Here is a 110296-nt window from a genome sequence, read left to right on the forward strand (position 1 = left end):
GAACACACGCCGGACGCCGAGCGTCACGAGCTTGCGCTCATCTATCAGGCGAAGGGCGTCGATCCTGAAGAAGCGCGCCGCGTGGCCGCCCAGATCATGCGCAACAAGGACGAGGCGCTCAATACGCTGGCGCGTGAGGAGCTTGGCATCGATCCGAAGGAGTTGGGCGGCAATCCGTGGTCGGCCGCCGCCGTCTCGTTTTGCCTCTTCTCGCTCGGCGCGGCGTTTCCAACTGCCCCTTTCCTGTGGGCGCACGGCGTCACGGCCATCGCGCAGTCGGTGGCGCTGAGCGCGTGCGGGCTCGCCCTCGTCGGCGTGTTCACGTCGCTCTTCAACGGGCGCAGCGCGACGTTTTCGGCGTTCCGGCAGATCGTGATCGGACTCGCCGCGGCGGCGTTCACGGCCGGCGCGGGGCGCCTGCTCGGAGTGTCGCTTTCATGAGCGACGTGAGCCGCGAAAGCTTGCAGGAGGGCCCGCCGCACGTGCCCGTGGTCCGCGTGGAGCCGCTCGGGCGCAGCTTCGAAGCGCCGCCCGAACTGACCTTGCTGGAAGCGGCGGCGTTCGAAGGCATCCGTTTGCCGCGCATGTGCCGCAACGGCACCTGCCGCGCCTGCCTGTGTCGCGTAGTGAGCGGCGACGTGAGCTTCACGATCGAGTGGCCCGGATTGAGCCGCGAGGAAAAAGCCGAGGGCTATGTGCTGACCTGCGTGGCCGTCGCGCGCACGGATCTCGTGCTCGACGTGCCGGAGGCGGAAGCCATGTAGCGGCAACAAAACGCCGCGCCCAAATGCGAAACGGCCCGCGAAGCGAATTCGCGGGCCGTTTTTATCTGCTGACTGCGGAAAGACTTACTGGCCGCCGAAGTAGACCGATTGCGGACCGGTGCGAGCCGCTTCCGACACATAGCGAGCGCCGGCAACCGACGTCGAGTTGCTCACGCCGCCGAACGAGCCGTCGGTCTGGGCGACTGGCGCGGCCGCCTGCGGGGCGACTGCCGCCTGATTGCGGCTCGTTTGCTGGAATTCGACGAGTTGCTGGCGCACCTGCTCGCGGGTCAGACCTTGATCGGCCTGGGCAAAAGCGGCCAGCGGAGCAGCCATGGCAACGGTAAGGGCAACAGCCTTGAGAAGCGACTTCATGATGACAACCTCCGGAATTATTTAGCATCGATGCGCAACGACGGTGCATACCCTGTCGTGCTCGGCCGGCTCGCTGCGATTCGCCGCATCGGCTGGCTGTGAGTGGATTCTAGGCAAGCGCCACAGCCGGATACAGACCGTTTCGGGCGAATTGGAATTACGGATTTCGCAATAATCCGGCGAGATTTCAGGGCCGGATAATCCGCGGCCGTCCGGCCTTATTGCAAGCACGTCGCGCAACCCTTCAGGAGATTCCGAACCCGATTGTTGCCGCCAGAAGAACACTGAATTCGCTTTCCAGGTATTTACCCTGACCCTCCGACCACATACATTGACCAGATGGGCCCCGCCGATGCGATGGCTCCCCACAAAAACATCGGAGGTTAGTCATGAATTCGTTTCTGAAGGCAGCTGTGCTTGCCGCCATCGTCGCCGTGCCCGCCGCTGCGTTCGCGCAGGCACAACCCCAGCAACAACCCGTGACCCGCGCCGAAGTTCGCGCCGATCTCGCGCAACTGCGCGCCGCCGGCTACGATCCGAGCGACTGGATGCACTATCCGGAAAACATTCAGGCTGCCGAAGCCAAGGTCGCAGCGCAGCGCGCGACGGCTTACGGCCCGTCGACGAACGGAACGTCGCAGTCGAGCCAGTAAGTTTCGCGACAACCCCGGCTGTGACGCCGGGTTCTCGTGCAAAGCATCAGGCCCGCCCTCGTGAGAGTGGCGGGCCTGATTCGTTTTGAAGCGCAATTCCGACTCGGCGTGGATCAACGGCCGCCCGGTCCGCCGCCACCGTGACCGCCACCGCCGTGGCCTCCGCCACCATGACCGCCGCCGGGGCCGCCTCCATGACTACCGCCCGGCGGCCCCCAAGGTCCGCCGTGACCGCCACTGTGACCGCCCGGGCCGCCCCCGTGCCAACCACCGCCGCCGCCGTGCCAGTCGCCGCCGTGATAATCGCGACCGCCGCCACCGTCCCAGACGCCGATATTCACGCTGCCATATGTGGGCGCATAGCCCGGCGCGTAGCCGCTGTAATAGCCGGTGGAGTACGGCTGACCATAGCCGCTGTAACCATAGTCGTAGCCCGGGGCCACCGCACACCCGGCGAGGAGCGCGATGGCGCCCACCGTGAGAACGAACTTGAACATAGCTGACTCTCCTTTCTATTTGTAAGAAAGAAAAATCAGCGTTAAGTTCTTATGGAATTGTGAGCACGCGTTAGCGTTGTAACGCGCAACGCGCCTCCGAACGGCGTGTAGACGCCCGCTCAGGGATTTAACCGCGGCGGCCGAGCGCGTCCTCTATTTTCCGGTCGGTCTTGAACTGGCTGAGTGAATACACGGCCCAGATCGCGGCCGGAATCCAGCCGATCAGCGTGACCTGCAGGATCAGGCAGACGATGCCCGCAATCGGACGCCCAATGGTGAAGAACAGGAGCCAGGGCAGAATCAGCGCAATCAGTAAACGCATTCGGCGAAACCCTCTAAAGCGTGGAAGAGACGAGTGTGAAAAGAATCAGTTGACGGGCGCGAAGCGCGGCACGAGTCCGCCTTCATACTCGACGAGTTCGAAGAACACGGTGGAGGGTCGCGTCCAGATCGTACCGTTCGCCGCGCGATACACGATCATCGTGACGGAAGGATCCGATTCGAGCGTCGCCTCGCAAACCAGTTCGTAAATGCCACCCTTGTAGTGCCTGTAGCGCACCATCGTGTTCCCCTCTTCGAGTGCGCAAGCCGTCCCTGCGCGACTGCGCCAGTGTAGCAAGGGAAAGCGGCGTGCGGACCCGTCTGGAGGACGCCGGCAACGTTCAGCGTGACATCACTTCGCGCGCCGCCGCGCCGCACGCGCATCGGCCGCCGTCGGCGCTTCGCCGCAGATCAGCGCGACGCCCGCCACCGCCATGGCGCGCAGCGAGGCCCGCGAATCGCCGGCCCGCGCGCGCAGCGCCATGCTATGCAAGAACGCCGAGGCGAGGCGCGCGAGCATCGGCGCGCTGGCGTCGGGCGGCAGTTCGCCTTGCGCGAGCGCCGCCCGCAGGCGCCGCTCGAAGGCCTTGTCGAATGTGCGCAATCCAGCGGCAAGACGCTCGCGCACCGCCTCGTCGTTGACGGCTTCCACCGCCGCCGTGCCGATCAGCAGGCAGCCGCGCGCCGCGTCGTGCGCAGGCAAATACCAGCCGAGCGCGCCGTCGAATACGCGCATCAGCGCCTCGCGCAGCGGCACTGCGCTGTCAAGCGCGGACTCCATCGCCGTGCGCCCCGCTTCCACGTAACGCTCCATAGTCTGCAGATAGAGCGCGTGCTTGTCGCCGAATGCGCCATAGAGGCTCGGCCGGTTCATGCCGGTCGCCTCGCTCAAGTCGTCGAGCGAAGTGCCTGCGTAGCCGTTGCGCCAGAACGTATCGCGCGCGCGGGCGAGCGCCTCGTGCGGATCGTAGGCGCGCGGCCGCCCGCGCGGGCGGCTATCCTTTTTTGTACTGGATTGCATAGAAATATTGGATCGGCGATTTTTGTTCACTATAGTACAAAAATTCAAAAAAGCCCGAAGCCCGCAAAGGAGGAAGACGATGGAACTGTATTTCGCCCCGCTGGCGTGCTCGCTCGCCACGCGCATCGCGCTCTACGAGGCAGGCGCGCAGGCCCGCTACATCCAGGTCGATACGCTCACGAAGCAGCTCGCCGAAGGCGGTGACTTCTTCGCCGTCAACGCACTCGGTCAGGTGCCGGTGCTGCGCGAGGACGACGGCTGGACGCTCACCGAAAACTCGGCGGTGCTGCCGTGGGTGGCCGACCGTTTTCCCGAAGCGCGGCTCGCACCGCCAGCGGGCACACGCGAGCGCGCGCGCCTGCAACAATGGCTAGGCTTCATCGGCACCGAACTGCACAAGGCCGTGTTCGTGCCGCTGCTCGGCAAGGGCGTGGACGAGGCCGTCAAAGCATATGCGCGCGGCAAGATCCCGCGCCGTTTCGACTTGCTCGCGCATCATCTCGACTCGCGCACCTTCCTGCTCGACGAATTCAGCGTGGCGGACGCCTATCTCGTGACCGTGCTGAACTGGGCGCCGTACGTGGGCATCGATGTATCGCAATGGGAGGCCGTCGCGACCTACGCGCAGCGCGTGCGCGAGCGGCCCGCCGTTGCGAGAGCCTTCGCCGAAGAGTACGAGATATTCAAGCGCACGCGGCACTGAGGCGCGCTTTGCCGGGCATTTTTTCTCGCCTGGCAAGCGTTTTTTTGTCGTGCGATAACGTTGCGGTCGCCACATTCGCCGGAGCCGCACCATGGCCACGCTCGAAGCCTTGCGCATCGTCCTCGACGACCCGCATACGCCCGAAATCATCCGCAACCACGTTATCGACTCGTTGCAGTACGCGCTGCGCAATCATGGCCAGGTATTCGCCGCGAAAGAGATTGAATGGCTCGCCACGTGGGACGATGCGCGCATTCCGCTCGCGGCTTCGAAGGAGTTGCGCCGACGCGTAGACCAGGGCTGACGTTAGCCCCTTGCTTTCAGCCGTTCGTGAGATCCGCGAACACCGTCTTGAGATCGCGTCCGGCGCGCGCACGTGCCTGCTGCACCACCCGCTCCTCCAACTCGCCCAGATGCGCACGCATCGTGGCGAGCGCGGCCGCGAGGTCCCCCGCCTCGAGCGCCTCGATGATCTGCGCGTGCTCGTCGGGTGCGCACATCGACGCCTTCGACGGATCGAACAAGGCCTTGTAAAGCTCCGTCTTCGCGACCAGTTGCGCCAGTGCCTCCACGAGCGCGGTGCCGCCCGCCTGCTCGGACAGCAGCAGATGGAACTGCCCCGCAAGGCGTACCGCTTCGTCCACGCGCGCCTCGCGCAACGCCTTCTTCTCGCTGCGCACGTGAGCCGCGAGCTTGCGCCGCATCGCGGCGTCGAGCGTGCCGCACAGACTCACCATCACGCCCGCTTCGGCCACCTGGCGCGCGCGGTACACCGCGCGGATGTCGTCCTCCGAGGGCGACGGCACGAACGCGCCGCGATTGGGTTCGAGCACGAGCTTGCCCTCGTAGCCGAGGCGCGCCAGCACTTTGCGCAACGCGCCGCGCGTGCAGCCGAACGCCGCCGCGAGTTCGCGCTCCACCAGTTGCTGGCCCGGCGCGAGCTTGCCTTCGAGCAACGCGGAAGAAATCGACGCATAGACACGCGCTTCGACATCGGACGGTTCGTCGGTATCGCGGGGCGGAACGTGGCGGGAGGATTGAGCCATGGGCAGGCGCGCTAGCTGGGTCGGGTCGATGGGTCAGGTCGCATTGTAGCGAGCGGCATGGCGAGGCGATACAGACCCGCGCCCATGCTCGATCGCCCATGCCGGGCATAGCGGGTCGAGCCAGATTGTTGACAATTATCGCGTATAATGGTCAACCGTTCCACTGCAAAAAGGTTGACCGCATTGAACCCTCAAACCCGCTCCAATGATTCCCGGATGCCGTCCGGCGAGGCGGCCAGCGTGCTTGCGTGGTGTGCCGCGATCGTCGCGATCGGCCTGAATCTGCGGCCGCTGCTCACCTCGATCAGCCCGCTCATGACGACCATTCGCAACGACACCGGCCTGAGCTTCTACGGCGCTTCGCTGCTCACGAGCCTGCCTGTCGTCGCGATGGGCCTCGGCGCGTTCGGCGCCGGCCTGCTCGCGCGCCGCCTCGGCGAGACGCGCGGCGTCGCGCTCGGGCTCGTGGCGATTGCGGCGGCATGCGCGGCCCGCGCGTTCGCCGCCAGCGGCGGCGCGCTCATGCTCACGGCGGCCGCGGCCGGCGCGGGCGTCGCGGCCATCCAGGCGCTGCTGCCCGCAGTCATGAAGCAACGCTTCGCCGCGCGGGTGCCGCTCGCAATGGGACTGTTCTCGGCGTCGATCATGGGCGGCGGCGGGCTGGGCGCGAGCCTGAGCCCGCTCGTCGCACGCCTCAGCGGTTCGTGGCATGTGGGACTTGCCGTCTGGGCATTGCCGGCGCTGGCCGCGCTCGCGATCTGGGGCGTGTTGAACGGCGGGTCTGGAGCAGGTCGGCACGCGCAGCACGCCGCCACCGCACCCTCGCAGGCGCATGCCGACACGGCAACGGCGCCAGTCTGGCGCAAGCGCCGGGCGTGGACGCTCGGGCTGCATTTCGGGCTCGTCAACGGGGGTTATACGAGTCTCGTCGCGTGGCTGCCCGCCTACTATCAGCAGCACGGCGCGAGCGTCGAAGCGAGCGGCTCGCTGCTCGCGGCGATGACGGTGTTCCAGGCCGCCAGCGCGCTGCTCCTGCCGCTCGCCGCGGCGGCGTTCACGGACAGGCGTCCGTGGCTCGTTCTGGGCCTGTGCGGCCAGCTCGTCGGTGTGATCGGCCTCGCCGCGTGGCCCGAGGCCGCGCCGCTGCTGTGGGTCGCGGCGGCGGGCGCGGGGCTCGGCGGCACGTTCTCGGTCACGCTCGTCACGGCGCTCGACCATTGCGCGGATCACCGCCTTGCCGCGCGCCTCGTCGCCTTCGTCCAGGGTCTGGGCTTCGTGATCGCCGCGCTCGCCCCCATCGTGGCCGGCCGCGTGCGCGACCTCACGGGCGGCTTTACGGGCGCGTGGATCATGCTCGCCGTATCGATCAGCGCGATGATCGTGCTCACGCTCGCGTTCTCGCCGCGCAGCTACGGGCGCTGGCTCGGCGTCCACGGGCCGGCCGCGGAGCGAGCGATCGCACAAAACCGGGCGGCGCTCGACGCCTGAACCGCCCGCAAACGCCAGACTGAGCGCCGGCGCAAGCCCCGTAAGGCCGCGGCGCGCCCATGCAACACATCGCCCGCAGCACGTCGTGAAACGTTTGCATAAGCGCCTGTATGAATGTACAGTGCGTGGCAGCCGGCCGTTCGTGCCGCCCGGTCGCCGTACCGGGTTACGCCGCCCCATCGCGCCCCGGCGCATGGCGCGGCCCCGGCCTGTACATCGAAACGGAGAACACGACGTGCGATTCTTCATCACGGGGACCTTGCTGGGCGTCCTCGCGTCCACCGCGATCGCCGGGGAACACTACATCGAGATCTGGAATCCGCCGGAAGCGCGCACGCCCTCGGCGCATGCGAGCAATGCCGGCAAGAAGGCGCATCACGGCACGAAGCACAAGCTGGCCTCCACCGACAAACTCACCACTCGCAAGGTCGCCGAACCGGCCGTGCGCGCTCCCGCGCCCACGCTGCCGGCCACGCCGGGCACCCCCGCGCGCACCGCGCCGGGCAACGGGACCCTGCCGGAAATTCCGCCGCAAATCGGCCCCGACGGCAACGTCCTCACGGTTTGAGCTAGCGCGTAGCCGCAGTCAGCGGCGCAAAACACGACCTACAGTGCGGCACGCAGCTGCCGCGATCGTGGCCTCGAAGACCTCGAAGCGCCGCCCGTTCCCGTCTCCAGAAAAAAACAGCCCCGTCACCGGAGAAGTGCGGGGCCGAATCCCATGTCAAGGAGATGTCATGGAGGAGACGGCTCCATCTTAGCCATGGCCCGCTGCGCGTCCAACCAATGGTTTCGCATATGCATTTCGGGCGCATGGCGCCGCGCAACGTAGCGCCGCCGGCATATGGATAGAACAAAAAGTCGTTTCGCGCCGCTCGGCGCGATCTCTAAGATGACCCTTTCCAGGCCTGCAGGCTTCGTGGCGGCGTCACCCGATCACCCACGAGCCAGGTCTCATCGCATTTCAGGGAGCCCCCCTTGAGCATTTCCGATTCGCAACGCCGCCCGCTCGTGGTGGGCATCGGCGGCACGACGCGCGCCGCCTCGTCGACCGAGCGCGCGCTCGCTTTCGCGCTGCGCGGCGCCGAAGACGCCGGCGCGCGCACGCAGTTGTTCGGCGGCACGTTCCTGCACACGCTGCCGCACTACGCGCCCGAAGACCCCGTGCGAACCGACGCCCAGCTCGAGCTGATCGAAGCCGTGCGCGCCGCCGACGCCGTCATCATCGCGACGCCCGGCTATCACGGCGGCGTATCCGGGCTCGTGAAGAACGCGCTCGACACGCTCGAAGAACTGCGTGCCGACAACCGCCCATACCTGGACGGCCGCGCAGTGGGCTGCATCGTCACGGCCTATGGCTGGCAGGCCGCGGGCTCGGTGCTGACCTCGCTGCGCTCGATCGTGCACGCGCTGCGCGGCTGGCCGACACCGTTCGGCGCGGGCATCAACACGCTGGAGACACGCTTCGAGAGCGCGCTGCAGTGCTCCGACGCCAAGGTCGCCGAACAGCTCGCAACGGTCGGCCGCCAGGCGGCGCAGTTCGCGCTCGCGTTCGGCGGCCAGGAACATCGCGCGGCGCCGCCGGCGAGCGCGTTGAACAGCGTCGGCGGCGCGCAGGCCGCCAACGCGCCGCGCACCGAAAAACGTCTGAGCCTCGCGGTCTGACACGCTGCCCGACCTCTGCCGCCTGGCCGCCCGCCCGCGCGTCGAACGTGCGGGGCGGGAAACGTTCCCTAACCCACATTGCCGGCGTCGCGCGGCGCAGATCACGTGCGCCATCCCACAGACGCTGCATTTCGTCCGGTCCACATTGAAGCCGGATTCACCCCTCGCCTCATCCGGATCATCCTGCTGACCGCTCCAGGCCACACGTGATTTGCTTGCGACGAATGATTGGTTCCATCGACATACGGCGGCTCATACGCTGGTCCGTGTCGGTACCGTGAGTGGACAGCAAAACACCCGCGCCACTGAAAACGAGAACCCGAGCAAATCAGCAGAAGATCAGCAGGAAGCGCGGCCATGAACACTTCATTACGCTACAAAGGCTACGTCGTCGCCCCCAGCGCGCGGCAGCTCCCGAACGGCCTTTTCGCCGCCAATCTCACCATTGGCACGCAGCCGGGCGCGCAGCATTCGTTCGACGAACTCGATTACTTCTTCGACGAAAGGCACGCGCTCGCCTACGCCTGCCGCTGGGCGCGCATGTGGATCGAGCAGCAGCGCCGCTGCGCGTGAGGGCGCATGCTTCCTTACGGTTGTGACAGAATAGGAGTCATACCCCCTTCCCGTTAGATGCTCATGTCCGAAACCCTGACGCATCCGGACGAAGGCGCAGCCTTCATCTCCGAGCAGGACGCCGCGCTGCGGCGCTGGACTCACGGCACGCCAGGGCCCATCAAGATCGGATCGGACGAACATCGCAAGATGTTCTGCCGGATGCTGCTCGACACCCACGACCCCTACCGCCCCGCCGTGCTCGACTGGCCGAAGCTCGAGCCCGATGCGCTCGGCCGCCTCACATCGCTGCCGATCTGGGACATGGCGGTGCAGACCGAAGGCCGCGCCTCGATCCGCGTGCTGACTTACGCGCAAACCCTCAGCGACCCGCTACTGCGCGAAGCAATCGAAATGGACGCGGCCGAGGAAGCGCGCCACAAGGTCGTACTCTCGAATCTCGTGCAGGCCTACGGCATCGAACTTGCGCCTGAACCCGAATACCTGCCGCCCAAAAAGGCGGAATGGGCGTGGATGTTCACCGGCTATAGCGAGTGCATCGACAGCTTCTTCGCGTTCGGCCTGTTTCGCTCGGCGCAGCGCTCGGGCTTTTTCCCGCCAGACCTCGTCGAAACCTTCGAACCGGTGATCCAGGAAGAGGCGCGCCACATCCTCTTCTTCGTCAACTGGGTGGCGTGGTATCGCAGGACCATGCCCTCGTGGCGCAGGCCGTGGCACACCGTGCGCGTCGCCGCCATCTGGTTCATGCTGGTATGGGAGCGGCTCGCGATCGCACGAGGCATCGACGCCAGCGGCAATACGCGCGACTCGAATTTTCTGCCCGCGAACCGCGAGGTACTGGGCGACGCGCTCGAACCGCGCGAGATGATCGAACTCTGCCTCGAAGAAAACGACGCGCGCATGAGCGGCTACGACGCGCGCCTCTTGCGGCCGACGCTCGTGCCCACGCTCGCACGCTTCGCGCTGCGCCTCTTGAAGAAGTCGCGCCGCAACGTAAAACGCACGCGTTGTTAGCATGGCTGTATAGCCGCACGAGGAGAACGCTGCATGACCTGGACTGTCGACCAGCAACTGGAACTGAGCGCAACGCAAGCCGTCGAGGCCATCCAGGCCGGACAACTGAAGGCCGCCGACTACGTCGCCACGCTGCTGGCGCGCGCGCAGGCGCTCTCCAACCTCAACGCCCTAACCGTGCTCGACGTGGAAGGCGCGCTCGCCACCGCGCAGCGCATCGACTCGCTCGGCGCCAGCGAGCGCGCGCGTCTGCCGCTCGCCGGGCTGCCCGTAGTCGTCAAGGACAACATCAATACGCGCGGCCTGCAGACCTCGGCGGGCACGCCCGCGCTCGAAGGCTTCGTGCCCGCGCGTCACGCGCCTTCGGTGCAGCGCCTCGTCGATGCCGGCGCGATCCTGCTCGGGAAGGCCAACATGCACGAGCTGGCGTTCGGCATCACCAGCACGAATCTCGCGCCGCATGCGGGGCCCGTACGCAACCCCTGGGGCCCCGAGCGAATTCCCGGCGGCTCCTCCGGCGGCACGGCGGCCGCCATTGCGGCACGCATCGTGCCCGCCGGACTCGGCACCGACACCGGCGGCTCCACGCGCATACCGGCCGCGCTATGCGGCATTGTCGGCCTGCGCCCGAGCGTGGGCGACGGCGGCACGCAACGCCGCTATCACGACCCGCAGGCCGTCGTGCCGATCAGCCATACGCGCGATACGGTCGGGCCGATGGGGCGCACGGTTGCCGATGTCGCGCTGCTCGACGCCGTGATTACCGGGCACGGGCCGCTCTCGCCGGCCGCCGTGACGAATCTGCGCATTGGCCTGCCCGCGCCGCTGTGGGAAGGCCTCGAAGCCGCGCTCGAAGACGTGGCGCGCGCCGCGCTCGCGAAGCTCGAAGCCGCAGGCGTCACGTTCGTACCGGTCGAAATGAGCGAGCTGCTCGCGCTGAACGACCGCGTGAGCTATGCGATCGCGCTGCACGAGCCCATCGACGATCTCACAGCATGGCTCGTTGCGAACCACGCACCGGCACAAACCGTGGCCGAAGTCGCCGCGCGCATTGCGAGTCCCGATGTGCGCGCGGCCTACGACGCCGTGCTCGCCGACGCGCGCGGCGGCGACTATCACAGCGCAATGACGGTGTGGCGGCCGCGTCTGCAGCAGCTCTATGCGCAGACTTTCGCGGCCAGCGGCCTCGACGCGCTGCTCTTTCCTACGACGCGGCTCGCCGCCGTGCCGATCGACGAGCTGAATGGATCGTCTCGCGTGTCGATCGACGGCGCGGCGCCGATCGACGAGATGGAGGCGTATCTGCGCAACACCGATCCCGCGAGCAATGCCGGCATTCCAGGTCTCGCGCTGCCCGTGGGTCTTGTCGACGCGCGCTTGCCCGTCGGGCTCGAACTCGACGGACCGGTCGGCGGCGACCGCAGGCTGCTCGCGATCGGTCTCGCATTCGAAGCGATTCTCGGGACGCTGCCTGCGCCGGAAATTTGAGCGCACACGGCACCGCTACCCCGCCTCGGCCGCGGGTTCCCCGCCCGCATCGACGGAGCCGAGGCGCATTTACCGCCACAATGCCGGCGCTGCGCTACAATGAGAACGGTTCTCATTCGTTATAAGCAAGCCCCCCACCTATGCGTCTGACCGACCTGTCCAAAGGAGCGACCGCCCTCGTGGAGCGTGTCGAGGATATCCGTGCCCCCGACCCGATCGCGCAGCGTCTGCGCGACCTCGGCTTTGTTCCCGGCGAGCCCGTGCGCGTGGTTGCGCGCGCACCCTGGGGCGCGGACCCGCTGCTCGTGCAGATCGGCTCGACCCGCTTTGCATTGCGCCGCGCGGAAGCGCAGCGCGTGAGCGTGACGACGGACGGGGAGGCCGCGCAATGAGCCTGGCTCCGGTTACGCCGCTGCGCGTGGCGCTCGTCGGCAATCCCAACTGCGGCAAGACCGCGCTCTTCAATCTGCTGACCGGCGCGCGCCAGAAGGTCGCCAATTACGCGGGCGTGACGGTCGAGCGCAAGGAAGGGCGCTTCGCCACGCCCTCGGGCCGCAAGGTGCAACTACTCGATCTGCCGGGCGCTTACAGCCTCGACTCGACAAGCCCCGACGAGCGCGTGACGCACGACGTGCTGCTCGGCCGCTACCCGGGCGAGGCCGCGCCGGATCTCATCGTCTGCGTGGCCGATGCGACGAATCTGCGCCTGCATCTGCGCTTCGTGCTTGAAGTACAGCGCATGGGGCGCCCGATGGTGCTCGCGCTGAACATGATGGACGCCGCAAAGCGCCGCGGCGTCGAGGTAAATGTGGGCGAGCTTGCGCGCCAGCTCGGCATGCCCGTGGTCGAAACCGTGGCCGTGCGGCGCGGCGGCGCGCAAGCGCTCATCGAGCTGATCGACCACACGACGCCTGAAAAACCGCAGGCGCAAGCAGCAGCGGCGGCCGACGACCTGCACGGCACGGTGCGCGCCATCCTCGCGAGCGCCGTGACGATGCCGCGCGCCACCGACGCGCGCGACGACGCCATCGACCGCTTCGCACTGCACCCCGTGCTCGGCCCGCTGATCCTCGCGTTCGTGATGTTCCTCGTGTTCCAGGCCGTGTATTCGCTCGGCAAGCCGCTCACCGATGCCATCGGCGACGGCTTCACCTGGCTCGGCGCGGCCGCCGGTACGGCACTGCCCGACGGCCCGCTGCGCAGCCTCGTGACGGACGCGCTGTTCGGCGGCGTCGGCACCGTGCTCGGCTTTTTGCCCGAGATTCTGGTGCTGTTCTTCTTCATCCTCGTACTGGAGGAGTCGGGCTATCTGCCGCGCGCGGCCTTCCTGCTCGATCGCATGATGGTAGCCGTGGGGCTCACCGGGCGCTCGTTCATCCCGCTACTGTCGAGCTTCGCGTGCGCGATTCCCGGCGTGATGGGCACGCGCAGCATCTCCGACCCGCGCGACCGGCTCGCCACGATCCTCGTCGCGCCGCTCATGACGTGCTCGGCGCGCTTGCCAGTGTATGCGCTGCTGATCGGCGCCTTCATTCCGCACCGCATGATCTTCGGCGTATTCAACATGCAGGGCCTGGTGCTCTTCGCGCTTTACGCCGCCGGCATTGCCGGCGCGATGGCGGTGGGCTGGGTCATGAAGAAACTCCGCCGCGACCACCGTGAACACGCGCTGCTGATGGAGTTGCCCTCGTACCGGCTGCCGCGCCCACGCGACGTCGCCATCGGCCTGTGGGAGCGCGGCGCGATCTTCCTCAAGCGCCTGACGGGCATCATCCTCGCGCTCACGGTGCTGATGTGGTTCATCTCCACGTTCCCCTCGCCGCCCGCCGGCGCAACACTGCCCGCCATCGATTACTCCATCGCCGGCTATCTTGGCCGCGCGCTGCAATGGCCGTTCGCGCCGCTCGGCTTCAACTGGCAAATGAGCCTTTCGCTGATCCCCGCTTTCGCCGCACGCGAAACGGCGGTGGCCGCGCTCGCCACCGTGTACTCCGTGGCGGGCGGCGACGCGGACACCGCCGCGCTCGGCCACACGCTCGCGCAGAACTTCTCGCTCGCCAGCGCCCTCTCGCTGATGGTGTGGTTCGCATTCGCGCCGCAATGCATGTCCACGCTCGCCGTGATTCGCCGCGAAACGCGCTCGTGGCGCGCCGTCGTAGTCTCGTTCGGCTACATGTTCGTCGTGGCCTATGCGGCCTCGTTCGTCACGTATCAGGTCGCGAGGCACTTCGTATGAGCGCCGGACTCGTCGCGCAATATGCGGTGATCGCGCTGCTCGTGACCGCGAGCTTCGTCTATACGCTGCGCAAGCTTGCACCGAAAACGACCACGCGCGTGCAGGCCGCGGTGACCGCAAAACTGTTGCGCTCGCAACGTAATGCATTCGCGCAGCGCCTTGGGCGCTTCGTGCAGCCCAAAGGCGCAACCGGCGATTGCGGCGACGGCTGCGGCACCTGCGGCACGTGCGGACCGACGCCTGCGGCAACGGACGCCTCGAACGCGCAACCGGTCACGTTTCATCCGCGCCGCAAATAAGGCTCGGCAACCGCGCACAAGCGACTGTCACGGGCATTGCGCTACACTGCGCGCAGCCGTTGCGCCGCAACGCGTGCAGACTTCGCAGCGCGGCGCGTTTGATCGACTCAACCCAGACACTTCGTGCCGATGCGATCCCTGCGCCTTGCCCCTTTCATGCGGATGTCCCGGCTTGCCGTCGCCACGGCGGCGGTCGTTGCGCTCGCCGCCACCGGCGCGTGCGTGCGCCTCTCCGCGGTCGACTCCAACGGTCTCTGGCAAGTCGTCGGCGGCCAGTGCGTGCCGAATATGCGCGACAAGGGCAAGCCCGGCCCCTGCACCACCGTCGACTTCCAGAAGCGCTATGCCGTGCTCAAGGACATCGCAGGGCGTGCGCAGTATCTCGTGATTCCCACCGACCGCGTGGCCGGCATCGAGAGCCCCGAGATTCTCTACGGCGGCGCGCCTGAGTACTGGGTCGGCGCATGGGGCGCGGGACGTTTCGTGGAAGCGAAGCTCGGCATGCCGCTCGCCGGCAACCAGCTCGGCCTCGAGATCAACTCCTCGGAGCGCCGCACGCAGAATCAACTGCATATCCACGTCGATTGCATGCGCCCCGACATCACCAAAGCGCTCGCGCCGTATGCCGACATCGCGCCGGGCACGTGGCGTTGGACCACGCTCGACGGATCGCGCTACCGCGTCACGCGTGTGACGAGCCTCTCGGACAACAGCAATCCTTTTCGCGTGGTCGAGCGCGATCTCGGCCCGCAACAGACCATGGCCGTGCAGACGATACTCGTGACGGGCGCCGGCCCCGATGCAAAGCACGACGGCTGGCTCGTCGTGAACAGCGGGCTCGATGTCGATGGCGGGACCGGCACGGCGGAAGGCCTGCTCGACCATTCGTGCAGCCTCGCGCAAGCGAAGAGTGCTTCGCAGTAACGCGCGGTGGAGCGCGGCTGCATTCAGCCCACGTCATCCTCGCGCGCGACGCTCACCAGCCAGCGGCGTATCACCTGCTCTTCTTCGGCCGTGAAGCCCGCGGCCATGCGCGCCTCCAGCTTCTTCACGCGCGTGCGGCACTCCCTGAGCAGCGCTTCGCCCTCATCGGTCACGTCGATCTGCTGAATGCGCCCATGCACAGCGTGCGGGCGACGCACGATCGCGCCACCGCGCTCCAGATTCGCGACGATCACGCTCACCGTTTGCGGCGTGAGCGCCGCGAGCCTTGCGAGATCGGCGCCCGAAACGCCGGGGTAGGCGGCCAGCATGGTCAACACGACGAATTGCGGCGGCGTAATGCCGAGATCGTCGAGTGCGCGTTCCATGCGCAAACGGTGCGCCGCGCCCGCCTGGCGCAGCAGGTAGCCGAAATAGCCCGCCTCGCCGCGCTTGCCCTCGCCGACCGCCGGAATAGCGCTCGTGGGTTCGCCCCTTTCCGAAACCGGGTCTTTCTTCACTGTCTTGCGCATGATGTCAGAGTTCGAATATGATGTTCGTGCTCTGATATTAACGCCCAGACTTCGCGAGGTCCAGTCATGTCCAGCACGTCTACCCGCATTGCTTACGAAACCTTCGCGCGCGACGCCGCCCCGGTGGCCGCCGCGCTCTCCGCCATGAGCAAGGCGGTCGATGCCTCGGGGCTCGAAAAGCCGCTGACCGAGCTGCTGAAAATCCGCGCCTCGCAAATCAACGGCTGTGCGTTCTGCATTCAGTACCACCTCAACATTGCGCGCGAGAAAGCCGTGCCGCGCGTCAAGCTCGATCTCGTGGCCGCATGGCACGAGGCGCCGGAATACTTCAGTGAGCGTGAACGCGCCGCGCTGGCTTACACGGAAGCGCTGACCGCGAAGCTCCATGACGGTGTAAGCGACGTGCTCTACGAGGACGTGGCGCGCCAGTTTCCCGGCGAGCAGATGGCATTCTTGACCGCCGCCGTGGCGAATATCAATGCGTGGAACCGCATTGCGGTAGCGCTGCGCTTCGCGCCGCCGGTGCGCGACGCAGCAGCCTGAGGAAAGGAAAAGTAAGGATGGCACCAATTCCTTACCTGAACTCTTTCCTCGAATTACAAAGCCGCCCCCCGCGGCGAAAGACGACATACGATTGCGCCGACTGAGTGGCCTGACCAGCCGTCTCGGTCGGGCATCCACCATTTCGCACATTCACCGGGGGGTTAAACATGTCGATAAGCGCGTTATCCAGCTCAAACTCACTGTACTCGACCTGGGCTGCTTACCAGGCAGAAGGGCAATCCACGAGCACCAGCCAGATGTCGGGCATGCCCATGGCTTCGGACGCCTCGTCGGACTCGAACAACGTCAATCCGCTTGCCGCCGCCATCGCCTCGGCGCTCTCGTCGCTCGGCTTCACCACGGACAGCACGGCCAGCGCGTCCGCGAGCACCACCGGTTCTGATTCTTCGTCCAGCTCCGCCGGTTCGACGTCGAGCACGTCGTCCACATCGCCCGATGCGCTTGCCGCCGCGCTCCAGCAATTCCTCGGCGCGCTGTTTCAGGTCGCCGCGCAACAGAGCGGCGTCACCACGACGGCCACGGGCGATAGCAGCGACAGCAGCAGCGCGGTTTCGTCGGCAAGCGCAACGTCTGCGACTACGGCTTCCAGCTCCAGCACGTCGTCCACATCGAGCGATTCGAGCACGACGACCACTGCCGCAGCGATGATGCCCCCGCCGCCGCCTCCGCCGCCCTCGTCGGCAGGCGGTTACGGCAGCGATCTCGCTTCGGCGATCTCGAACCTCGCGCAGTCGCTCTCGTCGGCTTCGAGCAGCACGTCCTCCGATTCGAGCACGGCAAGCAGTTCGTCGAGCAGCAGCAGTTCGGACAGCGAATTGACGTCCGACTTCCAGAACCTTTTGACGGCAATGGGCGCCTCATCGAGCAGTTCGTCGAGCGGCACGACGTCCGAGCTTCAGCAATTCCTCACGACGCTCGCGAGCAACCTGCAGCAGCAGGGCTCGGGCGCCGCGAGCGGCCTGTTCGTCAGCACGACGGCCTGACCACGACGTCCACGAGCGCCCGCTCTTTCAAGCGTCGGCACGTTTGCGCGCCGGTCCGCGAGGGCTCGGCGCGTTTTTTGGTGTGGCGTATCAGCCGTGAGCGACAGGAAAGCTGAGCTGCACGAGCAGACCGCCATCGGAATGGTTTTTGACGTCGCATTGGCCGCCGCTATCGCGCACGAGCCGCGCGACGATGGCCAGCCCGAGGCCGCAGTGGCCTTCGCCGCCGCGCGCCGCATTCAGGCGTACGAACGGCCTCATCGCGGCGGGAATGCGCTCGGGCTCGATGCCGGCGCCGTGATCGCGTACGCGTATCAGGAACGATCCGTCTTCGATCGCCGTCGAGATTTCGATTGGCGGCGCGCCATACTCGAGTGCGTTATCGACGAGATTCGTGACGAGCCGGTCCAGCGAGACCTGGGGCAGCTTGAACCGCGAACCGGCACGCAGATCGAGCACGAACAGCGGCCCGTTGCCGCCCTCGATTTCGTCAGGATTGCCAAACTGGCTTTGCAGAAAGCCGTCGACACTCAATAGCCTGCCCGCGTCGGGCGACTGCTGCGCGAACTCCAGAAACTGCTGGACGATGTGGGTGAGCGAATCGACGTCGCGCAGCATGCCGTTGCGCTCCGCCTCCTCTGCCATCAGGGTCGCGCGCAGCTTGAGCCGCGTGAGCGGCGTCTTCAGATCGTGTGCGATGCCGCTCAGCATCACCACGCGATCGTCTTCGGCCTCGTTCACGCAGCGCATCATGTCGTTGAACGACGCGCTCACGTCGCGCAGTTCGCGCGGCCCCTTGCCTTCGAGCGGCGCAATGCGCTCGCCCGTGCCGAACCGGCGCGCCGCCTGGGCGAGGCTCGCGAGCGGCTTCTGGATCTGCCAGGCAGCGAGGAACGACAGCGTGAGCGCCGCCAGCAGCATCGAAATCCCTTCGATGACAAAGCGCGGCGGCGGCGGAATATCGACCGGCACAACGACCCAGGACGTGCTGCCCGGAAAGCGCACCCACAGCTGCGGCGGGCGCCCGTCATCCACGGCGAACTGCGTGCCGGGCGGCAATTGTTCGCGCAGATGGCGCGTCAAGTCGACCAGCGGCCTGCGCGTCGGTTCGTGCAAGTGAACGTCCTTGGGCACGTTCCACACCGGCACGCGGTGCACGCGCAACACGTCGCTCAGATCGCGGTCCTTCGGCGGCTCGAGCGAACTGCCGAGATGCACCGGGGGCGGCACCGCGCCGCCCCCGACGTGCTCTTCGCTCGCCACGCGTAGCGCGAGCAGGACGCCACGCGCAAAGCCATCGACTTCATGGCGCGGCGGCTGGCGGGCAAGCAGCAAAAACCACCCCAGCTGCATGGAAAGCAAAACCGCGGCCGAGAGCAATGCCATGCGCCCGAACAGCGTATTCAACGGACTTCTCACTGAATTGCTGCGCCGTGCGCCTCCGAATAATTCGCCGGATCCGGCACGAATACATAGCCCTTGCCGCGCACTGTCTGGATATGACGCGGATTCGACGGATCGGCCTCGATCACGCGGCGCAGGCGCCAGATCGGTACGTCGAGGCTGCGTTCGTGGAATTCGCGCTCGTCGCGATGCACGATATCGTGGATCAGCGTGCGCGAAAGCACTTTGTAGGGATGTGTGGCGAATACCTTCAGCAACGCGAATTCGCTCTCCCTCAGCGGGATTTGCGTGTCGCCGCAGGAGAGCGTGCGCATCGTGAAGTCGAGCTCGAAGTCGCCGAACCGGTAGCGCCGGCGTGCCTCAGGCGCGCTCGCGGTGGACGGGCCGCGCCGCCGCAGGATGTTCTGGATCCGCACGAGCAGTTCGTGCGGATCGAAGGGCTTCGGCAAATAGTCGTCCGCCCCCAGCGAGAGCCCGCGAATGCGATCGCTCACGGCGCCGCGCGCAGTGACGAAAATGACGGGAATGTCGTCGCCGGCCGCGCGCAAGGCGGCAATGGCTTCGAGGCCGTCGGTCTCCGGCATCATGATGTCCAGCACCACAATGGACGGACGTTCGCGCTCGAGGCGGCGCTGGAGGTGGACGCCGTCGTGCAGCACGGCGGTATCGAAGTTATGCGAGCGCAAGAAGCGGCTCAGCAGATCGCGCACGACGGGATCGTCGTCGACAATGAGGACGCTGGGGTTCATGCCGCGATTTTAAAGCAGTGCGACGGGCGGAACCTTGCACGGTTTCTTACCAATCCTTTCCTTGCATCGCCTTGAAAAGGGTGGCATCGTTAGATCCCGCCCGGTCAAAGCGATGTCATGCTATCGAGGCTGCCCGTTCACGGGTAACGTTCAACTCTCCTACGCAAACGGCATGGCTTCAATGTGCGAGCCCGGGCGCGACCGGCGCCGGTTGGCTCAGCATCGAACCCGCTGCCCACGCGTCCAGTTGCGCCGCGCCCATGCGCTCGCGCAGCCACGCATCGAAGGTTTCCTGCAATTCCGCATGCCGCAGGGCGAAGTCCACCGTCGCCTGCACATAGCCGAGCTTGGTGCCGCAGTCGTAGCGCTTGCCAACGAACTCATAGGCCAGCACCTGCTCCTCTTCACGCATCGAGTGAATGGCGGGCGTGAGCTCGATTTCGCCGTTGGCATCGGGTTTCAGCGCGCGCAAATGGTGGAAGATGCTCGGCATGAGCACGTAACGTCCGGCCACGCCGAAGCTCGACGGCGCCAGTTCGGGCGTCGGCTTTTCAATGATGCGGCTCACGCTGATCACGCGCTCGTCCCAATGCCGGCCGTCGATCACGCCATGACTCGTCGACTCCCACGACTCGAATTCTTCCACCGCAAGAACCGAGGAATCGTAATGGCTGAAGATATGGACCATTTGCGCGAGAACCGGAGGCTTGCCGTCGAGCAGATCGTCGGCGAGCACGACCGCAAACGGTTCGTCGCCAATCAGCTTTTCCGCGCAAAGCACGGCGTGCCCGAGACCGAGCGGTTCGGCTTGCCGGACATAGACGCACTCCACATTGGCCGGCTTGATGCTCTGCACGAGTTCGACGAGATTCTGCCGGCCGCGCGCCCTAAGCACGTGTTCGACCTCGTAGGACCTGTCGAAGTGATCTTCGATGACGCGCTTTCCGCGGCCCGTCACAAAGATAAGCTCGGTAATGCCTGCACCGATGGCCTCTTCAACGGCATATTGAATGAGCGGTTTGTCGATGACCGGCAGCATTTCCTTCGGGCTCGCCTTCGTTGCCGGCAGAAAGCTCGTATCGATTCCGGCCACCGGGAACACAGCTTTACGAACACCAAGCATGATGACCTCACCTGTCTGGTAGAGGGGCGGTACGGCCATGGTGAAGGGAGCGGGATTTGCCTTCCGACCCCGGATCCCACCATCTAGCGAATCCGCTCCGCGACGCGTTCCCAGGGTTCGGCCTGAAAGGTCGGCCGAAGAGATAACCTAATCATCGCACTGTTTTTGCGCGAAGTGCGCGCGAGTGAAGGCGGCCGAACGCGGCGCGTGCACTGCCTGCGCAACTCGGCGATTACATCGCATGTAATTGGTGAGTCGCGCATGAGCGCCTATCCTCCACTGATGATCGAGTCCGCATCCAACCTCGGAGAACCGATGAACCCCACGCGCCCCGACGTGAACGCACCGCAAAGCGAACTCGGCACCCTGCTGCGCTATTGGCGGGATGCGCGCGGCATGAGCCAACTCGATTTGTCGCTGGACGCGGGGATTTCCCAGCGGCAAATCAGTTTCATTGAAAGCGGACGCAGCGTACCGGGCCGCGACACGCTGCTGACCCTTGCGCAGACGCTCGACGTGCCTCTGCGCGAACGCAACGCCTTGTTGCTCGCCGCCGGCTACGCGCCCGTCTATTCGGATGCGCCGTGGAATGCGCAGGAAATGCAGCATGTCGTGCGGGCGCTCGAGCGGGTCATTCGACAGCACGATCCGTTTCCGGCCATCGTCATGGACCGGCACTGGAACGTGCTGATGTCCAACGACGCCGCGCCGCGCTTCTTCGGCCACTTCTTCGATATGGCCGCGCACCCAGCCCCACGCAACTTGCTGCGTTTGATGTTCGATCCTCAGGGCATGCGCCCATTCCTCGCGGATTGGGAGAACGTTTCGCGAAGCCTTCTGCAACGCGTGTATCGCGAAGCGGTCGGCCGCGTGATCGACGACGAAACACGCACGCTGCTGGACGAATTGCTCGCGTTCCCCGGCGTGCCGGGCGACTGGAAAGCGCATCATGGATCGGGCGGCACGCCCACCATGCCGGTCATTCCGCTCAGTTTCATCGACGACGGCAGTGTGCTGCGCTATTTCTCGATGGTGACGAGCGTGGGCACGCCGCAAAACATCGCCGCCCAGGAATTGCGCCTCGAATGCATGTTCCCCGCCGACGACGCCACCGAAGCGCGACATCGAGAGCTGCTCGCCGCGCATGTGAAGGAACACTGAGCGGTTCTCGTCCGCGAAGCGCGAAAAAAAGGGCGCTCCGCTTTAGCAGAGCGCCCCAGGGCAAAACTCTCACATCGTTCTGCGGCTACAGGGGAGGCCGGAAGGAACTGCCCGGCCCTGCAAGTCAAACCGCTTCAAGCGGGTTAAGGCGGGTTAAAGCGGCATCAAGCAGCCTCGAGCACGAGCAATTGCGCGCCGTCGGCCACCTGGTCGCCTACGCCATACAAGACTTCGGTGACCTTACCAGCCGCAGGGGCGCCGATGGTGTGTTCCATCTTCATCGCCTCCATGACGATGAGCGGTGTGCCCTTCTCGACGACGGCGCCCGGTTCCACCAGCACGGCGATCACCTTGCCCGGCATGGGTGCGGTCAGACGGCCCTCGCCGTGCTCCGCGTCGGCCGCATGCGCGAGCAGGTTCTGCCACTCGAACGCCATCGCCGTGCCGAGACAGAACACATGAAACACATCGCCGTCGATAAATACGCGACCCGTCACGCGCTTGTCGCCGATGGTCGCGCCGTATTCGTCCACGCCCTCGCCGCGCCACCACGTGTAGCGCGCCGCGTGCCCCGCATAGGCGAGGGTTTCCTCGCCACCGTCATGCGTATGGGCCACCATGAACGCGGTATCGCTTTCGACGTCGCGCCAGGAGAGCGATTGCGCAAAACCGCTATTCAGGCGCCAGTGCGAAAGCGCGTGCCACGGTGACGCACCGTGCTCCGCGCCGCCCTCCCGGCCCAGCAGCGCCGCACACGCGAGCGCGAGCGCTTCGCGAACCGGCTTCTGCTGCGGCGAGAACAACGCGTCATGGTTACGCTCGATCAGGCCTGTGTCGAGATCGGCGCTTGCGAATGGCTCACAGGTCACGAGCCGCTGCAGAAACTCGACGTTCGTATGCGGCCCCACCACCTCGCACGCTTCGAGCGCACGCTTCATACGCGCAAGCGCGTCCTCACGCGTGGCGCCGTGTACGATCAGCTTCGCGATCATCGGATCGTAGAACGGCGTGATGGTGTCGCCTTCGCGCACGCCGCTGTCGATGCGCACGCTCGCGCGCTGGCCCGCGTCGCCGAGCCGGAACTCGACGCCCTCCGGTGTGCGCAGATGCTTGAGCGTGCCCGTGGATGGCAGGAAGCCGCGCGCCGGATTTTCCGCGTAAATGCGCGCTTCGAGTGCGTGGCCCGTGATCGAAAGCTCCGACTGCCCGAGCGGCAGCGGCTCGCCCGCCGCCACGCGCAACTGCCATTCGACGAGATCGAGGCCCGTGATCATCTCCGTTACGGGGTGCTCGACCTGCAGGCGCGTATTCATCTCCATGAAGTAGAAGTCGGCGCCCGTCATGATGAATTCGACGGTGCCCGCGCCTTCGTAATGCACCGCGCGCGCCGCGGCCACGGCCGCCTCGCCCATCGCGCGGCGCACGCCGTCTTCGAGGCCCGGCGCGGGCGCTTCTTCGAGCACTTTCTGGTGACGGCGCTGCACCGAACAGTCGCGATCGAACAGGTAGACCGCGCCGCCGTGCTTGTCGGCGAACACCTGGACTTCGACGTGACGCGGCCGCGTGAGGTACTTCTCGATCAGCACGCGGTCGTTGCCGAAGCTGCTGGCCGCCTCGCGCTTGCACGAGGCGAGCGCCGCCGCGAAGTCTTCGCTGCGCTCGACCACACGCATGCCCTTGCCGCCGCCGCCCGCGCTCGCCTTGAGCAGCACGGGGTAGCCCATTGCATCGGCTTCGCGCTGGAGGAGCGCGGGGTCCTGGTCGTCGCCGTGGTAGCCCGGCACGAGCGGCACGGCCGCCGCATGCATCAGCGCCTTCGCGGCCGCTTTCGAGCCCATGGCGGCGATCGCCTCGACCGGCGGCCCGATAAAGACGATGCCGGCCGCTTCGCACGCGCGGGCAAAGTCTTCGTTCTCCGAAAGAAAACCGTAGCCGGGGTGAATCGCTTGCGCACCCGTGGCGCGCGCGGCGTCGATGATGCGCTCATAGCGCAAATAGCTTTGTGCCGCGGCCGCTTCGCCGATATGCACGGCTTCGTCGCAGGCCGCGACGTGCTTGGCGTTCGCGTCGGCGTCCGAGTACACGGCCACGCTCTTCACGCCGAGCCGCCTGCAAGTTGCCGCGACCCGGCATGCAATTTCGCCGCGGTTGGCGATCAGGATTTTGTTGAACATGTGCTGTCCTCGCTTCGTTTCCTGCTTCTTGCCTTATTGATCGCGCCAGCGCGGCGTCCGCTTTTCAAGGAATGACGACACGCCGTCGCGCCCTTCTTCGCTCGCGCGAATACGCGCGATGCGAACGGCGGTGTCTTCGATCAAGGCGTCGTCGATGGTCTGGCCGGCGATGTCCTGCACGAGCTGCTTGCATTCGCGCACCGCATTCGGGCTGTTCGCGCAGAGCGTTTCGGTCATGCGCTGCACGGTGGCGTCGAGGTCTTCGTCGCTCACCGCTTCGCTCACGAGGCCGAGCCGCTGCGCGGTGGCGCAGTCGAACGCCTCAGCCGTGACGAAGTAGCGGCGCGAAGCTTGCTCGCCCAGCGCGCGGATCACGTAAGGCGCGATCGTGGCGGGCATGAGACCGAGGCGCGCTTCGGAAAGGCAGAAGTGCGCACTTTCCACGGCCACCACGATGTCCGCCGCACACACGAGACCCATGCCGCCCGCGTAGGCGTCGCCGTGCACGCGTGCGACGACCGGCTTCGGGCAGCGATAGACCGCCGAAAGCATTTGCGCGAGACGCATGGCGTCCGCGCGATTCTCCGCGTCGGAGTAGCCGGCCATCTTGCGCATCCAGTTCAGGTCCGCGCCTGCGCAAAAGGCCTTGCCGTTGCCGGCGAGCACGATCGCACGCACGTCGTCGCGCGCGCCGAGCGCGGTGAACGCGGCCGTGACGTCTGCAATCATCGCTTCGTTGAACGCGTTGCGGACTTCAGGGCGATTGAGCGTAACAGTGGCCACGTGTCCGACGACTTCTACGGTGAGCGTTTCGTATTGCATTGTCTGGTCCTCAATGCATCACATGCGGAACACGCCGAAGCGCGTCTCTTCGATCGGCGCGTTCATCGTGGCGGAAAGACCGAGACCGAGTACGTCGCGCGTTTGCGCCGGGTCGATCACGCCGTCGTCCCACAGGCGTGCGCTCGCGTAATACGGATGGCCCTGCAGTTCGTATTGATCGCGAATCGGCTGCTTGAATGCGTTTTCCTCTTCGGCACCCCATGTGCCGCCCTTCGCTTCGATGCCGTCGCGGCGCACCGTGGCGAGCACGGATGCGGCCTGCTCGCCGCCCATCACCGAGATACGCGCGTTCGGCCACATCCACAGGAAGCGCGGCGAATACGCGCGGCCGCACATGCCGTAGTTGCCCGCACCGAACGAACCGCCGATGATCACCGTGAACTTCGGCACCTTTGCCGTGGCCACGGCAGTCACCATCTTCGCGCCATTGCGCGCAATGCCCTCGTTTTCGTACTTGCGGCCCACCATGAAGCCCGTGATGTTCTGCAGGAACACCAGTGGGATCTTGCGCTGGCAGCACAGCTCGATGAAGTGCGTGCCCTTTAACGCCGATTCGGAAAACAGAATGCCGTTGTTCGCGACGATGCCGACCGGGTGGCCCCAGATGTGCGCAAAGCCGGTCACGAGCGTGGTGCCGTAGCGCGCCTTGAATTCGTCCAACGCCGAGTCGTCCACGATGCGGGCGATCACCTCGCGCACGTCGAAGGGCTTGCGCGTATCCATTGGAATCACGCCGTACAGGCTTTTCGCGTCGAAGCGCGGCGGCAGCGGCTCGCGCAGCACCACGGGCGGCGTTTTCGTGCGGTTCAGATTGCCGACGATCGAACGCGCAATGGCCAACGCATGCGCATCGTTCTGCGCGAGATGGTCGACCACGCCGGACAGGCGCGTATGGACGTCGCCGCCGCCCAGATCCTCGGCGCTCACTTCCTCGCCCGTCGCCGCCTTCACGAGCGGCGGGCCGCCAAGGAAAATCGTGCCCTGGTTCTTCACGATGATCGACTCGTCGCTCATGGCCGGCACATACGCGCCGCCCGCCGTGCACGAGCCCATCACCACCGCAATCTGCGGAATACCCTGCGCAGAGAGATTCGCCTGGTTGTAAAAGATGCGGCCGAAGTGATCGCGGTCCGGAAACACCTCGTCCTGATTCGGCAGGTTCGCGCCGCCCGAATCGACGAGATACACGCAGGGCAGGTTGTTTTCCTGGGCGATTTCCTGCGCGCGCACGTGCTTCTTCACCGTGACCGGATAGTACGTGCCGCCCTTTACCGTGGCGTCGTTGCAGACGATCACGCATTCCTGCCCCGCAATGCGCCCGATGCCCGTGATGATGCCCGCGCCCGGCGCGTCGTCGTTGTACATGCCGTAGGCCGCGAGCTGCGAGAACTCCAGAAACGGCGTGCCCGGATCGACCAGTTGCGCGATGCGATCGCGCGGCAGCAGCTTGCCGCGCGAGAGGTGCTTGTCGCGCGCGGCCTCGCCGCCGCCCAGCGCAAGCTTCTGGATCTTCTCGCGCAGGTCCGCGACGAGCGCTTCGAGTGCCGCGGTATTGGCCTTGAAGTCGTCCGAACGCGGATTGAGCTTCGATTCGATGACCGGCATCCCGTCCTCCCTTCGTTACCGTGAGTTGCTTAGGATTACATGGTTTCCGCGAACAGCTCGCGGCCGATCAACATGCGGCGAATCTCGCTCGTGCCCGCGCCGATTTCGTAGAGCTTCGCGTCGCGCCAGAGACGTCCGACCGGATACTCGTTGATATAGCCATTGCCGCCCAGAATCTGGATCGCTTCGCCGGCCATCCACGTTGCCTTTTCTGCGGTGTAGAGAATCACGCCCGCGCAGTCCTTGCGCACCTGGCGCACGTGGTCCCGGCCAAGCGTGTCGAGCTGGCGGCCCACCGCGTAGAGATAGGCGCGGCACGCCTGGTAGGTCGTATAGAGGTCCGCGACCTTGCCCTGGATGAGCTGGAATTCGCCGATGGCCTGACCGAACTGCTTGCGATCGTGGATGTACGGCACGACCGCGTCCATGACCGCCGCCATGATGCCGGTGGGGCCGCCCGCCAGCACGGCGCGCTCGTAGTCGAGGCCGCTCATCAGCACTTTCACGCCGCCGTTGAGCTGGCCGAGGATGTTCTCTTCGGGCACTTCCACGTCCTGGAACACCAGTTCGCCCGTGTGCGAACCGCGCATGCCGAGCTTGTCGAGCTTCTGCGCAACCGAAAAGCCCTTCATGCCCTTCTCGACGATGAACGCCGTAATGCCGCGCGAACCCGCTTCAGGATCGGTTTTCGCGTAGACGACCAGCGTGTCGCAATCCGGGCCGTTGGTGATCCACATCTTCGTGCCGTTGAGCACGTAGCGGTCGCCCTTCTTTTCGGCGCGCAGCTTCATGCTCACGACGTCCGAGCCGGCGTTGGGCTCGCTCATGGCGAGTGCGCCGACGTGCTCGCCGGAAACGAGCTTCGGCAGATATTTACGCTTTTGCGCCTCGGTGCCGTTGCGGTGGATCTGGTTCACGCACAGGTTCGAATGCGCGCCGTACGAAAGGCCGACCGATGCGGACGCGCGCGAGATTTCTTCCATCGCGACCATGTGCGCCGTGTAGCCCATATTCGCGCCGCCGTATTCCTCGGAAACCGTCATGCCGAGCACGCCCAGGTCGCCGAACTTGCGCCAGAGGTCCATCGGGAACTGGTCGGTGCGGTCGATTTCGCCCGCGCGCGGCGCGATTTCCTTCGCCGCGAAGCCAGCGATGCTGTCGCGCAGCATTTCGACTTCCTCGCCAAGCGGGAACTGCAAACCGGGTACGTTGCTCATGTGTGTCTCCAGGGAATCTCGAACCGGGCGTAGCTTCGCCCCATGGACGCACATTTCACGCCAGATTTACGTTAACGTCAATAGGTATTTCTGAGTGACGCTCAAGTTTTCATGGCGATGAAATTTCCCTGTCTGGCGGCGTTTTTTTCGCGGATAATCGATTCCATCCTGACGTAAATTGAATCAAGCTCAATATGGAAGCCGTTGCCCGGAAAGCCGTCCTGCCCGCGTCGCGCCGCCAGCCGGCGGGCCGCAAGTCGCAGCAGCGTGTGCGCGAGATCCTGCAGGCGGGGCGCGAAGTGTTCTCGGAAAAAGGGTACGCACGCGCCACCACGGCCGAGATCGCCCAGCGCCTTGGTGTGTCCGAGGCGACGGTGTTCAGCTACTTCCGGGGCAAACGGGAGCTGTGCGCGCGCGTGATCGGCGATTGGTATGACGAATCGATCGCCGCGATCGAAGGCGGCCTGCCGCGCGACGGCACCGTGCGCCAGCAGTTTGCATTCATCGTGCGCATGCATCTGCAGTTGATGCTGGAGAGCGGCACCGGTATCTGCGAACTAGTGCTCTCGGAAGGCCGCACGCGGCACCACGATCTGAGCGAAGCGCTCGTGGAAATGCAGCGCCGCTACACGGCGCCGCTCATGCGCGTGCTGGCGCGCGGCCAGGAAAGCGGACAGATCCGCAACGACCTGCCGCTGCGGCTACTGCGTTCGCTGGTATTCGGGCCCATGGAGCATGTGCTGTGGGACGCGACGCTCGCCAACCGCCGCACGGACATCGACGCTACGGCAGAACGCCTCGTAGACGCACTCTGGTCCGCACTGCAGCCGCCCAACCTCGAACTCGCCGCGCTCGCGCAGTTCAGCCAGGACGTGGGCGAAGCCGTGCGCCGGCTCGAGCGCGAACGCGCCGCGCGCTAGGCGGCGCGCCCTGGCGGTCGATCAGACGGCCGCCTCCTCGGCCACGCGCGCGCAGAGCGAAGCGGGGTCGAGGAGCATCAGCGTGCCCTTGCCCGGCGGTCATAGCCGCCAGCGTCAGGTCGCGGCCCACGACATGAGCAGCGAAGTCGCGACAAGACCAGCAAAACATCTATTCATGTCGGATTCCTTATTAATTGCGAGACCAGGGCGGCGTGCGATAAGGGCGAAGTGCGAAGAGTCGATATCGATCTATCCAATTATTACAGCCCGTCGACGCGCGCTCGCGCCTCATTGCACGCTTTTCTGTGAAATATGGAGCGCGATGCGAGCCGTTGCGCGCCGTACGCACTACGGCCACCCTTCGCGCCCCATCAGCCCCGAGCCTTCTGTAACAACTCGAAAAATCGGTGCAACTCGCGTAATTGCATTGGTTCCCGCAATGTCTTAGCGTTCGATAATCGGCTGGCGCGCGCCGTTGCTCCGGCCTGCCCGTTTCTGGAGATCGTGTGTGAGAAGGTCGAAACTGTTTCTCGGGGCCGCTGCGGCCGCGCTTCTCAGCGTGTGCGGCGTAGCACAGGCGGCGCGTGTCGGCGTGTATTTCGGCGCCGGCGTGCCGTATTACTACCCGGTCGCGCCCGCGCCCTACTATTACGCGCCGGCGCCCGTCATCGTCGCGCCGCCGCCGCAGGCGCCCGACTACATCGAGCAGGGGCAGGCCCCCGCGATGGACCCGCAGCAAGGCCCCGTCAACGCAGCGCCTGGCGATGCAGCGGGCGACCAGCAGGCGAACGCCGACACCTGGTATTACTGCGACGAGTCGAAAACCTACTATCCGTATGTGAAGCAATGTTCGTCGGGCTGGCGCGCGGTTCCCGCCCAGCCGGCGCCGTCGAACTAGAAACCTTGAAAATATCGAGCCGCACATGAAATACACGTATCTCGCGCTACTCGCCACAGCGGGGCTGCTGAGCGCATGCGCCGTGACGCCCACGGGGCCGAGCGTGATGGCCCTACCTGGCACGGGCAAGACTTTCGATCAGTTCCGTGCCGACGACGCGAACTGCCGCCAGTTCGCTTTCCAGCAGGTAGGCGGCGTCACATCGAACCAGGCGGCAACCGGTGCCGGCGTGGGCAGCGCCGTGGTCGGTACGGCGCTCGGCGCTGCCGCGGGCGCCGCATTTGGCGGCGGCCACGGCGCGGCCATCGGCGCGGGCGCGGGCCTGCTGGCGGGCAGCGCGGTGGGCATGGGCAACGCACAGGGTTCCGCATGGGACGTGCAGCGCCGCTACGACTACGCTTATCTGCAATGCATGTACGCCACCGGCAACCGCATCCCGGCGCCCGGCAACATGACGATGTCGCAGCCTCAGCAGTTCCAGGCGCCTCAGCAGCAGTTCCAGACAGCGCCGCAACCGCGTTATTTGCCGCCGCCCCCGCCGGGGTCGCCGCCTCCGCCGCCGAGCGGATACTGAAGCGGATATAGACCGCATTAGGAAGAACGCGAGGCTGACGCAATTGCGTCAGCCTCGCGTTTTGCTTTGGATTCCGAATAAGCTGAATCAGTGCGCGTCGTCGAATTCGAGCGCGTTGCCGTTCCACACCACACGGCGCATTTCGCCCGACTGCGGGTCGATGAGCGTCATCTGCTGCGCGGCGTGGACGGGATCGGGCTTCTCACGGCGGTCCGTCGCCGAGCTGGATTCGAGCAGCGGCTGCAACACCGGCGCGAGCGACTTCAGCAGTTGCACGGACAGCGCACTCGTGAACGTATAGCGCGCCGCGTACGGCTCATGCACCCATGCCGTAAGCGTGCCGTAGAAGCGGTTGCCGATCACGAACACGAAGGTCGCGCTCCGGTTCACCTTGCGCGATTCGATGAGCCGCGCGCCCGGCGCGTACACGTTGAAGCGCTGGTCGCCGGTTCCCGTCTTGCCGTAGACCGGCAGCGTCTTGCCGTCGGGGAGCGTCATACCGTCGGCGAGGCGCTTGGCGGTGCCGCCCTCCACCACCGACGTCAGCAACTCGCGCACCACTTGAGAAATTTCCGGTGAGATCAGCGCTTGCGGCTGCGCGGACGCATGAACGAAGTGCGTCTCGTAAGGCGTGCCGCGCGCGAAGTCGAGCGATTCGAAGCTATGCGTCGGCAGCTTTTCGCCATTGCTCGAAATCAGGCCGATAAGCTGCGCGAGCGCTGCGGGGCGGTCGCCCGAAGCACCGATTGCCGCGCCATAAGAAGGCGTAATGTTGTCGAACGGATAACCGACCGCGCGCCAGGACTTGCCGATCGCGTCATACGCGCGCAGCTCGATCATGTGGCGAATGCGCCGGTTCTGGGTCACGTGATACTTCGTCTTGAAGAGCCAGCTGTAGGTGTAAAGGCGCGTGTCGCGGCTCTCCTGCTGGACCTGCGCAAGCGTTGCATCCGGGTGCAGGCGCATGTAATTCAGCAGCCACAATTCGAGCGGATGAATGCCCGCGATATAGCCGCGGTCGTTGAGGTTGAATTTGTCGACGGCGTACTTGTCGTAGTAGCGCGCAAGGTCTTCGTCATCGAGCCATTGGAACTTCGTGTTCTTGAGTTGCGCGCGCATCTGTGCATCGAACCACGGCAGTTTGCCGTCGGGTTTCACGCTGCGCAGCACGGTCGCAATGCGCGCCGGGCCCTTGCGCGTGTGCTGCAGCAGGATCGCGAGCGCTTCGTCGTTGCTCTTGCCCGCGTAGCGCGTGTAGAAGCGCTTCATGTAGACCTGGCTCTCACCATCGGCAAACTGCGTGAGAAAACGCGTGCGCACGACAGGATCGTCGAGCCATTGCGCGGGCGGCCCCGAAGTCTGGATCATCTCGTAGTGAACGATGTCGCGCATGAGCCGCACGAACACCAGATTCACGGAATGCTGGAACGCGCGATGCACAGTCAGAATCTGCGCGTTGTCGCTCGACTCGAAATTGTTGAAGCTCTGCGCGCCGCCGCCGGTGTAGAACGTCTCGCCGGGACTGGCCGAGTACTTGCGCTCAACGGCCGCTTCCAGCATGGAATGCAGCGAGCGGTCGGAGGTCTTCGAGAGATAGTCGATCGCCCAGCGCGTGAGCGCGTCGCTCGGATCGACTTGCGGCAGCATCGCGCGCAACGACTTTGTGTCGTCGGCCGCGTAGCGCGCGTGCAGCGCGCTCACGATCTGCAGATACGTCACGAGCGTGCGCAGCTTCGCCGTCGACCCCAGATTCAGGCGCGCGCCCGAATTGATGTCGAACGGCTGGTTCACGCTGTCCGTTTGCACGCGCACGAGGTTCTCACCGCTGCTGCGCTCGAACAGCGTGAAGCTATAGGCGATCTTCGAAGGATCGTCGGACGGGCGCAGCATCTCGAAGCCGACCAGACCCGCCTGGCGCGCGCCGTCCTTCGTCGCGGCATCGGCGAGGCGGTCGCTCACGGCCTGCTGCACGCTGTCGACGAGCGTGGCCGTGGCGGTCAGATCGAGGCGGTCGAGGTCGTAAAGCGTCTTCAGCCCCAGCGCCTGCATGAGCTGGGTGCGCAGCGTCAGCACCGCCTTGCGCTCCACGAAGGAAACCGGCACACGCTGCGACGGCTTCGAGCGGTCGAGCGTAAGCTGCGTGCCGAGCGCGGCGTCGCGCAGCGCCGGCGTAATCACGCCGCCGGCGCCGAGCAGGCGGATATAGCTGTCGGTCAGCTTCGCGAGCGCCTCGTTGTTCTTTTGCAGGAAATACGAAGGCGCGCGCTGGGCGATCAGCAGCGAGAGCACCTGGCGGAACGCCAGCGCCTGCGCGTCGAGCGTCTCAGGCGTCAGCGGCGCGCGCAGGATGCGATTGACTTCGCGGAAGTCGCGGCCATACCAGGCGGCGAGGCCGTCGCCGAGACCGTTGACTTCGCCCACGCCCGGCTTGGCGGAGAGCGGCACCGAATTCAGGTAGCGCACGAGAATCTGCTGGCGCGCGGGCATCGTCTGCGGGCCGTCCAGATACGCGCGCAGCGACGCGGACGCGATCTGGCGCAGCTTCTCCGGCGGCGTGGAGGTGCGACCGCCCGTCGAGTGCCGGAACTTCTCGATCTGCGTGGCGAGCGTGCTGCCGCCCGGCGTTTGCTGATGCTGGTTCACGAGGCGCGCACCCTGGTCGACGAGCGCCCGGCTAAAGCGCCCCCAGTCGATGGCCGGGTTGCGGTTCGGCTGGTCCTGGGCGAGCAGATATTTGTCTTCGATGAAAAGCAGCGAGTCGCGCACCACGGCCGGCACCGCGTCGAAATTCTCGTACGCGCGCTGCGGATAACGCGTATGGAAAAGCGTCGCACCGGAAGCGTCGCGCAGCACGATGCCGGCCTGGTCCTTTTCTTCGAATGGCAGGAAAAGCCCCTGGTCGGCGACGGCGATCATGCGATCTGAATCGCGCGCCTGCGCGGCGATCGCGAAACCGCGTTCCGCAAGCCGGTTCTCGAAGGTGGGCAGCTGCGCATAACCGAGCCGCACGTCGTACGGCCCGTTCGTGGTGGGAAAGCGGATGTTGTGGCTCGGCCCGTTCTCGACCGTAAAGCCGATGTCGCGCGTGAGTTCGGAGAGATAGCGCGCCTGCAGGCGCGACGTGTCGATTTCGATCTGAACGATGCGCGCGATGATGACGAGGGCGGCCAGAAACGCGACGACGAATCCCCACTTGACCCACCTGAAGAGTGAGCCAGCGCCAGCGGCGCGAACAGGAAAGCGTACCGATGGGCGGTTCATGCGTATTCTCCTGACGTCACGTCAGATTTCCAGACGGCACCCCTTAAATAGTCTATCTCGCTCCGTAGGTTCTTGCGCGCCAGTATGTAGGGCTTCGCACGCACGTCGCACTGCCGCAACACGGATGCCCGGCGCGTGACAGTTTTGCGGCATGTTGCGCCGGCGCCGTGGCACGGGACATGCTCCCGATATAATGATTGGCTACTTCGTTGGATACCGGGAAATATGAAGAAGCTTGCCGTGCCCCTTGCCCTTTCGCTCGCGCTCGGCGCGTGCGCGTGGTTTCAGAGCAATCCGGACGCCGGTCAGCCGGTCATCGATTCCACAACCAACCGGTCGGTCCAGGATGTCATCTCGTGCCTGACCGTCGAAGCCTCGCGTCACGGCGCCAGCTTCACCACCTCGCCGCTGCCGCAAGGCCAGATGCTCGAGTTCGGCGACTCGAACGTCATCAAGGTTCGCACCGATAACGGCGCGACGACCTACCGTTATTACGCCGGCAAACGCCACGCCTCGAACCTGTGGATCGAAGGCGCGAGTAAAACCTGCGCGCCTTGAACATTTGACAGGCCGTTTTTGCCGGGTCGCTTTGCGCGGCGCTTCGCCGCGCCTTCGCGCCCTTTCAATTACAGCCTTTTACATCGATACGCGCCGTGTAGCGCGATGACACATTTTCGCCGGGCGTTTTAAGAATCGCTTAAGTCTTCGTCCGCATCATCGCTTCACCCAAAAGAAACGAGCGCTGCAGGAGGTTCCGTGAAACAGCAAGACCCGCAAATCCAGGCGACAAACCAGGTCGACAGCGAGGCCGCGCCCGGCGCGAAGCCCGCTCGCCGCACCTTGTTGCGCCGGTTGCTGAGCCACCACGAGCTTGCGACCCTCCTGTTGCTGCTGCATGCGCCGATCGACGCGCACGCCAAACCGGAGATTCCGATGCTCAAGGAAGCCGGCCTCGTCGAGCAAGTCCAGGACGACGCCGGGGACCCGCGCATCCGCCTGACGAAGGAAGGCAACGCCGTGCTGCAAGGACTCGGCCTCGCACGCTGAGGTTGCCGCGCGCGGCGCGTAACGCACCAGCCAAAAAAGACGGCGGCACGCCAAGCGTGCCGCCGTCTTTTTTTATCGAACGACAGAATGATTCGCCGCGCTACCCCTCAAGCCGACTCGAGCCCCGCGCCTTCGGCGGCGAGCGCCTCACTTTCATCCTGCAGGCACAACAGCCGGTAGCCGCTCTTGTACACCGGCTGCAGCCGAAACCCGTTCGGCGTGTCGATCTCCAGCACCAGACGCAGCCGCGACACGTGGCTGTCGATCGTGCGGGTCAAGGTCTGCAACTCGCGCCCCCACACCATCGCGTAGATGTGATCGCGCGAGAGCATGCGCCCGATATTCGAGAAGAACAGCGCAGCCAGCCGGTATTGCGTGGTCGAGAGCAGCACAGGCTTGCCGTGCACGCTGACCGCCTGATGCCGCAAGTCGAAGCGATAGGGGCCGGCGTCGATCGTCAGGTTCTCGAACCGGTCGGGAAACGCGCGGCGCAGGAGCGCGTTCACGCGAGCGCGCAGCACCGAAGGGCAAACCGGCAGGCACACGTAGTCGTCGGCGCCGATAGAAAACGCTCGCACCACGTTCTCGTCGGAGGCGTCCTCCGAGACGAACAGCACCGGAAGCTGGCTGCCGTTCACGGCCCGCAAGGTTCTCAGCAGTTCGGCGCCGGCGATCTGCGAGCCCTGCCAGTCGAGCAGGAGCATATCGACCGTCGATGCGGCCAAGGTCCTGGCAAGCAGGAGTGCGTCGCTGGACGCAACGCAGGCGTGACCGCATTGCGTCAGCACGCGCTCGAGCTGCTGGCGATGGTCAGCGTCGCGCTGGAGGATCGCGATACGCATGGTGGGGGCCCCTGATGGATCGATGATGAAACCGGGCAATTTTGTGGATATGTGCAAAATCTGCCCATCGGACGAGTCCGAATTCCAGAGCGCTTCGCCGTTTTCCCCCAGCGGCGCGCGAGCGTCCTGACGGGCCGCGCATCGGGCAGCTCCCGGGCTTCCTGTAGAATCGCGCACTGGCCTGAAGTCGTCGCACGTCCGCCCACCCTCGCGGACGCGCTGTTGCCGTGCCCCACCCCTGCGCCCGCCTATCCGACGACCGCCGCCCCCGCGCCACGCGCGCACCAGGCAAATTCTGGCCATCCCGGACGTCCACGCGTTCCGCACGCGCTACATACAACGTCGTACATAACAACACCCTGGTTTTTCGGAAATGCAAGCAACAGAAATTGGCGTGCGCACGCCTGCCGCTGCGCGCGCGCTCACCCGCAGCGACTACAAGACGCTCGGGCTCGCCGCACTCGGCGGCGCCCTCGAGTTCTACGACTTCATCATCTTCGTATTCTTCGCGCCGGCTATCGGCCAGTTGTTCTTCCCCGCAACGATTCCCGACTGGCTGCGCCAGTTGCAGACTTTCGGCATCTTCGCGGCGGGCTACCTCGCGCGGCCGCTCGGCGGCATCGTCATGGCGCACTTCGGCGACCTGCTCGGCCGCAAGCGCATGTTCACGCTCTCCGTGCTGCTGATGGCGCTGCCCACGCTCGCCATGGGCTGCCTGCCCACCTACGCGACGATCGGCGTGCTCGCTCCCGTGCTGCTGCTCGCGCTGCGCGTGCTGCAAGGCGCGGCCGTGGGCGGCGAGGTGCCGGGGGCGTGGGTGTTCGTCTCCGAGCACGTGCCGCGCCGCCATATCGGCTATGCATGCGGCACGCTCACGGCGGGCCTCACGTTCGGCATCCTGCTCGGCTCGCTGATCGCCGCGGCGGTCAATCATCACTACGCCCCGGGCGACATCGCCGCGTATGCCTGGCGCATTCCGTTCCTGATTGGCGGGCTGTTCGGCATGTTCTCGGTGTATCTGCGCCAGTGGCTGCACGAAACGCCGGTGTTCGCGGAGATGAAGGCGCGCAAGTCGCTCGCCGACGAAATCCCGCTCAAGGCCGTGCTGCGCGACCACGGCCGCGCCGTGATCGTCTCGATGCTGCTCACGTGGATGCTTTCGGCCGCCATCGTCGTCGTGATCCTGATGACGCCGCCGCTCCTGCAGAAGCAGTTCCATCTCGACGCCACCACGTCGCTGCTCGCGAACTGCCTGGCGACGCTCTTCCTCACGGTGGGCTGCGTGAGCGCGGGCGCGCTCGCGGACCGCTTCGGCGCGCGCCGCGTGCTGGCCATCGGCGGCATCGCTCTCGCGATCGCCTACTACACGATGTTCCGCCAGATCGCCGTGGACAGCTCGATGCTCATGCCGCTCTATGCGCTTTGCGGGCTGCTGGTCGGCACGATCGGCGCGGTGCCCTATGTGATGGTGAACGCGTTTCCGCCCGTGGTGCGCTTCTCGGGCATCTCGTTCTCGTACAACGTGGCATACGCCGTGTTCGGCGGCCTCACGCCGATCGTCGTCGCGCTGCTGATGAAGTCCGCGCCGCTCGCGCCCACCTACTACGTGGCCGCGATCTGCGTGCTCGGTGCGATCACGACGCTGTTCTTCAAGGACGCGCATCGGGTGCAGTAAGTGCGCCCCAGTGCGCACTTACTGCGCACTGAGCGGCCGCCCTTGATCAGACACCATTTTTCGCCGGCTTCGACGATTCACCTCGCGCTGAAACGTCGAAGCCTGCGAGCGCCCTACCATGGGCGCATGAATACCTCACACCCCACCCCAGTCCACTTCACGCCCGCGCTCACGCGTATCGTCGCGACCGTCAGCGTCGGGTTCGTCGTCACGCAGCTCGACGTGACCATCGTCAATATTGCGCTCGCGCGCATCGCAACCGATCTCCACGCGACCGTCGCGGGCCTGCAATGGATCGTCGACGCCTATACGCTCGCCTTCGCCGTGCTGATGCTCTCGGGCGGCGTGCTGGGCGACCGCTACGGCGCACGCCGCCTCTACGCCATCGGGCTCGTGGTGTTCGCCCTCGCCTCGCTGGCCTGCGGGCTCGCGGCCAATCCGGTCATGCTGATTGCCGCCCGCGCGCTGCAGGGCGCGGGCGCGGCGGCCATGCTGCCCAATTCGCTCGCGCTGCTCAACGAAGCGTGCCGCCACGACCGGGCGCTCAGGGCGCGTGCAGTGGGTTTCTGGACCGCCGCCGGCGCCATCTCGATCGCCGCCGGGCCGGTGGCGGGCGGCCTGCTGATCGCGGCGTTCGGCTGGCGCAGCATTTTCCTCGTGAACCTGCCGCTGTGCGCGGCCGGCCTCTGGGCCACGTTCGCCTGGATTCCCGCGCCGCGCCGTCATACGCACGATGCCAGCGCTGCCGGCGCGCCCGCCGTGCGCAGCCTCGACGTGCGCGGCCAGCTGCTCGCCATCGTGGCGCTCACGGCCTTTACCGGCGCCGTGATCGAATGGCGGCCGCTCGGCTTCACGCACTGGGCCGTGGCGGGCGGCTTTGCGCTCGCGCTCGTGGCGGGTCTAGCGTTCGTCTCGCTCGAAGCGCGCGCACACGACCCCATGGTGCCGCTCGCCATGCTGCGCAACCGCACGTTCAGCGCGGCGGTGCTGTTCGGTATCTGCGTGAATCTCACCTATTACGGCACCGTGTTCGTGCTCGCGCTCTATCTGCAGCATGCGCGGGGCGAGACGCCGTTGCAGGCGGGACTCGCGTTCATTCCGCTCACCGCCGGCTTCCTGCTCTCGAACATTGTGAGCGGCCATGTGGTAGCGCATTACGGCACGCGCCGACCGATGATCATCGGCGCGCTGATTGCGGGTGCCGGCTACGCATTGCTGGTCAGCGTGGATGCCGCGACGCCGCTCGCCTTCATGTTGCTCGCCTTCCTGCTGATTCCTTCCGGCATGGGCCTCGCCGTGCCGGCGATGACCACGGCCGTGCTCTCCTCGGTGGAGCCGGCGCGTGCGGGGACGGCCTCGGCGCTGCTCAATACGGCGCGTCAGGCGGGCGGTGCAGTGGGGGTGGCGGCGTTCGGCGCGCTTGCGGGCGGGGCAGGCGCGGCGCAGGTGGTGGCCGGCCTGCGTGCGGAAACCGCGGTCTCGACGGCGCTCCTGCTCACGGCGGCCGGGTTGGCCTGGTTCGTGAGAACCGAACCGGCGCATGCGGACGTGCGCCGCATCGCGCCGGCGCGCGTGAACGAACCGGAATCTCGCTGATGCAACAGCGAACTGGCGTGCCGAACTACAGCGACGCCTCCTGGATCGCACCGGAGTCGATCGCGCGGGCGATCAAACCATCGTTCTGCGCCTTGCGGATGGCGTGAGCGATCAGCTGGTCGGGCTCCTCGAGCTCAGCCTTGAGCGCGCCGATGAGGCCGGTGGCGTCGAGAATCACCAGCGTCTTCGCAGTATCCGCCTCACTGATGAACACGCGCCGCGTGCCGTCTTCCGCAAGGCTCGCGCAGAACTGCCCGGTCTTGCCTGCCACGTTGAAGTCGAAGTTCTGTATCAAGGCCTGCTCCCTCTACACCCGGTTGCCCGGTGGTTGCAATTCGACACTCGCGCTTCGCCACGCGAGGGCGTCAGCCTCGCAGGCCGCCGCCGCGCGGCGCGCGCAGACCATCAATGGAAGCACGTCCCGCGCCCGTCACGGCCAGCAGCAGGAAACCGCCCGCGATCGCCACGTTCTTCCAGAAATGAATGACCGCGTCCTGTTGCGCCGCGGCCTGAGTCATGTTCCAGAAGTCGTGGCCGAGTATCGCCGTCACGATAGCGTACACGGCCAGCAGGAACGCAACCGCGCGCGTGCGCACGCCCAGCACGATCGCAATGCCGCCGAGCAGTTCGACGGCGGTTGCCGCGATCGCGCCATACGAGGCATACGGCACGCCCTTCGAATGCAGGTAGCCGACAAACCCCGCGTATCCCAGCAGCTTCGTGGCACCGCCCCAGAGAAACAGAATGGCGAGCGCGATGCGGGCGATGAAGATGATGAAGGAATCGGCGGGACGGGTCATGGAGGGCTCCGGTATGCAGTATCGGAATGACCGCGGAGCGCACGCTCAGTTCCCTCGACATGAGGCGGCAATGGCAGACGAGCCGGCACGTGGAAAGGCCGCACTGCGTGCCGGAGCGAAACGAACTAACTCGGGAGTTGATTCGGAATGCTATGGAATTTGCCCGCCGCGCCTTGCCGCGATCCGTACGCGATGTACTCGGGCAAACGCCGGGCAAACGCGCAAACCGACGCGGCGCTGGCACGCTCAATGCTTGTGATGCATGCCGTGCGGCCGATGCGCGTCGAGCCAGCGAGTCAGGCGCGCTTCGAGCGTGCCTCTGCTGCGGCGCGACACGGCCCACATAGCCGCACATACCAGCAACATGACGCCTGGTCCGAGCAGATAAGCAACAACGGTTTCCCTCATGGCAGTCTCCTCTGCGCGACGCCACAGTCCGTGAGAATTTTTATTCTAGGCGATAGCGCGGCGCACGGTAAACGTCGTCCACGAATGCAGCAGGGGCGTAAACCCGAGGTTTTCATATATCCGTTGCCGGCCGCTTCTTTACCTCAGACGTAATCGCCTTGTTCTCGCGTTTGGCTAGAATCGGCAGCATGAACACACTCGCTTCCCTCCTCCCCGCCGCGCCGTCCGGCGCCGGGCGCCCCAGCGTCGGCGAGATGCTGCGCGACTGGCGCACGCGCCGGCGCATGAGCCAGTTGCTGCTCGCGACCGAAGCCGAGATTTCGACGCGCCATCTGAGCTTCGTCGAATCGGGCCGCGCGCTGCCGAGCCGCGAGATGGTCATGCATCTGGCCGAGCAGCTCGATGTGCCGCTGCGCGAGCGCAATGCGCTGCTCGTGGCGGCGGGCTATGCGCCGCTCTATCGCGAGCGCGCGCTCGACGACCCGCAACTCGCCGCCGCGCGCGAGGCAGTCGATCTGGTGCTGCGCGGTCACGAACCGTATCCCGCCGTGGCCGTGGACCGCCACTGGAATATCGTCGCGACGAACGGCGCGCTCGCGCCGCTCATCGGCGACGCTTCGCCTGCGCTGCTCGCTGCGCCCATCAACGCGCTGCGTCTATCGCTGCATCCCGAGGGCATGGCGCCGCGCATCGTCAACTGGCACGCGTGGCGAACGCATCTGCTCACGCGCCTGCAACGTCAGATCGACGCGAGCGGCGACCCCGCGCTTGCCGCGCTGCACGAGGAACTCGCGGCGTATTCGCCGCCGCCGGGCGTCGCGAACGTGAGCGCCGAGCCGATCGCGCATCACATTGCCGTGCCGCTGCGCGTGCGCACCGTGCTTGGGGAACTGGCGTTCTATAGCACGACCACCGTGTTCGGCACACCGGTCGACATCACGCTATCGGAGCTAGCGATCGAAGCGTTCTTTCCCGCCGATCCGCAGACCGCTCAGGCATTGCGCGACCGGGCGCCGTGACGCGCGGTCGGCGGCTGCGCCGGGTGCCCCCGATAGCACGTCCGGCGCGGGAGGGCGTGGCGGCGGCGGCTCAGGCCGCCGCTTTCGCGGGCTCCGGGTCCGCCGCGGTAACGACCAGCACGCTGCACGACACGCGGTCGAGCAGCAGGCGGTCGTCGCGCCCATCCCACCAGCGCTTGAGCGGCCCGCGCCGGTGGTGCGCCACCACGATGAGATCGGGCTGGAGTTCCTCGCAGTAGCTTGCGATCACGTCGATCGGCCGGCCCACCACGAAGTGCCCCGTCGCCACGAGCCCCTTGTCCTGCAGGCACGCCACCCCGTCACGCAGAATCTCGCGCGCCGCTTCTTCCGCGGCTTCGAACGGCACGGCGGACGCGATGTCCGTCCCCCATTGCAGCGGCGCCTGGTCGAGCACGGCCAGCAAATGCGTTTGCGCGTGGCATTCGCGTGCAAGGTCGGCACCCTCACGCAAAGCCCGGCGGCCTTCGCGCGTTGCGTCGTAACACAGCAGAATCCTGTTGAACGAGGCCATGATCCCTCCCCCGATGATTCCCGGTGCCGGGCGGGCGAACGCGCCGTACCCGCAATGCCGCTTTATTTATTTTTAGTTATATCACGTTATGATATAACCAGCACATCGACAGTCGTTGTATACGGTATAGGAGGCGCGATGGTTATCGACAACGACTTTGAAATCGCCGGGCCGCTCGTCGCCCGCGTATCGTCGGCGCGCGGGTCGGTCGGGTCGGTCTGTTACTGCCCGGCGCCCTCAACGAAGCAGGGCCCTGGCTGACCTGAAGCGGCAAAAGAACCGCCCCACCCGGATTGCGCGTCGATCGTCGATCGCAAACGTTTCACAAGTGCGATCTTCGCGCAATATCCAGTCCGCATATATTCCGGAAACCAACGGTGCATCCCACCGTCTGCACTCGTAACATCCTGGTTACACATTGCCCTGTTACAGGTCGCCGGGGTCGAAACATCTGTTACAAACTCAATAGTCATAGGTATTAATCGAAAGAGCCGTATTTTTTACCTGTCAACCCAACTCCTTTCTAAACGTTTATTCCACCGGGCGGGCGATTTTTGTCCTTCGATGATTCGTTGCGCACGCAGCGGCGCGTTGGCGAAAACCCTGATAAACCAAGGTGCTACGGCCAGTTTTGGCACCCCGATCAGTGTCACGACGGCTTGTCGCCACCCGGCTTTCAAATTGCAGCAAAACTTACCGAAAATAATTTACAACAGTACGATTATTTTTGATCCGAGGGATTGATTTCTGAGATAAGCCCTCATACAATTCCCTCCAAGGTTGTTACGAGATGTAACAACCTGTATCAAAGAGTCAGATCGAGCCAACGAGCGAAGATCGACCACAAGATCAGAAAAGATACAACGGCGAAAAAGCCGGGGGGTTAAATTCGGGGCTTCGGAAACTAGAGAAATGGACCGTAGCAGCGAGACGCTGGAATCTATCCGCGAAATTAATTTGTCGTATCTGATGCTCGCACAGCGCATGCTGCGCGAGGACAAGCCAGTCGGCATGTTCCGACTGGGACTGTCGTCGGAACTGGCCGATCTGCTTGGCGCTCTGTCGCTCGCGCAGATCGTCAGGTTGGCCTCTTCCGACCAACTTCTCTGTTTTTTCCGCTTCGACGATCATGCAATGTTGTCCGCGCTCACGCAGACTTCGAAGCATGCCGACGTGGCGGCTACCCATGCGGCCATCCTGCTTGCGGGACAGCCGGCTGGTCAATTCGCCTGAGGGTGACGTCCATGACTACGCGGCGCAGCCTCACCGAAGACGCTCAGGAAGTATTCCGCGCGATCGCACTGATCGAGCTGGGCGCGCGCATGCAGGTGCTCGAAAGCGAACTCACGCTCTCGCGCGACCGCATGATCCGCCTGTATCGCGAGATCCGTGGCGTATCGCCGCCCAAAGGTATGCTGCCGTTCTCGGCGGACTGGTACATGACGTGGCTGGCCAACATCCACGCCTCGCTGTTCTATAACACGTACCTGTTCCTCAAGAACGAAGCGCGTTGCTCGCATCTCGACGCGCTCACCAAGGGGTTCCGGCTGTATCTGGAACACTGCCGCCACAGCGGGGCCGAGCCGGCGCTCGACCTCACGCGTGCGTGGACCCTGGTGCGATTTTTCGATGCCGATATTCTGCAGTTGACGCTTTGCTGCCGTTGCGGCGGTAAGTTCGTCGCGCATCGCCACGACCTTCAGCACAACGTCGTGTGCGGCGCATGCCAGCCTCCTTCGCGAGCCGGCAAGACGAAAAAGGCGGCTGCAGCGCGACGGGGCGCCGAGCAGACCGAGAGCGACCTTCCGGCAGTGGTAACGTCGGATGGCATTGCCGAGGCTGCGTAAGCGTAGGAGAGCAGATCCGGACTAACCGGACGCGAGACCAAGACGCGAACCCGTCCGGTGCCTGAGCGCACCGGACGGCGAAGCGCTTTCCGATTGCCGCTTTTGCTTGCCGCCTCTGCGTGCCACCTCTATGGCGCGCGCCTGTTACACCTTTCCCTTCTTTAGTTTCCGCTGAACGTCTGCCAGACGAGCCACAGGTTCGCCGCCGAGATCACGACGAACAGGAACCACGCCAGCAACCGCGTGGGGAGCCGGTTCACGAACTCGCCCATCAGCGCACGATCGTTCGTCATGCGAATGAGCGGCCAGAGTGCGAACGGCAGTTGCAGACTCAGCACCACCTGGCTTGCGACCAGCAGCTTGCCCACCGCGCCGTTGCCGAGCAGCGCGACGCCCGCTAAGGCGGGGATCAACGCGAGCACGCGCGTAATGAGCCGCCGCTGGTAGCACGGAATTTTCATTTGCAGGAAGCCTTCCATGATGACCTGGCCCGCCACGGTGCCCGTGAACGTCGAGCTTTGCCCGGAGGCAAGCAGCGTAATCGCGAACAGCACCGCCGCCGCGCCCGTACCGACGATCGGTGCGAGCAGCTTGTAGGCCTGTTCGATATCGGTGACCTGGGTGTGCCCGTTGGCGTGAAAGGCTGCCGCAGCCAGAATCAGGATGGCCGCGTTGATGAGCAGCGCGATCAGCAGCGAGACGATCGTGTCGAGGCGCGACAGGCCGATGGCCTGAGCGAGGCTCGCACGGTCGCGCTTGACGGCGCGCGTCTGCACGATCGACGAATGCAGGTAGAGGTTGTGCGGCATGATGGTCGCGCCGAGAATGCCGATCGCCAGATACAGCGGCTCCGCCGAGGAAATCGCGTGCCACGACGGCACCGCGCCCGCGAATACCGACGGCCAGTGCGGCTTCACGAGCGCGAGCTGGATCACGTAGCCCAAGCCTATCGTGGCGATGAGCCCGGCCATGATCGCCTCGAGCGAGCGGAAGTTCTTGCCCTTCAAGCCCAGCACGATGAGCGTGTCGAACGCCGTGAGCACCACGCCCACCATCAGCGAGCAGCCCAGCAGCAGGTGGAACGCGAGCGCGCCGCCCAGCACCTCGGCAAGATCGCAGGCGATGATCGAAAGCTCGGCGAGCACCCACTGGCCGAGCGCCACGGGCCTTGAATAGCGCTCGCGCGAAAGCTCCGCGAGATCGCGTTGCGTGACGATGCCAAGACGCATGGAAAGGCATTGCAGCGCGATCGCCGCGAGGCTCGAGAGGACGACCACGAACAACAGGCTGTAACCGAAGCGCGAGCCCGCCTCGATGTCGGTGGCCCAGTTGCCCGGGTCCATGTAGCCGATCGACACCAGCAGGCCAGGACCAGCGAATTGCCAGAACTTCTTCCAGAACGGCGCACGCGGCGAAACCTCGATACTGCCCTGCACTTCGCAAGGGCAAAACGGCGCCGTTGCCGTGGTCGGTAATCGGAACTCCAACGGTTCGATCCTCAAGGGTTGACGCGTCGCGGCACGTGCCGCGATCGAGCCCTCAAGTGTACAGCGTCGGCTGCGGCACTTCTCTCAAGAGCGTATAGCGGCCCACGTCGCGCAGACGGTAGTCGAGCGGATCGTGCAGCGTATGCACGCGCGCATTGCGCCAGAAACGGTCGAGCGCGAGCGCCGCGCCCGTGGCGCGTGCGCCGCACGCCTCGAAAAGCTGCTCGCCGCCCTGGAGCGCGGCGCGGTGCGCGACGATCTTCGCCTCCGAAATCGCCAGCGAGACGCCGGCGCGCGTGGCCGCGCTCAACGCCTCGCCTTCGTCCCACGCGGCGTCGAGCAGCGCGCCCGCACGATCGGCCAGCACCGCCGCCGCGAGCGACTGCACGCGCATTTCGCCGAAGCGCTGCTGCAGGAACGGGTCGTCGGCCACGTGCTGCACGCCCGAATTGACCCACGGGCGGCCGTTCGCGAGCACGTAGGCGCGCGCCTCTTCGAGCGCGCCTTCGGCGAGCCCCACGAAGAGATTCGTCAGCACGCCTTGCGAGACCAGTGTGCGCAGCGTGGCGCGCGGTGTGTCGGGGCGCTGCAATACTTCGGCGGCGCGGACCTCCACGTTCTCGAAAGACACGGTGCCGCTATCGGTCTGACGCTGGCCGATCGGGTCCCAGTCGTCGTGCACCGTGATCCCGGCGCGCGTGGTGGGCACGACCGCGAACACCGGACTGCCCGTGGCGGGATCGTGCGCGCTCACGGTCATCATCTGCGAACCGTAGGTGCCCGAGCAGAATCCTTTCCTGCCATGCAGACGCCAGCCGCCTTCCTTGTCCGGTTGCGCGACGAGCCGTGTGTCGATGGGATTCACGGCATTGCCCCACCACCAGCGATGCTCGACGGTGCCTTGCAGCCAGTTCGTGCGCTGCGCGGCGCTGCCCCACAATGCGACGCTCGCTATTTGCAAACACTGGAAGCCGAGCAGATGCGCAAGCGCGCTGTCGACGCGCGCGAGCGCGCGGATCGTCGCGTAGATATCGCTCCAGCGCACGCCGTCCTCGCCGAACTGCCCGCCGAATTCGCGCGGCACCGCGAGCGTGAGCAGCCCGGCGTCGGCTATGCGCTGCTTTTCGGCGGCCGCGTGGCCGCCTGCGAGATCGCGTTGCGCGGCGCTCGCGCGCAGCGCTTCGAGCAGCGCGGCGAAACGCGCGTCCTGTTCCTGCCCGCGTGGGCGCTGTGCCTCGTTCATACCCATAGTTCCCGAATGTGATGCCCGAAAAACGAAGCGCGCAGCAAGGGCGCTGCGCGCGTCATGTCGAACGGCTTGCGCCGCTCAGGTTCGCCGCAAAAGACGCCGCACCAGCGCGTCGCCCGTGAACTGCACCGCCGCGACGATCGCGATCAGCAGCACGATCACGGTGACCATGACCGTCGTGTCGAAGCGCTGATAGCCGTAGCGTATCGCGAGATCGCCGAGACCACCCGCGCCGACGGCGCCCGCCATCGCCGAAGAGCCGATCATGGCCACCACGGTGATCGTGAAGCCGCCGAGCATGCCGGGCAGCGCCTCGGGCAGCAGCACATGCCATACGATGTGGCGGCGCTGTGCGCCCATGGCCTGGGCCGCCTCGATCAAACCGCGATCGACTTCGCGCAAGCTCACTTCGGCCACGCGCGCGAAGAACGGAATGGCGGCGATGGAAAGCGGCACCACGGCGGCCCACACGCCGATGGTCGTACCCACAAGGAAGCGCGTAAGCGGCAGCAGCGCGACCAGCAGGATGATGAAAGGCGTGGAGCGGAACGCATTGACGAGCGCGCCCAGCGTGGTGTTGAGCGCGGGTCGCTCCAGAATGCCGCCGCGCGCGGTCGTGACGAGCAGCAGCGCGATCGGAATACCGATCAGGAGTGCGAATATCGCCGAAACGCCGACCATCAGCAACGTGTCGCGTATGCCTTCGAGGAGCTCGGTGATCCACACGTCAGACATAGCCCAGCACCTCCACGCGGCTCGCATGACCACGTGCCCGCTCGGCGAGCGACGCGGCCTCGGCGGCGTTCTGCACCGGCGCGGAAACGACTAGCCGCCCTTGCGCACGCCCCTGGATACGCTCGATACCGCCATGCACGAAGCGCACGCCCTGCGCGCCGAACGCCTGCGCGAGCGTGGCGAGGTCGGGCTCTTGCGCCTCGTCGCCGGTGAAGCGCACGTCGAACAGTGCGTGCGCGCCTGCTTGCGGTTCAGCGTGAATACGCGCCGCCAGATCGTCGGGCAACTCGTGGCCGGGCGTGTGCAAGAGCGCGCGCGTCGCTTCGTGCCGCGGATCGCCGAACACGCGCCACACGGGCCCCTGTTCCACCACCTCGCCGCGCTCGATCACCGCGACCGTGTCGCAAACGTCGCGGATCACCTCCATCTCGTGCGTAATGAGCACGATGGTGACGCCGAGCCGCCGGTTGATATCGCGCAGCAGCGCAAGAATGGCGCGCGTGGTTTCCGGGTCGAGCGCCGAAGTCGCCTCGTCGCAGAGCAGGATGTCGGGCTCGTGCACGAGCGCGCGTGCAATACCCACGCGCTGCTTCTGGCCGCCGGAAAGGCGCGCGGGCCACGCGTCGCGTCGTTCGCTCAAGCCGACGAGATCGAGCAGCACGTTCACGCGCGCCTCGATGTCGGCCTTCGGCACACCCGCAATTTTCAGCGGCAGTGCGATGTTGTCGTGCACGGTCTTGGCGGAAAGCAGATTGAAGTGCTGGAACACCATGCCGATGCGCCGCCGTAGCGCCACCAGGGCGCGCTCGTCGAGTCCGCCCACGTCGACGCCGTTCACTCGCACGCCGCCGCTCGTGGGCTTTTCGAGACCGTTCACGAGCCGCAGCAGCGTGGACTTGCCCGCGCCGCTGCGCCCGATGATGCCGAACACTTCGCCGCGCGCCACCTGCAAGTCGACGCCCGCGAGCGCCGCCGGCGCGCCTGGCGCGTAGGTCTTGCTCACGTTTTCGAACACCACCGCAGGCAGCGATGCATCGGCATTGCCCTGTGCCTCACCCGCCGCGGGCCCCGCCTCGATAAAGCGCGCCGCTCCGAACCATTTCATCATCGCTGCTCTCCTCGTGCGTAGATTGCGCGCGCTTTACCAGGCGACCGCGTAGAGGTTGCCGAAGGCTTTGTCGAGCTCCTTGCGCACGGCCGGCGAATGCTGGTAGATGTCGATGAACTTGCGAATGCGCGGATCGTTCACGCTCTCGGGCCGCACGACGAACTGGATCGCAAACGCCTTGTTCTCGACGCCGTCGAAGAGCAGCGCACTGTTCGGATCGGTAGTGCCCGCGAGCTTGATGAAGCTCGGGTAGCCCTGTGCGAGATCGACGTCGTCGAGCGAGCGCGCGAGTTGCGACGCTTCGAGTTGCACGATCTTGAGGTGTTTGGGATTCGAGACGATGTCGAGCGTCGTGGCGCGATAGTCCACGCCCGGCTTGAGCTTGATGAGGCCCGCGCGCTGCAGCAGCAGGAGGCCGCGGCCGCCGTTCACGGGATCGTTTGCGATCGCGACCGTCGCGCCATCCTTCAGGTCTTCGAAGCGTTTCACCTTCTTCGAATACAGGCCGATCTTCATGATCGTGCCCGGCGCGATGGCGACGAACTTGTAGCCGCCCTGCTGTTCGGCGTTTTCCAGAAACGGCTTGTGCTGGAAGTAGTTGGCGTCGATATCCTTGTTCGCCAGCGCGGCGTTGGGCGTGTTCCAGTCGGTGAATTCGATGATCTTCACGTCCACGCCCTGCGCCTTCGCCTCGCGCGCCGCTTCCTGGAGGGCGGGCGTTTGTGGCGTGGTGGCAATGCCGATTTTGAGCGTAGCGGTGTCGGCGTGCGCGTCGAGCGCCGCCGCCGCAAGCGACACGGCGATTGCCGTCAGCAGGCCGAAGCGCTGGAAAAAGGAAGGGCGCCCCACGGCGCGCACGGCACGGATCATCGCGTTCCTCGATGGAAGTTGGACTTCGTTCAGTGAGGAGCGACGCGATGAGGGCCCATCGCGTTGGCTCCAGATGGGTCCAGACGATGATAGGGGGGCGGCGGGGCCGGGTCTACGAAGCGATTGCGCAAAGGAAATCGCCGCCTGCGATATGCACAGGCGGCGAGCGTTGCGGCTAGTTATGCGGGCTGTAAGGCGCGGCTTAGCGCGCCGCGAGCGGCGCCGGCGGAGGCGGCGTACCGTCGCCGGGCTTCGCGTCGCCCCAGCCGCCGCCGAGCGCGCGGATCAGGTTGACCGTCGCCACGGCCTGCGAGCCCTGCAGATGGCTGGCCTGCAACTGCGACACGAGCACCGTCCGTTCGCTGTCGATCACGTTCAGATAGCTGACCTCGCCTTCCTCGTACTGCGTGCGCGAAAGCTGCGCCGACTGCCGCGAAGCGCTCACCGCGTCGTTCTGCTCGCGGATCTGGTCGTCGAGCAGGCGCAGGTCGGAGAGATTGTCCTCGACCTCGCGGAAGGCCACGAGCACCTGCTGGCGGTATTGCGCAACATCTTCTTCATACTTGCCGCGCGACTGGGCGAGATTCGCCTTGCGCCGGCCGCCGTCGAACAGCGGCAGCGTGAGCGCCGTACCCGCGAGCGGCCCGAGCAGGAACGCGCGGCTCGACCACATGAACAGGTCGCCGAGCGTGGCCGACTCGAAGCCCGCTGCACCCGTGATGTTGAGCTGCGGGAAGAACGCCGACTTCGCGAGCCCCACGCGTGCGTTCGCGGCCGCCATGGCGCGCTCGGCGGCGGCCACGTCGGGGCGGCGCTCCAGCAGCGTGGAGGGCAAACCCGGCGGCACCTGCACGACGACCGGTGCGAGCGGCGTTTCGGGGAACGTGAAGTCCGCGGGAGCCTTGCCGAGCAGGATCGCGAGGCTGTGCTCCGAAGCCGCGCGCTGACGCGCGACGCCCACCGCGTCGGCGCGTGCGCTCGCGAGTTCGTTGCGCGCCTGAGCCACGTCCAGCGCGCTGATGTCGCCTTCCTTGAAGCGGCGATCGACGAGCTTGAGCGCGTCTTCGCGCAGCGCCACCGTGCGACGGTACAGATCGACGTCGGAGTCGAACTGGCGCAGCTGGAAGTAGTTCTGCGCGACATCGGCCTGCAAGGCGAGCTGCACCGAGAGGAACAGGGCTTCGCTTTGCTGGGCGTCCGCCTGCGCCGCGTGAACGTTCGAACTCACACGGCCGAACAAGTCGACTTCATAGCTTGCCGTAGCCTGTGCGCGCCACAGCGTTTGAGCGGGCACATTGTAATTTTGCGGGTAATACAGCGAAGCCGGCGAGGCGCGCTGATACGTCGGGCCGAAGCCCGCATCGATCGACGGGAACCACGAGGCGCGCGCAGCCTGTGTCACGGCGCGCGCCTGCTGCACGCGCGCGGCCGCCGCCTTGAGGTCCTGGTTCGCTTCCAGCGCCTGCTGCTCGAGCTTGTCGAGTGTCGGGTCGCCGAACACCGTCCACCATTCGCCGCGATGGGTGCCGTCGGCGGGCTGCGCCGGCGTCCACGTGCCCACATCGTGCGGATTCGTGCTCTGCGTTTGCTGCGGCGCTTCCTTGTAGGCCGCGGGCACGGCGGCGTCGGGCACCTTGTAGGTCGGCTCGACCGAGCATGCCGCGAGCCAGGCAAAAAGCGCGACGCTCGCCGCGATTCGTGTGATACGCGCGAGATGCCCGCCTCCCGGCGCGGCATTCGCGCGATAGCGCAAGATCGATTCGTTAGTCATGTTGTTCATTTTCCCTTGTCGCCTTACGCGTCGACCATCGATTGCGGCTTGCGCGCATTGTCCTTCTGCGCGACGTGAATCTTGCCGCCCGCGAGTGTGCGCAGCACCACGTAGAACACCGGCGTCAGCAACAGGCCGAACGCGGTCACGCCGAGCATGCCGAAGAACACGGCCACGCCCATCGCGTGACGCATTTCCGAACCCGCGCCGCTGGAGAGCACGAGCGGCACCACGCCCATGATGAACGCGATGGACGTCATCAGGATCGGGCGCAGACGCAAGCGGCTCGCCTCGATGGCAGCGGTAAGCGGCGTGTGTCCGTCATGCTCCAGCTCGCGCGCAAACTCGACGATCAGAATCGCGTTCTTCGAAGCGAGTCCCACCAGCACCATCAGGCCGATCTGCGTGAAGATGTTGTTGTCGCCCTGCGTGAGCCACACGCCCGTTAGTGCACACAGCACGCTCATCGGCACGATCAGGATCACCGCGAGCGGCAGTGTCAGGCTCTCATAGAGCGCCGCCAGCACGAGGAACACGAGCAGCACGCTGATCGGGAACACCCAGATGCCCGCATTGCCCGCCAGCACCTGCTGGTAGGTGAGGTCGGTCCATTCGAACTTCACGCCGCGCGGCAGCACTTCAGCCGCAATGCGTTCCGCCGCCGCCTGTGCCTGGCCCGACGAATAACCGGGCGCCGGGCCGCCGTTGATGTCGGCAGCGGTGTAGCCGTTGTAGCGCACCACCATCTCGGGGCCGTACGTGGGCGTCACCGTGACGAGCGACGAGAGCGGCACCATCTCGCCCGCGGCGTTGCGCGTCTTCAGTTGCAGAATGTCGTCGGCGCGCTGGCGGAACGGCGCATCGGCCTGCACGCGCACCTGATACACGCGTCCGAAGCGGTTGAAGTCGTTCACGTAGAGCGAACCCAGATAGATCTGCATCGTGTCGAAGACGTCGGTGACCGGCACGCCGAGCTGCTTCGCCTTCGTGCGGTCGAGATCGACGTTCAGCTGCGGTACGTTGATCTGATAGTTCGTGAACGTCGGGCCCAGCTCCGGCGTTTGCGCCGCGCGCTTGACGAAGTCCTGGGTCGCGCGGTTGAGCGCCTCGTAGCCGAGCGCACCATGGTCCTCCAGCTGCAACTTGAAGCCGCCCAGCGTACCGAGGCCGAGCACCGGCGGCGGCGGGAACACGGCGATGAACGAATCCTTGATGCTGGCGTACTGCTGGTTCAGCGCACCCGCAATCGCACCGGCCGACAGCGCCTTGCCCTTGCGTTCCTTGAACGGCTTGAGCGTGACGAACACAATGCCCGCGCTCGAACTATTCGTGAAGCCGTTCACCGACAGGCCGGGGAACGCCACGGCGCTTTCCACGCCGGGCTGCTTGAGCGCAATGGCGCTCATGTCGCGAATCACGTTCTCGGTGCGGTCGAGCGCGGCGCCGTTGGGCAATTGCGCGAACGCGATCAGATACTCCTTGTCCTGCGCGGGCACGAAGCCGCCCGGCACGATACGCGCCATCAGCACCGTGGCGGCGATCAGCACCACGTAGACCGCGAGCATCGCGCCCTTGTGGCGCAGCACGCCGTTCACGCCGCGCCCATAGCTTTCCGAGCCGCGATGAAACACCCGGTTGAAGCGGCGGAAAAAGCCGCCCAGCACGAGGTTCATGCCACGCGTGAGCCAGTCTTCCTTCTCGCCGTGACCACGCAGCAGCAGCGCCGAAAGCGCGGGCGAAAGGGTGAGCGAGTTGAACGCCGAGATCACCGTGGAAATCGCGATGGTCATGGCGAACTGCTTGTAGAACTGGCCCGTGAGACCACTCATGAACGCGAGCGGCACGAACACGGCCACGAGCGTGAGCGCAATGGCGATGATCGGCCCGCTCACCTCCTGCATGGCCTTGTAGGTCGCATCGCGCGCGGATAACCCACTAGCGATATTGCGCTCCACGTTTTCGACGACCACGATCGCGTCGTCAACCACGATGCCGATGGCGAGCACCATCCCGAACAGCGATAGCGCGTTGATCGAGAACCCAAACGCAAGCAGCAAGGAGAACGTCCCGACGATCGACACTGGCACTGCGATCAACGGAATGATCGAGGCACGCCACGTTTGCAGGAACACGATCACCACGATCACCACGAGCGCGATCGCTTCGAGCAGCGTATGCACGACGGCTTCGATACTGGAGCGCACGAACTGCGTGGGGTCGTAGACAATCTTGTAATCCACGCCCGCGGGCATGTCCTGCTTGAGCTCCTTCATCGCCGCGCGCACCTGGTCCGAAATCGCGAGCGAGTTCGCCCCCGGCGCCTGGTTGATGGCGAGCGCTACGGCAGGCTTGTTGTCGAGCAGCGAACGCAGGCCATATTCGGAGGCCGCCAGTTCGATACGCGCGATATCGCGCAGGTACGTCACGCCGCCATCGGGATTCGTCTTGACGATGATGTTGCCGAACTCGCTTTCCGTGCGCAGACGGCCCTGGGCATTCACGTTGAGCTGGAACGGCGTGCCAGGCACGCTAGGCGAGGCGCCGATCACGCCGGCCGCCACCTGCACGTTCTGCTCGCGAATCGCGTTGACCACGTCGTTCGCGGTGAGATTGCGCTGTGCCACCTTCTGCGGATCGAGCCAGATGCGCATGGCGTAGTCGCCCGAGCCCCACAGCTGCACCTCGCCCACGCCCTGGATGTTCGAGAGTCGGTCCTTCACGTTGAGCAGCGCGTAGTTGCGCAGGTACGTCATGTCGTACCGGTTGTCCGGCGAGATCAGGTGCACCACCATCGTGAGCGTGGGCGAGCTCTTGATGGTCGTGATGCCGAGGCGCTGCACGTCTTCCGGCAGGCGCGGCAGCGCCTGGTTCACGCGGTTCTGCACGAGCTGCGTGGCCTTGTCCGGGTCGGTGCCGAGGCGAAACGTGACCGTGAGCGTGAGATTGCCGTCGCTATTGGCCTGCGACTGCATGTACAGCATGTTCTCGACGCCGTTGATCTGCTCTTCGAGCGGCGCGGCGACGGCCTCGGCGATCACCTTCGGGTTCGCACCCGGATACTGCGCGTGGACCACCACCGAAGGCGGCACGACCTCGGGATACTCGGAGATCGGCAACTGGAACAGCGCGATCACGCCGGCCAGCAGGATCAGCACGGACAGCACGCCCGCGAAGATCGGCCGGTCGATGAAGAATTTCGATATGTTCATGGGTTGCTCTTGTTCATGACGCTCAATTTGACGCGAAGCTTCCTGCTTAGTCATCCTGACGGAAGCACAGGCGCAGGCCGCGATCGCCTACGCCCGCCGCTCGTCAGGACGTTTTCGCTGCCTTGGCGCCGGGGTTCGCTGCCGCGCTGGACGAATCGGCGTCGGGGTCGCCATTCATCGGCACCATGTGCGAGCGCACGGCTTCACCGGGGCGCACGCGCTGCGTGCCGTTCACCACCACGTGGTCGCCCGCCTTCAGGCCGCCCAGAATTACGCGCAGGTTGCCCTGCTGGCCGCCCGTTTGCACCGTGCGGTAGGCGATCTTGCCGCTGTTATCGACGACGTAAACAAACTTCTTGTCCTGGTCGGTGCCGATGGCGGCGTCGTCCACGAGCAGCGCCGGGTGCGGGGCGCTGCCGCTCACCTTGATGCGTGCGTAAAGCCCCGGCACCAGCGCGCCGTCGGCGTTGTCGAAGCGCGCGCGCACGCGGATGGTGCCCGACGTGGTGTCGAGACGGTTGTCCACCGACTCGATCGTGCCCGTGCGCGAATAGCCCGATTCGTTCGCCAGACCCAGTTCCACCGGCACCTTCGAGCCGTTCTTCATGTGGCTGATGTAGTCGAGATAGGTCTGCTCGTCGGCGTCGAATTCGGCGTAGATGGGCGAAACGGAAACGAGCGTCGTGAGCGGCGCGGCGCTTGCCCCTGCCGATACGACGTTGCCCACCGTGATCTCGGCGCGCGACACACGTCCGGCAACCGGCGCGACGATGCGCGTGTAACCCAGGTTGATCTGCGCGGCTTCGAGCGCGGCCTGCGCGGCCTTGAGATTCGCGTTCGCTTCGCGCGAGGCGTTCTGCTTCTCGTCGTAATCGCGCTTGGCGATGGCGTTATCGCCAATCAGACGCTGAGCGCGCTCCCAGTCGCTTTGCGCGTAGCCCGTGCGCGCCTGCGCGGCGGCAAGTTGCGCAGCGGCCTGATCGACGGCCGCCTGGTACGGGCGCGGGTCGATCACGAACAGGGTCTCGCCCTGCTTCACGAGCGCGCCGTCACGGAAGTTCACGGAGACGATCGTGCCGGATACCTGCGGACGTATCTCCACTTTCTCGACGGCGGCCATGCGGCCCGAGTAGGTCTGCCAGTCGGTGATCGTGCGATTGAGCACGGGTGCGACGTCGACCTCGGGTGCGGGCGGCGCTTCAGCGGCAACGGCAGGGTGCGAGTCGAGGCGGATGGCACCGAGGGTGCCGAGGCCCGCGACCACCAGCACGCCAATGACCGCTAGCGCGATACGGGTTCGGGATTGCGAAAAAAGTGACATGTCGGACTCCAGAAATAATGGTTGATTGTTCTTCACTGGTTCGGCAGCACCGCCGCAAGGGTGCTTCGTCTATGACGCCCCCGCGTCGAAGCAACATTGGAAAAACCGTACGGCTTCGCTGAGCGCGGCCGGATGCGCCGCGAGATTCGCGTGCGAGACGCTCGGGTAGCGCACCACCTGGGTGCGCACGCCCGCGTCGATCAGGCGGCTCGCGTACTTCTCCGCTTCGATGTGCAGCACGTCGTTCTGTGCGGTCACGATGAGCGTGGGCGGCAAGCCGCCAAGACGCAGCGATTCGAGCGGCGCCGCGTACGGATGCATGCGCTGCGTCGCATCGGGCAGATACGCGCGATAACACGCCGCGCATTCGCTTGCGGTGATATCGGAGCCCAGGCGCGCCTCGTCGCCAAGACGCGTGAGGCTCGGATCGAGCATCGGCGCAAACAATGCCTGCGCCGCGAGTTTCACGTCGCCGCGATCGCGGCCCATGAAGGCGAGCACGTTGGCGATCTGGCCGCCCGCGTCGTGGCCCGCCGCGATCACGCGCTTCGGGTTGCCGCCGAACGCGCGGGCCCGCGTAAGCGCCCACAGCGCCGCGCGATGCGCATCTTCGGGGGCGGCGGGAAACGGGTGCCTGGGCGCGAGCGAATACCCGACGCTCACCACGAGCGCTGGTAAGCGTTCTGCGAGAAACCGCCCCACCGCATCCGCTTCCTCGATGGACCCGCGCACAAAGCCGCCGCCGTGGAAATACAGCAACACCGGCAGACCATTCGCGGCTTCGGGACGGTACAGCCGCAGCGGAATCTGCTGGGCGTAGCCTTCGATTGCCACGTCGGTCGTGAGCACCGCGCGCACCTTGCCAGGCTTGGCGGACGCGGTAGCAGGCAAGGCCGCGGGCACTTCGGCCAGCGGCGCTTCCTCCGCGGAGGTCCAAGACGTTGGGCGTTTAAAGACATCCATGTCAAATCGGCGCAATGCGCGAGAGTAGATTCGAATGAGGCGAATTGTGGGTTCGGCAGACTTGCAAATAAATGCCTATAATCCGGCAACACAATTCGGCGCACCTGAACAATCTGTCTCCTCTTTCTGCGCGGGCGTTAGTCTCGAACGCCGCGCGCCGTGCGACCGAAGCTTTTTGGAGAGTGGCAATGGACCGCCTTCAGGCCATGCAGGTGTTCACCCGCGTCGTCGATACCAACAGCTTCACGCGTGCTGCCGAAACGCTCGACATGCCGCGCGCGTCGGTCACGACGATCATTCAGAATCTCGAAGCGTTTCTCGGCGTGCGCCTCATGCACCGCACCACGCGCCGTCTGTCGCTCACGCCCGATGGCGCCGCGTACTACGAGCGCTGCGTGCGCATTCTCGCGGACGTCGAGGAAACGGAAACCACATTCCAGGATCGCAACCGCAAACCGCACGGCAAGCTGCGCATCGACATGCCCGGCTCGATCGGGCGGCTCATCGTGATTCCGTCGCTGTGCGAATTCCACGGGCGCTATCCGGACATCGACCTGCAACTCGGGCTATCCGATCGCCCCGTGGACTTGCTGCAGGAAGGCGTGGACTGCGTGGTGCGCGTGGGTGCGCTGCAGGATTCGTCGCTGGTCGCGCGGCGCATCGGCATTTTCGAAGGCGTGTCGTGCGCGGCGCCGTCGTATCTGGAGCGCCACGGCATGCCGCAGACGCTCGAAGAACTGGCCGAACATCGCGCCGTGAATTACTTCTCGTCGCGTACGGGGCGCGTGATGGACTGGGCGTTTCTCGTCGACGGCAAGGAAGTGGAGGTCAAGCTCAAGAGCATGGTCTCGGTAAACGACGCGGACGCTTATGTGACCTGCGGCATCGAAGGCTTCGGCCTGATCCAGGGGCCGCGCTACATGGTGCTGCCGCACCTGAAGTCGGGTGCGCTCGTCGAGGTCCTGCCCGATTACAAGCCGCTGCCCATGCCGATTTCGGCCGTCTATCCGCACAGCCGCCATCTGTCACCCAAAGTGCGTGTGTTCGTGGACTGGATCGCCGAAGTGTTCGACCGCTGCCCGCTGCTGAGCGGCCGCGCCTCGCTCGACAAGGCCTGCACGATGCGCACGCTCGAAGAGCGCGAAAACGCGCCAGCGCTCGAAACGCCTGTCATTTCGGAATGGGCCGCATAAGCTCAGCGGCGTAACGCCGTCGCGCTGCGTCAACCCTCGAAGCCGCGCCCGCAGAGGCTTTCGCGGGCGCGGCGCAGCGATTGTTCCGGATTTTCGACAATTGCTTTCGCGTTCCGGCCGTTTATCGCAAACGGCTGCGCAACTACATTTGCTCCTGTCGCCGCGACCCACGTGGCACCAGTACAAAAGGAGCAGATCATGAAACGCACTCTCGCAACTGCCATTGGCGCCACGCTCGTCCTCTCGCTCGCCGCAAGCGCCTCGGTCTTCGCCCAGGACAACAGCGCGCCGAAAACCCGCGCTGAAGTGAAGGCGGAAATTGCCGCCGCGTATCGCGACGGCACGCTGCCCTCGCTTAACAAGACGAGCTATCCCGAGCAAAGCCTGATCGGCCGCACGCAAGCGCAACGCATCGCGCTGCAGGAAAGCCGCGCGAACCACGCCCAGCGCGTCGCGCAGGCGGGCGAATAAGCCCGCAAGACGCACCGGCATTTCGATTGCAAGACAAAAAACGTAGGAGTCCAACATGAATCCGACCGTACCTTCCGAACTCGAGCAGTGGGACAACACCACGCCCGTGTGGACGCCGTTTCGGCACTGAAATGTAAAGCGCGCGTGAAGATGTGACTCGTGTGCAAGGGCCCGGCGGTTTTGCAACCGCCGGGCCCTTGCATTACCGGTTCACGAAATCCGGCTCGAAAAACACCCAGCGCACAAGAGGAAAGCGCGCCTGCAGGTCGGCTTCGATCTCGTTGATCGCCTCGACCATGGTGCGGCTGTGGTCGTACTCGAGCATTTCGCACTGCACCGCCACCATCACCTCCTTGCCCCATTGCAGGGTAATGAGGCTGATGATGCTTTGAATTTCGGGCCGCGCGCGCAGGAACGATTCGATATCGCGCCGCATTTCCGGGCCGGCCGATTCGCCGACGATCATCGACTTCACTTCACGCGCGATGAACCACGCAATCAGCATGAGCAAAATGCCCACGCCGATCGAGCCGCACGCATCCCATACCGGATTGCCCGTGATGACCGTGAGCAGCACGGCGGCGAACGCAATGGCGAGACCCGCCAGCGCCGCGATGTCTTCACCCGCCACGACGAGCAGGTCGGAATCGCGCGTTTCGCGCGCCCAGCGCCACAGCGATTTCGTGGGCGCGCCCTTGCGAATTTCACGCATCGCGCCATAAAGCGAAAACGCTTCGAGCACCACGGAAATGCCGAGCACGACGAGCGCCACATAGACGAATCGCAACGGCTCGCGCGCGATCAGCCGATGCACGCCCTCGTAGACCGAGAACGCGCCGCCCACGAAAAACAGCAGCAGCGCCACGAGCAGCGAATAGAAGTTGATCGCGCGGCCCGTGCCCATGGGATGCAGCGGCGTGGGCGGCTCGCGCGACTGGCGCAGGCCGAACAGCAAAAGCAGTTGATTGCCGCAGTCGGCCGTGGAGTGAATCGCCTCCGCGAACATCGATCCCGAGCCCGTGAACGCCGCGGCAGCGTACTTGCAGACCGCTATGCCGAAGTTCGCAGCGAGCGCGTAGAAGATGGCTTTAGGCGATTCTCCGCTCATACGGCCCTCACGCGACGTCCACGCGCGCCGGGCCTTCGCTCAGTTCGCCGATCACACGGGCGTCGCCAAAGCCTTCCGCGCGGAAGATCGCCAGCAGGTCGTCCACGCTTTCCGGCGCGCAGGCCACGAGCAGGCCGCCCGAGGTTTGCGGGTCGGTGAGCAGCGTGCGCGCGCTTTCGGGCAGGCTGGGCGCGAGCGTGACGGCGTCGCCGTACGAGGCCCAGTTGCGGCCCGAGGCGCCCGTGTACACGCCGTCGTCGACGAACTTCTGCACGCCCGGCAGCCACGGCAGCTCGGCGTAGTGCACGCGCGCGGTGAGATTCGCGCCACGCGCGATTTCGAGCGTGTGGCCGAGCAGGCCGAAGCCCGTTACGTCGGTCATGGCGTGCACGCCCGGCAGTTCCGCGAGCGTTGCGCCCGGCTTGTTGAGCAGGGTCGCGGCGGCGACCATCGCCTTGTAGCCCGCGTCGCCGAGCATTTCCTTCTTGAGCGCGGCGGAAAGTACGCCCACGCCGAGCGGCTTGCCGAGCACGAGGACGTCGCCGGCTTTTGCCGATGCGTTGCGCTTCACGCGCGAGGGATGCACGACGCCGAGCGCCGCGAGGCCGTAAATGGGCTCCACGGAGTCGATCGAATGGCCGCCCGCCACGGGAATGCCCGCCGCCGCGCACACATCCTCGCCTCCGCGCAGCACCTGCGCGATCACATCGTGCGGCAGCACGTTGATCGGCATACCCACGAGTGCCAGCGCGAGGATCGGCTTGCCGCCCATGGCGTAGACGTCCGAAAGCGCATTGGTCGCGGCGATGCGGCCGAAGTCGTACGGATCGTCGACGATCGGCATGAAAAAGTCCGTCGTCGCGACGATGGCCTGCTCGTCGTTGAGCTTGTAGACGGCGGCGTCGTCGGCGGTCTCGGTGCCGACCAGCAGGTTCGGAAACGCGGTGGTGAGCGGGGTGCTGCGGGCGAGCAGCGCAGAAAGCACGCCCGGCGCGATCTTGCAGCCGCAGCCGCCGCCGTGCGAAAGGCTCGTGAGGCGCGGCACGGCGGCGCCAATGGCGGGTTTGTCGTTCATGTCTGGAAATCGTCCTGAAAGTGCCGGATGAGTTTTCGTATTATGGGGCAATCGCCGGACTGGCGATGCGGGCGGCGCGCACGCGCCGCGGCACCGCTCAGCCGCGCCCGGCGGCCTGGCCCGCCGCGTTCCCGGCGACGTCGCCCGCGTGGAGCGTATCGACGAGCCATTGCGGATCGTCGTGCGGCAGATCGTGCCCCGCCCAGGGATGCGCCACGTGCGGCGCGCCCCAGGCCCGCGCGAGCCGCGCGGAGCAAACGGGGTTCACAAGCCGGTCGCCGCGCGACGACACCACCAGCACCGCGCAGCGCGGCACGGCGCGCGCCTTGAAGCGTGCGGCGGCGGCGAGCTGGCGCAGCGCGTTCGCGCGGCTCACTTGGGCGCTTGCGCGGATCGCGCGCCACGTTTCGAGGTCGGCAGCGAGCGTGTCGCGGCGCGCACAGGTGAGCCCGTGGATCAGCGTCTCGGCAATGCCGCCGGTGTCGCCGCCATCCCAATGCTGCGCCACGCGCACGAGTGCGGCCCACGCCGACGGCCGCAAGCGCTCGTCTACGCGGCTGAACGGCCGCATGCTCGTGTTCACGAGCACGAGCCGCCCAATTTCGTCGGGGTAGCGCAGCGCCCACGCCGTCGCCACCATGCCGCCCAGCGACATCGCCAGCACGCGGTATGGCGGGCGCGCCCCGTACCGCAGCGCCTGGGCGCGCAGCGTGTCCACGTAGTCGTCCACCGCGAGCGGCGAGCGTTCGTGCACCGCCGTGCCGTTGCCCGGCAGGTCGATGGGCAGCACGCCGTCACGGGCCGCAAGCAGCGTGGCGAACGCGCCCCAGTGGCGCGATTCGCGCGTGAGGCCGCGCAGCAGGATCCACGGTTCGCTCATGTGCCCGGCTTGCGATACCAGTGCCCGATCGCGCTTTTCAGCACCTCATCGCGGATCACACCCTCGGGCAGCCAGCGCTGCGAGGAATACGCGGCGCGCGTGAGGAACTCGAACAGATTCGCGTGGCGCCGCAACACACGCGCGGTGCGATGCTGCAAGAGCGGATTGAACATGCCCTGGCGCGAAAAGATCTGACGCGGGTTCTTCTTGATCCACAACCACGAGCCCAATTCGAGCGTGAGCGGCAGGAAGATGTTGCTGTCGGGCGCCCGATCGTATGCGCAATCCCACAAGTCGCCGTGCAGCAAATACTGGTGACTCTGCGGCTCGAAGGTGTAGCCGTGATGCGGATGCGCGCGCTCGAACATCGTCTTGAGTACGTACATTTCGGGCAGATGGCGGATGAGACGGCGCGTACGTGCGTATGGAAACCAGATGCTGTCGGTCCAGCCGTAACCGGAATGGCAGTCGAGCGCGAAGGAAAGCGGGCGCCGCGTGAGTTCTTCGTCGACGATCTTCAGGAGCGCCTGCGCCTCGATCTCCATGGCCGCGCCGCGCCGCCCCCGATACCACGGCAGCCACGAGCCGACGCGCTGGCCGCCCGCAAGAAAGGGCACGCGCTCGTCGGCGTCCTGCGGCGCGTTGCGCATGAGGTCGACGCCGTTCGGATTTGCACGCGTGGCGAGCCACATGCCGCCGGGATTGAGAATCGGCGCGAAGACGATGCGCACGGACTCGAGTTGGCGCAGGAGCAGTTCGTCCCAGGCAAGACGCCCCACGAGCGCGCGCATGTAGTCGAGCACGAGCTGCGAGCCAATGCGCTCGAGCCCATGGATGCCCCCGAAAAAACCAATGCCGGGCGCGGCCGGATCGCGCGAGCCGATGGCCGCCACGTAGAGAGGAAACGTGCGGCCGCGCACCTCGACTTCGCCCTCGCTGCGAATGTCGAGCCAGCGTGCGCCGGCATCGAGGATCATCTTGAGATCCTCGTATTCCTCGAAGCTATCGGGTAGGAAGCTCAGTGCCTGCATATGGCGCCGGGTTTCGTCGCTTGTTTGGATGGGGCCGCCTAGGTGGGGCCGCCCAGGTCGCGCCGCCGCGTGCGGCCGCTTTGTCTACAACTGCCTTCCGAGTGCCACCTCTGTCGACAATGAGTCAGCAATAAGTCAGGAAAACCAGGGACAGCACGTACGTTGCCCACCAATATAGCCGCTTCCCATGATATTGAGCATGACAGATGTTTGGCGTCATGTGGCTGTCACATCTCTCGCGATTTTTTCGCGGCCAGAAGGCCGCAAGACATGTAGTCGTCTAGACGTCGCGACACCTTCACTCAACCGTCACAGTCCCTTCCTAGAATGAGCCCTCGACTACACAGCGACGGATTGTTATGGACGCCATACGCATCGAACGCCTCTCGAAAAGCTTCGACAGCGGCCGCAAGGCACTCGACGAAATCAACCTGCGCGTAGGCGTTGGCGAAATGGTCGCGCTGATCGGCGCATCGGGCTCGGGCAAATCGACCCTGCTCCGCCATATTGCGGGCTTCACGGCTTCCGACCCGCAGCCTTCGCGCATCGAGATTCTTGGTCGTCCTATTCAGCAGGACGGCCGCATCGTGCGCGAAGTGCGCCGCATTCGCCGCGACATCGGCTTCGTGTTTCAGCAGTTCAATCTCGTGCATCGCCTCACGGTCGAAACGAATGTGCTGATCGGCGCGCTGTCGCGGCTGCCGTTGTGGCGACGCCTCACGGGCCGCTTTCCGCGCGCCGAACGCGAGCTGATGCTGGCCGCGCTCGGCGAGGTCGGCATCGCGCACAAGGCCGCCGAGCGCGCTTCGAACCTCTCGGGCGGCCAGCAGCAGCGCGCGGCGCTCGCCCGCGCACTCGTGCAGCGCGCGCGCCTGATTCTCGCCGACGAACCCATCGCCTCGCTCGACCCCGCATCGTCGCGCCGCGTGATGGACATGATGCGCATGCTCAATCGCGATCACGGCTTGACGGTGGTCGTCTCGCTGCATCAGGTGGATATCGCCATGGAGTACTGCCCGCGCACCATCGCGCTGCGCGACGGGCGCGTGGTGTACGACGGCGCATCGTCGGCGCTCACGCCCGCGCTGCTGCAACAGCTTTATGGCAACGCCGCGCGCGAGTTGCTCGAACCCGATGCTGCGCCGTCCGCGGCAACGTGCTTCGGCGCGCAGCCTCGCGCGGCCTGATCACGCAACCCAACCCTTTTCCAACCCGCAACGTTTTTACTCACCACGGACCGCCCCAATGAACCTGTTCCGCTCCATGCTCTCCTGGTGCGCCGCCGGCGCCGTCGCGTTTGCCTCGCTCGGCAGCGCGGCCGCTCACGCGGAAGATCTCAGCTTCGGCATCATCTCGACCGACTCGTCGGCGGTGCTCAAGCAACGCTGGCAACCGTTCATCGACGACCTGAACAAGCAGACCGGCCTGCATGTGAATGCGTTCTTTGCTACGGACTACTCGGGCATCATCGAAGCCATGCGCTTCAACAAGGTGCAGATCGGCTACTTCGGCAACGCTTCGGCCATGGAAGCCGTGGACCGCTCGAATGGCGAGATCTTCGCGAAGGTGCTCTACGCGAACGGCGATGCCGGCTACAAGTCGGTGCTCATCACCAACGTGAACAGCCGTGTGAAGTCGATCGACGATGTGTTCAAGAATACGAAGGATCTGACGCTCGGCTGGGGCGACCCCAATTCGACTTCGGGCACGCTGATTCCGGGCTATTACCTCTTCGCGAAGCACGGCGTTTCGGTGAACGCGACGAACTTCAAGACCGTGCTGCCTTCGAGCCACGAAGCGAACCTGCTCGCCGTGGTGAACAACAAGGTGGACATCGCCACCAACAACACCATCGAGCTTTCCACGCTGCAACAGAAGCACCCGGACCGCTTTGCCCAGGTGCGCGTGCTGTGGACCTCGCCGCTCATTCCGTCCGATCCGCTCGTGTATCGCAAGGATCTGCCTGAGGCCACCAAGCAGAAGCTGCGCGACTTCTTCTACCACTACGCCAAGACCGATCCGCGCGAGCAGAAGATCATGGCCGATATCACCGGCTACGCAGGCTTCGCGCCCGCCACCGACGCGCAGCTCCTGCCGATCCGCCAGGTCGCGCTGTTCCAGCAGAAAGAGAAGATCGCCGCCGACACGCATCTCTCCGACGACGACCGCAAGAGCCAGATCGCGGCCATCGACGCGAAGATCGGCGCGCTCGCCGCACCTGCGAAGCAGTAATGGGCGCGATGGATTTCGACAGCTCACGCGCCGTGCCGCAGGCAGAAGTCGCAAGGCCCGCTGCCGGGCCGGCGGCGACGCCGAACGTCGCCGCCGCGCCGCAAGCGGCCGCCCTGGCGGCGCGCGGCCTCACAGGCAAGCGCAGCTGGTCCTCGCTCGCGCTTTGGGCCATCGTGTTCGTGCTCCTCGGTGTGGCGTGGCGCGGCGCCGACATGCGCCCGCTCGACCTCTTCTCCGACTCAGCGAATATGAGCACGTTCGCGCGCGGCTTCTTCCCGCCGGACTTTACGGAATGGCGCACGTATGCCCAGGAGATGTGGGTCACGATCGCGGTGGCGCTGTGGGGCACGGCACTCGCCATCGTCTGCGCAGTGCCGTTCGGGCTCATGTCGGCGCACAATCTCGCGCCCGCGTGGGTGCTGCATCCCGTGCGCCGTTTGATGGACGCGTGCCGCGCCATCAACGAGATGGTGTTCGCGATGCTCTTCATCGTAGCCGTGGGCCTCGGGCCGTTCGCCGGTGTGCTCGCCTTGTGGGTGCACACGACAGGCGTGCTCGCGAAGCTCTTTGCGGAAGCGGTGGAAGCCATCGACCCACGCCCCGTGGAAGGCGTGCGCGCGACGGGCGCCTCGCCGCTCGACGAGATCGTCTACGGCGTGCTGCCCCAGGTCATGCCGCTGTGGATCTCGTATGCGCTCTACCGCTTCGAGTCGAATGTGCGCTCGGCGATGGTGGTGGGCATGGTGGGCGCGGGCGGCATCGGCGTCGTGCTGTATGAGGAAATCCGCTCGTTCGATTATCAGCAGACCAGCGCCGTGCTCATCATGGTGATCGTCGTGGTCACGGCCATCGATCTGATCTCCGCAAGACTGCGTGCGCGCGTGACCTGACGCGCTCCCTCGAAAGCCGCGCGAGCCGAATAGAAACACAACCACGGCTCGTGCGGCTTTTCCCTATTTCTGGCGGCCAGACGCGTTCGCTGGAATGATCACACGATTGCGGCCTCAACGGCACGCGCTTCGCCGTGCTGATCGGCTGGCTCTTCATGAACGAGAAGCTCACGGCGCGCCGCATGGTGGCTTGCGCGCTCGTGACTTGCGGGGCGGTGCTGATCCGGCTGTGATTGGCGTGCGCCGCAGCGACCGCTTCGCTCATACGAACGCGGGCAACGTCGTATCGATCGCCTCGGCGAGCGTGTCGAACGCCGGTGCAATCTCCTCGTCGGGCACGCAGGCGTAGCCGATCAGCAAGCCCGGATTCGCACGCTCGCGCGACGAGTAATACCCCGAAAGCGGCCGCACCACGATATTGCGCGCGAGCGCGGCTTCGGCCACGGCGCGGTCGTCGCTGCCTTCGGGCAACTGCATCACGACGTGCAGGCCCGCGTCGCCGCCCATCGCGGGCAACGCGTCGCCGTAGCGGCGCGCAACGGCGTCCAGCAGCACCTGGCGGCGCTGGCCGTAAAGCGCGCGCATCTTGCGGATGTGCGAGGTGAAATGGCCTTCGGCGATGAACTCTGCGAGCACAGCCTGCTGCAGCAATTGCCCCTCGCGATACAGCTCGGCGCTCGCGGTCGCGAAGCTTTCCGCCAGCGCTTCCGGCGCGACGAGATAACCCACGCGCAGGCCCGGAAACAGCGTCTTGCCGAAGCTGCCCACGTAGATCACCTGCCCCGCCGTATCGAGTCCCTGCAACGACGCAAGCGGGCGGCTGCCGTAACGGAACTCGCTGTCGTAGTCGTCCTCGATGATCCAGCACTGATGCTGGCGCGCGTACTCGAGCAACATGCGCCGGCGTGCGAGGCTCATCACCATGCCGAGCGGGTACTGGTGCGAAGGCGTGACGAGCATGAGCCGCGGCGGCGGCGCGGCGAAGTCGCCGGCCGACGGGTTGAGCCCTTCGCTGTCCACGGCGATCGGCCGCGTGTTGAGGCCCGAGACATGCAGCACGCTGCGTACGCCCCAGTAGCACGGGTCTTCGGTCCAGATGGTGTCGCCGGGATCGGAGAGCAGACGCACGGCCAGGTCGATGGACTGATGAATACCCGTCGTGATGATGATCTGCTCCGGCGAGCAGCGCACCGAGCGCGAAGTGCGCAGGTAGTCGGCCAGTACGTGGCGAAGCAGCGCGAGGCCGCCGCCGGGTGCGTAGGTCAGCAGGTCCGGGCGCAGACTGCGCCAGTACTTGTTGTGCAGACGCGTCCATACGCGCGCCGGGAAGCGGGAGACATCGGGCACGCCGGGCATGAACGCGCCGCCCTGGCGCTTCGAGACGCCCGCGCTGGTAATCAGGCGCGTGCCGCGTGCCGAGAGGGCGCGCGCCGTTGGGCGTTGCGTCTGCGTGGCGGCTTCCATTCCGCTTGTCGACGCGGCTCCGGGCGCCGCCGCGGCAAGCGCGTCCGCGCCCTTTGCGCTCTGGCTGTTAGTTGCGACTTTCCCCGCCGGTAGCGCGGCTCCTGAAGCGCCTCCATTTGTCCGCGTCTGCATAGAGCCAATTTCAGTCGCCCCCACGATTTCGTCGGGGGACGTGTCCGCCACGAAAGTGCCGCGCCCGGTCGCCGATGTGACATAGCCTTCGAGCACCAATTGTTCGTAGACCTGCGTCACGGTATTGCGTGCAATTCCCAGCTCGGCCGCCAGCAGCCGCGACGACGGCACCCGCGCCCCGGCCGGCAGTTCGCGCGAGAGGATCGCCTGCTGCAGCAGCTTGTGCAGTTGCCGGTACACCGGCTGGGCGCTTCCGCGGTCGAGCCGTTGCGCCAGCCAATCGGACAGAACACTCGCACGCATCGAAATTGGCTCCTAAAGATTGCACTGAATGGCTCTGAAAGTTAGAGCCAAACGTGAGTATAGTCGCGACATGGACTGCTTGCCGGTCCGCCAACCAACTTCAGAACTGACATCGATTCCACAGGAGATGAACGTGAGCAAGAACGCCGATCTGCAAAGCCGCAAGAACGCCATTACCCCGCGCGGCGTGGGCGTGATGTGCGACTTCTACGCCGAGCGCGCCGAAAACGCCGAGCTGTGGGACGTGGAAGGCCGCCGCTTCATCGACTTTGCCGCCGGTATCGCCGTGTGCAACACGGGCCACCGCCATCCGAAGATCGTCGCCGCCATCAAGGCGCAGCTCGACCAGTTCACGCACACGGCCTACCAGATCGTGCCGTACGAGTCGTACGTCTCGCTGGCCGAAAAGGTCGCCCAGCGCGCGCCGGGCAGCTTCGCCAAGAAGGCCGCCTTCTTCACGACGGGCGCCGAAGCCGTCGAAAACGCCGTCAAGATCGCACGTGCCCATACGGGCCGTCCGGGCGTGATCGCCTTCGCGGGCGGCTTCCACGGCCGCACGATGATGGGCATGGCGCTCACGGGCAAGGTCGCCCCTTACAAGCTCGCGTTCGGCCCGTTCCCGGCCGACGTGTACCACGCCCCCTACCCGAACTCGGTCCACGGCATCAGCACGGCCGACTCGCTCAAGCACATCGAGATGCTGTTCAAGGCCGACATCGATCCGAAGCGCGTCGCCGCGATCATCTTCGAACCAGTGCAGGGCGAAGGGGGCTTCTATCAGGCGCCGGCCGATTTCGTGCGCGGGCTGCGCAAGATCTGCGACACGCACGGCATCCTGCTGATCGCCGACGAAGTGCAAACGGGCTTCGCGCGCACCGGCAAGCTGTTCGCGATGGAACACTACGACGTCACGCCGGACCTCATGACGATCGCCAAGAGCCTGGCAGGCGGCATGCCCCTCTCGGGCGTGGTGGGCCGCGCGGAAGTGATGGACGCGGCGGCGCCTGGCGGCCTCGGCGGCACGTACGCGGGCAACCCGCTGGCTGTGGCATCGGCGCACGCGGTGATCGAGATCATCGAAGAGGAAAAGCTCTGCGAGCGTGCCACGAAGCTCGGCGACAAGCTCAAGGCCAGACTCAACGCGATGAAGGCCGACGTGCCGCAGATCGCCGACGTGCGTGGCCCCGGCGCGATGAACGCAGTTGAGTTCTGCAAACCAGGCACGAGCGAAGCCGACGCCGACTTCACGAAGCGCGTGCAAACGGCAGCCCTGAATCGCGGTCTGCTGCTGCTCGTGTGCGGTGTGTATTCGAACGTCGTGCGTTTCCTGTTCCCGCTGACGATTCAGGACGCCGTGTTCGACGAAGCGCTCGCGATCCTCGAAGAGGCGGTCAAGGAAGCCGTGGGCGTGCCGGCGTAAGCCTCCACCACATGCTGGCCCGCGAGCAGCGGGCCATCCGCGAAACGGCACACCGGCGCTTGCCGCTGTGCCGTTCGTCGTTCTAAATGAATCGAAGTCAGTCCGGAGTGCAAGCATGAATCTGAAAGACGCATCGCTGCTGCAAACCAGCGCCTTTATCAACGGCGAATGGCAAGGCGCCGAAGACGGCGCCACGTTCGAAGTCAAGAACCCCGCCACCGGCGCGGTGATCGGCACGGTGCCGCGCATGGGCGCCGCCGAAACGCGCCGCGCGATTTCCGCCGCGAACGCCGCATGGCCCGCATGGCGCGCGAAGACCGCGAAGGAGCGCAGTGTCATCCTGCGCAAGTGGCACGACCTGATGATGGAAAACGCCGACGACCTCGCGCTCATCCTCACCACGGAACAAGGCAAGCCGCTCGCCGAGGCGAAGGGCGAGATCGGCTATGCCGCGTCGTTCCTCGAATGGTTCGCGGAGGAAGGCAAGCGTATTTATGGCGACACGATCCCCACGCCCGCCAACGACAAGCGCATCGTCGTGACGAAGGAACCCGTGGGCGTGTGCGCCGCGATCACGCCGTGGAATTTCCCCGCCGCGATGATCACCCGCAAGGTCGGCCCCGCGCTCGCGGCAGGCTGCCCGATCGTGCTCAAGCCCGCCGAAGCCACGCCGTTCTCGGCACTCGCGCTCGCTGTGCTGGCCGAGCGTGCGGGCGTCCCGCGCGGCGTGTTCAGCGTCGTGACGGGCGACCCGAAGGCGATCGGCGGCGAGCTCACGAGCAACCCGACCGTGCGCAAGCTCTCCTTCACGGGCTCGACGCCGGTTGGCCGCCTGCTCATGAGCCAGTGCGCCTCGACGGTCAAGAAGGTCTCGCTGGAACTGGGCGGCAACGCGCCGTTCATCGTGTTCGAAGACGCCGATCTCGATGCGGCCGTCGCCGGCGCCATCGCCTCGAAGTATCGCAACAGCGGCCAGACCTGCGTATGCACGAACCGCTTCTACGTGCACGACGCCGTGTACGACGCGTTCGCGGCCAAACTGCGCGACGCGGTGGAAAAGCTCAAGGTCGGCCTCGGCACGGAGGCCGGCGTGACGCAAGGCCCGCTCATCAATGAAGCAGCTGTGCTGAAGGTGGAGTCGCATATCGAAGATGCGCTCGCGAAAGGCGCTCAGGTGACCACGGGCGGCAAGCGCCACGCACTCGGCCACGGCTTTTTCGAGCCGACCATCCTCACCGGCGTCACGCCCGCGATGAAGGTCGCGCGCGACGAAACCTTCGGGCCGCTCGCACCGCTGTTCCGCTTCTCGTCCGATGACGAAGTGATCAGGATGGCGAACGATACCGAATTCGGTCTCGCCGCTTACTTCTACAGCCGCGACATCGGCCGCGTGTGGCGCGTGGCCGAAGCGCTCGAATACGGCATGGTGGGCATCAACACCGGCCTGATCTCGAACGAAGTCGCGCCGTTTGGCGGCGTGAAGCAGTCAGGCCTCGGCCGCGAAGGCTCGCACTACGGCGTGGACGACTACGTGGTGATCAAGTATATGTGCATGGCGGGCATGTAACGACCAGCGAAAACGGGCGCCTTCCGAGGCGCCCGTTCGGGTCGCAAAAGGAAGCCGGCGCTGCAATGCGCCGGCTTTTTTACGTGCTTACTGCGTGGCGGCAACCGGCGTCACCTGCGTCGCATAAGCGGAAACGAACACGGCGTGAACCGTGTCGCCGACCTTCAGGGTCTTGAGGTCGATATCGGGGGTAGCTTGCAGCGTGACGGTCTGATAAGCGCCGCGCAGCGTCACTTCGCGCTTCTTCGCGTTGATGTGCTGCACCGTGGCCTGAACTTCAACCTGGCGCGCGGCGTCGTAGCCCGACGACGCGGGCAGATAGACATTCGTATCCACACGCTTGCGAATACCCTTGTCCTTTCCCGTTACTTTGTCGGCCGTCATGAGGAGCGCGTTCTTGTAGAGCGCGTCGACAGTGTCGCCCACGTGGAGCTGGTCGAAGTTGCTGACCTGCGGGCTAAGCGCGATATCGACGTCATTGCCGCGCGGCCCGCGCAACGTGACGACGCGCGCAGCGCGATCGATGCCGACGATCTTCGCGTGGATATGCACCGGCTCCGCGTTGGCAATCGCTTGCTGCGCCGCGCTGGCGAGCGCGCTTTGCCCCTGCGGCGCCGAAGCCGCCGCGTCGTTTTGCGCAAACGCCCCCTGCGAGAGGCCAACGCCCACCACCCATGCCGCCGCCAGAATCGCTGCCTTCGTCATTCACATTCTCCTCGTCAAACGGGTTTGAAATGATTGCCGTATTCGCATCGGCGTGTGGTGCCGAAGTGCGGCCGATTCTACGCGCGGCTTTTAGAACGCGGACGTTGCCTGCCCGGAAGCGGGTCAACTTACCGCAACCCAATACGGCTAATTGCCGAGGGGTTTGCTGAGGCTCAAATTCCCGTGCGATTACGTGGTGAAATGGATCGCGCAATTGTTGCGTAGCGCGAAATTTCTAACGAAAAAGCCGCGGGTCAAATCGACCCGCGGCTTTCAATTCAGGGCGACGAAAAATCAGACGCGCTCGATAGCGATCGCAATCCCCTGCCCCACGCCGATACACATCGTGCAAAGCGCAAAGCGCCCTTGCGTGCGATGGAGCTGATACGTGGCGGTCGTCACGAGACGTGCGCCGCTCATCCCGAGCGGGTGCCCAAGCGCGATCGCGCCGCCGTTCGGGTTGACGCGAGGATCATCATCGGCGACGCCGAGCATGCGCAGCACGGCGAGGCCTTGCGAAGCAAAAGCTTCGTTCAACTCGATAACATCGAACTGATCGATGGTCATGTTCAACCGCGCGAGGAGCTTCTGCGTAGCGGGTGCGGGACCAATACCCATCACACGCGGCGCGACGCCGGCCGTCGCGATACCGAGCACGCGCGCACGCGGCACGAGCCCAAAACGCTTGGCGTTTTCCTCATTGGCGAGGAGCAGCGCGCAAGCGCCGTCATTCACACCCGAAGCATTGCCAGCCGTCACCGAGCCATCCGGGCGCACGACGCCCTTGAGCTTGGCAAGCGCTTCGAGGCTCGTCTCACGCGGATGCTCGTCGCGCGAGAAAACAATCGGATCGCCCTTCTTCTGCGCAATCGTCACTGCGACGATCTCTTGCGCCAGCGTGCCATCCGCCTGGGCACGAGCCGCCTTCTGCTGGCTGCGAACCGCAAACGCATCCTGATCGGCGCGGCTCACGTTGTAGTCGACGGCGACGTTCTCGCCCGTTTCCGGCATCGAGTCCACACCATACTGCTGCTTCATCAGCGGATTGACGAAGCGCCAGCCAATCGTCGTGTCGTAAATCGCGGCGTCGCGAGCGAAGGCACTCGTCGACTTGCCCATGACGAACGGCGCGCGGCTCATGCTTTCCACACCGCCCGCAATCATCAGCCCCGTTTCGCCCGACTTGAGCGCGCGCGCGGCAATGCCCACGGCGTCCATGCCGGAGCCGCACAGGCGGTTCACCGTCGAGCCCGGCACGGCCTGCGGCAAGCCCGCCAGCAGCGAGGACATGCGCGCGACGTTACGGTTGTCCTCGCCCGCCTGGTTCGCGCAGCCGTAGATGACGTCATCGATCGCCGTCCAGTCCACGTCCTTGTTGCGCTCCATCAGCGCCTTGAGCGGCACGGCGCCGAGGTCGTCGGCGCGAACCTGGGCAAGGGCGCCCGCGTAGCGGCCGATAGGTGTGCGAACCGCGTCGCAGATGAATGCTTCCGTCATGTGAGTCTCCTTTCGATCGCACGCACTTGATGCGATCCCATGCAAAGATGATTGAGATTGACGGACTGCGCGGGCGAAAATGGGAGATCGAGCGCGCACGTCGTCGTGCGATTTGTTCGAATACCGAACCGATGATCGTTGATCGAACAATTTGACGGCCATAATAGGCGCGTCCTGGGACGAGTGTCAAGCACGCGGACCTGGCTACAAAAACGAAAAAGCCGCACAGGACGGTTGGCCCGTGCGGCTTTTGCGAGTTCAGGCGGGCGCGAGGCGCCAGCCAGTGAGGCGAACGCTTAACGCGACATCATGAGCGCGCCGACATTGTGCATGACCCAGATCGTGCCGAAGATCAGGAACGCGGCGGCCAGCACCGTGTACGCCAGCGACAGGACGTTCCAGCCCTGCCCCGGCGACGTGTTCAAATGCAGGAAGAACACGAGGTGCACGACCACCTGCACGAAGGCGAGCACCGCGATCACGATCAAGGCCGCGGAGGCATCGAGCGTGCCGTGCAGGACAACGCCGAATGCGCCCGCGGTAAGCAGCACCGAAAGAATGAAGCCCGCCACATAGCTGCCGAGGCTGCCGTGCGACTCTGCATGAGATTGAGCCATTTAGAGCACGCTCCCGAGATAGACAAAAGTAAACACGCAGATCCACACCACGTCGAGAAAGTGCCAGAAGAGGCTCAGGCACGTGAGGCGGCGGATTTCCTGCTCGCCCAGCTCCCGTGCGCGAACCACCTGGATCATCATCACGAGCATCCACAGCAGGCCGAAGAACACGTGCAGTCCGTGCGTGGCGACCAGCGTGAAGAACGACGACAGGAACGCGCTGCGCTGCGGGCCGGCGCCTTCTGCGATCAGGTGCGAAAACTCGCGCAGTTCGAGCACGAGGAACGACGCACCCAGAATGAAGGTGACGGCGAGCCAGCCGAGCACCACGCCGTTCTTGCGCTGATGCGCGCCGAGCATCGCGAAACCGTATGTGATGCTCGAAAACAGCAGCACGGCCGTTTCGAGCGCCACGCCCTGAATATCGAACAGGTCCTTGCCCGTGGGGCCGCCCGCAAACTGCTGGCTCAACACGCCGAACGTGGCGAACAGCGCCGCGAACAGCAGGCAGTCGGTCATCAGGTAGACCCAGAAGCCGAATACCGAGTGCGACTGCGGGTGATCGTGCTGATCGAGTTCGGCAAGGGTTGCCGCATTGGTTTTCTGTAACATCAGACTGCCTCCTCGGCGACCAGGTCGCGCTTGGCCACGGCGGCGCCGGTGCCAAAGCGGCTTTCTTCGATCTCGCGGACCTTCGCGGCCGGAATGTAGTAACCGTCGTTGTTGCCGAAGCTCTTGAGGATGACCGTCAGCACGACGCCGACGAACCCGAGCACCGCAAGCCACGTGATGTGCCACACGGCCGCGAAACCCAGCACGAGGCTGAACATGCCGATGAAGAGGCCCGCCGACGTGTTCGACGGCATGTGGATGTCGCTGTATTTCGCGGCGAGGCCCGGAGCGCGGCCCGCTTCCTTCATGTGCGCGAAAGCGTCGATGTCGTCCACGTGCGGAATGACCGCGAAGTTATAGACCGCCGGCGGCGACGACGTTGCCCATTCGAGCGTGCGGCCGTCCCACGGATCGCCGGTCACGTCCTTGCATTCGGCCTTGTTGCGGTTCACGAAGGCCATGACCCACAGCAGGACCTGGAACACGACGCCGACCGCGATGATCGCAGAGCCAATCGCGGCGACCACGAAGTACGGATGCCATTCGGGCACATCGTAGTGGTTGGTACGACGCGTTGCGCCCATGAAGCCGAGCACGTAGAGCGGCACGAAGGCCACGTAGAAGCCGACGAACCAGCACCAGAACGACGCCTTGCCGAGCTTTTCGCTGGGCTTCAGGCCGAACACCTTCGGGAACCAGTACTGCAGGCCCGCGAGGTAGCCGAACACCACGCCGCCGATAATCGCGTTGTGGAAGTGAGCGACCAGGAAGAGCGAGTTGTGGAGCACGAAGTCCGCGCCCGGAATCGCGAGCATCACGCCGGTCATGCCGGCGATCGAGAACGTCACCATGAAGCCGACGGTCCAGAGCACGGGCGCGGTGAAGTGCACACGGCCGCGATACATCGTGAACAGCCAGTTGAAGATCTTCACGCCGGTGGGAATGGCGATGATCATCGTCGCGATACCGAAGAACGCGTTGACATCGGCGCCCGCACCCATCGTGAAGAAGTGGTGCGCCCACACGAGGAACGCCAGCACCATGATCGCGCACGAGGCGTAGACCATCGTCTTGTAGCCGAACAACGGCTTCTTGCAGAACGTGGCCATCACTTCCGAGTAGATGCCGAACGCAGGCAGCACGAGGATGTACACCTCGGGGTGGCCCCACGCCCAGATCAGGTTCAGATACAGCATGGCGTTGCCGCCCAGCTCGTTCGTGAAGAAGTGCGTGCCGACGTAGCGGTCGAGGCCGAGCAGCGCCACCGCGATCGTGAGGATCGGGAACGTGGCCATGATGAGCACGTTCGAGCACAGCGCGGTCCACGTGAACACGGGCATCTTCATGAGCGTCATGCCGGGCGCGCGCATCTTGACGATCGTGACGAAGAAGTTCACGGCCGTGATCAGCGTGCCGACACCGGAAAGCTGCACTGCCCAGATGTAGTAGTCCACCCCCACGTCTGGACTGAACTGGAGCTCGGAGAGCGGCGGATACGCGAGCCAGCCCACCTTCGCGAACTCGCCGACCACGAGCGAAATGTTGACGAGGATCGCGCTGATCGCCGTCATCCAGAACGAGAGCGAGTTCAGGAACGGGAACGCCACGTCGCGCGCGCCGATCTGCAGGGGCACGACGAGGTTGAAGAAGCCGACCATGAGCGCCATCGCCATGAAGAAGATCATAATGACGCCGTGCGCCGTGAAGATCTGGTCGAAGTGATGCGGCGGGAGATAGCCGGGCGAGTCGAACGCCATGGCCTGCTGGATACGCATCATGACCGCGTCGGCGAAGCCGCGCACGAGCATGAGCACCGCCACGATCATGTACATCACGCCGATGCGTTTGTGGTCCACGCTCGTGAGCCACTCGGTCCAGATGTACTTCCACTTGCCGGTCACGGTGACGAGACCGAGCACGCCGACGACGATCAGCGCCATGAACGCCGCCGCGCCCATGATGATGGGCTGATCGAACGGGATCGCCTCTAATGTGAGTTTTCCGAACATGCTGCTTACCCCTTGGTCACGCAGGACGGGTCGAAATTCGTGACGTGCCCGTTGTTGTACTTCGCGATGATGTTATTGAAGAGCTTCGGGTCGACGGTCGAGAAGTACTGCACCGGCGCCTTCTCCCGCGGCTTCGCGACCGTTGCGTACTCGTCCATCGAAAGCTGGGTGGACGACGTCTTCACCTTCTGCACCCACGCGTCGAAGTCCTGCTGGCTCGTGGCGAGCGTGCGGAACTTCATGTCCGAGAAACCCTTGCCGCTGTAGTTGGACGAGAGCCCGTCGAAATCGCCCGCTTCGTCGGCGATCAGGTGCAGACGCGTTTGCATGCCCGCCATCGCGTAGACCTGGGTGCCCAGTTGCGGGATGAAGAACGAGTTCATCACAGCGTCCGACGTGATGCGGAAGTTGACCGGCGTGCCCACCGGAACGGCGAGCTGGTTCACCGAAGCAATGCCGAGGTCGGGGTAGATGAAGAGCCACTTCCAGTCGAGCGCGACGACTTCGACGTTGATGGGCTTCACGCTCGACTCCAGCGGCTTGTACGGGTCGAGTTCGTGCGAGGTGCGCCACGTGAGGATGGCGAGGAACAAGATGATCGCGGCCGGAATGGCCCAGACCACCACTTCGATTGCCGTGGAGTGGGCCCACTTCGGCGCGTAGGTCGCGTTGCGGTTCGAGGCGCGGTAGCGCCACGCGAACAGGAGCGTCAGGATGATGACGGGCACCACGACCAGCAGCATGGCCCATGTGGCCGTGAGGATGAGCGACTTCTCGGCCGCGCCCACGCTGCCCTTCGGGTCCAGCACGGCAAAATTGCCGCTGCACCCCGCAAGAGAAACGAGCAGCCCGCTGCCGAGGGGGATTAACCACCTTTTAAAGGCTTTTCTGTCTTTCATGTTTGCCTGTTCTTCCGTTGTCCACCAAAACGCGTAACACCCAACACATTTGCATCGCAAATTCGCCACGCAAAATGCACCCGTATCGTATTCAGCGCGATTCTACGGAAACCCCAATCTCAAAATTTGATCTTTGCTAAGGATTGGCCAGCGGGACAAAGCACGCCCAGGCAAGCGCGACGGAAAGCCGCAAATATCTTTCCAATAGCTTTCATCTCGCAAACGCCCGCCGCACAGTGGTTTCAGCGTGATTCCCCAGTGCGCGGGCAAGCGAGGATGGGCACCGGCGACACGCGCGGCGCGGTCGAAGAATCGTCAGAAAGTGTGCCGATTCATTCGAATTTCGACATGGCTCTTATCTCGTTTTAATTTCAGGAATTTCCGATATTCAGACATAAACAATCGACTCACGAATCAATCATTTTTCGACAAAATCCAATTGACTGAAATCAAATAACTGACGGCCAAATGATCTGATGTGCGCATTTGACGCATGTCACGCGACGCCGCACTATCGATGTTGACGCAGGCGCCATGCCCCGACAGTGAGCGGCCGCCCGACCTCGCCGCTTGTTGGCGAAACCGATCCCTTGGGTTATCTTGATAGGTTCTCCAAGCGCCGCAGCAAGACCGAACGCCACGCCCATGAATTCCGCTTCCAGTGCCTCGCCAGACCGCTCCGCCGACCAGCACGAGATTCCCGAAAAACCGGGCGACTCCTATGTGCAGTCGTTCGCGCGCGGGCTTTCGGTGATCCGCGCATTCAACGCGGAGCATCCCGAACAGACCCTCACCGACGTCGCCGCCGCCACGGGCCTCACGCGCGCCGGGGCGCGCCGCATTCTGCTCACGCTGCAGACGCTCGGCTACGTCGAAGCCGAAGGGCGGCTCTTTCGCCTCACCCCGCGCATTCTCGACCTGGGCTTCGCGTACCTCACGTCGATGCCGTTCTGGAACCTCGCCGAGCCGGTGATGGAAGAGCTGTCGCAGGAAGTGCACGAGAGCTGCTCGGCGGCCGTGCTCGACCGCACCGAGATCGTCTATGTGCTGCGCGTGCCCACGCACAAGATCATGACGATCAACCTCTCGATCGGCAGTCGTCTGCCCGCGTACTGCACCTCCATGGGGCGCGTGCTGCTGGCCTCGCTCGACGAAGCCGCGCTCGACGAAACGCTCGGCTCCTCGCCGCTCTATGCGCATACGGGGCGCACGGTCACCGACGTCGGCGAACTCAAGAAGATCATCGCCCAGGTGCGCCAGCAGGGCTGGGCCATCGTCGATCAGGAACTGGAAGGCGGACTCATCTCGATCTCCGCGCCTATCCGCAACCGGCAGGGCCGCGTGATCGCCGCGATGAACATCAGCGGCAACGCGCAGCGCACGTCCGCCAGGCAGATGGTCAAGACCTTCCTCGAACCGCTTCAGCAAGCCGCGGCGCGTGTGTCCGGCATGGTCGCGCGGCGCACGTAAAAACAACGGATCGCAAGCGGGCGCGCCTGGGCAAGCCGCCCCGGCTGCGCTCGAGCCATTTCAGGCAACTTCGGCGAACACCTGCACGAGCCAGTCGGCGAAAGCGCGCACGCGCAGCGACAACTGGCGGTTCTGCGGGTAAAGCACCGAGACCGGCAAGGGCGGCGGCGGATGCGCGGGCAGCACGACGCACAGCTCGCCGTTGGCGAGCAGGTCGCGCACGCGGTAGCGCGGCACCTGCACGATGCCGAGCCCCGCCAGCGCGCCCGCCGTATAGAGTTCCGCGCCGTTCACGGCCACCGGGCCCGGCAGCGTCACGCGGGCGATACCGTCGGCTGTCGTGAATTCGAGCGGAAGCGCGCGGCCCGTGGCCGGCGACACATAGTTCACGGCCCGATGGCCGGGCCGGCCAGGATTGTCCGTGTGCGTGCCGGCGAGCGCCTCGATCGACTCCGGGTCGCCGTGCCGTTCCAGATACGCGGGGCTCGCGCAGGTCACCTGCTCGAGCAGCGCCACGCGCCGCGCGATCATCGAAGAGTCGGCCAGCTCGCCCGCGCGCAGCACGCAGTCCACGCCCTCGCGCACGAGATCGACGAAGTGATCGCCCGAGCCGATGAAGAGCTCGACGCGCGGATAGCGCGCGAGAAAGTCGGCCAGGCGCGGCATCACGAAATACTGCGTGAGCGTGCCCTGCATGTTCACGCGCAAACGCCCCTGCGGATCGGTGTCGCGAAACGCCTCCTCGGTTTCCTCGAGGTCGGCGAGCAGGCGCATGCAGCGCTGGTAGTAGGCGTCGCCATCGAGCGTCGGCTTGACCTGGCGCGTGGTGCGTTCGAGCAGACGCACGCCGAGGCGCGCTTCGAGACGCTTGATCGAGTTGGTGACCGTCGCGCGCGGCAGGTTCAGGTCCTCGGCCGCCTGCGTGAAGCTGCGGCGGTCGACGATGCGCGTGAAAATTTGCATCTCCTGGAAACGGTCCAAGGGCATTCTCGTTGAGTTCTCGGGTCGCCTGCATCTTCTCACGGCAACCACGCCCAACCAAAAATCCCCCCGCCCATTCGAGCCCTTAAGCGACTGTTAAGCGGCGCTCGAGGACGGCGCGGAGACTATCCGGCCGCCACCTGCAGCACGAGCTTGACGAACGCCCCGCCCGCCTCCTCCAGGTGCCCGGAGTTGTCGATGCGCGCAAACGCGGCGCCCGACGGCACCTCGAACGGCGCGCGCCGCGCAAGACGCAACGCGACCTGCTCGGGCGTTTCACGCGCCCGGGAAGCGAGGCGCGCGGCGAGTACGTGCTGCGCGGCCTCGATGTGCACGAGCGTCATGCGCGGGTAGCGCTCGAACGCCTCGCCCGCGTAGGCGCGCGAACCGTTCACCACGACGGTGCAGCCGAGCGCCATCCATTGGTCGATCTCCACGCCCACGCCGTAGCGCAGCGCGTGGCTGCGCCATTGCAACGCGAAGAGGCCGCGCTGCGAGCGCGCCTCGAATTCGGCCTCGGTGAGCGCGATGTGGTTCTCGCCGCCGCTGTCTTCGCGCGTGATGTAGCGATGCGCGAAGACGACGTCTTCACCGGAGAGGCGCTCGCGCGCGTAACGCAGCAACGTGTCCTTGCCCGCACCCGAAGGCCCCATTACGTAGATCAGGCCGCCCTTCATGCGCGGGCCCCCGCGAACGGCAAGCGGCGCCACAGCGCGAAAGGCGCGCCCGGCTCGGGCTCGACGAAGAGCGCCGCGCCCTCCACCGGCAACGGGTTGGCACCCTGCATCTGCGTGTTCCAGGCATCGACGAGTTGCGCGCACGTTTGCGCGTCGTTCAGCGAATCGGATAGCGTCATGTGAAAGCGGAATTCTTCGAACACGTACGGATAGCCCCACGCTTCGACGTAAGCGCGCTGACGCTGCGTGAGCGGCGCGTCGAGGCGCTTCGCGAGTTCGGCGGGCGTTTGCGGGGCGCGCAGCGAGCCGAGCGCGCGCAGTGCGTCGGCAGCCAGTTCGCGCAGGGCGGTTTCGCCGGCATCGTCGGCGGGGCGCAGCGCCACGAAGCGGCCGAGCAGCGCCGCCTCGACATTGGCGTCGAAGCGCGCCTGCCCCTGCGTCCACTGCTGCGCGGCGGCGAGGAGCGCAGCGGGCGTCACACCCGGCGCGAGACGGAACGGCGGCACGAGGGTGCCGTGCCAGCCATAGCGACGTGGCGCGACCGTGAGCGTTTCCAGCGGCTGCGGCAGGCCTGCGAGCCACGGCGGCGGCGCGAGCGTGTCGCCCGTCTCCGGATCGCGGCCAAGCCACGCGCAGCCCGCCTGCCACCACGCCGACTCGCGCGGCGGCGCATAGTAAAGCGCGAAGCGCGCGGCTTCGCTCCAGTCTTCGTGCAGCACGCTCATATGTCGTGCTCCACCATCAGCTGCACGCGGTCGGCGGCGAAGTGCGTGATACCGTACTTGATCGGCACGCCATCAAGGTCGACGTCGACGTTTTCCACCCACAGCACCGGCTGTTGCCGGTTGATGTTCAGGCGCCGCGCCACCTCGGCCTCGGGCAGCACGCTGCCGATACGGCTCCACTTGCGCAGATAGTCGGTCACGCCGTATTCGGCCAGGGCCTTCGAGGTGCTGTCGACGCGCTCCATGACCACGGGCAGATCGGCGAAGCGCGCGGCGGGATACCAGCTGCGCGCGTAAGTGAGCGGCACGCCGTCCGACTCGTGCAGCGTTTCGAGCCGGTAGACGAGCGCGCCCGCGCGCAGCCCCAGGGCCTTGGCGACCGTGGGGTCCGCCTTGCCACGCGACGACGACAGCAGCTTGCCCGCCGCCGAATGCTGATGGCGCTTCAGGTTCTCGGTAAAGCGCGTGCGCTTGCCGATGGTGTAGTCGATCGCGCCGGGCTGCACGAAAGTGCCGCGCCCCTGTTCCACGCTTACGAGCCCCAGCGCCGCGAGGCCCAGCATCGCGCGCCGCACCGTGTGGCGGTTTACGTCGAAGCGGCGCGCAAGCTCGCCTTCGCTAGGCAGCCGGCCGTCTTCGCCGAAACCCTTCGCGGCGATCTCGGCCGCGAGGATCTGCTCGATCTGCCGCCACACCGCCACACCCGCGCCGCGCTCAAGCAGGCTGGACGGCGCCTCGTCGTTCGATGTCATGGTGCTGTCATTCCTCTCGGTTCCAATAGCGTTTTGTGCATTGTAGTGCGCAGGGCGTGATGGAAATATGAAAACCTTCATTGCGTCCGCACTGGACGACTGTACCATTAAACGTCTAGACGTTTAGATGAATAGATGGTTCAATCGAGATCCAGACAAGGCTGTTCGAAAGGCGCAGTTGCCATGTCCGTTCCCCCCGTTCACGACACAGGAACTCCGATGAACGCTTCCTCCACCCCATCCTCCGCGTCGGCGACCCGCCGCGCATGGATGGCCGTTCTCGCGCATACCCCGCGCGCCGAGCTTGAGGCGGCGCTGAGCGCCGCGCTCGCCGGTGCGCCCGAGCCCGCTTTCGACTGGCTGCGTCCGCCACAAACCGGACTGGCCATGGTACGTGGGCGCATTGGCGGCACCGGCGACGCCTTCAATCTGGGCGAAGCCACCGTCACGCGCGCCACGCTGCGCCTGCGCGCCTCGGGCATTGAGCGCACCGCAGGCGGCGATGCCGGCCAGTCCGGCCCGGTCGGCGTGGCCTGCCATCTGGGCCGCGACAAGCGCCGCGCCGAGCTGGCGGCCCTCGCCGACGCGCTGCTGCAACTCCCCGCGCGCCACGACCAGTTGCACGCCCGGTTGATCGAGCCGCTCGCCGCGCGTCTCGCCGCACAACGCGACGCGCGCCGCGCCGACGCCGCCAGCACGCGGGTCGAGTTCTTCACGATGGTTCGAGGTGACGCATGAGCGACCAACGCAATGCGATGACGCCCGATCTGCTCGCGGCGCTCGCGCCCGGCTTCGGCGATCCGGTTCACGACACGCAGACGGTGTTCCGCACGCTGCTCGACGCGCTCGCGCGACCCGGCACGATCGGCGTGATCGAAACGCCGCTGCCGGCGGCCACGGCGGCGGATGCGTCCCCCGCGCGCGCCGGCCTCGCTGCCTTCGCCTCGCTGCTCGCACTCGCAGACTACGCCACGCCGGTGTGGCTCGCCCAGCCCGACGCCGCACTCGCGGCCGCGCTGCGCTTTCATGCAGGCGCGCCGCTTGCACAGCAGGCGCGCGAAGCCGCGTTCGCCTATGTGCACGACGCCGCCGCCCTGCCGCCGCTCGACGACTTCGCGAGCGGCACGCCCGAGTCGCCGGAGCAGTCGGCCACGGTGTTCGCGCGTGTCGATTCGCTCACCGGCGGCGCACCGCTCACGCTGCGCGGCCCCGGCATCGAAACGACCTGCAGCATCGCGCCCGTCGGTCTGCCCGAGCGCTTCTGGCGCGAACGCGCCGCCCTCGCGCCGCACTTCCCGTGCGGCATCGACTTCTATCTCGTGTGCGGCGACCGCCTGATGGGCCTGCCGCGCACCACTCTCGTGGAGATGCACTGATGTACGTCGCCGTCAAAGGAGGAGAGCGCGCGATCGAAGCGTCGTGGCGTCTGCTCGACGAGGCTCGCCGCGGCGATACGCGCGTGCCCGAGCTGAGCGTCGCGCAGATCCGCGAACAGATGCGTCTGGCCGTGGCGCGTGTGATGGCCGAAGGTTCGGTCTACGACGAAGAACTTGCCGCGCTCGCCATCAAGCAGGCCGCTGGCGATCTCGTCGAAGCAATCTTTTTGCTGCGCGCCTATCGCACCACGCTGCCGCGTTTTGGTTACACACAACCGGTCGAAACGGAAAACATGGTGGTGGAGCGCCGCATTTCCGCGACCTTCAAGGACGTGCCCGGCGGCCAGGTGCTTGGCGCGACCTACGATTACACGCAGCGCCTGCTCGACTTCGCGCTGCTGGCCGAAGGCGACGATGCCGCGAGCGCCGAGCCCCAGGCGCCGCGAGCCACCCCGCCCGAAGAAGCGATGCCGCGCGTGGTCTCCCTGCTCGACAAGGAAGGCCTGATCGAGCAGGAAACGCGCTCGACGCAAGCACGCGAGCCCGGCGACCTCTCGCGTGAGCCGCTTGCGTTCCCTGCCGATCGCACCGTGCGCCTGCAAAATCTCGCACGCGGCGACGAAGGCTTCCTGCTCGCGATGGGCTATGCCACGCAGCGCGGCTACGCGCATTCGCACCCGTTCGCGGGCGAGATCCGCTTTGGTTCGGTGTGCGTAGAAATGATGCTGGACGAACTCGATGAAGCCGTGGAAATCGGCGAGATCGACTTGACCGAGTGCCAGATGATCAACCAGTTCGCGGGCGCGAAAGACGTGCCGCCGCAATTCACGCAAGGCTACGGTCTCGCGTTCGGCCACGCGGAACGTAAGGCCATGGCGATGGCGCTGGTGGATCGTGCGCTGCGCGCCGAGGAGCTGGGCGAGACGATCGCCTCGCCGACTCAGGACATCGAATTCATGCTCTCGCACAGCGATAACGTGGAAGCCTCGGGCTTCGTTCAACACCTGAAGCTGCCGCACTACGTGGACTTCCAGGCTGAGCTGGAGCTCGTGCGCAAGCTGCGCGCGCAGCACGAAAGCGACAGCGACGCGAATGCCGACGCGCAAAACAAGGAGGCTGCATGAACGCGCCCGATACCTTGCAATCCACCGCAGCCGAAGTCGCCTCGCACGAAACTCAGGCCGTCTCGGGTTACAACTTCGCGTACCTCGACGAGCAGACCAAGCGGATGCTGCGCCGCGCCCTCCTCAAGGCCGTGGCCGTGCCGGGCTACCAGGTGCCGTTCGCCTCGCGCGAAATGCCGCTGCCGTATGGCTGGGGCACGGGCGGCATCCAGGTGACGGCGGCGATCATCGGCGCGAAGGACACGCTCAAGGTGATCGACCAGGGCTCGGACGACACCACGAACGCCGTGAACATCCGTCGCTTTTTCGCGCGCACCACGGGGGTGGCCACCACGCGCCGCACGAGCGAGGCGTCGATCGTGCAGACGCGGCACCGTATTCCAGAAACGCCGCTCACGGACAAGCAGATTCTCGTGTATCAGGTGCCGATGCCCGAGCCGCTGTTCCGGCTCGAGCCGCGCGTGGCCGAATGCAAGAAGCTCCATGCACTGGCCGACTATGGCCTGATCAGCGTGAAGCTTTATGAGGACATCGTGCAGCACGGCAGCATCGCCACGACGTACGACTACCCGGTGACCGTGAACGGCCGTTATCTGACGTCGCCCTCGCCGATTCCGAAGTTCGACAACCCAAAGCTGCATATGAACGCCGCGCTGCAATTGTTCGGCGCCGGTCGCGAGCGCCGCATCTACGCGATTCCGCCGTACACGCCGGTGAAGAGCCTCGACTTCGACGACCATCCGTTCGAAGTGCAGCGCTGGGAGCATGCGTGCGCCCTGTGCGGCTCGCGCGAGAGTTTCCTCGACGAGATGATTGTCGACGACGCAGGCAAACGCATGTTCGTCTGCTCGGACAGCGACTACTGCCACGACCGCCGCGAGCAGATCGATGCGCACGCAACGAATGAAGCAGGAGAGAAAGCATGACGCCGCTGTTAAGCGCAAGATCGCTCACGAAGCAGTACGGCGGCCGCAACGGCTGCCGCGACGTGAGCTTCGACCTGTATCCCGGCGAGGTGTTGTGCATCGTCGGCGAATCGGGCTCGGGCAAGACCACGCTGCTCAACACGCTCGCACTGCGCACCGAATCCGACTCGGGCGCGCTGCACTACACGAGCGCGAACGGCGAAACGCTCGACCTGCGCACGCTTTCCGAGCCGCGCCGGCGCCTGCTTGCGCGCACCGAATGGGGCTTCGTGCAGCAGAATCCGCGTGACGGGCTGCGTGCGGGCGTCTCGGCCGGGGCCAATATCGGCGAGCCGCTGATGGCCGTCGGCGCACGTCACTACGGTCAAATCCGCAACACGGCGCAGCAGTGGATGCAGCGCGTGGAGCTGGACGCGCAGCGCATCGACGAATTGCCGTCGGCGTTTTCGGGCGGCATGCAGCAGCGCCTGCAAATCGCGCGCAATCTCGTCACGGGGCCACGCCTCGTCTTCATGGACGAGCCCACAGCGGGTCTCGACGTGTCCGTGCAGGCGCGCCTGCTCGACCTCCTGCGCACGCTCACGACCAACCTGCACCTTTCGGTGTTGATCGTCACGCACGACATCGGCGTGGCGCGGCTGCTCGCGCACCGCTTGATGGTGATGCAAGGCGGCACGGTGGTCGAATCGGGCCTGACCGACCAGGTGCTGGACGACCCGCAACATCCCTATACGCAGACGCTGGTGGCGTCCGTGCTGCCGGTCTAGGATGAAAGACATGACTCTGAACTCATCACCGGGCACTCGCGCGTTCCTCGAAAGACCGGCGCTCATGCTGCGCGCCGAAGACGTGCGCAAGACTTTCACGCTGCACGGCCAGGGCGGCATCGGCATCGAAGCGCTCGCGGGCGTGTCGCTCGACGTGGAGCGCGGCGAATGCATCGTGCTGGTCGGCCCCTCGGGCGCGGGCAAGAGCACTTTCTTGCGCTGCCTGTACGGCAACTACCTCGCCAGCGGCGGCTCGATTGCGATCCGGGACGAGGGCGCGCCGCTCGAGCATCTGGAGATCACGGGCGCAGCGCCCCACGACATCCTGCGCCTGCGCCGCAACGTCGTGGGCTACGTGAGCCAGTTTCTGCGCGTGATTCCGCGCGTGAGCGCGCTCGACATCGTGGCCGCGCCGCTCGTTTCGCGCGGCGTGGAGGAAGACGAAGCACGCGAGCGCGCGCAAACGCTGCTGGCACGCCTGAACGTGCCGCAGCGCCTCTGGCCGCTCGCGCCCGCCACGTTTTCGGGCGGCGAGCAGCAGCGCGTGAACATCGCCCGGGGCCTGATCGCGCAGCACCGCGTGCTGTTGCTGGACGAACCCACGGCCTCGCTCGACGCAGAAAACCGCGAAGTCGTCGCGAGCCTGATTGGCGAAGCGCGCGAGCGCGGCGCGGCGATTGTCGGCGTATTCCACGACGAGGACACGCGCCAGCGCGTCGCCACCCGCGTACTCGAACTCAGCGCGCCGCGCGCGCAAGCGCCGCTCAGCGCCGCAGCCTGAAACCCGCCTGAACGGCGCAAACCGATATCTGATACGGAGCCTGACGATGTTGATCAAGAACGCTCGCATCGTGACGCGAGACGAAGTTTTCACCGGCACGCTAAGCGTGGCAGACGGCAAGATCCGCGACATCTCGCGCGGCTCGACCGCCGCGCCCGAAGCCGAAGACTGGGAAGGCGACTTCCTGCTGCCCGGTCTCGTCGAACTGCACACCGACAACCTGGAAAAGCACCTCGCGCCGCGCCCCGGCGTGCACTGGAACACCGACGCTGCATTCGTGATTCACGACGCGCAGATCGCAGCCGCCGGCATCACCACGGTATTCGACGCGCTGGCCATCGGCACGCGCCTCGCCGTGGGCGTGCGTGGCCGCGACGTGCAGCTCGCGAGCGCCAAGGCGCTCACGCGCTTTTCCGAGCGCAACCTGCTGCGCGCCGAGCACTTCCTGCACTTGCGCTGCGAAATCGCCACCGAAGACGTGATCGAGCTGTTCGACATGCTGAGCGACCACCCGCTGCTGCGCCTCGCCTCGGTGATGGACCACACGCCGGGCCAGCGCCAGTGGCACGACCGCGAGCAATGGCGCAAATTTCAGGAGCGCCACGGCAAGTGGACCGACGAGCAGACCAACACCATGCTCACCGAAATGGCCACGGAGCAGGAACGCTACGCCGACGCGCACCGCCTCGAAATCGTGCAGCGCTGCCGCACGCGCAACATCCCGCTCGCGAGCCACGACGACACGCTCGTGGAGCACGTCGAGCAGGCCGCGGCCGAAGGCATCGTGCTCGCCGAATTCCCGACCACGCGCGTGGCCGCCGAGGAAGCGAAAAAGCGCGATATCGCGACGATCATGGGTGCGCCGAACGTGGTGCGCGGCGGCTCGCACTCGGGCAACGTCTCGGCGCTGGAGCTGGCGCAGGCCGGTTTGCTCGACATCCTCTCGTCCGACTACGTGCCGTCGAGCCTCCTGACCGCCGCGTTCGACCTCGTGACCAAGGCCGACTGGACGCTGCCGCGCGCGCTCGCTACGGTCTCGTGGGAACCCGCCAGCAAGTCGGGCCTGCACGATCGCGGCGCGATCGAGCCGGGCCTGCGCGCGGACTTCGTGCGGGTGACGATGCTCGATTCGCTGCCCGTGCCGCGCGCGACGTGGCGCGCGGGCGTGCGCGTGGTCTGACGTCATCCACGCGGTGCAGCCGATGTGTCTGCTGCACCGCGACAAAAAACGGTGCGCTGTCTGGCCCTATTCGGGCCGAAAACCAACGGCGCGCCGTCGAATCGATTTCAATTTCCATTCAGACTGCTGACGATGCCGCGACCGCGCGGCATCGCATTCTTCCGACTGTTGCGGCCGAGCATCGCGCAGCCCATCCCAAGCCCCCGCATTGGCCTGTCCCCATTGGCCCGTTCGCCTTGCCCGACAAGGCTTTGCGTTAAATCGTACAAGCGCACGGGCGTACACTTACCGGCACCCTTTCCCGCTATCCGGTATTACACTAGCGACGCAGCAATTTTGACCTGGTAAGCTTGCGCGCGCTTCGCTGGCCGCAGGCTGGCAGGTCCAACAATAATCCGGCGCGAGCCGCGCCGGGAAATGCGCCATGGCGGCACAACCGCACGCGGCGCGCCCTGAACCATCTCGAGGAGTACCCATAGTGAAGAAACTGCTTGCCACCCTCACGGTTGCCGTGCTCGCCGTCTCGGCCGGCGTCGCCCATGCGAAGGACTGGTCCACCGTGCGTTTCGGCGTTGACGCCAGCTACGCACCGTTCGAATCCAAAGCACCCGATGGCAAGCTGGTCGGCTTCGACATCGACCTCGGCAACGAAATCTGCAAGCGCCTGAACGCCAAGTGCGTGTGGGTCGAGCAAGATTTCGACGGCATGATCCCGGGCCTGAAGGCCAAGAAATTCGACGGCGTGCTCTCGTCGATGACGATCACCCCGCAGCGCGAGCAGCAGATCGCCTTCTCGGCGAAGCTGTTCAACACGCCGACGCGCCTCGTCGCCAAGAAGGGCTCGAGCCTCGCCCCGACGGCCGACTCGCTCAAGGGCAAGTCGGTTGGCGTCGAGCAAGGCACGATCCAGGAAACCTACGCGAAGGAAAACTGGGCACCGAAGGGCGTGAACGTCGTTCCTTACCAGAACCAGGACCAGGTCTACGCCGACCTGATCTCGGGCCGTCTGGACGCCGCGCTGCAGGATGAAGTGCAGGCGGATCTGGGCTTCCTGAAGACGCCGCGCGGCGCTGGCTTCCAGTTCGCCGGCAAGGAAATCCCGACGGGCGCTGCCGCCATCGGCCTGCGCAAGGAAGACGCCGACCTGAAGGGCAAGATCGACAAGGCGATCGCCGACATGATCAAGGACGGTACCTATAAAAAGATCGAATCCAGGTACTTCGACTTCGACGTGTACGGCGGCTAAGCACCGCATCGCGCCGGCGCTGCATCACGGCGCACGAAGCCCGGGCTTTGTGTCCGGGCTTTTTCATTTCCGGATTTTTATTTCGGATTCCGTATTTTCAGATGATGCCGCAGGCGCGTGAGCGCGCGCCGGTTCCGGCGGCGCGTCGAATCGGCTAAGATCGGTATACGGCCCCCTGCATGTGCTTACGGGGCCATCGTTCACTCCAACACCTTTGCGGGCCGCCGCGCCTCGCGCATCCATCATGCAAACCCGAAACCACCCGTTGATCGCGCCCGCCCTCGGTACCACGCGGGAACTTGCCAGTTTCCACTACGGCAAGGCCGGCGGTCCCAAGGTCTACATCCAGTCCTCGCTCCACGCCGACGAACTGCCGGGCATGCTCGTCTCGTGGGCGCTGCGCCGCAAGCTCGCGGAGCTGGAAGCTGCGGGCCGCCTTCGCGGCGAGATCGTGATCGTGCCGGTGCCGAACCCCGTGGGCCTGAATCAGCACTGGCTCGGGCATATGATCGGCCGCTTCGAATCGAACACGGCGCAGAACTTCAACCGCAATTTCCACGAGCTCACCGCGCTCGTGCTGCCCAGCATCGAGGCGCGTCTCGGGCCCGACGAAGCCGCGAACCGCACGGCCATCCGTGCGGCCATGGGCGAAGCGCTGGCCGCTCAGAAGCCGAAAACCGAACTCGATTCGATGCGCCTCGCGCTCCAGCGCCTTTCGTACGACGCCGACATCGTGCTGGATCTGCATTGCGACTGGGAAGCCGCCATGCACATCTACACGAACCCCGAGCTGTGGCCCGAAGTCGAGCCGCTCGCGCGCTATCTCGATGCCAAGGCGTCGCTCCTCGCGCTCAACTCGATCGGCAACCCGTTCGACGAGATTCACAGCTTCTGCTGGTCGGAGCTGCGCGAGCAATTCGGCACGCGCTTCCCCATCCCGTACGGCTCGATTTCGGTAACGGTCGAGCTGCGCGGCCAGCGCGACGTCTCGCACGAGCTCGCAGAGCACGACGCCCAGGCCATCGTCGACTATCTGATCGGGCGCGGCGTCATCGAAGGCACGGCCGCGCCGCTGCCGCCACTCGCCCATGCAGCCACGCCGCTCGCGGGCACGGAGCCGATCGTGGCGCCTGCCAGCGGCGTGCTCGTGTTTCGCGTGGATTGCGGCACGTGGGTGGAACGCGGCGCGGCCATTGCCGATGTCATCGACCCGCTCGCCGACACCGTGACGACGCTGCACGCGGGCGTGAGCGGCGTGATGTATGCACGCCATAGCGCGCGCTTCGCCACGGCCGGCATGGAAGTCGCACGCATTGCCGGCGAAAAGCCCATTCGCAGCGGCTCGCTTCTTTCGCTGTAACCTGCAACGCCTTGTCGTAAAAGGGCTCGCGCCATAGGTGCGAGCCTTTTTTATAGGCGTTTCCCGGTCATTTCAATTATTTCGGGTAACTAATTTTCCACTTCAATGAATCGATGGCAAGCAGACGTGTAAAGCGCGCATTGATCGGGCCGTTAATGCGCCCTTGAGATGAATCAAACTCAGCTTGAAGTCAGGTTCAAAAGATGGCCTAACCCGGCAAATAGAAGAAAGCTTAGGAAAAATTTTTATAAGGCCGATTGCCGCAGTCCAGTCTTTCAAATTGACAGGAAAATTGCCCGCGAAGCCAATAACGACGGGCTTCGGGCGCCGCTCTCCGCGGGTGCAACCCGTGTGTCGCTTCCACACAACAGAATGGCGACATTTTGCCTACAAAGTCTTACTGTCACATTCCTTTCGTTATCGACCCTTAAATTGCAGCCCGTCGCATTGACCGGCCCATAAGAGGCCGGAGTAGTCATCTCGTCCTTTACCCGGAGAAACAGTTGAATAAGAAAATTCTGACCACCGCTATTCTGGCCTCGATCGCAGGCGTTGCCCACGCACAAAGCAGCGTAACGCTGTACGGCGTGATCGACGCGGGTGTGAATTACATCAGCAACGTGAAGAACTCGAACGGTACGAACGGCAGTTCGCATCAGTTCTCGTACGGTGACGGCGTGGCGCAGGGCAGCCGTTGGGGCCTGCGCGGCACGGAAGACCTGGGCGGCGGCCTGAAGGCGATCTTCGTGCTCGAAAACGGCTTCAACAGCGGTAACGGCACGGCAGGCCAGGGCGGCGCGATGTTCGGCCGTCAAGCATTCGTCGGTCTGACGCAGTCGAACATCGGTTCGCTGACGTTCGGCCGTCAATACTCGCTCAACACGGACATTCTCGGCGCGCAGTACTCGACCGGTGGCAACACGGTTTCGGGTAACTGGGCGTACCACTTCAACGACATCGACCAGCTGACGTCGAGCCGCATCAACAACGCGGTCAAGTTCCAGAGCGTGAACTTCTCGGGCTTCACGTTCGGCGCGTTGTACGGCTTCTCGAACTCGACCTCGTTCGCCGGCGCACCGGCAACGGGTCCGGCGGCCAGCCCGATCGCCGGCTCGTCGCGCGCGTACAGCTTCGGCGCGAACTACGGCTACGGCCCGTTCAGCATCGGCGCTGCCTACTTCAACCAGACGTACCCGGGCCAGACCACGCCGTCGACGACGACCACGATCGCCAACGTTGCACAGGGCACGCTGCGCGACACGCGCTCGTTCGGTGTTGGTGGCCGTTACATCGTCGGCCCGGCAACGCTGTGGGCCCTGTGGACCAACACGCTGCTTTCGCCGATCGCCGGTTCCTCGACGCTCTACAACGCGTACGAAGCAGGCGGCAAGTACGCCTTCACGCCGGCTCTCGCGGCTGGCCTTGGCTACACGTACTCGCGCACCTCGGGCAGCCAGACGGCTCACTGGAACCAGGTCAACGCATCGCTCGACTACGCGCTCAGCAAGCGCACCGACGTCTACGGCCTCGTGTCGTACCAGGACGCATCGGGCACGCTCGCGAACGGCCAGAAGGTTCAGGCGCAGATCGGCGACTCGAGCTCGAGCATCTACCAGCCGTCGGGCACGGGTTCGCAGGATCAAGTCGCGGTTCGCGTCGGTATCCGCCACAAGTTCTAAGCAGCGTCACTCGCGCAACAGCGGCGGCCGGCGACTCATAGCGCCGGCTCTGCTCGGCGCGCCGCAGCTCGCGCTGCGCGCCGCGCCTTACCGGACGGGGCATCCCTTGGGATGCCCCGCTTTTTTTGGTCCATCGCAGTCGATGCGCGACGCCTTTCGTCACGCCTTCCTGACGAATTCCGATTTGAGGCTCATGGCGCCGAAGCCATCGATCTTGCAATCGATATCGTGGTCGCTGTCCACCAGCCGGATATTCTTTACTTTGGTGCCCATCTTGATCACGCCACCCGAACCCTTGAGTTTCAGGTCCTTGATGACCGTGACGGTATCCCCGTCCTGGAGGACATTGCCGGCCGAATCGCGATACACCTTGCCCGCTGTTTCAGCCGGCGCGGTGGCTAGCGCCGACCATTCATGTGCACACTCCGGGCAGATGTAGACGTCACCGTCTTCGTAGGTGAACTCGGAATTGCATTTCGGACAGCGTGGCAGTGCGCTCATGGAGAATCCCTGGTGCCGACGGGGGCATTAAAAGCGCGCAAGTATAGCGGCTCCGGCAGACGGCCCACCCCGCCATGCGTGCGGCCTGCGACGTTATGTCCGCCGCGACCCCGCCCTGGCCCCGCTTCTGGTACGCTGCGCTCTCTCACCTCGCAGCGATCGAACCGATGGAACTCCCTTTCAACGAAGCCGCCGTCTCGGTGACGCGCAACGCGCTTTCCGCAGCCGGCCAGGTCTTCCCCATGCGCGACATCGAGGACGTGCGTATCGTCATCGGGCGGCGCAGCCGCGTGGTGCCGATCGCGATCAGCCTGGTCGGCGCCGCCGGCGCTGTCGTGGGCGGTGTGCTCGGCTCGGCGTCCGGTCTCGCGTGCGGCGTGATGGTGATCGTGGTGGGCTGGCTCGCGTGGCTCTGGCAGGAAGCCGTGCACCGGCTCTATGTCGTGACGGGCGGAGAATCGCGCGAGGCGGTCACGAGCCTCGACCCGGCATTCCTCGAACGTGTGCAGGAAGCGGTGCGCATCGCCAAGGCCGCGCAAGCGGCGCAGGCCGAAGGCGGCACGACGCGGCCCTCAGCGCCCTGATACCGCCGGAAGTACTAACGGAAGTACTGCCGGAAGCACCGCGGGCGCTCGCCCCTCACTCCATCTCGATCGACTTCACGTGCCAGATATCTCGGGCGTATTCCGCGATCGCACGGTCTGACGAGAATTTCCCCATCCCCGCCACGTTTTCGATCGCGCTCGCGGTCCACGCGGGGACGTCCAGGAAACGCTGGTCGGCGGCGTCCTGCGCCTCGATGAAGGCCGAGTAGTCGGCCAGCACGAGGTAGTGGTCGCCCCAGTCCACGAGCGTGTGGAAGATGTCCGTGTAGCGTGCCGAATCGTGCGGTGAGAAGAAGCCCGTGCGGATCTGGTCGAGCGCGCGGCGCAGCTCGGCGTTTTCCTCGTAGACCTGGCGCGGCCGGTAGCCCGCGCAACGCAGCTGATCGACCTGGTCGGACGTGTGGCCGAAGATGAAAATGTTGTCCTGCCCCACGGCCTCGCCGATCTCGATGTTCGCGCCGTCGAGCGTGCCCATGGTGAGCGCGCCGTTGAGCGCGAGCTTCATGTTGCCGGTGCCCGACGCTTCGGTGCCCGCGGTCGAGATCTGCTCGGACAGGTCCGCTGCGGGAATCAGCGCCTCGGCCACGCTCACGCCGTAATTCGGCACGAACACCACCTTGAGCCGATCGCCCACTACGGGATCGTTGTTGATCTTCGTGGCCACGTCGTTGATGAGGTGGATGATCATCTTCGCCATGCGGTACGCCGACGCGGCCTTGCCCGCGAACAGCACGACGCGTGGCACCCAGTCACGCTCCGGCGCTTCGAGAATGCGGTTGTAGCGCGTGATCACGTGCAGCACGTTGAGCAACTGGCGCTTGTACTCGTGAATGCGCTTGACCTGCATGTCGAACAGCGCGTCGGGATTGAAGACGATGCCCGTGCGCTGCAGGGCGCGATGTGCGAGGCGCACCTTGTTGCTGCGCTTGGCCGCACGGAAGGCGGCTTCGAACGACGCGTCGCCGCGCAGTTTGCGCAGCGCGCCCAGCTCGAAGAGATCGCTGCGCCAGCGCGGCCCGATCGCTTCGTCCACGAGGCGCGCGAGCGGCGCGCTCGCCTGCGCGAGCCAGCGTCGCGGCGTGATGCCGTTGGTCACGTTCGTGAAGCGGTCGGGAAAGAGACGAGCAAAGTCGGCGAAGATATCGCGCGTCATCAGTTGCGAGTGCAGCTTCGAGACACCGTTCACCTTGTGGCTCGCCACGATCGCGAGATAGGCCATACGCACGCGGCGCTGACCGTATTCGTCCACGAGCGAGATGCGGCGGATCAGATCGAGGTCGTGCGCGCCGCGGTCGCTCGCTTCGCGCAGGAACGCGGCGTTGATGTCGAAGATGATTTCGAGGTGGCGCGGCAAGAGGCGCGCCAATAGTTCGACGTCCCAGGTTTCCAGCGCTTCGGGCATCAGCGTGTGGTTGGTGTACGAGAACACACGGCGCACGTGGCCCATCGCCTCGTCCCACGGCAGATGATGCACGTCCACGAGCAGGCGGATCAGTTCGGGAATGGCCAGCACCGGGTGCGTGTCGTTCAGGTGCACCGCGACCTTTTCGGAGAAGCGCCCGAACGTGCTGTGCGTGCGCAGGTAGCGGCGAATCAGGTCCTGCATCGTCGCGGAGACGAAAAAGTATTCCTGGCGCAGACGCAGTTCGCGCCCGGCCATCGTCGAGTCGTCGGGATAGAGCAGCCGCGAGACGTTCTCGGAGATGTTGCGCGCTTCCACCGCACGCTGATAGTCGCCCTGGTTGAACGCCGAGAGGTCGAGTTCTTCGTCCGCGCGCGCGGACCATAGCCGCAGCGTGTTGGTCGCGCTGGTGGCGTAGCCGGGAATCACCGTGTCGTAGGCCATGGCGTTCACATGCTGCGCGTCGACCCATTCCACATGGCCGTTGCGCTGCATGGTGCGCCCGCCGAAGCGCACGGGATACTGGACCTCGGGCCGCGGAAACTCCCACGGATTGCCATAGCGCAGCCAGTAGTCGGGCGCTTCGACCTGTTCGCCGTTCACGACCTGCTGGCGAAACATGCCGTAGTCATAGCGAATGCCATAGCCGAAACCCGGAATGCCGAGCGTCGCCATCGAATCGAGAAAGCACGCCGCGAGCCGGCCGAGACCGCCGTTGCCGAGCGCCGCGTCGGGCTCGTAGTCGAGCACCGTGTCCATGTCGACGCCCACGCTCGCCAGCGCCTCTTTCATCTGGTCGTGGATGCCGAGCGCGATCAGCGCGTTCGAGAATGTGCGGCCGATGAGAAATTCCATCGACAGGTAATAGACGCGTTTGACGTCCTGATCGTACTGGCGGCGCGTGGTGATCATCCAGCGCTCGACGAGCCGGTCGCGCACGGCGAGCGCCGCAGCATGCAGCCAGTCCTGCGGACGGGCTGTCACGGCGTCCTTGCCGACACCGTACATCAGGCGATTGGAGAGGGAACGACGCAGCGCTTCGACGCTGCTTTGCAACTGATCGAACTCGAGACCGATGGCTGTCATCTACTGACTCCTGTCGACCGCACCTGGCAACGAGCGCCTGGTGCGGTCCCATGCAATGCGCCGGAAATGGCGGCGCGCCCATAAAAGGTGCAGGGCGCGCGGTTGTTCTGGGCCTGCGCCGCACGTGACGGAACGGGACAATGACGCGTCGGCGCCGCGGCGCAAAAGGCCGGCACCGCTCGCCAGCGAGCGCAGATCAATTTGCAGAGTAGTGCATTTTCAAATGGCGTGCGGCGGCGCGCCAGCCGGGCACGGAGCACGGCCGCCGGCCACGCGGAACCCGCCGTCCGCCTCGATCCCTTGCCATGCGGTGGGTTGCGCGCGCGCAGCGCGGCGTCACGTCTGCGCGTGACGGGCCTGGCGGTTAGTTGCGATTGCTGAGCCGTGATGAACGATCGAGTGCTACCCAAGGCCTTACAGTCACCCCACGCCCTGAGGCTTCCCCTGCAGAACCGGGCGGGCTCTGTAACAATCGCAAAATTCGTCCGCGCGGCCCGCGCCGCAGCCTTCATCGTCCATCCGCCCGAGACTGTCTTGTCCGAAACCTTTTCCGCGGCGCGCGAAACCCGCAACACCAGCGATATCGAGTCGCCCGACGCGCCCATGTCCGCGAAGAACCGCCGCGCCATGGGCGCGGTGATGCTCGCCGTTGCGCTCGCCACGCTCGACACCGCCATCGCCAACACCGCGCTGCCGGCCATCGCCACCGACCTGCACGCGGCCCCCGCCGCCTCGGTGTGGATCATCAACGCATACCAGCTCGCGATGGTCGCCACGCTGCTGCCGCTCGCCGCGCTCGGCGACATCATCGGCCACCGGCGTATCTATATCAGCGGCCTCGCGATCTTCACGGTCGCTTCGCTCGCCTGCGCGCTCGCACCTACGCTGACCGCGCTCGCCGGGGCGCGCGTGCTGCAGGGGCTCGGCGCGAGCGCCATCATGAGCGTGAACACGGCGCTGATCCGCTTTCTCTACCCGCCGCACCGGCTCGGGCGCGGGCTCGGCATGAACGCGCTGATCGTGGGCGTTTCGTTCGCCGTGGGTCCGACCATGGCCTCGCTGATCCTCTCCGCGGGCACCTGGCCGTGGCTCTTCGCGATCAACGTGCCGCTCGGCGTGCTCGCGCTCGTGTTCGCGCTGCCCGCGCTGCCGCAGACGGCGCGCGGCAAGCACGCCTTCGATCCCGTCGCGGCGGTGCTCAATGTGATTACGTTCGCGGCGCTGATCTTCGCGCTCGGCGAGGCCGCGCAGCGCGCGCCCGGCATCGAAGTGGGCATTGCGGCCGTCGTGGCGCTGGTGTTCGGCGCGCTGCTGATCCGGCGCGAAGCCGGCCATCCCGCGCCCATGCTGCCCGTGGATCTGTTCCGCCGGCCGGTTTTCGCGCTTTCGTCGGTCACCGCGATCTGCTCATTCGCGGCGCAGGGCCTCGCGTTCGTCTCCCTGCCGTTCTATTTCGAAACCGTGCTGATGCGCAGCCAGGTGGAGACCGGCTTCCTGATGACGCCCTGGCCCGTGGTCGTGGCCGCCGCCGCGCCCATTGCGGGGCGCCTCTCCGACCGCTATCCGCCGGGCCTGCTCGGTGCGATCGGGCTCGCCATTCTCTCGGCCGGCATGGCGTCGCTGGCGCTGCTGCCCGCGCACCCCACGGTGACTGACATCGTCGTGCGGATGGCGATCTGCGGCGCGGGCTTCGGCTTTTTCCAGTCGCCGAACCTGCGGGCGATCATGGCGAGCGCGCCGCCCGAGCGCAGCGGTGGCGCGAGCGGCACGGTCGCGGTCTCGCGTCTGCTCGGGCAGACCACGGGCGCTGCGTTGGTGGCGCTGTGCTTCCAGATCGTGGGCCGGCACGGCCCGACGCTCGCCTTAAGCCTTGGCTGCGCCTTTGCGGGCGCGGCGGCCATTGCGAGCGGGCTGCGGCTTTTCGCGCCGTCGCACCGGGCGGTGCAGCGCGGGTGATGGGATTGATGCGGTCCGTGCGGACGGCTGAAGTCTGACGCAAAGGCACGCGGGAAAAGCGCGCCTTCGCCAGCCCGTCTACCGGCTTATCGCGCGAAGTAGCCCTTCACCGCCGCCACGAACGTGTCGATATCGGCGGCCGTCACGTCGAGGTGCGTGACGAAGCGCGACGCGTACAGCATCTGCGTGAGGATGCCGCGCTCCTTGAGATATGCCTCCAGCGGCGCGCAGTGCTCCTGCGGGAACTGCACGAACACCATGTTCGTCGCCTGCGACATCACCTTCACCTGCTCGATCTGCGCAAGACCGGCGGCGAGACGCGCGGCGTTCGCATGGTCGTCGGCGAGACGCGCGACGTTGTGATCGAGCGCGTAAAGGCACGCGGCCGCGAGCACGCCCGACTGGCGCATACCGCCGCCCAGCACCTTGCGCCAGCGATGCGCAGCGTCGATGAGCGCGCGGCTGCCGACCAGCACCGATCCCACCGGCGTGCCCAACCCCTTCGAAAAACAGATCGACACCGAGTCGAAGCCCGCCGTGAGCGCCTCGAGCGGCTGGCCCGAGGCGACCGTCGCGTTGTACACGCGCGCACCGTCGAGGTGCGTGGCGAGGCCGCGCTCATGCGCAAGCCGTGTGGCCTTCGCGACGTAATCCGCCGGCAGGACCTTGCCGCCGATGGTGTTTTCGAGCGCGAGCAGACGCGTGCGCGCGAAATGGTCGTCGAACGGCTTGATCGCTGCAGCGATGCGCTCGAGCGGGATCGAGCCGTCTTCGGCGTTGTCGAGCGGCTGCGGCTGGATGCTGCCCAGCACGGCCGCGCCACCGCCTTCGTACTTATAGGTGTGGGCCGCCTGGCCGACGATGTACTCGTCGCCGCGCGCGCAATGCGCCATCAGCGCGGCGAGGTTGCTCTGCGTGCCGCTCGGGAAGAAGAGTCCCGCCTCCTTGCCCGCCTCTTGCGCCACGCGCGCCTGCAGGCGCAGCACGGTCGGGTCGTCGCCCCATACGTCGTCGCCGGTTTCGGCGCGGGTCATGGCAGCGAGCATGGCTTCGCTCGGACGGGTGACGGTGTCACTGCGCAGGTCGATCATTGCGATGAAATCCTCGTGGTTGAAGCACGCGCGGGACGCACGGGCGCGCGCCTGGTCGGGCGCGCGCCCGTGCGGCGTGGAACCATCGAGTGTATTTTCAAACGGCGGCCCAGCGCAATGCCGGGCCGGGCACGGAGCGCGCTTTCGCCGTGGCTAGTGCGCGAGCAGCGGCAGCGGATCGACGGGCTTGCCGTCGCTACGGACTTCGAACTGAACGCCGCCGGTGCCCATTTCCGCGATCGGCTGGCCTTGCGACACGGCGTCGTCTTCCTTCACGAGCAGCTTGCCGTTGCGGCCATAGGCCGTCACGACCTGGTCGTTGTGCTTGATGATCACCAGCGGCCCATAGGCCTCGATACCCGTACCCGCGTAGACCACGCGGCCGGCGGCGGCGGCCTTGACCTCCTCGCCGGGCGAGCCGCCGATCACGATGCCAGTGGACTTGCCCGGCACGAAGCGCTGCAGGATCGGCCCGCGCGCAGGCCACGCGAGCGCGATGCCCGGCGCAACGGGTGCGGGCATGGCTACGCCAGCGGCGGCCGGTGCGCCGCCAGGCATCTGCGCCTGCGGCGCAGCCGTTGCGTAGTTGGGCGGGGGCGCGACGCGCAGCACCTGGCCTGGCAGGATCTGGGCGTTGGCGGAAGGCAGCTGGTTCCAGCTCGCGATGTCCTGGGGACGCTGGCCGAAGGCCCCGGCGACGCGCGAGAGCGTGTCGCCCGGATTGACGCGGTAGTAGCCCGCGGGCACGCCGCTCGTGGACATTGGGGGGGCGCTTTGGGATTCCCATGGCGCGAAGGTACTGCTACAGGCGCTGCAGACGAGCGTGAGGGCGGCCAGCGCCGCATACGCGCCCGGGTTTCGCCGTTGTCGATTCATCTTGCTGTTCCTCGCTTGGTCCTCGCGTATGACGCAAAAATACGCATGTGGAGTGCGCGGCGGGCCGCAGGCGTTCGCTTGCGCGCCACCTTCCGCGCGAATGAAGACGGAATAAGCCGGAAATGGCGAACGTCCCCATTATATCGTTCATGCTCCAGCCGCCTTTTTTCGCCGGCATGCTCGCCCGGCCTGCGTTTGCGCGGGTCTACGCCTATACTGGTTCACGCGTCACCCGATAATCAGATGAAAGGCCTCTCGCTGCAGTCCCATGGCCCTGAGGGATCCGAGAATGAACAAAGCCACCTTTCTTTCGCTGCAGCTCAACGTCGAAGATGTCACGTCGTCGCCGGGCCTCGTCGAATTGTTGAACAACCATCTCGTCTTTGCGGCCGACGTGGCCGAAGCCGCCGACGAACTGGTCCAGCACGCCAGCATCGCACGGCTTTCCGGCGCCACCGAGGCGTCCGTGGAAATTCCCGCCGTAGTCATCGAGCGCTTGCGCGACGCGCTCGATACGCTGAGCGGCTATGACGAAACCTGGCTTTTCGCGCTCGAGCCCGGCCGTGCGCTCTTCGACGACATCGCACGCCGGCCTCGCCTGCTTCACTAGTACGCGAACCCGGAGCGGACGGCGCCCTACCCGCATCGCCCGCCCCATTTGCCTGCGCGCCGGCGCCCGTGTGCCACGCTGCCGCGCGCGGAGCGCCTTGTTTTTGGCGCGCCAAACTGGGGGAACCGCCGTGAAATCCATTCTGAACCGCCGTAACACCGCGCTCTCTGGCGCGCCATCACGAATCCTGGCCGTCGCCCATGATGCCGCCACGCAGCGCGCCGTCGCAAGCGAAGCCGCGAGCCGCGTCTCGCAATCCGCGCCCGAGCCCACCGTTACGCCGCCCGAGGCTCCCGTCGAGGTCGAGTCGCGCGGGGAGCCTTCCGCAGGCGCAGCCGTGCAGCCCGAAGGCGCCGGCGGGCCTCGGCCAGTGTCCACACTCCATCCGGTGCCGGTCATGCCCGCGCACCTCAATGGCCGCCCCGTGCAGATCGCCGACGGCGCCGCATTCGAAGCGCTCCACGCTGCCGACGAGCTCCTGACCTTCCGCGTCTATCGCTGCTTCGCCTATACGGTCAGCCTCTTCTTCCATCCGCCCACGCTCGGCTACTTCGTCGCGCTCCATCAAGAAAGCGTACTGTGGCGCGCGCTGAAAGCCAACGACCTCGACGCGGCCGGCTCGGCATTTCACCTGATGCAGGAGCAAGCCACGCGCCTCGCCGACGGCGAAACGCGCCGCGTGCAACTCGTCGCGCAAAATGCGGAGCTCACACGGCAGATCGAGGAGTCGGAAGCCCAGGCCGAACGCCTGCGCGTGGATCTGCAGCGCCACGCGGAACAAGAGCAGACGGTGACGGGCCGCCAGCACCAGATACGAAAGGACGTCGCTCAGCTGGAGGCGCAGCGCATTGCCGCGCAGGCCCAGTTGAACAAGGCGCACCGGGCGCTGCATCAGCTCAAGGTCGCGACGAGCGAGGGCGTGCCCCATCTGCATGCGCGCTGATCACGCGAGCGGGCCGAGCTGCCGCGCGAATCGCCGGGCGGCTTCGAGGCCGAAACTACTCGGCGCCAGCTTCACGTCGCGCTCATAGTCGACGTCGATGCCCATGCGCCACGCCGCAATGCGCTTGCCGTAGCAAATCAGCGTATCGAGCGACTGCATGACGAAGACGATGGCGGGCAGCACCTGCTGGTACAGGGCTTGCGCGCGCTCGAGATCGCCTGCGCAATACGCGGCGTAGACCTGCTGCTGCCAGTCGAAGCAGTCCGGTGCGACGATCATCCCCGCACAGCCGGCGCGCAGGTTGTCGAGCAATTCCAGGCCGCCGCGGCCGTTGAGCACGGGCATCAGGTCGCCGATCTGCGCGATCGTTTCGGCGATCGTCACCGCCGGGCCTTCGCCCTTGAGCACGCGGAAGTTCGGGCATTGCGCAGCAAGCGCGCGCAAACTGCCCGGCGAGAGCCCGACGCCCAGATACCCTGGCGCGTTCTGTATGCCGACCGTCACGTCGAGCCCTGCCATCACGTCAGCGAAGAAGTCGAAATAGAACGATTCGGAATGCGCAGGCTCGCCTTGAGCGCGCACGGGAGGCTGGAGGATCAGCCATGCCGCGCCGCGTTCGATCGCGTGTTGCGCGAATTCGCGCTGCGCCTGAACCGTGGGACCGCTCACCGTGACGGCGAGCGGCAGCGCGCCGCCGCTGTCCTCCTGCGCCCAGCCGATCACCTGCTCGCGTTCGGCGCGCGAAAGCTTGTTGACCTCGGTCGCGAGCCCGAGCACCGCAATGCCCGGCGCGCCGCCGCGCACGGCCGCTTCGACCTGGCGCCGCATGGCGGCGCGGTCGAGGCGGTTATCGCGATCGAAGTACGCATAGAGGATCGGGTAGATGCCGGCGATCGCACCGGCGGATTTGGCTGGCGCGCTCATCGTGTGCTCCTGCGCGATCAGTGGGAGTCGCGCGGCACGGCCGCGCCGCTCGCGCCGACCAGAAAGTCCAGGTCCGCACCCTTGTCGGCCTGCAGCACGTGCTCGACGTAAAGCCGGTAATAGCCGCGCTCGGGCAGCTCGGGCGCCGTCCACTCGGTCTTGCGGCGCGCGAGTTCTGCGTCGGAGACTTCCAGATGCAGGCGCCGCGCCGCGACGTCCAGCTCGATCATGTCGCCCGTGCGCACGAGCGCGAGCGGGCCGCCCGCAGCCGCTTCGGGCGACACGTGCAGCACGACCGCACCATACGCCGTGCCGCTCATGCGGCCGTCCGAAATGCGCACCATGTCGGTAATGCCCTTTTGCAGCACCTTCTTCGGCAGCGGCATGTTGCCGACCTCGGCGAAGCCCGGATAGCCCTTGGGTCCGGCGCCTTTGAGGACCATGACGCAGTGCTCGTCGATATCGAGCGATGCGTCGTCGACCTTCGCGTGCAGTTCCTCGACGTCCTCGAACACCACCGCGCGGCCGCGATGCCGCAACAGCGCCGGCGTGGCGGCCGAAGGCTTGATGACCGCGCCGTCGGGCGCGAGGTTGCCCTTGAGCACGGCGATGCCGGCTTTGGGCTTGAACGGCTGCGCAAACGAGGTGATGACTTCGGGGTTGTAGTTCGGCGCGTCGGCCACGTTTTCCCAGAGGGTTTTACCGTTGACCGTCAACGCGTCCCGATGCAGCAGCCCTTGCTCGCCCAGTTGCCGCAGCACCGCGGGCAGACCGCCCGCGTAATAAAAGTCCTCCATCAGATGATGGCCGGAAGGCTGCAGATTCACGAGGCACGGAACATCGGAGCCGAGTTCCCAGTCATCGAGCGAAAGCGGCACGCCAATGCGCCGCGCGAGCGCGATCAGATGCACGACGGCGTTGGTCGAGCCGCCGATGGCCGCGTTGGTGCGGATCGCGTTTTCGAACGCCGCGCGGGTGAGGATCTTCGACATCGTGAGGTCCTCGCGCACCATCTCGACGATGCGCCGCCCGGCGAGTTGCGCGAGCACCTGGCGGCGCGCATCGACAGCGGGAATGGCCGCATTGTGGGGCAGCCCCATGCCCAGCGATTCGACCATCGAGGCCATCGTGGACGCCGTGCCCATGGTCATGCAGTGGCCGCGCGAGCGGTTCATGCACGACTCCGCTTCGACGAATTCGGCCTGCGACATTGTCCCCGCGCGCACTTCCTCCGACATTTGCCACACCCCCGTGCCCGAGCCGATCTCATGGCCCCGGAAACGCCCGTTGAGCATTGGGCCGCCGGAGACGGCGAGCGCGGGCAAGTTGCACGACGCTGCGCCCATCAGCAAGGCCGGCGTGGTCTTGTCGCAGCCGACGAGCAAAATCGTGCCGTCGATCGGATTCCCGCGAATCGACTCCTCGACGTCCATGGAGGCGAGGTTGCGAAACAGCATTGCGGTGGGCCGCAAGTTCGATTCGCCGAGCGACATCACGGGAAACTCGAGTGGCAGACCGCCGGCTTCGTACACGCCTTTTTTCACGTACTCCGCGAGTTCGCGAAAATGCGCGTTGCACGGCGTGAGTTCCGACCACGTATTGCAAATGCCGATGACGGGGCGGCCGTCGAACGCGTCGTGAGGGATGCCCTGATTCTTCATCCACGAGCGGTGAATGAAGCCGTCCTTGTCGGCTTTGCCGAACCAGGCCTGACTGCGCAAGGGCTTGCGGGGGGAGCGGGTCATGGGGGGGCGTCTCCTGTAGCGGGGCAACTTCAGGGAAACTGCCGCCCGATCATAGGAGTGACGTTCGGACCCGTCAATGTTCGGTATGGCGTCCTTAGATATGGACAAAGCGCGCCACAAAAAAGTACGGGCCGGTGGAGAACCGGCCCGTGCTGGACTGCCTGTTGCAACAACGTACTGCATACTGCGTTCTGCTACTGCACGGCTGCACCTCTCACTGCGCCAGCCAACTTCAACTACCTTCTGCTCTCTGCGTACTTCCTGACTGCAACAACTCACCTACTGCGTACTGCGTACTGCAACTGCACACTGCGAACTGCACCTTCTACTGCAACCACTCACTGCGTCTTGCAACTGCAACTTCTAGTGCACTCACTGCTTTACTTCTGCTGCAACAACTGACTGCGTACGGCGACAACTCACTACAGGGGGTAGCTTGCCGGAACCGCCTGAAGCGGTTCCGTTCGGTCAGGGCTTAGTGGCCGAAGTAAATGCGCTGGTTCGGGGCGACTTGCGCCGGTTGCACCGCGGCACCCGACTGCGACGTGCCGACTGCCGGAGCGCCGTAGCCGCTGGTGTCGCCGGCGGCGAGCTTTTCCTGGGTCACGCGCGCTTGCGCGGCCTGCAGGTTTTCCGGGTAGTTCACATGGTCAGCCGACGGGTTGTAGCCAGCGTGCTCGAGTTGAACCAGTTCCGCACGCACCTGGGCGCGGGTCAGGCCTTGTTCGCTCGATTGGGCGAACGAGATTGCCGGGATGGCAAGCGCGGCGGCGACGACAACTGCGGGGATAAGCTTGTTCATGATCGGACCTCCATCTGTTTTATTTCCACTTCAGAACACCGTGTTCGTCAGCGATTGATTACAGTGTAGGCGTCCGATCACGCTAGGGAAAACCCTAATTCGTCAAAACACCATTGCGATTTCGGTAATAAAAAAGGTGAGCCCTGCGGACTCACCTTACGATTCCAACAAAGACCGCAACGACAATGCGGCCTTCTGTCTTGCGACCTTACGACCAGTCCGCGTGGAAGCTGCCCGGCTTGTCGATGCGCTCGAACGTGTGTGCGCCGAAGAAGTCGCGCTGTGCCTGCACGAGGTTGGCGGGCACGCGCTCCGAGCGGTAGCCGTCGAAGTACGCAATGGCCGACGAGAACGCCGGCACCGGCACGCCCGCGCTTACCGCCTGGATCACCACGTCGCGCAGCGCCGACTGATAGTTGGCCGCGATGTCACGGAAATAGGGATCGAGCAGAAGGTTATCGAGCTGAGGGTCCTTCGCGTAGGCGTCCGTGATCTTCTGCAGGAAGCGCGCGCGGATGATGCAGCCCGCGCGGAAGATCTTGGCGATCGTGCCGTATTGCAGGTCCCACTTGTACTCGTCGGAAGCCATGCGCAGTTGCGAGAAGCCTTGCGCGTACGAAATCACCTTCGAGAAATACAGCGCGCGGCGCACCGACTCGATGAACGCCTTGCGCTCGCCCGAGAACGGCTTCGCGTCCGGGCCCGAAAGCACCTTGCTCGCGGCCACGCGCTGCGTCTTGAGCGACGAGAGCACGCGCGCGAACACGGCTTCGGTGATGAGCGGCAGCGGCGCGCCGATATCCAGCGCATTTTGGCTCGTCCACTTGCCGGTGCCCTTTTGTGCGGCGCGGTCGAGAATCACGTCGACGAGATCCTTGCCGGTTTCCTCGTCCTTCTTGCCGAAGATCTTCGAGGTGATCTCGATCAGATAGCTGTCGAGCTCGCCTTCATTCCATTCGGTGTAGACCTTGCCCAGTTCTTCGTTCGAGAGGCCGAGCACCTGCTTGAGCACCGCGTAGCTTTCGGCGATCAGCTGCATGTCGCCGTATTCGATGCCGTTGTGCACCATCTTCACGAAATGGCCCGCGCCGTCCGGGCCCATGTAGGCCACGCACGGCTCGCCGTCCGTCGGCGCCTTCGCGGCGATTTCAGTGAGGATCGGTGCAACCAGATCGTAAGCATCGCGCTGGCCGCCCGGCATGATCGACGGACCCTTGAGCGCGCCTTCCTCGCCGCCCGACACGCCCGTGCCGATGAAGTGCAGGCCCGACTTCGCGAGTTCCTGGTTGCGGCGGATAGTGTCGGTGAAGTGCGTATTGCCGCCGTCGATCAGGATGTCGCCCTTCTCCAGCAGCGGCTTGAGCGCGGCGATGGTGTCGTCGGTGGGCGCGCCGGCCTTCACCATCATCAGAATGCGGCGCGGCTTTTCCAGCGAATCCACGAACTCTTCGAGCGTGTACGCCGGCACGAGCTTGCGATCCGGATACTCGGCGATCAGCTCGTCGGTTCGGGCGCGGCTGCGATTGAACACCGAGACCGCGTGGCCGCGGCTTTCGATGTTGAGCGCCAGATTGCTACCCATCACGGCCAGACCTACAACGCCGATTGGCTGTTTGCTCATGTTGTTTCTCCACTTCATTCATTGACGGCGCCGCAACGGGGCGCCAACCGTGCAAGCATAAGGGAAACGTAGCGGCGCTGCGCGAACGCGCGCATGCGCGCCGGACGTTTGCCGACCTCGCTTACTGTTTTCGGAACACCAGGCTGAAATTGTTCGCGGGCATCGGCACGCGCGCTTCGCACGCGAAGCCTCGCGCCTGCGCCAGCGCCTCCACTTCCTCCATGTCGCGCACGCCCCAGGACGGGTCGCGCGCGCGCAAGTCGGCGTCGAAGGCCTCGTTGCTCGGCGCCGTGTGCGCGCCTTCGCGCCGGTACGGCCCGTAGAGCACGAGCGCTCCGCCCGAAGCAACGCGCGCGCCCGCGCCTTTCATGAGCGCCTGCGCCGCTTCCCACGGCGCGATGTGAATCATGTTGATGCAGACGATGGCGTCCACACCGTCGATCGGCCAGGGCTCGCGGCACACGTCGAGATCGAGCGGCGCACGCAGGTTGGCGAGACCCGAGTGCTCGCGCCAGGCCTCGATCGAGGCGCGGGCGCGCGCGTCGGCGTCGCTCGGCTGCCACGCGAGGTCAGGAAACGCGGCCGCGAAGTGGACGGCATGCTGGCCGGTGCCGCTCGCGATTTCGAGCACGGTGCCCCGCGCGGGCAGCGCGCCGCGCAGCACCTCCAGGATCGGCGCGGCGTTGCGCTCGGCGGCGGGCGCGGACAGGCGTTGGGCGGCTTGCGGTTCGTTCATCGTCTTGCGGTCTTTCGGCGTTTGGTTGACGTTCAGTCGGCCTTCAATCAGTACAGCGAGTTCTTGATGCGCTCGGCGAGACCGGCTTCGTAAGTCTCGGCGTCGAACGTCTCGCCATATTGCTCCTCATTCACGCGGCGTAGCATCTCGCCCGCGCTCGGCAGGTGCGAGCGTTCGACGTGGTGCGACGGGTCCCACAGCTTCGAGCGCACGATGGCCTTGGAGCAATGGAAGTACACGCTTTCCACGTCGATCACGAGCACCGAGCGCGGCGGCTTGCCATCCACGGCGAAGCTCGCGAGGAGCGCGGGGTCGGTACTCACGCGGCCACGCCCGTTCACGCGCAGCATCTCGCCCACGCCCGGCACCATGAACAGCAGCCCCACCTGCGACGAAGCGACCACGTTGCGCAGACTGTCCACGCGATTGTTGCCGGGCCGGTCGGGCAACGCGAGCGTGTGCTCGTCGAGAATGCGCACGAAGCCGGGTGCATCGCCGCGCGGCGAGCAGTCGAGGCCATCCGGGCCGCCCGTGGCGAGCACGACGAACGGCGAGCTTTCGATGAAGCGCCGGTAATCCGCGTTGACGTGATCGATTTCCTTGCGCAACGCGCGTTCGTGCGGCGTGCCGTAGTGCGCTTCGAGTTCGGCTGGCGTGGTCAGCATGTCGTCGGTTCCGTGAGGTCGTGGAGTGTCAGGGGACGAGGCGCGCGCCCAGCGCGTCGAGCACGGCGGCGCAGGGGGCTTCGAGTTTGAGGGCGAGCAGCGGGTCGGCGCGCGTCTTGCCCATGTTGATCGCGGCCACGGGTTTGCCGCGCTGCTGCGCCCAGGCGCAGAAGCGGTAGCCCGAGTACACCATTAGCGAGGAGCCGACTACGAGCACGGCGTCGGCCTCGTCGAGCGCGTTCGAGGCGCTCGCCACGCGCTCGCGCGGCACGTTCTCGCCGAAGAAGACCACCGAAGGCTTGAGCATGCCGCCACACGCGGCGCACGCGGGCACGTGGAAGGCGTTCGCGCCGTCGAAGTCGAGATGGGCGTCGCCGTCGGCGGCGGGTTCCGCGCTCGCGCCCGCAATGGCCGGATTGCGTGCTTCGAGTTCCGGCTGGATCGAGGCGCGCGAATACTGCGCGCCGCAGTCGAGGCAATGCACGTGCGCGATGCTGCCGTGCAGCTCGATCACGTCGCGGCTGCCCGCGCGCTGATGCAGGCCGTCCACGTTCTGCGTGACGAGCGTGCGCGCGTAGCCCGCCGCACCGAGGCGCGCGAGCGCGTGGTGCGCGCCATTGGGCTGCGCGAGACCCACCGTGGGCCAGCCGATCAGGCTGCGCGCCCAGTAGCGGCGCCGCATGCTCTCGGAGCCGAGGAATTCCTGCAGCGTGATGGGCGGCGAGCGCTTCCAGGCGCCGTTCTCGTCGCGGTAGCCCGGAATGCCCGAATCCGTGCTGATGCCCGCGCCCGTCAGCACGAACAGGCGCGGATGGCGCTCGACGAACGCCTGCAGCGCGTCGAGGGCGGCGGCGTCGAGGACGGGAGCGTTGGGAACGAGGATGGATTCGGTCATGGCGGCAGGCAGCAATGCAGTTCAGCGCGAGGGCTTGCCGCCCGACGGCGCGGCCGTTGGCGAAGCCGGTTTTGCGGGATGCTTGCGCGGGGCTTTCGCCTGCGCCTGCCGTTCCGCTTCGCGCGCTTCCCACGCGGCCAGCGCGGCGCGGTAGCGGCCGAACTCCTCGTCGTACAGATCGAAGATGCAGGGGTCGCAGCCGCTATGGCAGCAGTCGTCGTTATCGGGGCATACGGGCGGCTGGGGGCGCGGATCGTCGTCCGGACGCGGGGGCAAAGGCATGGGCGCTCGGGCGTCGTGGTGGTTCAGCAGCCAGTATACGGGACGCGGCGGCCGAGCGTGCGACAGCGCCCGCCCGGCCTGCGCGCTCAGCCGCGCCCTACGAACGGCATCTTCGTCGCCATGATCGTCATGAACTGGACGTTCGCTTCGAGCGGCAGTTGCGCCATGTGCAGCAGCGCGTCGGCCACGAGTTCCACGTCCATCAGCGGCTCGACGGCGATTTCGCCGTTCGCCTGCGGCACACCGCGCGCCATGCGCTCGGCCATCTCGGTCGCCGCGTTGCCGATGTCGATCTGCCCGCACGCGATGTCGTAGCGCCGGCCATCGAGCGAAACGGTTTTCGTGAGGCCCGTGATGGCGTGCTTGGTCGCCGTGTAGGCGGCACTGAACGGCCGCGGCGCGTGCGCCGAAATCGAACCGTTGTTGATGATGCGCCCGCCGCGCGGCGTCTGCCGCTTCATGAGCCCGAACGCCGCGCGCGTGCACAGGAACACACCGGTGAGGTTCGTATCGACCACGGCGCGCCAGTCGTCCACGGAAAGCTCGTCGATGTCCACGGCCGGCGCGTTGCGGCCCGCGTTGTTGAAGAGCAGATCGAGCCGGCCGTAGCGAGTGCGGATCGTCTCGAAGAGCGCCTCGACGGCCGCCGCGTCGGTCACGTCGCAAGGCGCCGCCAGCGCTTCTTGCCCGCGCGCGCGGGCCTCGCCCTCGAGCGCTTCGAGCGGCGCGGGCCGCCGGCCCGCCAGCACGACGGCGAAGCCGCTGGCCAGCAGCTTTTGCGCGCACACGCGGCCAATGCCGCTGCCCGCGCCCGTCACCAGTGCGATCTTGCGTTGTTGCGTATCACTCATCGTTGCCTCTTTCTTTCGGTTGAGCCTTCAATCGAGCGGCTGGTCGTTAGGATTGGCGAAAAGCGCCTTCATCGGCTCCGAGATCGGATAGTCGAGGTTCACGCCCGCGGGCGGAATGGGCGACTCGAACCAGCGTCGGTAAAGTGCGAGCGCCTCGCCCGAGCGCTCCATCTTCGCGATGGTGTCGTCGGTAATGCGCTTGAAGGCCGTGTCGCCGCGCCGGAACATGCAGCCGTACACCTCCGACCTGGCCGGCCTGCCGACGATCGCAAAAGCGTGCGCGTCGTTCCGGGTACGCGCGCTTTGCGCGACCGGCGCGCCCGGCGTTTCGCTCGCCATGTAGCCGGTCGCGAGCGCGGCGTGCAGCAGCGGCTCGTCCATCACGAAGGCAACGGCGCGTCCCGAGCGCACGGCTTCGACGCAGTCGCCGTGAGTCTTCGCGACGACGATGCGCATGTTCATCGCGCGGTCCATGTTCCAGCGGCGCAGCAGGCGCTCTTCCGACGTGCCCGCCGTCGTGACCACCGTACGGCCCGCGAGATCGCCGAAGTCCTTGACCGGCGAGCCGCGCTTCACGAGCATGCGCACGCCGTACTCGAAGATGCTGTTGGAGAACGCGACGTCGTTCTCGCGCTCGCGCGTATGCGTCGTGGTGCTGCACTCGAGGTCGATCGTGCCGTTCTGCACGAGCGTGATGCGGTTCTGCGGCGTGACGACGAGTTCGCGCACGCGGAGTTCGGGGAGCTTGAGCGTCTCGCGCACGTTCTCCACGATGCGCTGAGTGATCTCGTACGAGTAGCCCGTTGCGTGCTCGCCGCCGGCCATATAGGAAAACGGCACGGTGGCCTCGCGCACGCCGATGACGATCGTCCCGGTGTCGCGAATCTTGCGCAGCGTGGGGCTTTCCAGTTCATCGGCATGCACCGCGCCTGCAAACGCGCAGGCGCTCGCGAGCGCGACGTAGCGCATGTGGCCGCACAGCCTTCTGACGATACCCAACGGCTTCGACTCGCGCTTCAACCGTGTCTCCCCTGGATCTCTCGTTCGTTCGCATGAAACGCACGCACAGCAACGCTCCCCTCTGCGCGCGATTGTACCGGCGCCCGTGCCGGCTCGCGTCTTGCGGCCTTGGCTCCCGTGTCCTGGCGCTCTCACGCCGTGCACGTAGCGGAGAGGCAACCGCGCAGCACCTCCACGAACGCATTGCCTGCCTGCGAGTCCATGCCGCCTTCGCGCCACATCGCGAACACGCCGACCGTGAGTGCCGGTTCGACGCGCCGGATCGACACCGGATCGCCCGCCCCGCGCGCGCTGAGTTCGTCGAGCAGCACGCGGCCGATGCCGCGCGCCGCGAGTGCGCGCGCGACGTGCCACGTCTGCGCCTCGACGGCCGCGAGCCGGTCGTCCACGCCTTCGGCTTCGAGCAGGTTGCCGATCGCCTCGCCAAGCGGATCGACATTGCCGATGCTGATCCACTCGCCATCGACCAGATCGCGCAACGCGAGCGGCATGTGTTCCGGCGTCGGGTCGTCGGGCGGCGCGACGCAGACCACGGCCGTGCGCGCCAGTTCGACCGCGGCAATGCCCGGCCGCGTGGGTGGATTGAGCGCGACGCCCAGATCGAGTTCGCGTGTGAGCAGCGCGTTGAGCAGTTCCGCGGTGTGGCGCGTCTGGATCCTGAGCGACACCTCGGGATAACCCGCGCGAAACGTCTGCACGGCAGCAGGGATCAGGCTCATGCCGAGGCTCGGCAGACAGCCGATGCGCAACAGCCCTTGCGGACGCAACACAAGATTGCGCGCGAGATCGCGAATGCTGTCGAGGTTCGATTGCAGCTTCTGCGTTTCGGCGAACAGCAACTCGGCCTCGCGCGTGGGCTGCAGGCGGCCGTGCGCGCGGCTGAAGAGCTTGAGGCCCGCACTGCGCTCCGCATGCGCGAGCACCTTGCTGACCGCAGGCTGCGAAACGCAAAGCAGCTCGGCCGCCTTGGACAGCGAGCCGGTG

The 110296-nt window shown here is 65.8% G+C and carries 111 protein-coding genes and 1 pseudogene (2 of these 112 only partly in view); 51 read left to right on the forward strand and 61 right to left on the reverse strand.

Features of this window, described 5'->3' with window-relative positions; translation table 11 throughout:
* Together AB3X98_RS31730 and AB3X98_RS31735 are read left to right on the forward strand one after the other, a co-directional pair.
* Positions 1–441, forward strand: partial view of a VIT1/CCC1 transporter family protein gene (locus AB3X98_RS31730; RefSeq protein ID WP_069261731.1) — the 3' end only. The gene continues 690 nt to the left of window position 1, outside the view; only the last 441 of its 1131 coding nucleotides appear in the window; its start codon lies beyond the left edge, outside the window; its stop codon occupies positions 439–441.
* Complete coding sequence (locus AB3X98_RS31735; protein WP_368605746.1) at positions 438–764, forward strand: 2Fe-2S iron-sulfur cluster-binding protein; 327 nt, start codon at positions 438–440, stop codon at positions 762–764. The genes AB3X98_RS31730 and AB3X98_RS31735 overlap by 4 nt, the downstream gene beginning before the upstream one ends.
* An 84-nt stretch (positions 765–848) precedes the next feature.
* On the opposite strand, the gene AB3X98_RS31740 is transcribed toward AB3X98_RS31735, so the two are convergent.
* Positions 849–1139 (reverse strand): DUF4148 domain-containing protein, encoded by a 291-nt coding sequence (locus AB3X98_RS31740; protein WP_069261729.1) that lies wholly within the window; start codon positions 1137–1139, stop codon positions 849–851.
* Positions 1140–1528: 389 nt separating this feature from the next.
* On the opposite strand from AB3X98_RS31740, the gene AB3X98_RS31745 reads away from it, so the two are divergent.
* A complete protein-coding gene (locus AB3X98_RS31745) occupies positions 1529–1792 on the forward strand; it encodes a DUF4148 domain-containing protein (RefSeq protein WP_069261728.1) in 264 nt (87 codons plus the stop codon).
* A 113-nt stretch (positions 1793–1905) separates the two neighbouring features.
* On the opposite strand, the gene AB3X98_RS31750 is transcribed toward AB3X98_RS31745, so the two are convergent.
* The 4 genes from AB3X98_RS31750 to AB3X98_RS31765 form a co-directional block, all read right to left on the reverse strand.
* On the reverse strand, positions 1906–2289 hold the full coding sequence (locus tag AB3X98_RS31750; protein WP_368605747.1) for a hypothetical protein: 384 nt from the start codon (positions 2287–2289) through the stop codon (positions 1906–1908).
* Between the two features lie 127 nt (positions 2290–2416).
* Positions 2417–2611 (reverse strand): YqaE/Pmp3 family membrane protein, encoded by a 195-nt coding sequence (locus AB3X98_RS31755; protein WP_069261726.1) that lies wholly within the window; start codon positions 2609–2611, stop codon positions 2417–2419.
* A 45-nt stretch (positions 2612–2656) separates the two neighbouring features.
* On the reverse strand, positions 2657–2851 hold the full coding sequence (locus tag AB3X98_RS31760) for a DUF1653 domain-containing protein (RefSeq protein ID WP_069261725.1): 195 nt from the start codon (positions 2849–2851) through the stop codon (positions 2657–2659).
* 111 nt (positions 2852–2962) lie between these two features.
* Positions 2963–3631 (reverse strand): TetR/AcrR family transcriptional regulator, encoded by a 669-nt coding sequence (locus AB3X98_RS31765; protein WP_342946725.1) that lies wholly within the window; start codon positions 3629–3631, stop codon positions 2963–2965.
* Between the two features lie 79 nt (positions 3632–3710).
* Between AB3X98_RS31765 and AB3X98_RS31770 the strand changes: the two genes are divergently transcribed.
* Positions 3711–4334: a glutathione binding-like protein gene (locus AB3X98_RS31770; protein WP_368605748.1), complete on the forward strand. Its 624-nt coding sequence runs from the start codon at positions 3711–3713 to the stop codon at positions 4332–4334.
* A 91-nt stretch (positions 4335–4425) separates the two neighbouring features.
* On the forward strand, positions 4426–4638 hold the full coding sequence (locus AB3X98_RS31775) for a hypothetical protein (protein ID WP_069261722.1): 213 nt from the start codon (positions 4426–4428) through the stop codon (positions 4636–4638).
* Positions 4639–4654: 16 nt separating this feature from the next.
* Here the strand turns inward: AB3X98_RS31775 and AB3X98_RS31780 are convergent, their stop codons facing one another.
* Complete coding sequence (locus tag AB3X98_RS31780) at positions 4655–5380, reverse strand: GntR family transcriptional regulator (RefSeq protein ID WP_368605749.1); 726 nt, start codon at positions 5378–5380, stop codon at positions 4655–4657.
* Between the two features lie 216 nt (positions 5381–5596).
* On the opposite strand from AB3X98_RS31780, the gene AB3X98_RS31785 reads away from it, so the two are divergent.
* The 10 genes from AB3X98_RS31785 (at position 5597) to AB3X98_RS31830 (ending at position 15067) form a co-directional block, all read left to right on the forward strand.
* Complete coding sequence (locus tag AB3X98_RS31785) at positions 5597–6868, forward strand: cyanate transporter (RefSeq protein WP_368605750.1); 1272 nt, start codon at positions 5597–5599, stop codon at positions 6866–6868.
* 235 nt (positions 6869–7103) lie between these two features.
* Positions 7104–7436 carry a hypothetical protein gene (locus tag AB3X98_RS31790; protein ID WP_141710545.1) on the forward strand — a complete coding sequence of 111 codons (333 nt, stop codon included), beginning with the start codon at positions 7104–7106 and terminating at the stop codon, positions 7434–7436.
* A 410-nt stretch (positions 7437–7846) separates the two neighbouring features.
* Positions 7847–8533 (forward strand): NAD(P)H-dependent oxidoreductase, encoded by a 687-nt coding sequence (locus AB3X98_RS31795; RefSeq protein WP_342946729.1) that lies wholly within the window; start codon positions 7847–7849, stop codon positions 8531–8533.
* Positions 8534–8890: 357 nt separating this feature from the next.
* Positions 8891–9106, forward strand: coding sequence for a transcriptional regulator (locus AB3X98_RS31800; RefSeq protein ID WP_069261717.1), 216 nt, complete (start codon positions 8891–8893; stop codon positions 9104–9106).
* 63 nt (positions 9107–9169) lie between these two features.
* Positions 9170–10120, forward strand: a complete 951-nt coding sequence (locus tag AB3X98_RS31805; protein WP_342946730.1) for a ferritin-like domain-containing protein — start codon at positions 9170–9172, stop codon at positions 10118–10120.
* 33 nt (positions 10121–10153) lie between these two features.
* Positions 10154–11608, forward strand: coding sequence for an indoleacetamide hydrolase (gene iaaH / locus AB3X98_RS31810; RefSeq protein ID WP_368610369.1), 1455 nt, complete (start codon positions 10154–10156; stop codon positions 11606–11608).
* A 140-nt stretch (positions 11609–11748) separates the two neighbouring features.
* Positions 11749–12000 carry a FeoA family protein gene (locus AB3X98_RS31815; protein WP_342946732.1) on the forward strand — a complete coding sequence of 84 codons (252 nt, stop codon included), beginning with the start codon at positions 11749–11751 and terminating at the stop codon, positions 11998–12000.
* On the forward strand, positions 11997–13844 hold the full coding sequence (locus AB3X98_RS31820; protein ID WP_368605487.1) for a ferrous iron transporter B: 1848 nt from the start codon (positions 11997–11999) through the stop codon (positions 13842–13844). The genes AB3X98_RS31815 and AB3X98_RS31820 overlap by 4 nt, the downstream gene beginning before the upstream one ends.
* On the forward strand, positions 13841–14143 hold the full coding sequence (locus AB3X98_RS31825) for a DUF6587 family protein (RefSeq protein ID WP_368605486.1): 303 nt from the start codon (positions 13841–13843) through the stop codon (positions 14141–14143). The genes AB3X98_RS31820 and AB3X98_RS31825 overlap by 4 nt, the downstream gene beginning before the upstream one ends.
* Before the next feature lie 129 nt (positions 14144–14272).
* On the forward strand, positions 14273–15067 hold the full coding sequence (locus AB3X98_RS31830) for a CDP-diacylglycerol diphosphatase (RefSeq protein ID WP_368605493.1): 795 nt from the start codon (positions 14273–14275) through the stop codon (positions 15065–15067).
* Positions 15068–15090: 23 nt separating this feature from the next.
* On the opposite strand, the gene AB3X98_RS31835 is transcribed toward AB3X98_RS31830, so the two are convergent.
* Positions 15091–15597 carry a MarR family transcriptional regulator gene (locus tag AB3X98_RS31835; protein ID WP_342946736.1) on the reverse strand — a complete coding sequence of 169 codons (507 nt, stop codon included), beginning with the start codon at positions 15595–15597 and terminating at the stop codon, positions 15091–15093.
* A gap of 66 nt (positions 15598–15663) precedes the next feature.
* Here AB3X98_RS31835 and AB3X98_RS31840 point away from each other — a divergent pair, with 66 nt between their 5' ends.
* Positions 15664–16140, forward strand: a complete 477-nt coding sequence (locus tag AB3X98_RS31840; protein ID WP_368605485.1) for a carboxymuconolactone decarboxylase family protein — start codon at positions 15664–15666, stop codon at positions 16138–16140.
* Between the two features lie 220 nt (positions 16141–16360).
* On the opposite strand, the gene AB3X98_RS31845 is transcribed toward AB3X98_RS31840, so the two are convergent.
* Together AB3X98_RS31845 and AB3X98_RS31850 are read right to left on the reverse strand one after the other, a co-directional pair.
* Entirely contained in the window at positions 16361–16588 is a 228-nt protein-coding gene (locus AB3X98_RS31845) for a hypothetical protein (RefSeq protein ID WP_368605484.1), read from the reverse strand.
* Positions 16589–16639: 51 nt separating this feature from the next.
* On the reverse strand, positions 16640–16786 hold the full coding sequence (locus AB3X98_RS31850) for a hypothetical protein (protein ID WP_342946738.1): 147 nt from the start codon (positions 16784–16786) through the stop codon (positions 16640–16642).
* A gap of 19 nt (positions 16787–16805) precedes the next feature.
* Here AB3X98_RS31850 and AB3X98_RS31855 point away from each other — a divergent pair, with 19 nt between their 5' ends.
* A complete protein-coding gene (locus AB3X98_RS31855; protein WP_368605483.1) occupies positions 16806–17144 on the forward strand; it encodes a hypothetical protein in 339 nt (112 codons plus the stop codon).
* 90 nt (positions 17145–17234) lie between these two features.
* On the opposite strand, the gene AB3X98_RS31860 is transcribed toward AB3X98_RS31855, so the two are convergent.
* The 3 genes from AB3X98_RS31860 to galU all read right to left on the reverse strand — a co-directional run bounded on the left by AB3X98_RS31860 (position 17235) and on the right by galU (position 20420).
* Positions 17235–18563, reverse strand: a complete 1329-nt coding sequence (locus AB3X98_RS31860) for an ATP-binding protein (protein ID WP_368605482.1) — start codon at positions 18561–18563, stop codon at positions 17235–17237.
* Positions 18560–19297 (reverse strand): response regulator, encoded by a 738-nt coding sequence (locus AB3X98_RS31865; RefSeq protein WP_028202613.1) that lies wholly within the window; start codon positions 19295–19297, stop codon positions 18560–18562. Before AB3X98_RS31865 ends, AB3X98_RS31860 begins: the two co-directional genes overlap by 4 nt.
* Before the next feature lie 178 nt (positions 19298–19475).
* The gene (galU, locus tag AB3X98_RS31870) at positions 19476–20420 is read right to left on the reverse strand and encodes a UTP--glucose-1-phosphate uridylyltransferase GalU (RefSeq protein WP_368605481.1); all 945 of its coding nucleotides are present in this window, start codon (positions 20418–20420) and stop codon (positions 19476–19478) included.
* Between the two features lie 315 nt (positions 20421–20735).
* Between galU and AB3X98_RS31875 the strand changes: the two genes are divergently transcribed.
* Positions 20736–21581 carry a helix-turn-helix domain-containing protein gene (locus AB3X98_RS31875; protein WP_368605492.1) on the forward strand — a complete coding sequence of 282 codons (846 nt, stop codon included), beginning with the start codon at positions 20736–20738 and terminating at the stop codon, positions 21579–21581.
* Positions 21582–21745: 164 nt separating this feature from the next.
* On the opposite strand, the gene AB3X98_RS31880 is transcribed toward AB3X98_RS31875, so the two are convergent.
* Genes AB3X98_RS31880 through AB3X98_RS31895 form a run of 4 tightly spaced genes read right to left on the reverse strand, consistent with a single transcriptional unit; the run spans position 21746 to position 27420 of the window.
* A complete protein-coding gene (locus AB3X98_RS31880; protein WP_368605480.1) occupies positions 21746–23755 on the reverse strand; it encodes an acetyl-CoA carboxylase biotin carboxylase subunit in 2010 nt (669 codons plus the stop codon).
* Between the two features lie 33 nt (positions 23756–23788).
* Positions 23789–24577: an enoyl-CoA hydratase/isomerase family protein gene (locus AB3X98_RS31885; protein ID WP_368605479.1), complete on the reverse strand. Its 789-nt coding sequence runs from the start codon at positions 24575–24577 to the stop codon at positions 23789–23791.
* A gap of 18 nt (positions 24578–24595) precedes the next feature.
* Entirely contained in the window at positions 24596–26203 is a 1608-nt protein-coding gene (locus AB3X98_RS31890; RefSeq protein ID WP_368605478.1) for a carboxyl transferase domain-containing protein, read from the reverse strand.
* Positions 26204–26238: 35 nt separating this feature from the next.
* Positions 26239–27420, reverse strand: coding sequence for an isovaleryl-CoA dehydrogenase (locus AB3X98_RS31895; protein WP_342946745.1), 1182 nt, complete (start codon positions 27418–27420; stop codon positions 26239–26241).
* 194 nt (positions 27421–27614) lie between these two features.
* Between AB3X98_RS31895 and AB3X98_RS31900 the strand changes: the two genes are divergently transcribed.
* The 3 genes from AB3X98_RS31900 to AB3X98_RS31910 all read left to right on the forward strand — a co-directional run bounded on the left by AB3X98_RS31900 (position 27615) and on the right by AB3X98_RS31910 (position 29812).
* Complete coding sequence (locus AB3X98_RS31900; RefSeq protein WP_069261702.1) at positions 27615–28340, forward strand: TetR/AcrR family transcriptional regulator; 726 nt, start codon at positions 27615–27617, stop codon at positions 28338–28340.
* 508 nt (positions 28341–28848) lie between these two features.
* Complete coding sequence (locus AB3X98_RS31905; protein WP_069261701.1) at positions 28849–29238, forward strand: hypothetical protein; 390 nt, start codon at positions 28849–28851, stop codon at positions 29236–29238.
* A gap of 25 nt (positions 29239–29263) precedes the next feature.
* On the forward strand, positions 29264–29812 hold the full coding sequence (locus AB3X98_RS31910) for a glycine zipper family protein (protein WP_069261700.1): 549 nt from the start codon (positions 29264–29266) through the stop codon (positions 29810–29812).
* A gap of 87 nt (positions 29813–29899) precedes the next feature.
* On the opposite strand, the gene AB3X98_RS31915 is transcribed toward AB3X98_RS31910, so the two are convergent.
* Positions 29900–33073: a transglycosylase domain-containing protein gene (locus tag AB3X98_RS31915; protein WP_368605477.1), complete on the reverse strand. Its 3174-nt coding sequence runs from the start codon at positions 33071–33073 to the stop codon at positions 29900–29902.
* A gap of 225 nt (positions 33074–33298) precedes the next feature.
* Here AB3X98_RS31915 and AB3X98_RS31920 point away from each other — a divergent pair, with 225 nt between their 5' ends.
* The gene (locus tag AB3X98_RS31920; RefSeq protein ID WP_069261699.1) at positions 33299–33631 is read left to right on the forward strand and encodes a hypothetical protein; all 333 of its coding nucleotides are present in this window, start codon (positions 33299–33301) and stop codon (positions 33629–33631) included.
* 219 nt (positions 33632–33850) lie between these two features.
* A complete protein-coding gene (locus AB3X98_RS31925; RefSeq protein WP_069261885.1) occupies positions 33851–34120 on the forward strand; it encodes a hypothetical protein in 270 nt (89 codons plus the stop codon).
* A 107-nt stretch (positions 34121–34227) separates the two neighbouring features.
* Here AB3X98_RS31925 and AB3X98_RS31930 read toward each other — a convergent pair whose 3' ends face one another.
* On the reverse strand, positions 34228–34962 hold the full coding sequence (locus AB3X98_RS31930; RefSeq protein WP_342946748.1) for a response regulator transcription factor: 735 nt from the start codon (positions 34960–34962) through the stop codon (positions 34228–34230).
* Positions 34963–35335: 373 nt separating this feature from the next.
* Here AB3X98_RS31930 and AB3X98_RS31935 point away from each other — a divergent pair, with 373 nt between their 5' ends.
* Both AB3X98_RS31935 and AB3X98_RS31940 read left to right on the forward strand, forming a co-directional pair.
* Positions 35336–36637 carry an MFS transporter gene (locus AB3X98_RS31935; protein ID WP_368605476.1) on the forward strand — a complete coding sequence of 434 codons (1302 nt, stop codon included), beginning with the start codon at positions 35336–35338 and terminating at the stop codon, positions 36635–36637.
* A gap of 126 nt (positions 36638–36763) precedes the next feature.
* The gene (locus tag AB3X98_RS31940; RefSeq protein ID WP_368605475.1) at positions 36764–38233 is read left to right on the forward strand and encodes an MFS transporter; all 1470 of its coding nucleotides are present in this window, start codon (positions 36764–36766) and stop codon (positions 38231–38233) included.
* A gap of 25 nt (positions 38234–38258) precedes the next feature.
* Here the strand turns inward: AB3X98_RS31940 and AB3X98_RS31945 are convergent, their stop codons facing one another.
* The 3 genes from AB3X98_RS31945 to AB3X98_RS31955 all read right to left on the reverse strand — a co-directional run bounded on the left by AB3X98_RS31945 (position 38259) and on the right by AB3X98_RS31955 (position 39441).
* Positions 38259–38528 (reverse strand): hypothetical protein, encoded by a 270-nt coding sequence (locus tag AB3X98_RS31945; protein ID WP_069261695.1) that lies wholly within the window; start codon positions 38526–38528, stop codon positions 38259–38261.
* 70 nt (positions 38529–38598) lie between these two features.
* Positions 38599–39033: a DoxX family protein gene (locus AB3X98_RS31950; protein WP_368605474.1), complete on the reverse strand. Its 435-nt coding sequence runs from the start codon at positions 39031–39033 to the stop codon at positions 38599–38601.
* A 246-nt stretch (positions 39034–39279) separates the two neighbouring features.
* Positions 39280–39441, reverse strand: coding sequence for a hypothetical protein (locus tag AB3X98_RS31955; protein ID WP_233884330.1), 162 nt, complete (start codon positions 39439–39441; stop codon positions 39280–39282).
* A 188-nt stretch (positions 39442–39629) separates the two neighbouring features.
* On the opposite strand from AB3X98_RS31955, the gene AB3X98_RS31960 reads away from it, so the two are divergent.
* Positions 39630–40460 carry a helix-turn-helix domain-containing protein gene (locus tag AB3X98_RS31960; protein WP_368605473.1) on the forward strand — a complete coding sequence of 277 codons (831 nt, stop codon included), beginning with the start codon at positions 39630–39632 and terminating at the stop codon, positions 40458–40460.
* A 70-nt stretch (positions 40461–40530) separates the two neighbouring features.
* Here the strand turns inward: AB3X98_RS31960 and AB3X98_RS31965 are convergent, their stop codons facing one another.
* Positions 40531–40992, reverse strand: a complete 462-nt coding sequence (locus AB3X98_RS31965; RefSeq protein WP_368605472.1) for a universal stress protein — start codon at positions 40990–40992, stop codon at positions 40531–40533.
* A 912-nt stretch (positions 40993–41904) separates the two neighbouring features.
* Here AB3X98_RS31965 and flhD point away from each other — a divergent pair.
* The gene (gene flhD / locus AB3X98_RS31970) at positions 41905–42225 is read left to right on the forward strand and encodes a flagellar transcriptional regulator FlhD (RefSeq protein WP_028202636.1); all 321 of its coding nucleotides are present in this window, start codon (positions 41905–41907) and stop codon (positions 42223–42225) included.
* 11 nt (positions 42226–42236) lie between these two features.
* On the forward strand, positions 42237–42839 hold the full coding sequence (gene flhC / locus AB3X98_RS31975; protein ID WP_368605471.1) for a flagellar transcriptional regulator FlhC: 603 nt from the start codon (positions 42237–42239) through the stop codon (positions 42837–42839).
* A gap of 161 nt (positions 42840–43000) precedes the next feature.
* Here flhC and AB3X98_RS31980 read toward each other — a convergent pair whose 3' ends face one another.
* The 9 genes from AB3X98_RS31980 to AB3X98_RS32020 form a co-directional block, all read right to left on the reverse strand.
* On the reverse strand, positions 43001–44326 hold the full coding sequence (locus AB3X98_RS31980; protein WP_368605470.1) for an Nramp family divalent metal transporter: 1326 nt from the start codon (positions 44324–44326) through the stop codon (positions 43001–43003).
* A 52-nt stretch (positions 44327–44378) separates the two neighbouring features.
* Entirely contained in the window at positions 44379–45569 is a 1191-nt protein-coding gene (locus tag AB3X98_RS31985; RefSeq protein ID WP_368605469.1) for an acyl-CoA dehydrogenase family protein, read from the reverse strand.
* Positions 45570–45653: 84 nt separating this feature from the next.
* Positions 45654–46310, reverse strand: coding sequence for a methionine ABC transporter permease (locus AB3X98_RS31990; protein WP_342919000.1), 657 nt, complete (start codon positions 46308–46310; stop codon positions 45654–45656).
* Positions 46303–47418: a methionine ABC transporter ATP-binding protein gene (locus AB3X98_RS31995; RefSeq protein ID WP_368605468.1), complete on the reverse strand. Its 1116-nt coding sequence runs from the start codon at positions 47416–47418 to the stop codon at positions 46303–46305. The genes AB3X98_RS31990 and AB3X98_RS31995 overlap by 8 nt, the downstream gene beginning before the upstream one ends.
* A gap of 33 nt (positions 47419–47451) precedes the next feature.
* Positions 47452–48288, reverse strand: a complete 837-nt coding sequence (locus AB3X98_RS32000) for a MetQ/NlpA family ABC transporter substrate-binding protein (protein ID WP_069261686.1) — start codon at positions 48286–48288, stop codon at positions 47452–47454.
* Positions 48289–48490: 202 nt separating this feature from the next.
* Positions 48491–50068 carry an efflux transporter outer membrane subunit gene (locus AB3X98_RS32005; protein ID WP_368605467.1) on the reverse strand — a complete coding sequence of 526 codons (1578 nt, stop codon included), beginning with the start codon at positions 50066–50068 and terminating at the stop codon, positions 48491–48493.
* Between the two features lie 14 nt (positions 50069–50082).
* On the reverse strand, positions 50083–53268 hold the full coding sequence (locus AB3X98_RS32010; RefSeq protein WP_342946757.1) for an efflux RND transporter permease subunit: 3186 nt from the start codon (positions 53266–53268) through the stop codon (positions 50083–50085).
* A gap of 103 nt (positions 53269–53371) precedes the next feature.
* Positions 53372–54589 (reverse strand): efflux RND transporter periplasmic adaptor subunit, encoded by a 1218-nt coding sequence (locus tag AB3X98_RS32015; RefSeq protein WP_368605466.1) that lies wholly within the window; start codon positions 54587–54589, stop codon positions 53372–53374.
* Positions 54590–54658: 69 nt separating this feature from the next.
* On the reverse strand, positions 54659–55552 hold the full coding sequence (locus AB3X98_RS32020) for an alpha/beta hydrolase (RefSeq protein WP_083245001.1): 894 nt from the start codon (positions 55550–55552) through the stop codon (positions 54659–54661).
* Positions 55553–55740: 188 nt separating this feature from the next.
* Between AB3X98_RS32020 and AB3X98_RS32025 the strand changes: the two genes are divergently transcribed.
* Together AB3X98_RS32025 and AB3X98_RS32030 are read left to right on the forward strand one after the other, a co-directional pair.
* Positions 55741–56745, forward strand: a complete 1005-nt coding sequence (locus AB3X98_RS32025) for a LysR family transcriptional regulator (protein WP_069261683.1) — start codon at positions 55741–55743, stop codon at positions 56743–56745.
* Positions 56746–56943: 198 nt separating this feature from the next.
* Complete coding sequence (locus AB3X98_RS32030) at positions 56944–57216, forward strand: DUF4148 domain-containing protein (RefSeq protein WP_368605465.1); 273 nt, start codon at positions 56944–56946, stop codon at positions 57214–57216.
* Between the two features lie 202 nt (positions 57217–57418).
* Here the strand turns inward: AB3X98_RS32030 and AB3X98_RS32035 are convergent, their stop codons facing one another.
* The 4 genes from AB3X98_RS32035 to AB3X98_RS32050 all read right to left on the reverse strand — a co-directional run bounded on the left by AB3X98_RS32035 (position 57419) and on the right by AB3X98_RS32050 (position 61310).
* Positions 57419–58324 (reverse strand): cation diffusion facilitator family transporter, encoded by a 906-nt coding sequence (locus tag AB3X98_RS32035; RefSeq protein WP_368605464.1) that lies wholly within the window; start codon positions 58322–58324, stop codon positions 57419–57421.
* Positions 58325–58331: 7 nt separating this feature from the next.
* The gene (gene selD / locus AB3X98_RS32040) at positions 58332–59399 is read right to left on the reverse strand and encodes a selenide, water dikinase SelD (RefSeq protein ID WP_368605463.1); all 1068 of its coding nucleotides are present in this window, start codon (positions 59397–59399) and stop codon (positions 58332–58334) included.
* A gap of 97 nt (positions 59400–59496) precedes the next feature.
* Complete coding sequence (locus AB3X98_RS32045; RefSeq protein WP_368605462.1) at positions 59497–60279, reverse strand: alpha/beta fold hydrolase; 783 nt, start codon at positions 60277–60279, stop codon at positions 59497–59499.
* On the reverse strand, positions 60276–61310 hold the full coding sequence (locus AB3X98_RS32050; RefSeq protein ID WP_069261679.1) for a M14 family zinc carboxypeptidase: 1035 nt from the start codon (positions 61308–61310) through the stop codon (positions 60276–60278). The genes AB3X98_RS32045 and AB3X98_RS32050 overlap by 4 nt, the downstream gene beginning before the upstream one ends.
* 359 nt (positions 61311–61669) lie before the next feature.
* Here AB3X98_RS32050 and phnC point away from each other — a divergent pair, with 359 nt between their 5' ends.
* The 4 genes and pseudogenes from phnC to AB3X98_RS32070 form a co-directional block, all read left to right on the forward strand.
* Positions 61670–62497 (forward strand): phosphonate ABC transporter ATP-binding protein, encoded by an 828-nt coding sequence (gene phnC / locus AB3X98_RS32055; RefSeq protein WP_069261678.1) that lies wholly within the window; start codon positions 61670–61672, stop codon positions 62495–62497.
* Between the two features lie 58 nt (positions 62498–62555).
* Complete coding sequence (gene phnD / locus AB3X98_RS32060) at positions 62556–63542, forward strand: phosphonate ABC transporter substrate-binding protein (protein WP_368605461.1); 987 nt, start codon at positions 62556–62558, stop codon at positions 63540–63542.
* Entirely contained in the window at positions 63542–64432 is an 891-nt protein-coding gene (gene phnE, locus AB3X98_RS32065; RefSeq protein ID WP_368605460.1) for a phosphonate ABC transporter, permease protein PhnE, read from the forward strand. The genes phnD and phnE overlap by 1 nt, the downstream gene beginning before the upstream one ends.
* Positions 64433–64554: 122 nt before the next feature.
* Positions 64555–64665 (forward strand): annotated as a pseudogene (locus AB3X98_RS32070) (EamA family transporter); the annotation flags it as partial.
* A 28-nt stretch (positions 64666–64693) separates the two neighbouring features.
* On the opposite strand, the gene AB3X98_RS32075 reads toward AB3X98_RS32070, so the two are convergent.
* Complete coding sequence (locus AB3X98_RS32075; RefSeq protein ID WP_368605459.1) at positions 64694–66331, reverse strand: PLP-dependent aminotransferase family protein; 1638 nt, start codon at positions 66329–66331, stop codon at positions 64694–64696.
* A 127-nt stretch (positions 66332–66458) separates the two neighbouring features.
* On the opposite strand from AB3X98_RS32075, the gene gabT reads away from it, so the two are divergent.
* Positions 66459–67751, forward strand: coding sequence for a 4-aminobutyrate--2-oxoglutarate transaminase (gene gabT, locus AB3X98_RS32080; RefSeq protein ID WP_368605458.1), 1293 nt, complete (start codon positions 66459–66461; stop codon positions 67749–67751).
* Between the two features lie 115 nt (positions 67752–67866).
* Positions 67867–69318, forward strand: a complete 1452-nt coding sequence (gabD, locus tag AB3X98_RS32085) for an NADP-dependent succinate-semialdehyde dehydrogenase (protein ID WP_368605457.1) — start codon at positions 67867–67869, stop codon at positions 69316–69318.
* 87 nt (positions 69319–69405) lie between these two features.
* Here the strand turns inward: gabD and AB3X98_RS32090 are convergent, their stop codons facing one another.
* The 6 genes from AB3X98_RS32090 to cyoA all read right to left on the reverse strand — a co-directional run bounded on the left by AB3X98_RS32090 (position 69406) and on the right by cyoA (position 75657).
* Positions 69406–70023, reverse strand: coding sequence for a hypothetical protein (locus tag AB3X98_RS32090; protein ID WP_368605456.1), 618 nt, complete (start codon positions 70021–70023; stop codon positions 69406–69408).
* Positions 70024–70317: 294 nt separating this feature from the next.
* Positions 70318–71520: a 3-oxoadipyl-CoA thiolase gene (pcaF, locus tag AB3X98_RS32095; RefSeq protein ID WP_069261673.1), complete on the reverse strand. Its 1203-nt coding sequence runs from the start codon at positions 71518–71520 to the stop codon at positions 70318–70320.
* Positions 71521–71816: 296 nt separating this feature from the next.
* Complete coding sequence (gene cyoD, locus AB3X98_RS32100) at positions 71817–72137, reverse strand: cytochrome o ubiquinol oxidase subunit IV (protein ID WP_069261672.1); 321 nt, start codon at positions 72135–72137, stop codon at positions 71817–71819.
* Entirely contained in the window at positions 72138–72749 is a 612-nt protein-coding gene (cyoC, locus tag AB3X98_RS32105) for a cytochrome o ubiquinol oxidase subunit III (RefSeq protein ID WP_069261671.1), read from the reverse strand.
* Positions 72749–74758 (reverse strand): cytochrome o ubiquinol oxidase subunit I, encoded by a 2010-nt coding sequence (gene cyoB / locus AB3X98_RS32110; protein WP_368605455.1) that lies wholly within the window; start codon positions 74756–74758, stop codon positions 72749–72751. Before cyoB ends, cyoC begins: the two co-directional genes overlap by 1 nt.
* A 5-nt stretch (positions 74759–74763) precedes the next feature.
* Positions 74764–75657 carry a ubiquinol oxidase subunit II gene (cyoA, locus tag AB3X98_RS32115; protein ID WP_069261669.1) on the reverse strand — a complete coding sequence of 298 codons (894 nt, stop codon included), beginning with the start codon at positions 75655–75657 and terminating at the stop codon, positions 74764–74766.
* Between the two features lie 645 nt (positions 75658–76302).
* Between cyoA and AB3X98_RS32120 the strand changes: the two genes are divergently transcribed.
* A complete protein-coding gene (locus AB3X98_RS32120) occupies positions 76303–77127 on the forward strand; it encodes an IclR family transcriptional regulator (protein WP_368605454.1) in 825 nt (274 codons plus the stop codon).
* Positions 77128–77187: 60 nt separating this feature from the next.
* Here AB3X98_RS32120 and AB3X98_RS32125 read toward each other — a convergent pair whose 3' ends face one another.
* From AB3X98_RS32125 to phnF, 4 genes are all read right to left on the reverse strand, one after another.
* Complete coding sequence (locus AB3X98_RS32125) at positions 77188–78108, reverse strand: LysR substrate-binding domain-containing protein (protein WP_368605453.1); 921 nt, start codon at positions 78106–78108, stop codon at positions 77188–77190.
* 125 nt (positions 78109–78233) lie between these two features.
* Positions 78234–78785 carry a phosphonate metabolism protein/1,5-bisphosphokinase (PRPP-forming) PhnN gene (gene phnN, locus AB3X98_RS32130; protein ID WP_069261879.1) on the reverse strand — a complete coding sequence of 184 codons (552 nt, stop codon included), beginning with the start codon at positions 78783–78785 and terminating at the stop codon, positions 78234–78236.
* On the reverse strand, positions 78782–79510 hold the full coding sequence (locus tag AB3X98_RS32135; protein ID WP_368605452.1) for a DUF1045 domain-containing protein: 729 nt from the start codon (positions 79508–79510) through the stop codon (positions 78782–78784). The genes phnN and AB3X98_RS32135 overlap by 4 nt, the downstream gene beginning before the upstream one ends.
* Positions 79507–80262 carry a phosphonate metabolism transcriptional regulator PhnF gene (gene phnF / locus AB3X98_RS32140; RefSeq protein WP_368605451.1) on the reverse strand — a complete coding sequence of 252 codons (756 nt, stop codon included), beginning with the start codon at positions 80260–80262 and terminating at the stop codon, positions 79507–79509. Before phnF ends, AB3X98_RS32135 begins: the two co-directional genes overlap by 4 nt.
* A gap of 219 nt (positions 80263–80481) precedes the next feature.
* Between phnF and phnG the strand changes: the two genes are divergently transcribed.
* The 10 genes from phnG (at position 80482) to AB3X98_RS32190 (ending at position 90701) form a co-directional block, all read left to right on the forward strand.
* Positions 80482–81000, forward strand: coding sequence for a phosphonate C-P lyase system protein PhnG (gene phnG / locus AB3X98_RS32145; RefSeq protein WP_342946773.1), 519 nt, complete (start codon positions 80482–80484; stop codon positions 80998–81000).
* Entirely contained in the window at positions 80997–81638 is a 642-nt protein-coding gene (phnH, locus tag AB3X98_RS32150) for a phosphonate C-P lyase system protein PhnH (RefSeq protein WP_368605450.1), read from the forward strand. The genes phnG and phnH overlap by 4 nt, the downstream gene beginning before the upstream one ends.
* Positions 81638–82762: a carbon-phosphorus lyase complex subunit PhnI gene (locus AB3X98_RS32155; RefSeq protein WP_368605449.1), complete on the forward strand. Its 1125-nt coding sequence runs from the start codon at positions 81638–81640 to the stop codon at positions 82760–82762. Before phnH ends, AB3X98_RS32155 begins: the two co-directional genes overlap by 1 nt.
* Positions 82759–83688: an alpha-D-ribose 1-methylphosphonate 5-phosphate C-P-lyase PhnJ gene (locus AB3X98_RS32160; protein WP_324161765.1), complete on the forward strand. Its 930-nt coding sequence runs from the start codon at positions 82759–82761 to the stop codon at positions 83686–83688. The genes AB3X98_RS32155 and AB3X98_RS32160 overlap by 4 nt, the downstream gene beginning before the upstream one ends.
* Complete coding sequence (gene phnK, locus AB3X98_RS32165; protein WP_069261660.1) at positions 83685–84455, forward strand: phosphonate C-P lyase system protein PhnK; 771 nt, start codon at positions 83685–83687, stop codon at positions 84453–84455. Before AB3X98_RS32160 ends, phnK begins: the two co-directional genes overlap by 4 nt.
* 10 nt (positions 84456–84465) lie before the next feature.
* Entirely contained in the window at positions 84466–85236 is a 771-nt protein-coding gene (gene phnL, locus AB3X98_RS32170; RefSeq protein WP_176732806.1) for a phosphonate C-P lyase system protein PhnL, read from the forward strand.
* Between the two features lie 46 nt (positions 85237–85282).
* A complete protein-coding gene (locus tag AB3X98_RS32175) occupies positions 85283–86416 on the forward strand; it encodes an alpha-D-ribose 1-methylphosphonate 5-triphosphate diphosphatase (protein ID WP_368605448.1) in 1134 nt (377 codons plus the stop codon).
* A gap of 478 nt (positions 86417–86894) precedes the next feature.
* Positions 86895–87662: an ABC transporter substrate-binding protein gene (locus AB3X98_RS32180; RefSeq protein WP_069261657.1), complete on the forward strand. Its 768-nt coding sequence runs from the start codon at positions 86895–86897 to the stop codon at positions 87660–87662.
* A gap of 244 nt (positions 87663–87906) precedes the next feature.
* Entirely contained in the window at positions 87907–89022 is a 1116-nt protein-coding gene (locus tag AB3X98_RS32185; protein ID WP_368605447.1) for a succinylglutamate desuccinylase/aspartoacylase family protein, read from the forward strand.
* Between the two features lie 503 nt (positions 89023–89525).
* Positions 89526–90701: a porin gene (locus AB3X98_RS32190; RefSeq protein WP_069261655.1), complete on the forward strand. Its 1176-nt coding sequence runs from the start codon at positions 89526–89528 to the stop codon at positions 90699–90701.
* 159 nt (positions 90702–90860) lie between these two features.
* Here the strand turns inward: AB3X98_RS32190 and AB3X98_RS32195 are convergent, their stop codons facing one another.
* Positions 90861–91202 carry a zinc ribbon domain-containing protein YjdM gene (locus AB3X98_RS32195; protein WP_069261654.1) on the reverse strand — a complete coding sequence of 114 codons (342 nt, stop codon included), beginning with the start codon at positions 91200–91202 and terminating at the stop codon, positions 90861–90863.
* Positions 91203–91369: 167 nt separating this feature from the next.
* On the opposite strand from AB3X98_RS32195, the gene AB3X98_RS32200 reads away from it, so the two are divergent.
* Positions 91370–91786 (forward strand): DUF6232 family protein, encoded by a 417-nt coding sequence (locus tag AB3X98_RS32200; protein ID WP_069261653.1) that lies wholly within the window; start codon positions 91370–91372, stop codon positions 91784–91786.
* 55 nt (positions 91787–91841) lie between these two features.
* Here AB3X98_RS32200 and AB3X98_RS32205 read toward each other — a convergent pair whose 3' ends face one another.
* Positions 91842–94295, reverse strand: a complete 2454-nt coding sequence (locus tag AB3X98_RS32205) for a glycogen/starch/alpha-glucan phosphorylase (protein WP_368605446.1) — start codon at positions 94293–94295, stop codon at positions 91842–91844.
* Between the two features lie 603 nt (positions 94296–94898).
* On the opposite strand from AB3X98_RS32205, the gene AB3X98_RS32210 reads away from it, so the two are divergent.
* Positions 94899–96251, forward strand: coding sequence for an MFS transporter (locus AB3X98_RS32210; protein WP_083245022.1), 1353 nt, complete (start codon positions 94899–94901; stop codon positions 96249–96251).
* A gap of 86 nt (positions 96252–96337) precedes the next feature.
* Here the strand turns inward: AB3X98_RS32210 and ltaE are convergent, their stop codons facing one another.
* The gene (gene ltaE / locus AB3X98_RS32215) at positions 96338–97342 is read right to left on the reverse strand and encodes a low-specificity L-threonine aldolase (RefSeq protein WP_368605445.1); all 1005 of its coding nucleotides are present in this window, start codon (positions 97340–97342) and stop codon (positions 96338–96340) included.
* A 153-nt stretch (positions 97343–97495) separates the two neighbouring features.
* A complete protein-coding gene (locus AB3X98_RS32220; RefSeq protein WP_342946779.1) occupies positions 97496–98218 on the reverse strand; it encodes a peptidoglycan DD-metalloendopeptidase family protein in 723 nt (240 codons plus the stop codon).
* A gap of 289 nt (positions 98219–98507) precedes the next feature.
* On the opposite strand from AB3X98_RS32220, the gene AB3X98_RS32225 reads away from it, so the two are divergent.
* Entirely contained in the window at positions 98508–98828 is a 321-nt protein-coding gene (locus AB3X98_RS32225) for a hypothetical protein (RefSeq protein WP_069261648.1), read from the forward strand.
* 130 nt (positions 98829–98958) lie between these two features.
* Complete coding sequence (locus AB3X98_RS32230; RefSeq protein WP_069261647.1) at positions 98959–99771, forward strand: DUF2968 domain-containing protein; 813 nt, start codon at positions 98959–98961, stop codon at positions 99769–99771.
* On the opposite strand, the gene AB3X98_RS32235 is transcribed toward AB3X98_RS32230, so the two are convergent.
* The 11 genes from AB3X98_RS32235 to AB3X98_RS32285 form a co-directional block, all read right to left on the reverse strand.
* Positions 99772–100695 (reverse strand): dihydrodipicolinate synthase family protein, encoded by a 924-nt coding sequence (locus AB3X98_RS32235; protein WP_368605443.1) that lies wholly within the window; start codon positions 100693–100695, stop codon positions 99772–99774.
* 17 nt (positions 100696–100712) lie between these two features.
* Positions 100713–102440, reverse strand: coding sequence for an IlvD/Edd family dehydratase (locus AB3X98_RS32240; RefSeq protein WP_368605442.1), 1728 nt, complete (start codon positions 102438–102440; stop codon positions 100713–100715).
* Between the two features lie 475 nt (positions 102441–102915).
* Positions 102916–103242, reverse strand: coding sequence for a DUF4148 domain-containing protein (locus AB3X98_RS32245; protein ID WP_201697350.1), 327 nt, complete (start codon positions 103240–103242; stop codon positions 102916–102918).
* A 208-nt stretch (positions 103243–103450) separates the two neighbouring features.
* Positions 103451–104863, reverse strand: a complete 1413-nt coding sequence (gndA, locus tag AB3X98_RS32250) for an NADP-dependent phosphogluconate dehydrogenase (protein WP_368605441.1) — start codon at positions 104861–104863, stop codon at positions 103451–103453.
* A gap of 121 nt (positions 104864–104984) precedes the next feature.
* Positions 104985–105599 (reverse strand): DUF938 domain-containing protein, encoded by a 615-nt coding sequence (locus AB3X98_RS32255; RefSeq protein ID WP_368605440.1) that lies wholly within the window; start codon positions 105597–105599, stop codon positions 104985–104987.
* A 47-nt stretch (positions 105600–105646) separates the two neighbouring features.
* A complete protein-coding gene (locus AB3X98_RS32260; protein ID WP_368605439.1) occupies positions 105647–106264 on the reverse strand; it encodes a pyridoxamine 5'-phosphate oxidase family protein in 618 nt (205 codons plus the stop codon).
* Positions 106265–106292: 28 nt separating this feature from the next.
* Positions 106293–107159: an NAD-dependent protein deacetylase gene (locus tag AB3X98_RS32265; protein WP_368605438.1), complete on the reverse strand. Its 867-nt coding sequence runs from the start codon at positions 107157–107159 to the stop codon at positions 106293–106295.
* 21 nt (positions 107160–107180) lie between these two features.
* Positions 107181–107441, reverse strand: a complete 261-nt coding sequence (locus AB3X98_RS32270) for an oxidoreductase-like domain-containing protein (RefSeq protein WP_342946785.1) — start codon at positions 107439–107441, stop codon at positions 107181–107183.
* A gap of 86 nt (positions 107442–107527) precedes the next feature.
* Entirely contained in the window at positions 107528–108292 is a 765-nt protein-coding gene (locus tag AB3X98_RS32275) for an SDR family oxidoreductase (protein ID WP_368605437.1), read from the reverse strand.
* 27 nt (positions 108293–108319) lie between these two features.
* The gene (locus AB3X98_RS32280; RefSeq protein ID WP_368605491.1) at positions 108320–109261 is read right to left on the reverse strand and encodes a transporter substrate-binding domain-containing protein; all 942 of its coding nucleotides are present in this window, start codon (positions 109259–109261) and stop codon (positions 108320–108322) included.
* Positions 109262–109443: 182 nt separating this feature from the next.
* Positions 109444–110296 carry the 3' portion of a LysR family transcriptional regulator gene (locus AB3X98_RS32285; protein ID WP_368605490.1) on the reverse strand. It continues 41 nt past the right edge of the window, so 853 of the gene's 894 nt are visible here — the last part of the coding sequence; the start codon falls outside the window, past its right edge; its stop codon occupies positions 109444–109446.

It is taken from the genome of Paraburkholderia sp. BR14312 (assembly GCF_040948675.1).
Taxonomy (GTDB): domain Bacteria; phylum Pseudomonadota; class Gammaproteobacteria; order Burkholderiales; family Burkholderiaceae; genus Paraburkholderia; species Paraburkholderia nodosa_A.

Excerpts from the sequence above, each read along its gene's own strand:
- AB3X98_RS31735 (WP_368605746.1), top strand. The coding sequence starts at position 438 with ATGAGCGACGTGAGCCGCGAAAGCTTGCAGGAGGGCCCGCCGCACGTG.
- AB3X98_RS31740 (WP_069261729.1), bottom strand. The coding sequence starts at position 1,139 with ATGAAGTCGCTTCTCAAGGCTGTTGCCCTTACCGTTGCCATGGCTGCT.
- AB3X98_RS31745 (WP_069261728.1), top strand. The coding sequence starts at position 1,529 with ATGAATTCGTTTCTGAAGGCAGCTGTGCTTGCCGCCATCGTCGCCGTG.
- AB3X98_RS31750 (WP_368605747.1), bottom strand. The coding sequence starts at position 2,289 with ATGTTCAAGTTCGTTCTCACGGTGGGCGCCATCGCGCTCCTCGCCGGG.
- AB3X98_RS31755 (WP_069261726.1), bottom strand. The coding sequence starts at position 2,611 with ATGCGTTTACTGATTGCGCTGATTCTGCCCTGGCTCCTGTTCTTCACC.
- AB3X98_RS31760 (WP_069261725.1), bottom strand. The coding sequence starts at position 2,851 with ATGGTGCGCTACAGGCACTACAAGGGTGGCATTTACGAACTGGTTTGC.
- AB3X98_RS31765 (WP_342946725.1), bottom strand. The coding sequence starts at position 3,631 with ATGCAATCCAGTACAAAAAAGGATAGCCGCCCGCGCGGGCGGCCGCGC.
- AB3X98_RS31770 (WP_368605748.1), top strand. The coding sequence starts at position 3,711 with ATGGAACTGTATTTCGCCCCGCTGGCGTGCTCGCTCGCCACGCGCATC.
- AB3X98_RS31775 (WP_069261722.1), top strand. The coding sequence starts at position 4,426 with ATGGCCACGCTCGAAGCCTTGCGCATCGTCCTCGACGACCCGCATACG.
- AB3X98_RS31780 (WP_368605749.1), bottom strand. The coding sequence starts at position 5,380 with ATGGCTCAATCCTCCCGCCACGTTCCGCCCCGCGATACCGACGAACCG.
- AB3X98_RS31785 (WP_368605750.1), top strand. The coding sequence starts at position 5,597 with ATGCCGTCCGGCGAGGCGGCCAGCGTGCTTGCGTGGTGTGCCGCGATC.
- AB3X98_RS31800 (WP_069261717.1), top strand. The coding sequence starts at position 8,891 with ATGAACACTTCATTACGCTACAAAGGCTACGTCGTCGCCCCCAGCGCG.
- AB3X98_RS31805 (WP_342946730.1), top strand. The coding sequence starts at position 9,170 with ATGTCCGAAACCCTGACGCATCCGGACGAAGGCGCAGCCTTCATCTCC.
- iaaH (WP_368610369.1), top strand. The coding sequence starts at position 10,154 with ATGACCTGGACTGTCGACCAGCAACTGGAACTGAGCGCAACGCAAGCC.
- AB3X98_RS31815 (WP_342946732.1), top strand. The coding sequence starts at position 11,749 with ATGCGTCTGACCGACCTGTCCAAAGGAGCGACCGCCCTCGTGGAGCGT.
- AB3X98_RS31820 (WP_368605487.1), top strand. The coding sequence starts at position 11,997 with ATGAGCCTGGCTCCGGTTACGCCGCTGCGCGTGGCGCTCGTCGGCAAT.
- AB3X98_RS31825 (WP_368605486.1), top strand. The coding sequence starts at position 13,841 with ATGAGCGCCGGACTCGTCGCGCAATATGCGGTGATCGCGCTGCTCGTG.
- AB3X98_RS31830 (WP_368605493.1), top strand. The coding sequence starts at position 14,273 with ATGCGATCCCTGCGCCTTGCCCCTTTCATGCGGATGTCCCGGCTTGCC.
- AB3X98_RS31835 (WP_342946736.1), bottom strand. The coding sequence starts at position 15,597 with ATGCGCAAGACAGTGAAGAAAGACCCGGTTTCGGAAAGGGGCGAACCC.
- AB3X98_RS31840 (WP_368605485.1), top strand. The coding sequence starts at position 15,664 with ATGTCCAGCACGTCTACCCGCATTGCTTACGAAACCTTCGCGCGCGAC.
- AB3X98_RS31855 (WP_368605483.1), top strand. The coding sequence starts at position 16,806 with ATGATGCCCCCGCCGCCGCCTCCGCCGCCCTCGTCGGCAGGCGGTTAC.
- AB3X98_RS31865 (WP_028202613.1), bottom strand. The coding sequence starts at position 19,297 with ATGAACCCCAGCGTCCTCATTGTCGACGACGATCCCGTCGTGCGCGAT.
- galU (WP_368605481.1), bottom strand. The coding sequence starts at position 20,420 with ATGCTTGGTGTTCGTAAAGCTGTGTTCCCGGTGGCCGGAATCGATACG.
- AB3X98_RS31875 (WP_368605492.1), top strand. The coding sequence starts at position 20,736 with ATGAACCCCACGCGCCCCGACGTGAACGCACCGCAAAGCGAACTCGGC.
- AB3X98_RS31880 (WP_368605480.1), bottom strand. The coding sequence starts at position 23,755 with ATGTTCAACAAAATCCTGATCGCCAACCGCGGCGAAATTGCATGCCGG.
- AB3X98_RS31885 (WP_368605479.1), bottom strand. The coding sequence starts at position 24,577 with ATGCAATACGAAACGCTCACCGTAGAAGTCGTCGGACACGTGGCCACT.
- AB3X98_RS31890 (WP_368605478.1), bottom strand. The coding sequence starts at position 26,203 with ATGCCGGTCATCGAATCGAAGCTCAATCCGCGTTCGGACGACTTCAAG.
- AB3X98_RS31895 (WP_342946745.1), bottom strand. The coding sequence starts at position 27,420 with ATGAGCAACGTACCCGGTTTGCAGTTCCCGCTTGGCGAGGAAGTCGAA.
- AB3X98_RS31900 (WP_069261702.1), top strand. The coding sequence starts at position 27,615 with ATGGAAGCCGTTGCCCGGAAAGCCGTCCTGCCCGCGTCGCGCCGCCAG.
- AB3X98_RS31910 (WP_069261700.1), top strand. The coding sequence starts at position 29,264 with ATGAAATACACGTATCTCGCGCTACTCGCCACAGCGGGGCTGCTGAGC.
- AB3X98_RS31915 (WP_368605477.1), bottom strand. The coding sequence starts at position 33,073 with ATGAACCGCCCATCGGTACGCTTTCCTGTTCGCGCCGCTGGCGCTGGC.
- AB3X98_RS31920 (WP_069261699.1), top strand. The coding sequence starts at position 33,299 with ATGAAGAAGCTTGCCGTGCCCCTTGCCCTTTCGCTCGCGCTCGGCGCG.
- AB3X98_RS31930 (WP_342946748.1), bottom strand. The coding sequence starts at position 34,962 with ATGCGTATCGCGATCCTCCAGCGCGACGCTGACCATCGCCAGCAGCTC.
- AB3X98_RS31935 (WP_368605476.1), top strand. The coding sequence starts at position 35,336 with ATGCAAGCAACAGAAATTGGCGTGCGCACGCCTGCCGCTGCGCGCGCG.
- AB3X98_RS31940 (WP_368605475.1), top strand. The coding sequence starts at position 36,764 with ATGAATACCTCACACCCCACCCCAGTCCACTTCACGCCCGCGCTCACG.
- AB3X98_RS31950 (WP_368605474.1), bottom strand. The coding sequence starts at position 39,033 with ATGACCCGTCCCGCCGATTCCTTCATCATCTTCATCGCCCGCATCGCG.
- AB3X98_RS31955 (WP_233884330.1), bottom strand. The coding sequence starts at position 39,441 with ATGAGGGAAACCGTTGTTGCTTATCTGCTCGGACCAGGCGTCATGTTG.
- AB3X98_RS31960 (WP_368605473.1), top strand. The coding sequence starts at position 39,630 with ATGAACACACTCGCTTCCCTCCTCCCCGCCGCGCCGTCCGGCGCCGGG.
- AB3X98_RS31965 (WP_368605472.1), bottom strand. The coding sequence starts at position 40,992 with ATGGCCTCGTTCAACAGGATTCTGCTGTGTTACGACGCAACGCGCGAA.
- flhD (WP_028202636.1), top strand. The coding sequence starts at position 41,905 with ATGGACCGTAGCAGCGAGACGCTGGAATCTATCCGCGAAATTAATTTG.
- flhC (WP_368605471.1), top strand. The coding sequence starts at position 42,237 with ATGACTACGCGGCGCAGCCTCACCGAAGACGCTCAGGAAGTATTCCGC.
- AB3X98_RS31985 (WP_368605469.1), bottom strand. The coding sequence starts at position 45,569 with ATGAACGAGGCACAGCGCCCACGCGGGCAGGAACAGGACGCGCGTTTC.
- AB3X98_RS31990 (WP_342919000.1), bottom strand. The coding sequence starts at position 46,310 with ATGTCTGACGTGTGGATCACCGAGCTCCTCGAAGGCATACGCGACACG.
- AB3X98_RS31995 (WP_368605468.1), bottom strand. The coding sequence starts at position 47,418 with ATGATGAAATGGTTCGGAGCGGCGCGCTTTATCGAGGCGGGGCCCGCG.
- AB3X98_RS32000 (WP_069261686.1), bottom strand. The coding sequence starts at position 48,288 with ATGATCCGTGCCGTGCGCGCCGTGGGGCGCCCTTCCTTTTTCCAGCGC.
- AB3X98_RS32005 (WP_368605467.1), bottom strand. The coding sequence starts at position 50,068 with ATGAACAACATGACTAACGAATCGATCTTGCGCTATCGCGCGAATGCC.
- AB3X98_RS32010 (WP_342946757.1), bottom strand. The coding sequence starts at position 53,268 with ATGAACATATCGAAATTCTTCATCGACCGGCCGATCTTCGCGGGCGTG.
- AB3X98_RS32015 (WP_368605466.1), bottom strand. The coding sequence starts at position 54,589 with ATGTCACTTTTTTCGCAATCCCGAACCCGTATCGCGCTAGCGGTCATT.
- AB3X98_RS32020 (WP_083245001.1), bottom strand. The coding sequence starts at position 55,552 with ATGGATGTCTTTAAACGCCCAACGTCTTGGACCTCCGCGGAGGAAGCG.
- AB3X98_RS32025 (WP_069261683.1), top strand. The coding sequence starts at position 55,741 with ATGGACCGCCTTCAGGCCATGCAGGTGTTCACCCGCGTCGTCGATACC.
- AB3X98_RS32030 (WP_368605465.1), top strand. The coding sequence starts at position 56,944 with ATGAAACGCACTCTCGCAACTGCCATTGGCGCCACGCTCGTCCTCTCG.
- AB3X98_RS32035 (WP_368605464.1), bottom strand. The coding sequence starts at position 58,324 with ATGAGCGGAGAATCGCCTAAAGCCATCTTCTACGCGCTCGCTGCGAAC.
- selD (WP_368605463.1), bottom strand. The coding sequence starts at position 59,399 with ATGAACGACAAACCCGCCATTGGCGCCGCCGTGCCGCGCCTCACGAGC.
- AB3X98_RS32045 (WP_368605462.1), bottom strand. The coding sequence starts at position 60,279 with ATGAGCGAACCGTGGATCCTGCTGCGCGGCCTCACGCGCGAATCGCGC.
- AB3X98_RS32050 (WP_069261679.1), bottom strand. The coding sequence starts at position 61,310 with ATGCAGGCACTGAGCTTCCTACCCGATAGCTTCGAGGAATACGAGGAT.
- phnC (WP_069261678.1), top strand. The coding sequence starts at position 61,670 with ATGGACGCCATACGCATCGAACGCCTCTCGAAAAGCTTCGACAGCGGC.
- phnD (WP_368605461.1), top strand. The coding sequence starts at position 62,556 with ATGAACCTGTTCCGCTCCATGCTCTCCTGGTGCGCCGCCGGCGCCGTC.
- phnE (WP_368605460.1), top strand. The coding sequence starts at position 63,542 with ATGGGCGCGATGGATTTCGACAGCTCACGCGCCGTGCCGCAGGCAGAA.
- AB3X98_RS32075 (WP_368605459.1), bottom strand. The coding sequence starts at position 66,331 with ATGCGTGCGAGTGTTCTGTCCGATTGGCTGGCGCAACGGCTCGACCGC.
- gabT (WP_368605458.1), top strand. The coding sequence starts at position 66,459 with ATGAACGTGAGCAAGAACGCCGATCTGCAAAGCCGCAAGAACGCCATT.
- gabD (WP_368605457.1), top strand. The coding sequence starts at position 67,867 with ATGAATCTGAAAGACGCATCGCTGCTGCAAACCAGCGCCTTTATCAAC.
- AB3X98_RS32090 (WP_368605456.1), bottom strand. The coding sequence starts at position 70,023 with ATGACGAAGGCAGCGATTCTGGCGGCGGCATGGGTGGTGGGCGTTGGC.
- pcaF (WP_069261673.1), bottom strand. The coding sequence starts at position 71,520 with ATGACGGAAGCATTCATCTGCGACGCGGTTCGCACACCTATCGGCCGC.
- cyoD (WP_069261672.1), bottom strand. The coding sequence starts at position 72,137 with ATGGCTCAATCTCATGCAGAGTCGCACGGCAGCCTCGGCAGCTATGTG.
- cyoC (WP_069261671.1), bottom strand. The coding sequence starts at position 72,749 with ATGTTACAGAAAACCAATGCGGCAACCCTTGCCGAACTCGATCAGCAC.
- cyoB (WP_368605455.1), bottom strand. The coding sequence starts at position 74,758 with ATGTTCGGAAAACTCACATTAGAGGCGATCCCGTTCGATCAGCCCATC.
- cyoA (WP_069261669.1), bottom strand. The coding sequence starts at position 75,657 with ATGAAAGACAGAAAAGCCTTTAAAAGGTGGTTAATCCCCCTCGGCAGC.
- AB3X98_RS32120 (WP_368605454.1), top strand. The coding sequence starts at position 76,303 with ATGAATTCCGCTTCCAGTGCCTCGCCAGACCGCTCCGCCGACCAGCAC.
- phnN (WP_069261879.1), bottom strand. The coding sequence starts at position 78,785 with ATGAAGGGCGGCCTGATCTACGTAATGGGGCCTTCGGGTGCGGGCAAG.
- AB3X98_RS32135 (WP_368605452.1), bottom strand. The coding sequence starts at position 79,510 with ATGAGCGTGCTGCACGAAGACTGGAGCGAAGCCGCGCGCTTCGCGCTT.
- phnF (WP_368605451.1), bottom strand. The coding sequence starts at position 80,262 with ATGACATCGAACGACGAGGCGCCGTCCAGCCTGCTTGAGCGCGGCGCG.
- phnG (WP_342946773.1), top strand. The coding sequence starts at position 80,482 with ATGAACGCTTCCTCCACCCCATCCTCCGCGTCGGCGACCCGCCGCGCA.
- phnH (WP_368605450.1), top strand. The coding sequence starts at position 80,997 with ATGAGCGACCAACGCAATGCGATGACGCCCGATCTGCTCGCGGCGCTC.
- AB3X98_RS32155 (WP_368605449.1), top strand. The coding sequence starts at position 81,638 with ATGTACGTCGCCGTCAAAGGAGGAGAGCGCGCGATCGAAGCGTCGTGG.
- AB3X98_RS32160 (WP_324161765.1), top strand. The coding sequence starts at position 82,759 with ATGAACGCGCCCGATACCTTGCAATCCACCGCAGCCGAAGTCGCCTCG.
- phnK (WP_069261660.1), top strand. The coding sequence starts at position 83,685 with ATGACGCCGCTGTTAAGCGCAAGATCGCTCACGAAGCAGTACGGCGGC.
- phnL (WP_176732806.1), top strand. The coding sequence starts at position 84,466 with ATGACTCTGAACTCATCACCGGGCACTCGCGCGTTCCTCGAAAGACCG.
- AB3X98_RS32175 (WP_368605448.1), top strand. The coding sequence starts at position 85,283 with ATGTTGATCAAGAACGCTCGCATCGTGACGCGAGACGAAGTTTTCACC.
- AB3X98_RS32185 (WP_368605447.1), top strand. The coding sequence starts at position 87,907 with ATGCAAACCCGAAACCACCCGTTGATCGCGCCCGCCCTCGGTACCACG.
- AB3X98_RS32195 (WP_069261654.1), bottom strand. The coding sequence starts at position 91,202 with ATGAGCGCACTGCCACGCTGTCCGAAATGCAATTCCGAGTTCACCTAC.
- AB3X98_RS32200 (WP_069261653.1), top strand. The coding sequence starts at position 91,370 with ATGGAACTCCCTTTCAACGAAGCCGCCGTCTCGGTGACGCGCAACGCG.
- AB3X98_RS32205 (WP_368605446.1), bottom strand. The coding sequence starts at position 94,295 with ATGACAGCCATCGGTCTCGAGTTCGATCAGTTGCAAAGCAGCGTCGAA.
- AB3X98_RS32210 (WP_083245022.1), top strand. The coding sequence starts at position 94,899 with ATGTCCGCGAAGAACCGCCGCGCCATGGGCGCGGTGATGCTCGCCGTT.
- ltaE (WP_368605445.1), bottom strand. The coding sequence starts at position 97,342 with ATGATCGACCTGCGCAGTGACACCGTCACCCGTCCGAGCGAAGCCATG.
- AB3X98_RS32220 (WP_342946779.1), bottom strand. The coding sequence starts at position 98,218 with ATGAATCGACAACGGCGAAACCCGGGCGCGTATGCGGCGCTGGCCGCC.
- AB3X98_RS32225 (WP_069261648.1), top strand. The coding sequence starts at position 98,508 with ATGAACAAAGCCACCTTTCTTTCGCTGCAGCTCAACGTCGAAGATGTC.
- AB3X98_RS32235 (WP_368605443.1), bottom strand. The coding sequence starts at position 100,695 with ATGAGCGCGCCAGCCAAATCCGCCGGTGCGATCGCCGGCATCTACCCG.
- AB3X98_RS32240 (WP_368605442.1), bottom strand. The coding sequence starts at position 102,440 with ATGACCCGCTCCCCCCGCAAGCCCTTGCGCAGTCAGGCCTGGTTCGGC.
- AB3X98_RS32245 (WP_201697350.1), bottom strand. The coding sequence starts at position 103,242 with ATGAACAAGCTTATCCCCGCAGTTGTCGTCGCCGCCGCGCTTGCCATC.
- gndA (WP_368605441.1), bottom strand. The coding sequence starts at position 104,863 with ATGAGCAAACAGCCAATCGGCGTTGTAGGTCTGGCCGTGATGGGTAGC.
- AB3X98_RS32255 (WP_368605440.1), bottom strand. The coding sequence starts at position 105,599 with ATGAACGAACCGCAAGCCGCCCAACGCCTGTCCGCGCCCGCCGCCGAG.
- AB3X98_RS32260 (WP_368605439.1), bottom strand. The coding sequence starts at position 106,264 with ATGCTGACCACGCCAGCCGAACTCGAAGCGCACTACGGCACGCCGCAC.
- AB3X98_RS32265 (WP_368605438.1), bottom strand. The coding sequence starts at position 107,159 with ATGACCGAATCCATCCTCGTTCCCAACGCTCCCGTCCTCGACGCCGCC.
- AB3X98_RS32270 (WP_342946785.1), bottom strand. The coding sequence starts at position 107,441 with ATGCCTTTGCCCCCGCGTCCGGACGACGATCCGCGCCCCCAGCCGCCC.
- AB3X98_RS32275 (WP_368605437.1), bottom strand. The coding sequence starts at position 108,292 with ATGAGTGATACGCAACAACGCAAGATCGCACTGGTGACGGGCGCGGGC.
- AB3X98_RS32280 (WP_368605491.1), bottom strand. The coding sequence starts at position 109,261 with ATGCGCTACGTCGCGCTCGCGAGCGCCTGCGCGTTTGCAGGCGCGGTG.